This window comes from Kribbella pratensis, assembly GCF_004365355.1.
Taxonomy (GTDB): Bacteria; Actinomycetota; Actinomycetes; order Propionibacteriales; family Kribbellaceae; genus Kribbella.
This window is the reverse complement of the sequence record NZ_SODP01000002.1, coordinates 2,125,629-2,225,489: the sequence shown is the minus strand read 5'-3', so window position 1 is coordinate 2,225,489 and position 99,861 is coordinate 2,125,629. Positions and strand designations below refer to the sequence as shown.

98 protein-coding genes (1 of these 98 cut by a window edge) are annotated in these 99,861 nt (G+C 68.0%); 44 read left to right on the top strand and 54 right to left on the bottom strand.

All coding sequences use genetic code 11. From position 1 onward, the window contains the following. The first annotated feature begins 115 nt into the window (after positions 1 to 115). From EV653_RS27580 to EV653_RS27570, 3 genes are read left to right on the top strand one after another with little or no spacing between them, the layout of a single operon-like run. A complete protein-coding gene (locus tag EV653_RS27580; protein ID WP_238160146.1) occupies positions 116 to 550 on the top strand; it encodes a protein-tyrosine phosphatase family protein in 435 nt (144 codons plus the stop codon). 22 nt (positions 551 to 572) lie between these two features. Continuing rightward, positions 573 to 968, top strand: coding sequence for a RidA family protein (locus EV653_RS27575; protein ID WP_134106546.1), 396 nt, complete (start codon positions 573 to 575; stop codon positions 966 to 968). Continuing rightward, positions 965 to 1,516 (top strand): GrpB family protein, encoded by a 552-nt coding sequence (locus tag EV653_RS27570; RefSeq protein ID WP_166679577.1) that lies wholly within the window; start codon positions 965 to 967, stop codon positions 1,514 to 1,516. Before EV653_RS27575 ends, EV653_RS27570 begins: the two co-directional genes overlap by 4 nt. Here the strand turns inward: EV653_RS27570 and EV653_RS27565 are convergent. Then, positions 1,455 to 2,708, bottom strand: a complete 1,254-nt coding sequence (locus tag EV653_RS27565) for an FAD-binding oxidoreductase (protein ID WP_134106544.1) — start codon at positions 2,706 to 2,708, stop codon at positions 1,455 to 1,457. The two genes, EV653_RS27570 and EV653_RS27565, sit on opposite strands and share 62 nt — an antisense overlap. Before the next feature lie 57 nt (positions 2,709 to 2,765). Between EV653_RS27565 and EV653_RS27560 the strand changes: the two genes are divergently transcribed. Further along, positions 2,766 to 3,737 carry a helix-turn-helix transcriptional regulator gene (locus tag EV653_RS27560; RefSeq protein ID WP_238160144.1) on the top strand — a complete coding sequence of 324 codons (972 nt, stop codon included), beginning with the start codon at positions 2,766 to 2,768 and terminating at the stop codon, positions 3,735 to 3,737. On the opposite strand, the gene EV653_RS27555 is transcribed toward EV653_RS27560, so the two are convergent. Further along, a complete protein-coding gene (locus EV653_RS27555) occupies positions 3,727 to 4,128 on the bottom strand; it encodes a hypothetical protein (RefSeq protein ID WP_134106543.1) in 402 nt (133 codons plus the stop codon). The two genes, EV653_RS27560 and EV653_RS27555, sit on opposite strands and share 11 nt — an antisense overlap. A gap of 83 nt (positions 4,129 to 4,211) precedes the next feature. Between EV653_RS27555 and EV653_RS27550 the strand changes: the two genes are divergently transcribed. Then, positions 4,212 to 4,844 (top strand): MerR family transcriptional regulator, encoded by a 633-nt coding sequence (locus EV653_RS27550; protein ID WP_134106542.1) that lies wholly within the window; start codon positions 4,212 to 4,214, stop codon positions 4,842 to 4,844. Position 4,845: 1 nt separating this feature from the next. On the opposite strand, the gene EV653_RS27545 is transcribed toward EV653_RS27550, so the two are convergent. Next, positions 4,846 to 5,328 carry a MarR family winged helix-turn-helix transcriptional regulator gene (locus EV653_RS27545; protein ID WP_134106541.1) on the bottom strand — a complete coding sequence of 161 codons (483 nt, stop codon included), beginning with the start codon at positions 5,326 to 5,328 and terminating at the stop codon, positions 4,846 to 4,848. Between the two features lie 107 nt (positions 5,329 to 5,435). Between EV653_RS27545 and EV653_RS27540 the strand changes: the two genes are divergently transcribed. Then, complete coding sequence (locus EV653_RS27540) at positions 5,436 to 6,017, top strand: NADPH-dependent FMN reductase (RefSeq protein WP_134106540.1); 582 nt, start codon at positions 5,436 to 5,438, stop codon at positions 6,015 to 6,017. A 24-nt stretch (positions 6,018 to 6,041) separates the two neighbouring features. Here the strand turns inward: EV653_RS27540 and dnaB are convergent, their stop codons facing one another. Further along, entirely contained in the window at positions 6,042 to 7,835 is a 1,794-nt protein-coding gene (dnaB, locus tag EV653_RS41360) for a replicative DNA helicase (protein WP_166679601.1), read from the bottom strand. Positions 7,836 to 8,238: 403 nt separating this feature from the next. Between dnaB and EV653_RS27525 the strand changes: the two genes are divergently transcribed. Together EV653_RS27525 and EV653_RS27520 are read left to right on the top strand one after the other, a co-directional pair. Then, positions 8,239 to 9,561: an MATE family efflux transporter gene (locus EV653_RS27525; RefSeq protein ID WP_238160141.1), complete on the top strand. Its 1,323-nt coding sequence runs from the start codon at positions 8,239 to 8,241 to the stop codon at positions 9,559 to 9,561. Between the two features lie 41 nt (positions 9,562 to 9,602). Further along, positions 9,603 to 10,358, top strand: coding sequence for a hypothetical protein (locus EV653_RS27520; protein ID WP_134106539.1), 756 nt, complete (start codon positions 9,603 to 9,605; stop codon positions 10,356 to 10,358). 4 nt (positions 10,359 to 10,362) lie between these two features. Here EV653_RS27520 and EV653_RS27515 read toward each other — a convergent pair whose 3' ends face one another. The 10 genes from EV653_RS27515 to EV653_RS27470 all read right to left on the bottom strand — a co-directional run bounded on the left by EV653_RS27515 (position 10,363) and on the right by EV653_RS27470 (position 20,542). After that, a complete protein-coding gene (locus EV653_RS27515) occupies positions 10,363 to 10,707 on the bottom strand; it encodes a YrdB family protein (protein WP_166679576.1) in 345 nt (114 codons plus the stop codon). A gap of 9 nt (positions 10,708 to 10,716) precedes the next feature. Next, complete coding sequence (locus EV653_RS27510; protein ID WP_130443131.1) at positions 10,717 to 11,094, bottom strand: DUF4913 domain-containing protein; 378 nt, start codon at positions 11,092 to 11,094, stop codon at positions 10,717 to 10,719. Continuing rightward, positions 11,084 to 12,928 (bottom strand): type IV secretory system conjugative DNA transfer family protein, encoded by a 1,845-nt coding sequence (locus EV653_RS27505; RefSeq protein WP_134106537.1) that lies wholly within the window; start codon positions 12,926 to 12,928, stop codon positions 11,084 to 11,086. The genes EV653_RS27510 and EV653_RS27505 overlap by 11 nt, the downstream gene beginning before the upstream one ends. Next, positions 12,928 to 14,541, bottom strand: a complete 1,614-nt coding sequence (locus EV653_RS27500) for an ATP/GTP-binding protein (protein WP_238160140.1) — start codon at positions 14,539 to 14,541, stop codon at positions 12,928 to 12,930. The genes EV653_RS27505 and EV653_RS27500 overlap by 1 nt, the downstream gene beginning before the upstream one ends. A gap of 202 nt (positions 14,542 to 14,743) precedes the next feature. After that, positions 14,744 to 16,252, bottom strand: coding sequence for an SCO6880 family protein (locus EV653_RS27495; RefSeq protein WP_202871828.1), 1,509 nt, complete (start codon positions 16,250 to 16,252; stop codon positions 14,744 to 14,746). Continuing rightward, positions 16,239 to 17,828 (bottom strand): hypothetical protein, encoded by a 1,590-nt coding sequence (locus EV653_RS41355; protein WP_166679575.1) that lies wholly within the window; start codon positions 17,826 to 17,828, stop codon positions 16,239 to 16,241. Before EV653_RS41355 ends, EV653_RS27495 begins: the two co-directional genes overlap by 14 nt. A gap of 1 nt (position 17,829) precedes the next feature. Beyond that, positions 17,830 to 18,729 (bottom strand): hypothetical protein, encoded by a 900-nt coding sequence (locus EV653_RS27485; protein ID WP_134106536.1) that lies wholly within the window; start codon positions 18,727 to 18,729, stop codon positions 17,830 to 17,832. After that, positions 18,726 to 19,595, bottom strand: coding sequence for a hypothetical protein (locus EV653_RS27480; RefSeq protein WP_134106535.1), 870 nt, complete (start codon positions 19,593 to 19,595; stop codon positions 18,726 to 18,728). The genes EV653_RS27485 and EV653_RS27480 overlap by 4 nt, the downstream gene beginning before the upstream one ends. A 38-nt stretch (positions 19,596 to 19,633) precedes the next feature. Then, on the bottom strand, positions 19,634 to 19,909 hold the full coding sequence (locus tag EV653_RS27475) for a conjugal transfer protein TrbC (RefSeq protein WP_134106534.1): 276 nt from the start codon (positions 19,907 to 19,909) through the stop codon (positions 19,634 to 19,636). Between the two features lie 15 nt (positions 19,910 to 19,924). Then, on the bottom strand, positions 19,925 to 20,542 hold the full coding sequence (locus EV653_RS27470) for a DUF6668 family protein (RefSeq protein ID WP_134106533.1): 618 nt from the start codon (positions 20,540 to 20,542) through the stop codon (positions 19,925 to 19,927). 248 nt (positions 20,543 to 20,790) lie between these two features. On the opposite strand from EV653_RS27470, the gene EV653_RS27465 reads away from it, so the two are divergent. Continuing rightward, positions 20,791 to 22,218 (top strand): hypothetical protein, encoded by a 1,428-nt coding sequence (locus EV653_RS27465; RefSeq protein ID WP_134106532.1) that lies wholly within the window; start codon positions 20,791 to 20,793, stop codon positions 22,216 to 22,218. Beyond that, on the top strand, positions 22,215 to 22,655 hold the full coding sequence (locus EV653_RS27460) for a hypothetical protein (protein WP_134106531.1): 441 nt from the start codon (positions 22,215 to 22,217) through the stop codon (positions 22,653 to 22,655). Before EV653_RS27465 ends, EV653_RS27460 begins: the two co-directional genes overlap by 4 nt. 163 nt (positions 22,656 to 22,818) lie before the next feature. Here EV653_RS27460 and rplI read toward each other — a convergent pair whose 3' ends face one another. The 5 genes from rplI to EV653_RS27435 all read right to left on the bottom strand — a co-directional run bounded on the left by rplI (position 22,819) and on the right by EV653_RS27435 (position 25,875). Beyond that, positions 22,819 to 23,265 carry a 50S ribosomal protein L9 gene (rplI, locus tag EV653_RS27455; RefSeq protein WP_134106530.1) on the bottom strand — a complete coding sequence of 149 codons (447 nt, stop codon included), beginning with the start codon at positions 23,263 to 23,265 and terminating at the stop codon, positions 22,819 to 22,821. A 14-nt stretch (positions 23,266 to 23,279) separates the two neighbouring features. Further along, the gene (rpsR, locus tag EV653_RS27450) at positions 23,280 to 23,513 is read right to left on the bottom strand and encodes a 30S ribosomal protein S18 (RefSeq protein ID WP_012924539.1); all 234 of its coding nucleotides are present in this window, start codon (positions 23,511 to 23,513) and stop codon (positions 23,280 to 23,282) included. Between the two features lie 72 nt (positions 23,514 to 23,585). Beyond that, on the bottom strand, positions 23,586 to 24,176 hold the full coding sequence (locus EV653_RS27445) for a single-stranded DNA-binding protein (RefSeq protein ID WP_134106529.1): 591 nt from the start codon (positions 24,174 to 24,176) through the stop codon (positions 23,586 to 23,588). 92 nt (positions 24,177 to 24,268) lie between these two features. After that, positions 24,269 to 24,559 (bottom strand): 30S ribosomal protein S6, encoded by a 291-nt coding sequence (rpsF, locus tag EV653_RS27440; protein WP_130386399.1) that lies wholly within the window; start codon positions 24,557 to 24,559, stop codon positions 24,269 to 24,271. A 197-nt stretch (positions 24,560 to 24,756) separates the two neighbouring features. Continuing rightward, positions 24,757 to 25,875: an MFS transporter gene (locus tag EV653_RS27435; RefSeq protein WP_134106528.1), complete on the bottom strand. Its 1,119-nt coding sequence runs from the start codon at positions 25,873 to 25,875 to the stop codon at positions 24,757 to 24,759. A gap of 94 nt (positions 25,876 to 25,969) precedes the next feature. Here EV653_RS27435 and EV653_RS27430 point away from each other — a divergent pair, with 94 nt between their 5' ends. Together EV653_RS27430 and EV653_RS27425 are read left to right on the top strand one after the other, a co-directional pair. Then, positions 25,970 to 26,470, top strand: coding sequence for an Lrp/AsnC family transcriptional regulator (locus tag EV653_RS27430; RefSeq protein ID WP_134106527.1), 501 nt, complete (start codon positions 25,970 to 25,972; stop codon positions 26,468 to 26,470). 30 nt (positions 26,471 to 26,500) lie between these two features. After that, positions 26,501 to 27,304, top strand: coding sequence for a deoxyribonuclease IV (locus EV653_RS27425; protein ID WP_134106526.1), 804 nt, complete (start codon positions 26,501 to 26,503; stop codon positions 27,302 to 27,304). Here EV653_RS27425 and EV653_RS27420 read toward each other — a convergent pair. Then, entirely contained in the window at positions 27,297 to 27,839 is a 543-nt protein-coding gene (locus tag EV653_RS27420; protein WP_134106525.1) for a hypothetical protein, read from the bottom strand. The two genes, EV653_RS27425 and EV653_RS27420, sit on opposite strands and share 8 nt — an antisense overlap. Positions 27,840 to 27,867: 28 nt before the next feature. On the opposite strand from EV653_RS27420, the gene EV653_RS27415 reads away from it, so the two are divergent. Continuing rightward, positions 27,868 to 28,401, top strand: a complete 534-nt coding sequence (locus EV653_RS27415; RefSeq protein WP_134106524.1) for an NUDIX domain-containing protein — start codon at positions 27,868 to 27,870, stop codon at positions 28,399 to 28,401. On the opposite strand, the gene EV653_RS27410 is transcribed toward EV653_RS27415, so the two are convergent. Genes EV653_RS27410 through EV653_RS27400 form a run of 3 tightly spaced genes read right to left on the bottom strand, consistent with a single transcriptional unit; the run spans position 28,370 to position 30,892 of the window. Next, on the bottom strand, positions 28,370 to 29,578 hold the full coding sequence (locus EV653_RS27410; RefSeq protein WP_134106523.1) for an MFS transporter: 1,209 nt from the start codon (positions 29,576 to 29,578) through the stop codon (positions 28,370 to 28,372). The two genes, EV653_RS27415 and EV653_RS27410, sit on opposite strands and share 32 nt — an antisense overlap. A gap of 31 nt (positions 29,579 to 29,609) precedes the next feature. Next, positions 29,610 to 30,329 carry an SDR family NAD(P)-dependent oxidoreductase gene (locus EV653_RS27405; RefSeq protein ID WP_134106522.1) on the bottom strand — a complete coding sequence of 240 codons (720 nt, stop codon included), beginning with the start codon at positions 30,327 to 30,329 and terminating at the stop codon, positions 29,610 to 29,612. Continuing rightward, a complete protein-coding gene (locus tag EV653_RS27400) occupies positions 30,326 to 30,892 on the bottom strand; it encodes a TetR/AcrR family transcriptional regulator (RefSeq protein WP_134106521.1) in 567 nt (188 codons plus the stop codon). Before EV653_RS27400 ends, EV653_RS27405 begins: the two co-directional genes overlap by 4 nt. A gap of 118 nt (positions 30,893 to 31,010) precedes the next feature. On the opposite strand from EV653_RS27400, the gene EV653_RS27395 reads away from it, so the two are divergent. The 4 genes from EV653_RS27395 (at position 31,011) to EV653_RS27380 (ending at position 35,060) form a co-directional block, all read left to right on the top strand. Continuing rightward, positions 31,011 to 31,931, top strand: coding sequence for an SDR family NAD(P)-dependent oxidoreductase (locus EV653_RS27395; RefSeq protein WP_134106520.1), 921 nt, complete (start codon positions 31,011 to 31,013; stop codon positions 31,929 to 31,931). A 54-nt stretch (positions 31,932 to 31,985) separates the two neighbouring features. Then, positions 31,986 to 33,116 carry a lipid II:glycine glycyltransferase FemX gene (locus EV653_RS27390; RefSeq protein WP_134106519.1) on the top strand — a complete coding sequence of 377 codons (1,131 nt, stop codon included), beginning with the start codon at positions 31,986 to 31,988 and terminating at the stop codon, positions 33,114 to 33,116. 4 nt (positions 33,117 to 33,120) lie between these two features. After that, positions 33,121 to 34,122 (top strand): alanine racemase, encoded by a 1,002-nt coding sequence (locus EV653_RS27385; RefSeq protein ID WP_134106518.1) that lies wholly within the window; start codon positions 33,121 to 33,123, stop codon positions 34,120 to 34,122. Between the two features lie 215 nt (positions 34,123 to 34,337). Continuing rightward, on the top strand, positions 34,338 to 35,060 hold the full coding sequence (locus EV653_RS27380; RefSeq protein WP_134106517.1) for a methyltransferase domain-containing protein: 723 nt from the start codon (positions 34,338 to 34,340) through the stop codon (positions 35,058 to 35,060). Here the strand turns inward: EV653_RS27380 and EV653_RS27375 are convergent. After that, positions 35,057 to 36,265, bottom strand: coding sequence for an MFS transporter (locus EV653_RS27375; protein ID WP_134106516.1), 1,209 nt, complete (start codon positions 36,263 to 36,265; stop codon positions 35,057 to 35,059). The two genes, EV653_RS27380 and EV653_RS27375, sit on opposite strands and share 4 nt — an antisense overlap. A 123-nt stretch (positions 36,266 to 36,388) precedes the next feature. Here EV653_RS27375 and EV653_RS27370 point away from each other — a divergent pair, with 123 nt between their 5' ends. Further along, positions 36,389 to 37,291 carry a LysR family transcriptional regulator gene (locus EV653_RS27370; RefSeq protein ID WP_166679574.1) on the top strand — a complete coding sequence of 301 codons (903 nt, stop codon included), beginning with the start codon at positions 36,389 to 36,391 and terminating at the stop codon, positions 37,289 to 37,291. Here EV653_RS27370 and EV653_RS27365 read toward each other — a convergent pair. After that, the gene (locus tag EV653_RS27365) at positions 37,278 to 38,435 is read right to left on the bottom strand and encodes an NAD-dependent epimerase/dehydratase family protein (RefSeq protein WP_134106514.1); all 1,158 of its coding nucleotides are present in this window, start codon (positions 38,433 to 38,435) and stop codon (positions 37,278 to 37,280) included. The genes EV653_RS27370 and EV653_RS27365 overlap by 14 nt on opposite strands. A gap of 156 nt (positions 38,436 to 38,591) precedes the next feature. Between EV653_RS27365 and EV653_RS27360 the strand changes: the two genes are divergently transcribed. Further along, positions 38,592 to 39,062: a GtrA family protein gene (locus EV653_RS27360; RefSeq protein WP_134106513.1), complete on the top strand. Its 471-nt coding sequence runs from the start codon at positions 38,592 to 38,594 to the stop codon at positions 39,060 to 39,062. On the opposite strand, the gene EV653_RS27355 is transcribed toward EV653_RS27360, so the two are convergent. Both EV653_RS27355 and EV653_RS27350 read right to left on the bottom strand, forming a co-directional pair. Further along, on the bottom strand, positions 38,965 to 41,169 hold the full coding sequence (locus tag EV653_RS27355) for a glycosyltransferase (RefSeq protein ID WP_134106512.1): 2,205 nt from the start codon (positions 41,167 to 41,169) through the stop codon (positions 38,965 to 38,967). The genes EV653_RS27360 and EV653_RS27355 overlap by 98 nt on opposite strands. A 47-nt stretch (positions 41,170 to 41,216) precedes the next feature. Beyond that, positions 41,217 to 42,116 (bottom strand): NAD-dependent epimerase/dehydratase family protein, encoded by a 900-nt coding sequence (locus tag EV653_RS27350; RefSeq protein WP_166679572.1) that lies wholly within the window; start codon positions 42,114 to 42,116, stop codon positions 41,217 to 41,219. Positions 42,117 to 42,370: 254 nt separating this feature from the next. On the opposite strand from EV653_RS27350, the gene EV653_RS27345 reads away from it, so the two are divergent. After that, positions 42,371 to 46,324, top strand: a complete 3,954-nt coding sequence (locus tag EV653_RS27345; protein WP_238160138.1) for a GH92 family glycosyl hydrolase — start codon at positions 42,371 to 42,373, stop codon at positions 46,322 to 46,324. 20 nt (positions 46,325 to 46,344) lie between these two features. On the opposite strand, the gene EV653_RS27340 is transcribed toward EV653_RS27345, so the two are convergent. From EV653_RS27340 to EV653_RS27315, 6 genes are all read right to left on the bottom strand, one after another. Further along, on the bottom strand, positions 46,345 to 47,094 hold the full coding sequence (locus EV653_RS27340; RefSeq protein WP_134106510.1) for a hypothetical protein: 750 nt from the start codon (positions 47,092 to 47,094) through the stop codon (positions 46,345 to 46,347). Next, positions 47,091 to 47,603, bottom strand: a complete 513-nt coding sequence (locus tag EV653_RS27335) for a SigE family RNA polymerase sigma factor (RefSeq protein WP_370358664.1) — start codon at positions 47,601 to 47,603, stop codon at positions 47,091 to 47,093. Before EV653_RS27335 ends, EV653_RS27340 begins: the two co-directional genes overlap by 4 nt. Before the next feature lie 245 nt (positions 47,604 to 47,848). After that, on the bottom strand, positions 47,849 to 48,163 hold the full coding sequence (locus tag EV653_RS27330; protein WP_134106509.1) for a hypothetical protein: 315 nt from the start codon (positions 48,161 to 48,163) through the stop codon (positions 47,849 to 47,851). Between the two features lie 47 nt (positions 48,164 to 48,210). Then, positions 48,211 to 49,404 carry a mannosyltransferase family protein gene (locus tag EV653_RS27325; protein ID WP_238160136.1) on the bottom strand — a complete coding sequence of 398 codons (1,194 nt, stop codon included), beginning with the start codon at positions 49,402 to 49,404 and terminating at the stop codon, positions 48,211 to 48,213. 111 nt (positions 49,405 to 49,515) lie between these two features. Next, positions 49,516 to 51,765 carry a transglycosylase domain-containing protein gene (locus tag EV653_RS27320; RefSeq protein WP_134106508.1) on the bottom strand — a complete coding sequence of 750 codons (2,250 nt, stop codon included), beginning with the start codon at positions 51,763 to 51,765 and terminating at the stop codon, positions 49,516 to 49,518. A 190-nt stretch (positions 51,766 to 51,955) separates the two neighbouring features. Then, on the bottom strand, positions 51,956 to 53,452 hold the full coding sequence (locus EV653_RS27315; RefSeq protein ID WP_134106507.1) for a short-chain fatty acid transporter: 1,497 nt from the start codon (positions 53,450 to 53,452) through the stop codon (positions 51,956 to 51,958). A 202-nt stretch (positions 53,453 to 53,654) separates the two neighbouring features. Here EV653_RS27315 and EV653_RS27310 point away from each other — a divergent pair, with 202 nt between their 5' ends. The 9 genes from EV653_RS27310 (at position 53,655) to EV653_RS27270 (ending at position 61,618) form a co-directional block, all read left to right on the top strand. Then, entirely contained in the window at positions 53,655 to 54,239 is a 585-nt protein-coding gene (locus EV653_RS27310; RefSeq protein ID WP_134106506.1) for a PadR family transcriptional regulator, read from the top strand. Beyond that, positions 54,236 to 55,315 carry an inositol-3-phosphate synthase gene (locus EV653_RS27305; protein ID WP_134106505.1) on the top strand — a complete coding sequence of 360 codons (1,080 nt, stop codon included), beginning with the start codon at positions 54,236 to 54,238 and terminating at the stop codon, positions 55,313 to 55,315. The genes EV653_RS27310 and EV653_RS27305 overlap by 4 nt, the downstream gene beginning before the upstream one ends. 73 nt (positions 55,316 to 55,388) lie before the next feature. Continuing rightward, a complete protein-coding gene (locus EV653_RS27300) occupies positions 55,389 to 55,931 on the top strand; it encodes a GNAT family N-acetyltransferase (protein WP_134106504.1) in 543 nt (180 codons plus the stop codon). Further along, positions 55,928 to 56,758 carry a DUF72 domain-containing protein gene (locus EV653_RS27295; RefSeq protein ID WP_134106503.1) on the top strand — a complete coding sequence of 277 codons (831 nt, stop codon included), beginning with the start codon at positions 55,928 to 55,930 and terminating at the stop codon, positions 56,756 to 56,758. The genes EV653_RS27300 and EV653_RS27295 overlap by 4 nt, the downstream gene beginning before the upstream one ends. Before the next feature lie 86 nt (positions 56,759 to 56,844). Next, complete coding sequence (locus EV653_RS27290; protein WP_134106502.1) at positions 56,845 to 57,054, top strand: hypothetical protein; 210 nt, start codon at positions 56,845 to 56,847, stop codon at positions 57,052 to 57,054. Further along, positions 57,051 to 58,094, top strand: a complete 1,044-nt coding sequence (locus tag EV653_RS27285) for a hypothetical protein (protein ID WP_134106501.1) — start codon at positions 57,051 to 57,053, stop codon at positions 58,092 to 58,094. The genes EV653_RS27290 and EV653_RS27285 overlap by 4 nt, the downstream gene beginning before the upstream one ends. A gap of 51 nt (positions 58,095 to 58,145) precedes the next feature. Continuing rightward, a complete protein-coding gene (locus tag EV653_RS27280; RefSeq protein ID WP_134106500.1) occupies positions 58,146 to 58,571 on the top strand; it encodes a hypothetical protein in 426 nt (141 codons plus the stop codon). 446 nt (positions 58,572 to 59,017) lie between these two features. After that, positions 59,018 to 59,962, top strand: coding sequence for a hypothetical protein (locus tag EV653_RS27275; protein WP_134106499.1), 945 nt, complete (start codon positions 59,018 to 59,020; stop codon positions 59,960 to 59,962). 468 nt (positions 59,963 to 60,430) lie between these two features. Further along, complete coding sequence (locus tag EV653_RS27270; protein WP_134106498.1) at positions 60,431 to 61,618, top strand: M20 metallopeptidase family protein; 1,188 nt, start codon at positions 60,431 to 60,433, stop codon at positions 61,616 to 61,618. A 302-nt stretch (positions 61,619 to 61,920) separates the two neighbouring features. On the opposite strand, the gene EV653_RS27265 is transcribed toward EV653_RS27270, so the two are convergent. Further along, a complete protein-coding gene (locus EV653_RS27265; protein WP_134106497.1) occupies positions 61,921 to 63,366 on the bottom strand; it encodes a pre-peptidase C-terminal domain-containing protein in 1,446 nt (481 codons plus the stop codon). Positions 63,367 to 63,514: 148 nt separating this feature from the next. Here EV653_RS27265 and EV653_RS27260 point away from each other — a divergent pair, with 148 nt between their 5' ends. Continuing rightward, positions 63,515 to 63,952: a YciI family protein gene (locus EV653_RS27260; RefSeq protein WP_238160134.1), complete on the top strand. Its 438-nt coding sequence runs from the start codon at positions 63,515 to 63,517 to the stop codon at positions 63,950 to 63,952. On the opposite strand, the gene EV653_RS27255 is transcribed toward EV653_RS27260, so the two are convergent. The 3 genes from EV653_RS27255 to EV653_RS27245 are packed head-to-tail and all read right to left on the bottom strand — an operon-like array spanning position 63,934 to position 66,302. Beyond that, positions 63,934 to 65,040, bottom strand: coding sequence for a zinc-dependent alcohol dehydrogenase family protein (locus EV653_RS27255; protein ID WP_134106495.1), 1,107 nt, complete (start codon positions 65,038 to 65,040; stop codon positions 63,934 to 63,936). The genes EV653_RS27260 and EV653_RS27255 overlap by 19 nt on opposite strands. Then, positions 65,040 to 65,453 (bottom strand): acyl-CoA thioesterase, encoded by a 414-nt coding sequence (locus EV653_RS27250; RefSeq protein WP_134106494.1) that lies wholly within the window; start codon positions 65,451 to 65,453, stop codon positions 65,040 to 65,042. Before EV653_RS27250 ends, EV653_RS27255 begins: the two co-directional genes overlap by 1 nt. Before the next feature lie 3 nt (positions 65,454 to 65,456). Beyond that, on the bottom strand, positions 65,457 to 66,302 hold the full coding sequence (locus tag EV653_RS27245) for an SAM-dependent methyltransferase (protein ID WP_238160132.1): 846 nt from the start codon (positions 66,300 to 66,302) through the stop codon (positions 65,457 to 65,459). Positions 66,303 to 66,488: 186 nt separating this feature from the next. Between EV653_RS27245 and EV653_RS27240 the strand changes: the two genes are divergently transcribed. Further along, positions 66,489 to 66,968 (top strand): DUF4188 domain-containing protein, encoded by a 480-nt coding sequence (locus tag EV653_RS27240; RefSeq protein ID WP_134106493.1) that lies wholly within the window; start codon positions 66,489 to 66,491, stop codon positions 66,966 to 66,968. Between the two features lies 1 nt (position 66,969). Here the strand turns inward: EV653_RS27240 and EV653_RS27235 are convergent, their stop codons facing one another. Beyond that, on the bottom strand, positions 66,970 to 67,248 hold the full coding sequence (locus tag EV653_RS27235; RefSeq protein ID WP_134106492.1) for a VOC family protein: 279 nt from the start codon (positions 67,246 to 67,248) through the stop codon (positions 66,970 to 66,972). A gap of 59 nt (positions 67,249 to 67,307) precedes the next feature. Between EV653_RS27235 and EV653_RS27230 the strand changes: the two genes are divergently transcribed. Further along, positions 67,308 to 68,657, top strand: a complete 1,350-nt coding sequence (locus tag EV653_RS27230; RefSeq protein ID WP_166679571.1) for an MFS transporter — start codon at positions 67,308 to 67,310, stop codon at positions 68,655 to 68,657. Here EV653_RS27230 and EV653_RS27225 read toward each other — a convergent pair. Genes EV653_RS27225 through EV653_RS27210 form a run of 4 tightly spaced genes read right to left on the bottom strand, consistent with a single transcriptional unit; the run spans position 68,559 to position 72,860 of the window. Next, positions 68,559 to 69,830, bottom strand: a complete 1,272-nt coding sequence (locus EV653_RS27225; protein WP_238160130.1) for an ABC transporter permease — start codon at positions 69,828 to 69,830, stop codon at positions 68,559 to 68,561. The genes EV653_RS27230 and EV653_RS27225 overlap by 99 nt on opposite strands. Then, entirely contained in the window at positions 69,824 to 70,516 is a 693-nt protein-coding gene (locus EV653_RS27220) for an ABC transporter ATP-binding protein (protein WP_134106490.1), read from the bottom strand. Before EV653_RS27220 ends, EV653_RS27225 begins: the two co-directional genes overlap by 7 nt. Further along, positions 70,513 to 71,805: a peptidoglycan-binding protein gene (locus EV653_RS27215; protein ID WP_134106489.1), complete on the bottom strand. Its 1,293-nt coding sequence runs from the start codon at positions 71,803 to 71,805 to the stop codon at positions 70,513 to 70,515. The genes EV653_RS27220 and EV653_RS27215 overlap by 4 nt, the downstream gene beginning before the upstream one ends. Next, positions 71,802 to 72,860, bottom strand: coding sequence for a hypothetical protein (locus EV653_RS27210; protein ID WP_134106488.1), 1,059 nt, complete (start codon positions 72,858 to 72,860; stop codon positions 71,802 to 71,804). The genes EV653_RS27215 and EV653_RS27210 overlap by 4 nt, the downstream gene beginning before the upstream one ends. Before the next feature lie 112 nt (positions 72,861 to 72,972). Between EV653_RS27210 and EV653_RS27205 the strand changes: the two genes are divergently transcribed. From EV653_RS27205 to EV653_RS27185, 5 genes are all read left to right on the top strand, one after another. After that, positions 72,973 to 73,680, top strand: a complete 708-nt coding sequence (locus EV653_RS27205) for a response regulator transcription factor (protein WP_134106487.1) — start codon at positions 72,973 to 72,975, stop codon at positions 73,678 to 73,680. After that, complete coding sequence (locus EV653_RS27200) at positions 73,670 to 75,541, top strand: sensor histidine kinase (protein ID WP_134106486.1); 1,872 nt, start codon at positions 73,670 to 73,672, stop codon at positions 75,539 to 75,541. The genes EV653_RS27205 and EV653_RS27200 overlap by 11 nt, the downstream gene beginning before the upstream one ends. A 308-nt stretch (positions 75,542 to 75,849) precedes the next feature. After that, positions 75,850 to 76,338 (top strand): hypothetical protein, encoded by a 489-nt coding sequence (locus EV653_RS42285; RefSeq protein ID WP_134106485.1) that lies wholly within the window; start codon positions 75,850 to 75,852, stop codon positions 76,336 to 76,338. Positions 76,339 to 76,374: 36 nt separating this feature from the next. Beyond that, positions 76,375 to 76,776, top strand: a complete 402-nt coding sequence (locus EV653_RS27190) for an MmcQ/YjbR family DNA-binding protein (RefSeq protein WP_238160128.1) — start codon at positions 76,375 to 76,377, stop codon at positions 76,774 to 76,776. Between the two features lie 21 nt (positions 76,777 to 76,797). Next, positions 76,798 to 77,433 carry a hypothetical protein gene (locus EV653_RS27185; protein ID WP_134106483.1) on the top strand — a complete coding sequence of 212 codons (636 nt, stop codon included), beginning with the start codon at positions 76,798 to 76,800 and terminating at the stop codon, positions 77,431 to 77,433. Here the strand turns inward: EV653_RS27185 and EV653_RS27180 are convergent. Genes EV653_RS27180 through EV653_RS27155 form a run of 6 tightly spaced genes read right to left on the bottom strand, consistent with a single transcriptional unit; the run spans position 77,425 to position 82,870 of the window. After that, positions 77,425 to 78,378, bottom strand: a complete 954-nt coding sequence (locus EV653_RS27180; protein WP_134106482.1) for an LLM class F420-dependent oxidoreductase — start codon at positions 78,376 to 78,378, stop codon at positions 77,425 to 77,427. The two genes, EV653_RS27185 and EV653_RS27180, sit on opposite strands and share 9 nt — an antisense overlap. Further along, entirely contained in the window at positions 78,378 to 79,121 is a 744-nt protein-coding gene (locus EV653_RS27175; RefSeq protein WP_134106481.1) for an SDR family oxidoreductase, read from the bottom strand. Before EV653_RS27175 ends, EV653_RS27180 begins: the two co-directional genes overlap by 1 nt. Positions 79,122 to 79,156: 35 nt before the next feature. Beyond that, complete coding sequence (locus EV653_RS27170) at positions 79,157 to 79,810, bottom strand: histidine phosphatase family protein (protein WP_134106480.1); 654 nt, start codon at positions 79,808 to 79,810, stop codon at positions 79,157 to 79,159. Further along, a complete protein-coding gene (locus tag EV653_RS27165; RefSeq protein ID WP_134106479.1) occupies positions 79,811 to 80,860 on the bottom strand; it encodes a phosphotransferase family protein in 1,050 nt (349 codons plus the stop codon). Then, a complete protein-coding gene (locus EV653_RS27160) occupies positions 80,853 to 81,632 on the bottom strand; it encodes an SDR family oxidoreductase (RefSeq protein WP_134106478.1) in 780 nt (259 codons plus the stop codon). Before EV653_RS27160 ends, EV653_RS27165 begins: the two co-directional genes overlap by 8 nt. Further along, positions 81,629 to 82,870 (bottom strand): acyl-CoA dehydrogenase family protein, encoded by a 1,242-nt coding sequence (locus tag EV653_RS27155; protein ID WP_134106477.1) that lies wholly within the window; start codon positions 82,868 to 82,870, stop codon positions 81,629 to 81,631. Before EV653_RS27155 ends, EV653_RS27160 begins: the two co-directional genes overlap by 4 nt. Before the next feature lie 56 nt (positions 82,871 to 82,926). Here EV653_RS27155 and EV653_RS27150 point away from each other — a divergent pair, with 56 nt between their 5' ends. Further along, positions 82,927 to 83,514 carry a TetR/AcrR family transcriptional regulator gene (locus EV653_RS27150; RefSeq protein WP_238160126.1) on the top strand — a complete coding sequence of 196 codons (588 nt, stop codon included), beginning with the start codon at positions 82,927 to 82,929 and terminating at the stop codon, positions 83,512 to 83,514. Between the two features lie 558 nt (positions 83,515 to 84,072). Here EV653_RS27150 and EV653_RS27145 read toward each other — a convergent pair. Further along, positions 84,073 to 85,527, bottom strand: coding sequence for a M81 family metallopeptidase (locus EV653_RS27145; protein ID WP_134106476.1), 1,455 nt, complete (start codon positions 85,525 to 85,527; stop codon positions 84,073 to 84,075). Between the two features lie 39 nt (positions 85,528 to 85,566). Next, positions 85,567 to 86,592, bottom strand: coding sequence for a LacI family DNA-binding transcriptional regulator (locus tag EV653_RS27140; protein ID WP_238160125.1), 1,026 nt, complete (start codon positions 86,590 to 86,592; stop codon positions 85,567 to 85,569). A gap of 113 nt (positions 86,593 to 86,705) precedes the next feature. Between EV653_RS27140 and EV653_RS27135 the strand changes: the two genes are divergently transcribed. Then, entirely contained in the window at positions 86,706 to 88,601 is a 1,896-nt protein-coding gene (locus EV653_RS27135) for a discoidin domain-containing protein (protein ID WP_134106475.1), read from the top strand. On the opposite strand, the gene EV653_RS27130 is transcribed toward EV653_RS27135, so the two are convergent. Next, complete coding sequence (locus EV653_RS27130) at positions 88,561 to 89,826, bottom strand: amidase (RefSeq protein ID WP_238160124.1); 1,266 nt, start codon at positions 89,824 to 89,826, stop codon at positions 88,561 to 88,563. The two genes, EV653_RS27135 and EV653_RS27130, sit on opposite strands and share 41 nt — an antisense overlap. A 67-nt stretch (positions 89,827 to 89,893) precedes the next feature. Here EV653_RS27130 and EV653_RS27125 point away from each other — a divergent pair, with 67 nt between their 5' ends. Then, on the top strand, positions 89,894 to 90,343 hold the full coding sequence (locus EV653_RS27125) for a GNAT family N-acetyltransferase (protein WP_134106473.1): 450 nt from the start codon (positions 89,894 to 89,896) through the stop codon (positions 90,341 to 90,343). On the opposite strand, the gene EV653_RS27120 is transcribed toward EV653_RS27125, so the two are convergent. Further along, positions 90,325 to 91,761, bottom strand: a complete 1,437-nt coding sequence (locus EV653_RS27120; protein WP_134106472.1) for an ATP-binding protein — start codon at positions 91,759 to 91,761, stop codon at positions 90,325 to 90,327. The two genes, EV653_RS27125 and EV653_RS27120, sit on opposite strands and share 19 nt — an antisense overlap. 51 nt (positions 91,762 to 91,812) lie before the next feature. Beyond that, on the bottom strand, positions 91,813 to 92,427 hold the full coding sequence (locus tag EV653_RS27115) for a YgjV family protein (protein ID WP_134106471.1): 615 nt from the start codon (positions 92,425 to 92,427) through the stop codon (positions 91,813 to 91,815). Positions 92,428 to 92,445: 18 nt separating this feature from the next. On the opposite strand from EV653_RS27115, the gene EV653_RS27110 reads away from it, so the two are divergent. Continuing rightward, positions 92,446 to 93,207 carry an aminotransferase class IV gene (locus EV653_RS27110; protein ID WP_166679569.1) on the top strand — a complete coding sequence of 254 codons (762 nt, stop codon included), beginning with the start codon at positions 92,446 to 92,448 and terminating at the stop codon, positions 93,205 to 93,207. Here the strand turns inward: EV653_RS27110 and EV653_RS27105 are convergent. Beyond that, the gene (locus EV653_RS27105; RefSeq protein WP_134106854.1) at positions 93,204 to 94,625 is read right to left on the bottom strand and encodes a CCA tRNA nucleotidyltransferase; all 1,422 of its coding nucleotides are present in this window, start codon (positions 94,623 to 94,625) and stop codon (positions 93,204 to 93,206) included. The two genes, EV653_RS27110 and EV653_RS27105, sit on opposite strands and share 4 nt — an antisense overlap. A 63-nt stretch (positions 94,626 to 94,688) precedes the next feature. Between EV653_RS27105 and EV653_RS27100 the strand changes: the two genes are divergently transcribed. From EV653_RS27100 to EV653_RS27090, 3 genes are all read left to right on the top strand, one after another. Next, entirely contained in the window at positions 94,689 to 97,019 is a 2,331-nt protein-coding gene (locus EV653_RS27100; RefSeq protein ID WP_134106469.1) for a DUF6049 family protein, read from the top strand. Further along, entirely contained in the window at positions 97,012 to 98,658 is a 1,647-nt protein-coding gene (gene murJ / locus EV653_RS27095) for a murein biosynthesis integral membrane protein MurJ (protein WP_134106468.1), read from the top strand. Before EV653_RS27100 ends, murJ begins: the two co-directional genes overlap by 8 nt. 101 nt (positions 98,659 to 98,759) lie before the next feature. After that, positions 98,760 to 99,861: the 5' portion of a protein kinase family protein gene (locus tag EV653_RS27090; protein WP_134106467.1), read on the top strand. 563 nt of this gene lie beyond the right edge of the window; 1,102 of the gene's 1,665 nt are visible here — the first part of the coding sequence; it begins with the start codon at positions 98,760 to 98,762; its stop codon lies beyond the right edge, outside the window.

Sequence of the window (99,861 nt, the reverse complement as noted above, 5' to 3'; positions counted from 1 at the left end):
CGCATCGGCACCCGCCTGCACAACGACAAGGGCACCGAGGTCTACCTGGCCCCCGACCCCGACAAGCTGCACCTGTTCTCCACCTCCACCGAGGAGCGCCTTGTAGTTTGATCCCGTGGGCCACTGGGACAAAGAGGCACTAGGTGTGATGGAGCTGCCGTCGGGTCGGCTCGTGCGCGGACGTAGTCTGCGGCGGGGCCCGGCGGCAGCGCCGTTTCCGACGTACGGCGTCTATCTGCTCGGGTCGGAGCCGCCCGACGTGCCGTGGGAGACGCGCTGGATCAAATGGCCCGATTTCCGGTTGCCCGTGGATCGCGCTGCAGCGTTGACGATCTTTCGCGAGGCCTTGGAGCGGGCTTCCAGTGGGCGGGTCGAGTTCGCGTGCGGCGGCGGTCGGGGGCGGACCGGGGCGGCGCTCGCGTGCCTCGCCGTACTCGATGGCGTGCCTGCTGAACAGGCGGTCTCGTACGTACGCGCGCACTTCGACAAGCACGCCGTGGAGACGCCGTGGCAGAAGCGGTACGTGGTAAATCTGTTGACCCGCGGCTGACCTCTCGCGTTGGGTTCGAGGTGTGAGCATCGAGCGGACCAACCCCAGCGGACTCCACCAGACTCCCGGCTATCACCACGTCACCACTGTCCATGCGGACACGCTCATCTACCTGGCCGGGCAATGCCCGTTGCAGCCGTCTGGTGAGCTGGCTCAGGGTGGTCTGGAAGGACAGACCGCGCAGGTCATCAGCAACATCCTGACGGCGCTCGAGTCGGCCGGCGCGAAGCCTGAGGACGTCGTCCGCACTGTCATCTATGTCGCCAGCCCGGACCGCGAGGACCTGGCCGCCGTGTGGACGCAGCTCAACGCGTCGCAACTCGCTCCTGCTTTCACCACAGCCAGCACGCTGCTCGGCGTGGCTCAGCTCGGTTTCCCGGGCCAACTGGTCGAGATCGACGTGACCGCGGCGCTGTGATCGTTCCCGCTGAGGTCGTCTCCTACGATCCGCGATGGCCCCTGTGGTTCGCGGAGATCTCGACGGCGCTGGAGCCGTACTTCGGCGAGCTCCCGCACGTGATCGAGCACGTCGGCAGCACCGCCGTGCCCGGTCTGGCCGCGAAGCCGATCATCGATCTCGACATCGTCGTACCGTCGGCAGCGCTGGTGCCGGCGGCGATCGAGCGGTTGGTTGCCGCCGGATATCGTCATGAGGGCGATGCCGGGATCCCCGGTCGCGAAGCCTTCGCCCTGCCGCCCGGCGCCGCCCACTACCACCATCTGTATGTGGTTGTTGAAGGCAACAAGGCTCACCGGGACCACGTGCTGCTTCGCGACCACCTTCGGACGAATGCGGTCGACCGGGAGCGGTACGCCACCCGTAAACGCGAGCTGGCACACCTGCTCACCACCGACCGCACCGCCTACGTCGCAGGCAAAGGCGAGTTGGTCGAAGAGCTGATCGCTAGAGCTGATGGTTCACGTGGAGCCGGCGGTCCGGGTCGTACCGGCGCCGAAGCTCGGTGAGCCGCTCGTAGTCACCCGGGTCATAGCCGTCGGCCACCTCGTCGGCAGTCAGCGGCGCGTAGCTGAAGTTGAGAAATCGGCCGACCGTCGACGCTTTCCAGGGCTCGAGGATCGTCTGCTGGGCTTCTGGCTCACCCAGGACCATCAGCGAGTACGCCGCATCGCGATGGCCGACTGCGTTCGGAACCTCGGGTTCGCGGGCCAGTGCACCGCCGAGATGACGGATACCGATCACGCGCATCGGTGCTCCAGGGGCCGGCTTCGGCACAGTCGCCAGCGCATCCAGATCGCTCACCAGGGCGTTGCGAGAGCTGTAGCTGTCGGGGCGTTCCGGCTCGGCGAAGATCTGCCCCGAGTCGACGTACGGCAACTCCCCCACCGTGTCGAGCGCTGGCTCGCCGATCGCCCGTAGCGGCTTGATCAGCTCCTCGCCGTTGCCGCCGAGGATCGCGAGCTGGATCTGTGCGATGTACTTGCCGCGCACGGGCGCCGGCACCTGCGGGATGTCCGGGATCGGCAGGATCGCGATCGCCGACGTCACCTCCTCCGGCACAGACCGCGTCCACTCGCTCCACACCTCCGGCACGGGCGGGTGCTCCGCGAGATCGAAGTACAGACTGCCGCCGTACAGCGTCGGTACGTCGAAGAGGTCGACCTCGATCCCGGTCACGACACCGAAGTTCCCGCCTCCACCCCTCGTCGCCCAGAACAGGTCCGCCTCAGCGTCCCGCCGTACGCCGTCCATGGTGACGATCTCGATCCGCCGGACGTGGTCCGCGGCGTACCCGAACCGCCTTGCCATCAAGCCGAGCCCACCGCCGAGCGTGTACGGGATCGCGCCGACACCGGGCGAGCTACCTGACAAGGGCGCCAGGCCGTACGGCGCGGTCGCGGCGAGCACGTTACGCCAGGTCGCACCCGCCTCGATCCACGCTGTCTTCTTGCCCGGATCGACCGTGACGTGGTTGAACGCGCCGGTCGCGATCAGCACGCCGCCGTCGATGCCTCTGGTCAGACCGTGGCCGGAGGCCTGCACCGCGATCCTCTTGTCGTGATCGATCGCGTAGCGCACCGCTTCCTCAACCTCGGTCGCGTTGGTGACCGGGAAGATCACCTCGGGCCGATGCGGGTCCCGCCGCTGGAACCCATAGCGCGCGTCGTCGTACTCCGGGCTTGTCGTCGTCAGCATCATGAAACTCACGCTATGAGCCCTTGCGGACAGATCTTGTCCGCAAGGCATCCTGTTGTCATGGATATGCCTGGCCGCTTGCTCCGGTTGCTGTCGCTGCTGCAGAGCCGTCGCGAGTGGTCCGGCCGCGAGCTGGCCGACCGCCTCGGCGTCACCGAGCGAACGGTACGACGCGACGTCGACCGGCTGCGATCGCTCGACTATCCGGTCACCGGGACGACCGGGACCGCGGGCGGCTACCGGCTCGGATCGGGGACGAACCTGCCGCCGCTCCAATTGGACGACGACGAGGCGATCGCCGTCGCGCTGGGGTTGGTGGGCGCGGCCGGCGGCGGGGTGAGCGGGATGGCGGACAGTTCGATGAGCGCGCTGGCCAAGCTCGAGCAGGTTCTACCTGCGCGGCTGCGGCCCCAGCTCGCGGCGGTGAGTTCGTCCGCCGAGGCGATCCCGCGGCCCGGCGTACCGCAGGTTTCACCGGGGGTGCTCGCGGTCCTCGCACGCTGCTGCCGGAACCACGAGATCGTTGCCTTCGACTACCACGGCCGGGCGCGTGGGGCGACGCGCCGGCGGGTGGAGCCGCATCAGCTGCTGACGTTGGCGTGGCGTTGGTACCTGCTCGCGTTCGATCCGGGGCGGGACGACTGGCGGATCTTCCGCGTCGACCGGATCTCCGACGTGGCCTCGGCACTCCACCGCTTCACGCCGCGGACGTTGCCCGCTGCGGACGCGGCGTCGTACCTGGTGGAGTCGTTCGTGTCAGCGCAGTACCGGCACTCCGTCCACCTGACCGTGAAGGCGCCTGCGGCCACGGTCTCCGCAACCTTCGAGGGTGTCGTCCGCGGCATCGTCGAGCCTGTTGATGAGTCGTCCTGCGTGGTGCGCTTCAGTGCGGACACGCCTGCAATGCTCCTCACCCAGGTAGCCGCCATCGCGGCCCTCGGCCCCTTCGTCGTCGACCACGCGACGCCGGAAACGGCCGCGTTCATCGGCCGGGTCGGCGCGCGGCTCACGCAGGCCTTCGTCACGCAGTGATCAATCCGATCCCGAGGGTCAGCACGCCGATCGCCAGGGACGCTGCGCCGGCCCACAGGATCCACAGGAACTGATTGGGCTGGGTGCGATCCTTCCCGGCCGACGATGCGAAGAAGCCGCCGGACATCAGGATGGCCGCCACCGGGATCGCCAGCCGACCGATCCAGAGCCAGAACCCGTCGAGGCCCGACTGGTCGACGTACAGGAGTCCGACCAGGCTGAGGATCACCAGTACGCCGGCGTGGGCGTGGCCGGCCCGCGCGAACGACTTCTGGAAATCGGTCATCGGCACCTGGCCGCGGACGATCTTGGTCATGAAGTAGCCGCCGAACTGGATCGTCACGATCGTCAGCAGGATGACTCCGGCGATGGTGCGTGATGCATCGGTCATGCGTACACGTCCTTATGGATAGTTCAGGTATCCGCTTATGGATACTGATACTATCCATGACAGGCGACAGGAAGGCAAGGGTCATGCGGATCGGGGAACTCAGCAAGGCGACCGACGTACCGGTGCCGACGATCAAGTACTACCTGCGCGAGGGCCTGCTCCCGGCCGGCGAGCTCACCAGCCCGAACCAGGCGTCGTACGGCGAGGCGCACGTCCGCCGGCTGCGCCTGATCCGCGCGCTGATCGAGCTGGCCGAGGTCCCGGTGGCTCAGGTCAAGGAGATCCTCGAGTCCCTCGACTCCGACACCGAACCCCTGCACGAACAGATCGGCCGCGCCCACCGAGCCCTCACCCCGACCCGCCGCCTGACCGCCACCGACGAAGCCCGAGCCGCCGCCACCGCCCAGGTCAACGAGCTGATCGAACGCCGCGGCTGGACGGTGGAACCCGAGGCCCCCGCCCTCGCCACTCTCGTCGACACCATCGCGGCGATGCAGACCCTTGGTCAGGCCCACCTGTCCGAGTATCTGGATGCCTACGCCGAGGCCGTCGAGAAGTTCACCGAGCTCGACATCGCGGCCGTGAGCGCCCGCCCCACCCGCGACCAGCTGGCCGAATCAGTCGTCATCGGCACGATCCTCGGCGAAACCCTGCTCTCCTCGCTGCGGCTCCTCGCGCAGGAATCCATCTCGGCCAAGCGCTGGGGTCGCGGCTAGGTCAGGAGCCGTCAGCCAGGCCCGGGATGATCTTCGCCAACGCCTTGTGGAGAGTGCGCCGCTCAGTCTCGGTCAGCGGGTCGAAGACCAGTTGGCGTACCAGCTCGACGTGACCAGGGGCCGCCTTCACCAACTCCGCGTAGCCGTCCTCGGTGAGGATCGCGTTGGTGAAGCGACCATCGTCCGGGTCGGGCTCACGGCGTACCAGACCGCGGTTCTCCAGCCGGCGGATGAGATGGGACAGTCGCGAGAGCTCAGAGTTGGCCAGGATTGCCAGCTTGCTCAGCCGCATCGTGTGGTCCGGCTGGTCCGAGAGGCCGGCGAGGACGTAGTACTCGAGGAAGCTCAGGTCCGAGTCGCGCTGCAGCTGGGCGCCCAGCGCCGTCGGGAGGCTGGCGATCACAAGATGCAGGGCCTGCCAGGTCTCCAATTCGTCCGCGGTCAGCCAGCGGGGCTCAGTCTTGCGGGCTCCTTCGGCGGCCATGGGTGCAGCATAGGCCACTCGACCCTTGACTTGAATCTTCAAGTGACCGGTCGTACCGTGATTGATGACATGAAGATTCAAGTCATCCCCTCGAAGGAGTTGTCGCTGTGAGCGACCTGAAGATCGCGATCATCCTCGGCAGTACCCGGCCCGGCCGCAACGGCAAGGCGGTGGCCGACTGGGTGCTCGCCCAGGCCCAGAACCGCACCGGGGCCACCTATGAACTGGTCGACCTGCTCGACTACCCCCTCCCGCACCTCGACGAGTCGATCCCACCCTCGGTCGGTCAGTACGCCGGCGAGCACACGAAGGCCTGGGCCGAGAAGATCGCCGAGTACGACGGCTTCGTGTTCGTCACGCCGGAGTACAACCACTCGACGTCCGGCGTCCTGAAGAACGCGATCGACTACCTGTACGCCGAGTGGAACAACAAGGCGGCCGGCTTCGTGTCTTACGGCTCGCTGGGTGGCGCCCGCGCGATCGAGCACCTGCGCGGGATCAGCGCCGAACTGCAGATCGCGACCGTCCGTCAGCAGCTCTCGTTCTCGATGTTCACCGACTTCGAGAACTTCTCCGAGTTCCGCCCCGGCCCGCAGCACGAGGCCGCCGCAACCGTCCTCTTCGACCAGCTCGAGTCCTGGACCGGCGCCCTCAAGCGGATCCGCGTCGACGTCCCGGTCGCAGCCTGACACAAGGCCCGACTGCCGACCTGCTCACCCGTCGTGGGCCATGTCCACGAACCGCGAGTAATGCCCCTGAAAGGCAACAACCACGTCGGCGGTCGGGCCGTTACGGTGCTTGGCCACAATGAAGTCGGCTTCACCAGGTCGAGTGGACTCCCGCTCGTACGCATCCTCACGATGAAGCAGGATGACAACGTCGGCATCCTGTTCAAGGCTGCCCGATTCACGTAGGTCGGAGGCCATGGGGCGTTTGTCGGAGCGTTGTTCGGAGCCTCGGTTGAGCTGGCAGATGGCTACTACGGGGAGCTCCAGTTCTTTGGCGAGGAGCTTGATGGAGCGGGAGAACTCGGAGACTTCGAGTTGGCGGGACTCGACCTTCTTGCCCGAGGTCATCAGCTGGAGGTAGTCGATGATGATCAGTTTGAGGTCGTGGCGCTGCTTCAGGCGGCGGGCCTTGGCGCGGATCTCCATCATCGTGAGGTTCGGCGAGTCGTCGATGAAGAGGGGGGCCTCGGAGACCTCGCCCATCTTGCGGGCCAGGCGGGCCCAGTCCTCGTCGGTCATCTTGCCGTTGCGCATGTGGTGCAGCGGCACCTTCGCCTCGGCGGAGAGCAGACGCATGGTGATCTCGTTGCGGCTCATCTCGAGCGAGAAGATGCAGGAGGTCAGGCCGTGCTTGATCGAGCAGGAGCGGGCGAAGTCCAGGCCCAGCGTGGAGTTGTGGGTCGGGATCATCGTCTTGCCGGCCAGATACAGATGGTCGGCGTTGTCGACCTCGACGCAGCGCACCGGTACGCCGACGACCGGATCGACCCACTCCACCCGCCGCTCGCCCTCACCGACGAGCGCGGCCGGGAAGCCGTGCCCGGTGATCTGCCGCGGCGCCGACCCGGGGATCGACGGTGTCAGTCCGGGACTCGCCGACATCGCCGTGTACAGGTCGGCGGTCGTGCAGACCACCGGGCGGCCGCCGTCCTCGACGAGCCACTGGTGCTCGGCGTCGGCGACGATCGTGCTGCCGTCGGAGAACGACAGCCGGAAACAGGGCCGGTCGACCATCACCTCGGTCGCCGCGACCACGGTGGTCGGCAGCCCGTTGGCATCGAGCAACTGGTCGCCGACCGCGACCTCGCCCATCGTGGTCCAGCCGGTCGGCGTCGGCAGCGGGGTGTCGAGGGCCAGCGCCTTCCCCATCGCGGGACGCGCGGCGACGATGATCATCTGGCCGGGGTGCAGCCCGTTGGTGAGCTCGTCGAGGTCGGTGAAGCCGGTCGGCACGCCGACCATCGCGTCACCGCGGGAGTCGATCGCCTCGATCTCGTCGAGGGTGCCCTCCATGATGTCCTTCAGCGGGGCGTAGTCCTCGGCGGTCCGCTTCTCGGTGACCGAGTAGATCTCCGCCTGCGCCTCGTCGACGACATCGTCGACCTCGCCCTCGCCCGCATACCCGAGCTGGACGATCTTCGTGCCGGCTTCGACCAGCCGGCGGAGGATCGCCTTCTCGCGGACGATGTGCGAGTAGTAGCTCGCGTTCGCCGCGAGCGGGACGGAGGCGACCAGGGTGTGCACATACGGCGCGCCGCCGATCCGGGCCATGTCGCCGCGCTTGGTCAGCTCGGCGGCGACGGTGATCGCGTCGGCCGGCTCACCCCGTGCATAAAGGTCGGTGATCGCGTCGAAGACGCTCTCGTGGGCCGGCCGGTAGAAGTCGGTGCCGCGCAGCGTCTCGATGACGTCGGCGATCGCGTCCTTGCTCAGCATCATCGCGCCGAGCACGCACTGCTCGGCCGCCAGGTCCTGCGGTGGGGTGCGGTCGAAGCCCATCTCCGGCCTGCGCTCTTCGTGGCCGCCGTCCTGGCCCCCGCGGAACTCCGCCACGCTCACTTCGCCCGACCTCCTCGTCCGCCGCCGCCCGGCCAGTGTGGACCTGATTCGAACATCTGCTCGAATCCTAGCCCGGCCCGCCGACACTTTCCGGCAGCAGGCCTCGCGACCGTACGCCGCTCCCGTCACCCAAAGCCACCCAGCCGTCCACAGGGGGTGTGGACGAACTGTGGGAAACTCCGTGAAGGGCTGTGCACAGGTTGCGAACAACCCTGTGGATATCTGTGGACGTTTGCCCACAACATCGGTGTGACCTGCGGTTTCCCCAGTGCACAACTGTGGAGAAGAAAAAGTCTGAGACGAATTTCCAGCGTCCCCGCCCGTCGTGGGTAACCTCGCTCCGGTGAGACGCAGACGATGGGTGGGCGAACTGGATCGGGAGATCCTCCGGCTGGCCGTCCCGGCGTTCTTCGCGCTGGTCTCCGAGCCGCTGATGCTGCTCGCGGACTCCGCGATCGTCGGCCACCTCGGTACGCCGCAACTCGCCGCGCTCGGCATCGCCGGCACCATCCTGCAAACCCTCGTCGGCATCTGTGTCTTCCTTGCCTACGGCACCACCTCCGCGGTCGCGCGGCGGATCGGCGCCGGCGATCACAAGGGAGCGCTTGCGCAGGGCATCGACGGACTCTGGCTCGCCTTGCTGCTCGGCGTCGTACTGGCGTTGCTCGGGCTCGCGCTGGCGCCGCAGGCCATCGCGGCGTTCGACCCCTCGCCCGAGGTGGCCGACTATGCGGTGACCTACCTGAGGATCTCGTGCTTCGGGATCCCCTCGATGCTGCTCCTGCTCGCCGCGACCGGCGTACTGCGAGGACTGCAGGACACCAAGACCCCGATGGTCGTCGCGATCACCGCCAACCTCGCCAACATCGGCCTGAACGTCCTTCTCGTCTACGGCATCGGCCTCAACATCGCCGGCTCGGCCCTCGGTACGGCGCTCGCGCAGACGGGCGCCGGCGTCGCGCTGGTGGTGGTCGTCGTCCGCGGGGCCCGCCGCGACGGCGCCAAACTCCGGCCGGACCGCCCCGGCATCCTCGCGTCCGCCCAGATGGGCGTACCGCTGATCGTCCGGACGCTGACGTTGCGTGCGGCAATCATTCTGCTCACCTTCGTGGCCACCGCCCTGGGTACGACGTCGGTCGCCGCGCACCAGGTGGCGTTCACGCTGTGGTCGTTCCTCGCTCTTGCGCTGGACGCCATCGCGATCGCCGCGCAGGCGCTCACCGGTCGCGCGCTCGGCGCCGGTGACGTCGCGGGCACTCGCGCGATCACCCGGCGGATGATGTGGTGGGGCCTGTTCTCCGGCGTGATCGGCGGCCTCGCGTTGTGGGGCCTGCGCGGCGTCTACGTCCCGTGGTTCACCAGTGATCCCGAGGTACGCCGTACGCTCGCGGCCATCCTGATCGTCGCCGCGCTGTGGCAGCCGGTGAACGGCGTGGTGTTCGTGCTGGACGGTGTGCTCATCGGCGCGGGCGACGGAAAGTACCTGGCCGCCGCGGGCGTCATCGCTCTCGTGCTGTACGTGCCGCTCGCCCTGGCGGTGCTCTGGCTCGGCGGTGGGATCGTCGCGCTCTGGTGGGCGTTCGGCGGGTACATGCTGCTCCGGTTCATCACGCTGACCACCCGCGAGCGGAGCGACGGCTGGCTGGTCACCGGAGCTATCCGCTGACCCTGCGGTGCGGCATCGTGGAGCGGAAGGAAAGGAGCGGCATGCCCGACACCGACGACGACCAGTCCGTCGAGCTCGACCCCGTCCAGCGGGAGCAGGGCGACGACGACACTGAGGCCGCCCGTGAGCGGCGTGCCGTACAGGCGCGAGCCGAGGCCGACCGGCAGGTCGTCGCTGATCTGACGCTCGACGAGGACGTGGAGCGCCGGGTCGAGCAGGAGCAGGCCCTCGTCGAGGAAGAGGACGAGGCGGCACGCGCCGAGCGTCTCGAGCTCGCCACCAAGGAGCAGCAGGAGCTGGACGAGTATCGCGACCGCGAGCAGCTCCTCGACGCCACTGCGGAGGCCACGAGGGCGTTCGAGCTCGCGTACGCCGACGAGGCGGCCCGCGACCGGTACCGCGCCCTCGCCACGACGGAGACGCAGCGGTCCGTCGGCGACCTGGCCCGCGGCAGGCACGAGCTCGACGAGGCGGCGGCGTACCCCGACGAGCCCGGTTCGGCCGGACTGGCCGCGAAGGGCCGGCGCGACGAACGCGCGAGCGGCATCGAGGCAAGGCGCGCGGAGTCCGACGACCGCATCGCCGACAGGTACGACGACTCTGCTCAGGAACACCGCCGCGAGGCTCGCCAGGCGCAGCCGGACGCCGTCGAGGCCGTCCGTACCCCGCCCGGCGAAACGCCCGAGGCACAACTCCCTCAGGCCCGGCGCCACGTCCGCGGACCCAAGAGCCGACAGCGAAACCTTCAGCGCCGCAAGCCGCAACAGCAGAACGACGGGATCGACCTCGACCTGTAGAGCCCTAGGGCTGCAGTTTCTGGGTCTGGATGATCAGCAGGTTCGCCGCGACCACGACGACGAACACGACGGCGAGCAGCGGGTGTCCCAGACTCCACAGGGCGGCACCCGTGAGGCCGAACACCAGCACCTTCACGACCCATCGCACCGCCGGCGTCCCGCGGGTGGCGGTCGGTGCTGCGAACAGTCCCCAGACCACGGCGGTCACCAGCGGTAGCCCGACGGCGAGCAGCCATCGGGCCAACGTCGTACTGCCGGTGTCCCAGCCCCACCAGGCAAAGATGCCTAGGGCAACCAGTTCGACGAGGAACGCCAGCAGTAGGTTGCCCCACTTCCAGAGATTGAACACAGTCACATCTCAGATACCGCGGATGTTCGGCTGGCGCTGGTCGAAGAACAGGCCGGCCGGCGGCTCCTGCACCGGCAGCGGCGGGATCGGGTAGTCGGTGTGGACGTTGTTCCGGCAGGCCGCGAACGGGCCGTCCGGGTCGAGCAGCGCCATCATGTGCGGGTCCGCGTGGTCACGCCACCAGACCGACATCCCGGTCGCCGGGTCGAGCCGCAGGTGCTCCCACGCGCGCCAGATCGAGTCGAGCCGGCTGAGGGCCTCCGCGTGCCGGTACCACTCGGGGCACCAGACGAACTGCTGCCCGAGCCGCCGGGTGTAGAGGTAGATCAGCCGGTCTTCGACGAACGCCGCGACGTGTGGATAGAAGAGCTCCTGTTCACCATCCACCTCGGTTGTCCCCTTCGTTCTGCTCCCAGACCGGCCGGTCCGGGCCGCGCTGCGGCGGGGGCGCCTGTCCGCCGGTGCCTGCGGCCACCCACGGGTTGTTGCTCACCGGAACGTTCGCGGCCGCTCCCGGATCGTACTTCGCCAGCGAAGCCTTCACCGCACCGGCGTCGGGCCGGGTGAACCACGGGACGGTCTTCACCAGCGTCGCCGGGATACCCGACGGGAACACGACCGCGCGACCGGGCGGCATCGAGGCGAGGTCCGAGACCTCCATGATGTTGTGCCGCTGGACCTGCGAGCTGGTCCCGCGCTTGCCCTCGTTGTACGACACCGAGTTCGAGTTGATGTCGTAGTCGCCGATCATCTTGCTCAGGTTCTCGAGGAAGGACGCGTCCGCCGCGCCACCGCCGTACACCCGGATGTTGGCCGAGCCCCACAGCTTCTGCATGCCGTGGTCGCCCCAGCACTCCTGACCCTGCGCCCAGGATTGCAGGATCGTCATCAGCACGATGCCGCGCGAACCGAAGTGCGAGTACAGGTCGGGGAGGTTCTTCCACCGGCACACGTTCGCGGCCTCGTCCAGTACGCCGACCAGCGGGCTGGGCATGCGACCCATCGGGCAACCGCGGGCGAACTGCTCCGCCGCCTCGACGACGGCCACCGTCAGCGCGGTGACCAGCGGGCCCGCCGTACCGGCGCCTTCCTTGGAGAGGCTGTAGAGCGTGCCGCCCTTGCGGACGAACTCGTGCGGGTTGAACTGCGGGCGGTTGTCGTTCGGCCCGCTCGGGACGACCCAGCGGGTGACCTTGCGGTTGACCAGGAACTGCGCGCTCTGCTGCGCCGTGCCGTACACACCCGCGCGCTGCTTGTCCGGCGCGTTGATGACTCCGGACAGCGCGTCGGCGGACAGCTGCAGGCCGGGGGTGTTGCGCAGGATCCGCTCGGGCTCGTCGTTCCGCTGGTCGGCCAGCCAGCTGTAGACCTGCGTGATCGGGCGCTTGGCCACCGCAGCAGCCAGGAGCAGACCGGCCAGCAGATCGGTGCCGGCTGCGTCGAAGAACGCGTCGGTCTGGGCGCCGACCTGGCGCTGCGACGCGACGAAGTGCTCGGCCAGCTCGCGGGCCTTGGTCTCGTCGGTGATGTAGCTCAGCGGGTTCCACCACCAGGTGTTCGGCTCCTCGCAGACCTCCTGCGGGTCGAACACCCAGACCGGGCCCTTCTCCGAACGCGGCCCGCGGGTCGCGTCGACGATGTCCCGCTTGTTGGAGGTGGCGATGACGCACCCCGGCGCGTCCAGGATCGCCGGCACCGCGCGCGACGTGGTCTTACCGGTGCGGGGACCCCAGATGTCGACGTGCATGTCTTCCCAGTTGCCGAAGACCTCGAGGTTGTCCCGGACGGTGCGGCCGATCAGGATGCCCGGACCGGCGTGCCCGGCGCCGAGCTGGTTCGCCTTCTCCTGCGCGCCTTCGCGGGTGAGCTTGTAGATCTCGGACCGCTTCGACATCAGCTGCGCCTGCCGGTCGACTCGGCCGACCGACTTCTGCCGGCTCCGGAAGTACCAGAAGCCGGTGCCGACCAGACCGAACAGCACGACCAGTTCGATGATCAGTACGCCGGTGGCCGCGCCGGACCAGTCCCGGTGCCCCTTCATCAGATCGACGATCGCGTCGAACGGGTTGCCCACCGGCGGCGAGCCGTTGATCGCCGCCGCGACCTTCATCGCGCCCCACAGCGAGAACACGACCAGTGCGAACAGACCGACCGCGGCGAAGATCAGGATCGACTCGGGCGACAGCCCGCCGGGTCCGGTGCTTTTCCTGCCCTGGGCCATTACTCGTCAACTCCCGTTCGGGCGACCACTCGGGTGGTGGGGTCGGGCGGCGGCAGCATCGCCGGATCGTCCAGGTTGTACTCGCCGACGACCGCCTCACTGCCGTCCGGTGCGACCTCCACCTTCAGCGGCTTGCCGTCCTCGCCGGTCTTCCACAGCTTGTTGGTGTCGTTGATCTCGCGCTCGACCGAGGTCAGGCCGACGTGCACCGGGATCCCCGGGCGGCCACCGACCTTGACCAGGAAGTTGCCTCGGCCAGGAGGCGCGGCCTCCTGACCGGTGGCCGGATCCCAGGCGGGCGGGTCCTGCCAGCCGATGAGCATGTTCTGCTCTTCCTGCGACATCGGCACGACCTCGGTCAGGTTGTCCATCTCGGCCCGCGGCAGACCACCGCAGATGACCATGCCGGAACGCTCGACGAAGCCCTTCGCCTTCATGCGGTCCTCGGGCAGCTCCAGCGCCAGCAGGTCGGACATGGTGTGCGAGATCATCGCCATCCCGACACCACGCTGCCGGTTCAGGCGGGTCAGCGCGTCGACCCGGTCGACCAGGCCGCGCCCGGCCCGCAGTACTCGCCAGAGCTCGTCGAGGATGACGAAGTAGTGCCGCCGCGGTTCGAGGCCGGCGTCCGCCAGCGCCTGCGAGACGGCGACCGCACCGAACCCGTACGACCAGCAGGCCAGCAGTACGGCGGCTTGCAGGCTGGTCTCGGAGTCGTCGATGTTGGACACGTCGAACACGACGGGCCGGTCGAGCTGCATCGGGTTGTCGGTCTGCTCGGAGAAGATCTCACCGAGCCGGCCGCCGCCGACCAGACCGATCAGCGATGCCTCGAGGCCTTCGGTGATCTGGCGGTACCGATCCAGGCTGCCGCGGTCCAGGGCGACGTTGCGGACCCGGTCCGGGGCGTCCTGCACAACCTGGAGCAGGTCGCGCAGCACCGGCGTGCCTTGGAAGCGCTCGTCGAGAACCTTGAGCGCCTCGTCGAGGATCGTCTCCTCGCGGTCGTTCGGCGGCTGCGAGCGCATGATCGAGATCAGCGCCGAGACCATCGTCTGCCGGCGGCCGTGCGCGTCGGCCTGGATCGCCTCGCGGGCCTTGCCGGTCAGGCGGAGCGCGGCCTCGCGGGACTCACCCGGGTCGAGGACGTTCAGGTGCCCGCGGCCACGACCGAGCTGGATGACCTGGCCGCCGAGGGCCTCGATCAGGTCCTTGTAGTCGGGCTTGAGGTCGCCCAGCACGAGCGGCATCACGCCGTACCCGGCCAGGCCCAGCGCCATCCGCCGGGTGATCGTCGACTTGCCCAGACCCGGCTTGCCGAGCACGAACATCGACGGGTTCGAGATCAGCTTGGCCCGCATGAACCAGCTGATCGGGTCGCAGCACATGGTCGCGCCGGACAGGATGTTCCGCCCGATCGGCACACCGACCATCGGGCTGCCGGTGCCGGCCGCGAACGGCCACATGCCGCAGACCTGCACCGTCGTCCCGCGCCACTCCGGCGCTGCCTGCAGGTACGTCGAATAGCCGCCGCCGGGTCCGGGCCAGCCCCGCGGCATCGGCCGCTTGCCCCGCTTGGTCGGCTCGACCGGCTTCTTCTGCTTCTGGCTCACTGTGACTCCCCAGAGGTCACCGTGCTGCTTTGTCCAGGTCCTGTGTGGTGATTCAGCGCCGTAGCGAGGAGGTGATCGGTGCGGTGCATCGGCGTGCGGGGGCGAAGGTCTCGATGCGGAGCATCGTGGCCCTTGCACCCGTGCGGCGAGGTGCCGTGCTGAGCGCCCCGCAGTAGGCGATGGATCACCACACAGGGCCTAATCATAGAGACTCCCGCAGCCCGGCCGGCACGGCCAAGTGGTTCTGCAGGACGACGCCCAGCGGCAGCGCGGACACGAATGCGGAGTCCTGCGAGCCGTACGCCGGGCGGAGCAGGACGCGTGCGGTGGCGCCTAGGTTGTCCATGGCGGCGATCATGTCCGGGATCTGCTCGACCGTCATCACCGTGCCGGTGACGACCATGCCGAAGTTGACCAGACCCGCGCCGCGCGCTTCCTCCTGCGCGGACCGCTCGGCGGCCCGCGCCTCGGCCAGGCTGCGCGCGGACGGGCGGCTCGACGTACTGGCGCGGAACGACGCGTTGCGCTTGTCGGCCTCGACCATCCGGGCCGACGTTCCGGCGTCGAGGGGGCGGTAGAGCAGGGTGACGCGCTTGCGGTCGATGTCGACATGCGGCGCGACCAGCTGCGACAGCACCGACGAGAACACCTCACCGCGCGGCGCCTGCGACATCTGCCATGTCACCGACCAGGCCGAGTCGTGGCGGTACTTGTCCCAGAACGCCTGCGCACCGGACGGGCCGACGTCGGTCCACTGCAGCTCGGGCGGCATGCCCTGGCCACGAGCCTCATCGATCAGTACGGCGGACGCCGGGTCGTACGCGATCCGGATCGCCTCGCACAGCTCCTGCGCGTTGACCGGACGGGCCGCACCCGCACCGGTCGCGTTCAGGCTCTGGGTCAGCGCAGGCAGCCGGGCCGCGAGCTCGCGACCCATGTCGTCTTCCTTGCGGCGCTTGCCGCTGCGGTCGGTGCCCTTGAAGGTCAGGGCGACCCGGGCGGAGACCAGCGCCGAGCCCTCGGGGTACGTCTGCACGACCTCGGTCAGCATCGCGCGGGCGATGGCCGGCGTACCGTCCATCATGTTGTTGCCGACCTCACGGCGCAGCCGGATGCCGGTGTCCGGCGCGCTCTCGACCGTCACCGAGGCAGCGACGATGCCCGGCTCGTGACCGAGCGATGCCAGCCACTGTCCCCAGTGCGCGACCCACACATCCACCTGGTCCTCGTCCACCAACGAGGCGCCGTCCGGCTCCGCGTTGATGACGACCGTGAAGTGCCGGGTGCTCGGGTAGTAGAGCAGGGCGAACGGGCGCCCGTACGAGTCCTGGTACTCGCTCAGCTGGGACGAGGCGGCCAGGCCGGGGAGCTGGAACTTGCCCCACGCGGTACGGCCGAGAGGACCGGATCGGTAGATGTTGTGCTTTGCCATCTTTGCTCGCTGCCATCCAATTCGGGTCGAGATCCGTTGCAGCGTGGACTGCCCATGCTTGTCCTTGGTCATCAGCAGCAGCAGTACGACGCCGACGACCAGCAGCGTGATCATCGCTGCGGGCAGACCGCCGGACATCGTCGCGATGACGACCATCAGCAGGCCACCCATCAGGATGGCCGTGCCGAGCATGCCCAAGCCGCCGATACCCGCCGAGGCGGGCTGGCGCCAGTTGCCGTAGGTGCGAGGTGCACGTCGTACGTTCTCAGCCGCTGCCACTTGGGCCTTCCGGTGTCGGTTGGTCGTCGCCTCCGCCGCTGCCACTCGGGCCAGGCGGAGGTGGAGGCTGGTTGCCTCCGCTGCTCTGCTGTCCTTGGCCTCCGCCCCGGTTCGGGTCGCCGGTTCCGCTGCTGCCACTCGGGCCACTGCTCTGGGACGAAGACTGCGCGGCTGCGTCGCCCTGGTCGGTGGTTTCGGCCGCGGCCGCCTTGCCGGCGTCCGAGATGCCCTTGGCAACCGCGACACCCACCACAATCGGAGCAGCCACCGCCGCTACCGGCGCGGCCGCCGCTGCACCGGCACCTGCACCCGCCGCTCCGGCTCCGGCCCCGGCTCCAGCACCGGCGCCTGCTCCGGCTGCCGCACCTTCGCCACCGGCCGCGGCACCCTCACCGGCGCCCGCTGCACCCTCACCGGCTCCGCCACTACCGCTCGGTGCCTGCTGCTGTGCTCTGCCGACGTTCTGGGCGCCGGTCGGGCCGTCGCCTCCGCCCCCGCCGCCGTCGTCGGCGCCTTGGCTGGTCTGCTTGTTCGCCAGGTCGCCGAGCTTGTCCATGCCGGGCATCATCCTGGCCGCGAGCATGCCGGCGCCGGCCGCGCCCGCGGTCGCCGAGACCATCGGCACGATGAACCGCATCAGGGCCGGCAGCGCGAACAATGCGAGCACCAGCATCGTGAGGCCGGTGACCACGTTCATCACCAGGCTGCCGACGTCGTTCGCGTTGGTGCCGTCGAAATGCAGCGGTGCGTTGTTGTTGGCGACCAGGCGGATCGCTGTCGCATAGACGATCGCCGCCACCGGTTTGTAGAGGATGAAGGCGAGCAACCAGGCGATGATCCGTTTGAACCAGTTTCGGCCCATCTCGGTGTTGGTCGCGGCGGCCGAGATCGGCAGTACGCCGAGCAGCAGGATCAGCATCGCGCTGCGGACGACCATCAGCACGATCTGGATCACACCGGCGATCACGCACAGGATGCCGACCGCGATCATGATCCCGATCAGCAGCGGTGAACCGGCCAGTGCCGCGACCGCGGCGAAGCCCAGCACCACGGACATGCTCGTGCCGAACGCCTTCGCGTCGCCGGAGCCGATCGTGTCGCAGTGCGAGACCCAGAACGATCCGTCCGAACTCAGCGCGGAGCTGACGATGCACTGGGAGAACTTGTCGCCGGCCGTGATCAGCGCCTGCGCGACGGCGATCGAGAAGGCCGCGGCGACAGCGAGCGTGATCAGCGATCGAAGCAGATCGCGCGCCGTCTCGCCGCGCTGCGTCCAGGCCATCTGGATGGCGCCGACGATCAGCCCGATCGCCGCGATGAACAGCGTGATGAACTGCGTGTGCGACCAGATCCAGCTGACCGAGCTGTTGGCCGGCTGACCGGGAGCGCCCTCCACCGACGGCGTCGGCACGTAGATCCAGAATGTCGCGATCGTGGACATCAAGGTCCCGACCGCACCGGAGATTGCGTCGAGGATGGGCTGGAACACGAACTTCATCACCGCTTCCATCGCGGGGGCAAGGACCGCCGAGACGGCTTCTTTCAGCAGATCCGTGGCCCAGTTGAGCGGAATCATGTCAAGACGTCCTCGGGGAGACGAACCGAAGAATGGCGGGCAGCGCGACGACTGCCAGGATCATCATCGTGACGCCCATGACGATCTTGAGGGTCTGCGGCGTACCGTTCGGCGCATCCTTCACGTCCGGCGCCGACATCAGGTAGATCGCGGTGGCGTAGATCAGCGCCGCGACCGGTTTGTAGATGATGAACCCGGCCAGCCAGGCGAGCGACCGCTTGAACCACATCATCCCCATCTCGGTGTTGGTCGCCGCCGCGGTCAGCGGGAGCACACCGACCAGCAGCACGAGCATGCCGTAGCGGATGATCATCAGCGCGAGCTGGATGATGGACGTGATCACCATCAGGATGCCGACGAAGATCACCAGCAGCCAGCCGAACTGCTCACCGGGACTCTTCAGCGGTTCGGTCATCGTGCGCGCGATCGACGCGGCGAAGTTGTGGTCGTTGGTCTTCAGCGCCTCGTCGATGATCCAGCTCGAGAACCCGTCCGCGGCCGAGATCAGCGTCCCGGCGAACGCCGTCGCGGAGGCCGTCACGACGACCAGGGTGATGAGCGAGCGGAGGATCTCCTTGGCCGGCTCACCGCGGTGCGAGATCGCCATCTGGATCGCGCCGACGATGACCGCGATCGTCGCGATGAACACCATGATGAAGTTCGTGTGCTGCTGCACCCACAGGGCCGGGGTGTTCTGCGCGATGTCCGGGGTCTTGATGTACACCCAGAGCAGGCCGACGGCCTTCATCACTGCCTCGACGGCCTTCACCACGATGTCGGCGATGGCCTGGAAGATGAAGTCGAAGAACTTGCCGAAGGCCCATTGGATCGCGGTCTGCAGGCCGTCCCGGATGCAGTCGTCCCAGTCCCACGGCCACTTGGAACATCCAAGGGCGATCATGACGCACCACTGAACCTAACGTAGCCGTTGAGACTGGACAGGATGTCAGGCTCGACCGAGCCGTTGAAGGTGCCGTCGTCCTGCAGCACCGCGTACCAGTCGCCGTGCGACCACTGCATGGTGATCTGCAGCGCGCCGTAGGCCTTGTTGTTGAGGTTCGCAACGATCTGAATGACCGTCGTGGTGGCGTTCCGCGGGTAGTAGAGCACCTTGAAGCCGGAGAACTGCACGTCGCCGGCCTCGGTCGGCGGGGTCTGGATCTCGGACCTGGCCGCGGCGATCGCAGCGTCGCGGCCCGGACCGGCAAGCACCCGGGTCTTCAGCGCGGCGAGACTCACCTCAGGGTTCTGCACCTGGCCCAGGAGGACCATCGCCGCGAACACCGCGCCGGTCGGCGAGTGCGCGAAGCAGGAGCGCACGCCGTTCGCGGAGGTGGACGCAGGCCCGGCCGCGGCCTGGATCGGGACCAGCATCTCGCCCTCGAACTGCCACGTGACCGCAGCCGGAGCTGCTAGCCGCGGGATCGCCTGATCCGGGTTGCTGTCGTGGCAGCCACCGGTGTGACTGTTCGGTGGCGGCGGAGCCGTCCTGGTAGCGGTCGGCTGCTCGGTAGGCTGCTCGGTCGGCGTGGCGGGCGGCCCGCTCGACTCCGTGGGCTGTTCAGTGGGAGCGATCGTGCTCGGAGACTGGCTGGGATTGGCGGCCGGAGTGCCCGAGCCGTTACTGGCAACCGCCCAGACCACCAGGCAAATGAGCACGGCTCCGATGACGATCGCCGACGCGACGAAGCCACGCTCCTCGAGGAAGCTGGTCTTTTCGCCGTCAGAATCGCCATCGGAGTCCGGATCCCTGCTGAACAGTCCCACCTGCGATCAGCCTCCGAGCAGGTCGCCGCTGACCGCGATCACTTCAGGGCGTCGACGAGTGCCGTCGCCGCACCGATCACGATGCAGGCCGCCAGGACCCACCCGAGGCGGGCGGCGTGCTCGCCACCTTCACCGCGGCGCTGGCCGACAGCCATCATGCCGCCGGCGATCAGGATGCCGAGCGTGCAGACCGAGTACGCGATCCACTTGACCCAGCCGAGCACCTTGTCCAGGCCGGGCTGAACACCGGGAGGCGCGTCGAGCGGGAGCGTCATGGTGTTGAGCTCCATGACCACGTGGTGTACCAACATCATGGTTGTGAATACCTTTCAGTACGGGGCGGGGTAGTCCGCTGGGTTTGACGCGCGAAGAGCGTAGATGGATTCAAGGACTTCGAAGACCTCGTCCGGGGTGTTGTCAGGCGTGGGAGCCTCCCCTCTGCGCCACTCCTCGATCCAGGGGATGTCCCAGACCCTCGGAACACCTCCGCCGACGATGTCGGCGAAGTCGTCGAGCACGCGGGGCAGCCGGCCCGGTGCGTCCGCGATCAGCACCAGGCCGAGCACAGCCACTCCCTGGACGACACCCGAGGCCCACTCGATCGCGGCTCGTTGCGCGGCACGCAGACCGGACCCGTGGGTGCGCGCGACCAGGATCACCGGGGTCGGCACCGGCGGCGGCGGGATCGGCCAACGGTGGTTGGCGGCCCGGGTCCCCGGCAGCAGCAGAGACATCGTGGACTCGCCGGCGCCGCCGTGCACACCGACCCACCACAACGTGTCTGCCACCGGGATCGCGAACTTGGGCAGGCGCTGATCCTCCGCGGGCGCCGGCACGCCGTGCTGCGGGGCGGACGGCCCCCGAGGGGTAAGGTCCGGCTGGGTCGGGACCGGCGACGGCGGTTGCGGACCCGGAGACTGATCTCGTGTCCACGGGTTCTGCGTCATGGCCCCTCCTCTCGCGGTGCGTCACAGGCTGTCGCCCACAGTATTCTCTCGCTTTCCGGGTGTACTTTCGTGACCCATCCACAGGCGAGGATGTTTCTACCCCCTTGTCGGGGTCAGTCGAGCCGCCGGGCTCGTGTGGTTTCTGCCTGCCCGGAATCCCTGGCATGCCTCGTGCGGGGGACATGCTAGAACGAGGACGTCGGAGTCGGATGAGCGAGGGAGATCTGTGGCGGGAATGAGAGGACATCGTGGCTGAGAAGATCCCCTCCTGGCCGAAGGTCACGATTCGGCTGTACGACGACCACAACGCCGAGGTGAAGATCGCCGGCCGGAGCCACCCGGTCAATCACCACGATCCGCGACAGGCCGCGATCCAGCTCGTCAGCGAGCGGGCCGCCCAGCTCGGCCGCGCGGTGAAGGCAACCGCGGTCGAATCCGACGGCGCCTCCTGGCCGCTCATCATCCACCCGGACGGACAGGTCGAGGCGATCGAGGCCGACTCCGGCCGGGGCCGCAACGGCGGCCAGAAGCCGATCTGGCCGATCATCGTCGCGATGGTCGTGGGCTGCGTCCTGGTCATCGGCACGATCCTGTTCGTCGCCGTGATCAAACCCAACCTGCACAAGAAGCCGACCGTCACCGCGTCCCCGCTGCTGCCGTCCCTCCCGGCGCCCCAGGTCACCCCGGACGAGTTCCCCCCGGGGAACGTGCCGCCTGGCTTCACGACCCACGCGGGCTGGACGGTCAACATCGCCGAGAACACCTCGCCCGCGATCAAGCCGGACGGCACCGAGGTCGCCATCCTGACCGCCGACGGGAAGGTCGCGGTTTTCGATGCCAACGGCAAGGTGTTGTGGCAGGACGAGGTGCCGAACGACGCGGAGAGCCCGGTCTACACGACCATCGACGGCAAGCTGGTCCTGGCAGTCGCCACGCAGGACACCTTGATCTATTGGGCCGGCGGCGGCGCGGAGCCGAAGAAGATCGGGCTCCCCGACGGGGCCAAGGTGCAATTCTTCGGCAAGTCGCCGCTGATTACGCTGAGCGGGACCGGCGGCGCGATGGTGATGTCGGGCGGCGAGCTCAAGGCCGTGCCGAACCAGCCGCGACTGTCGACGATCCTGCTCGCCGAAGGTGATCGCGCGCTGATGTCGCAGTACCACGGCCCGCTGTTCTGGAGTGCGCCGGACAAGCCGCTGCAAAAGGTCATCCCGCAGAAGCCTGGCGGCGCGATCACCGACAAACCCCAGCAGGTGCTCGCCGCGAGTCCGGACTACGCACTGGCGATCTGGCAGACCAAGGATCCCGAGAAGGTGATCCCGACTGTGCACTCCACCGCGAGCGGCAAGGTCGTCGCGGTCTGCCAGCCGGCGTCGGCAACGGATGTCCAGTCCTGGGACTGGGTGCCCGACCCGAACCGCCGGATGGCCGCGTGGGGTGAATGCCTGATCAACCTGGCCACCCCTGGGACCGTGAGGATCCAGGACTTCCATCCATTGTCGATCACCAGCCCGTTCATCTACGGCACGATCGGCAGCAAGCTGTACGCCGTCACGCCGGGCAAGCCGCAGCACCTGCTGGACCCGGCTCCGGTCCGCCCATGGGGCATCGCAGGCAACCACGCGATCATCGTCTTCGCCTCGGTCCTCTACGCGCTGAACCCGGTCCCCCGATGAACGAACCACGGCGCCGGGCAGCGCTGACGACCGCAGCGCTGCGCCGGGCGGTGCACACCGCGACACGGCGCCGGGCGGTGCTGGTGAGCGCGACACGGCGCCGGGTGATGTTGGTGAGCGCGGCGCTGCGCCATGCGGTGCTGATGAGCGCAACGCTGCGCCGTGTGGTGCTGAGCGCAACGCTGCGCCGGGCTGTGCTGACGCTGGCGGCGGTCGGCGTACTGCTGCTGCCGTCCGCCCAGGCGCTTGCCGATGACAACGAACCGGTACCTACCGAGTGGCCGACGGTTGCCCTGCCCGACGACAACGACGGCGAGGCGGCGCAGCCGGCACCGGTCGAGTGGCCCGCGGTGACGAAGTCGGACGACACCAGCGACAGCTCGTCCGAACCCGCTCCGGTCGAGTGGCCAACCGTCCAGGAACAGCCCGGCGGCTGAACAACTACTCAGCAGGCTCGACCTGGTCGAGCCGGCCGATCTGGTTGAGCCGGCCGATCTGGTTGAGCTGGTTGAGCTGGTTGAGCTGGTTGGGCACAAAACCCAACTAAGACGAAAGGCCCGCGTTCCCTTTCGGGGCGCGGGCCTTCGTGTGGTGCTGTGGTCAGCTGGCGGCGACCTCGAGGCGGACCGTGGCGGCCACCTCCGGGTGCAGCTGGACCGCGACCTGGTGCTTGCCGGTCGTCTTGATCGGCGAGGCGATCGCGATCGCGCGCTTCTCGACCAGCGGGCCGCCGGCGGACTTGATCGCCGTGGCGATGTCGGCCGGGGTGACCGAGCCGAACAGGCGGCCGGTGTCGCCGGCCTTGACGGCCAGGGTCACGTTGAGCTGCTCGAGCTGGTTCTTGACCTCGCTCGCGTGCTCCTTGCCCTGGATCGCCCGGGCGTCACGCGCCCGCTTGATCGTCTGGATCTGCTTCTCGGCACCGCGGGTCCAGCCGATGGCCAGGCCGCGCGGGACCAGGTAGTTACGGCCGTAGCCGTCCTTCACCTCGACGATGTCGCCGGGAGCCCCGAGGCCCTCGACCTCCTGAGACAGGATGAGCTTCATGGTCCGCGCCTCCCTCAGCGAGCGGTGCTCGTGTACGGCAGCAGGGCCACCTCACGAGCGTTCTTGATAGCGGTTGCGACATCGCGCTGGTGCTGCACGCAGTTCCCGGTCACCCGGCGGGCGCGGATCTTGCCGCGGTCCGAGATGAACTTGCGCAGCAGCGCGGTGTCCTTGTAATCGACGTACGTCGCCTTGTCCTTGCAGAAGCCGCAGACCTTCTTCTTCGGCTTCCGAATGATCTTGGCCATTGTGGTGCTCTCTTCCTATTTCCAGAGCCCGGCACGAGTGCCGGAATGGTCCCTAACGGGTTTGCGGGCCGATCAGAACGGGGGCTCCTCCATCGAGCCGCCGCCCTGGCTGGCCCAGGGGTCGTTCTGCGGGGCGGACTGACCGCCACCACCTTGCGGGGTTGCCCAGGGGTCGTTCTGCTGGCCGCCACCCTGACCGCCGCCGTAGCCGCCGCCCTGGTTGCCACCTCCCTGGTTGCCGCCGCCACCGAACTGCTGGCCGCCACCACCGCCACCACCGAAACCGCCACCGTCGGAACGCGAGGTCTTGGAGATCTTCAGCGTCGCGTAACGCATGCTGGCGCCGATCTCCTCGACGTCACACTCGAAGACGGTGCGCTTGTTCCCGTCGCGGTCGTCGTAGCTGCGCGCCTTGAGGCGGCCGGTGACGACGACCCGGGAACCGCGGGTCAGGGACTCGGCAACATTCTCGGCAACCTGACGCCACACCGCGCACGAGATGAAGAGGGTTTCCCCGTCCTTCCACTCGTTCGATTGCCGGTCCAGCGTCCGCGGAGTGCACGCGACGGTGAAATTCGCCACCGCGGCGCCCGAGGGCGTGAAACGCAGTTCCGGATCACCCGTCAGATTTCCGATCAGGGTGATAGGTGGTTCGCCTGCCATTGCCGTTCCTCCTGCTATCGGGTGTGGCTGTGTCTACAGCTATTGGTACCGGCCGGTGCCGACAGTACCGATGGCTGCTGACGACCCCAGGTTCAGTGCTGGTCCGGCCGGATGACCTTGGTGCGCAGGATCGACTCGTTCAGCGTCAGCTGACGGTCGAGCTCCTTCACCACCGCCGGCTCGGCGGTCAGGTCGACGACGGCATAGATGCCTTCGGACTTCTTCTTCACGTCATAGGCAAGCTTGCGACGACCCCAGATGTCGAGCTTCTCGACCGTGCCACCTTCCTTGCGGACGATGTTCAGGTACTGGTCGATGGACGGCTCCACGGTGCGCTCATCGAGCTCCGGGTCGAGGATCACCATGACTTCATAACGACGCATGCGCGAACTCCACCTCCTTCGGACTTGGCGGCCACGGTCTCTCCGTGGCAGGAGGGCGATGCGATTGTGCTCCACGCCGACAATTGCCGTCGACGCCAAGCAATGAGCCCGGTCGAGGACCGGGCCACATCCAAGAGAATACCAGCGTCCGGACGGCCTCTTGACCATATCCACAGGCCTGTTGTGATGACTCTGTGTCACTGGGATACGACGATCCGCTCACCGCGACGGAGCACCAGCACGAGCAACGGTACGGCGAGAATCACCGAGATCACCGCAAGCACGGGGAAGCCGCCGAGCGTGAACAGCCACGGCGAGGTGGCGGTGGCGAGCGCGGAGACGGTCCAGATCGACGACTCCACGCGGCTCTCGAGCTCGGCTGATCCCAACTGGGCGCTGCCGCCGAGGTAACAGAGGTTCCACGCGTAGCCAAGTAAGAACAGTGCCGGTGTGAAGACCAGTCCGGTCCGCGTGACCAGTACTGCGGCCGCTAGCAACCCGGCCAGCCCGGCCAGCGTGACTACGCGAGGCCCGAAGCGGTCGATGCACCAGCCGGTGAGTGGGGAAAGGGCGAACATCCCCAGGGTGTGGACAGACAGCATCACGCCCAGCAGCCCGAGTCCGTCGTGATGCAGGTGCGTGTGGACGGGGACTGCCGTCATCACCGACACCATCACCAGCTGCCCCACGACCATGACGCCGGCCGCCAGTAGTACTGAGCGACCGCCGGCCACTCGACGGACCTGCGTCACTTCGGTCGACTTCGTACGCCGGATGTAGGTCGAAGCGACCAGTGCGGAGAAGACAGCAGCCAGGGCGAGGAGAAACGGGCCTGCGATCGCCGGGAGGCCGAATCCCGACGCGAACGACTGAGAAGGCGCCATGAGGAACGGTCCGCCCGCAGCGCCGATTGTGCTGGCCCAGATAACCGTGCTCATCGCCCGGGAACGCCGGGAAGGCGGTGCGGCATCGGCGGCGGCGTACCGGGACAGGAGGCTTGCGGCGTTGCCCACGCCGAGCAGGAACATGCCGACGAAGAGGAGTGCGATCGGTGCGCCCACGGCGGCCAGAACAGTGGACGCTCCCCCGGCGACGCCCACGCCGTACCCGGTCCGGAGGGCGTGGGCGCGCCCGAGGCGGGCTGTCCAGCGGCCGACTGCCATGGCTCCGGCAGCCGTGCCGAGGACACCTGCGGTGTTGGGGAGGCCGGCCAGTGCCGGACCGAGGTCGTCGGCGATCAGGATGGCGCTGACCGCACTGGCAGCGACCATCGCGGCGTTCATGAGGGCGGCGGCGACAACGACCGGGATCAGCATGCCTACCACGCTAGAAAGGCGATCCGCCGCGCTGAATGCTCGGAAGAAGGCGTCTGGCCTTGTGGAGGAGCGATATCGAAGGTGTTCTGGGGATATGACCTTTCAGGAGCGCGAACTCGACTCCACCGACTGGCAGATCCTGGCCACCCTGCAGTCCGACGGCAGGCTGTCGTTCAACCAGCTCGGCAAGCGGGTCAGCCTCTCCCCTCCCGCCGTCGCCGACCGGGTACGCCGCCTGGAGGACGCAGGCGTGATCAAGGGCTACCGCGCCGAGGTCGACCCGGCCCGCGCCGGTCAGCCGCTGTCGGCGTTCGTCCAGATGCGCTGCACGACCGGCCGGTGTCTGCTGAAGACCACCCGCGCCGAGGACTTCCCCGAAGTACTCGAGATCCACAAGCTCAGCGGCAACTCCTGCTCGATGCTGCGAGTGCGGGTGCGGTCGATGCGGCACTTGGAGGGGCTGTTCGAGCGACTCGGCGAGCACGGTGAGATGAACACCCACATCGTGCTGTCCACCGAGTTCGAGGGCCGGCCGGTCCAGCCGCCCAGCGACGACGAGCGGACGGTGACCCGGTCGGCGGGATGGGGTTCCTGAACTGTCCGTCGGGAGTCCTAGGGTGGGGTCATGACTGTGAAGCTCGGTGCGCATGTGGACCAGGAAGACCCGCTGGCGGAGGCGGCCGACCGGGGCGCCGACCTGGTGCAGTTCTTCCTGGGGAACCCGCAGGACTACAAGGCGCCCAAGCTTGCGTACGCCGATGGCGAGGAGGCGCTGAAGACCCGCGCCGCCGCGGCCGGCGTGGACCTCTACGTGCACGCGCCGTACCGGTTGAACGTCGCGAACACGAACAACCGGATCCGGATCCCGAGCCGGAAGCTGTTGCAGCAGACGCTGGACAAGGCGGCCGAGATCGACGTCAAGGGCGTGATCGTGCACGGCGGTCACGTCGGCGACGAGGACGACCCGGAGGCCGGGTTCGACAACTGGCGCAAGTGCATCGAGCGGGCCGAGCTGCCGGTGCCGCTGCTGATCGAGAACACGGCCGGCGGGGAGAACGCGATGGCCCGGCAGCTGGACCGGATCGCGCGACTCTGGGAGGCCGTGCAGGCGTCGGGCAACGACCGGCTCGAGAACGTCGGGTTCTGCCTGGACACGTGTCACTTCCACGCCGCCGGTGAGGAGCTGCCGACGATCGTCGAGAAGGTGAAGGCGATCACGGGGCGGATCGACCTGGTCCACGCCAACGGGTCACGTGACGAGTTCGGCTCCGGCGCGGACCGGCACAGCAACTTCGAGGAGGGTCATATCGACCCGGCCGACATCGTCGCGGTCGTGCAGGCGGCCGGCGCACCGGTCGTCGTCGAGACCCCGAACGCGAACAACGGGCAGAAGGCCGACCTGGACTACCTGCGGGCACACCTCAAGTAGTCGGCGTCTTCGTCCGGTCCAGGCCGTACATCCAGTAGGTCAGGGCCCACGGGAGGACCAGCGCGAGCGCGGCCGTGTTGCTCGACGGTATGAGAAGCCCACAGATCACGGCGATCACCATGACCAAGGTGCTCAGCTGGAACACGTCGAAGGGGCCGACCAGGCGCGTCCGCAGGGTGAGCTTCCCGCGCGCGCAGGCGACGTACGCGGCGATCAGCGTGAGCAGGCAGAGGAAGGCCACCACCGCACCGAGCCACGCCAGCCCGCTGTAGGTCTTGTAGGTCTGGAGCATCCCCGAGAGCAGGAAGACACCGGTCAGGACGGTCAGCCAGGAGCAGGACCACAGGAAACGGATGATCGTCCGCTGCTGCTTGGCTTCGGCACTCTCCTCGACCTCCGCCTCCGGCCCGCTGTCGGCCGCAGACTCCGAACCCGTCTCGGCCGCGGACTCCGAACCGGTCTCGGCCTCGGCTGCCGGGGCCGGCTCGGTGTCGGGGCCCGGCTTGGACTCGGGCTCGGGGTCGGGGTGCGCCATGTGTGCGACGGTAGCGCAGAATGAGGCTATGCAGGCCTGGCCAGAGCAGTTCCCCGAGCTGTTCGCACCCGGTTACTGGGAGTGGGGCGACCTCGATGTCCGGTTCACCGTCGAGGAACCGCCGGACGAACTGATCAGCAACGTCCACGTCGTCTGCCGGACCACCGGCGGAATCGTTGTCTGCGGCAACGACATCGGTTGGCGGTTCCTGCCCGGCGGCACCCGCGAGCCCGGCGAGACGATCGAGGAGCTCGTCCGCCGCGAGCTGATCGAGGAGGCCGGCGCCCGGCTGACGGGTCCGTTGACCTGGCTCGGAGCCCACCGCGCCGACCACCGCCGGCCTGAGCCGTACCGTCCGCACCTGCCGCACCCGGTCTCGTACTGGGCGAACTTCGTCGCCGACGTCGTCATCGAGCAGGAGCCGACCAACCCCGACGACGGCGAGCAGGTCACCGAGGTGCTGGTGCTGCCGCCGGACGAGGCGGCCGACTACCTCGACGGCCAACCAGGTGGCGTGATGGGCCCGATCGTCAGGCTGGCTCAGGCAAGACAGCTGGTTTAGCGACCCGCCAGGGCAGCAGTACGGCGCTCAGCGTGCAACTGATTCCCGCAACCCACAGCGCGCCCCGCATGCCGATGAGCGTCGCGAGCACTCCACCGAGCGCGATGAACGCCGGCTGCACGCACCGCGAGCTGATCGACCACGCCCCCACCACGCGCGACATGTATCCGTCCTCGGTCTGCTCCATCCGGTACGTCGCGAAGGACGGGTTGAACGCGCCCGCGCCGACGAGCAGGGCCGTCTCCGCCACGGTCAGCAGCACGAACCCGCCCATCCCGTGCGGCGCCAGCGGGAACAGCAGCAGCCACGGCGCCCGCAGTACGCCGAACACCAGCAGCATCCAGTGCAGTCCGTACCGCCGGGTGAGTCGCGGTGCCATCCGCGCGCCGATCACACCGCCGATGCAAGAGACGCCGAGCATCACCCCGTAGCTCCACGCCGCAAGCCCGAGGTCGCGCAGCATGAAGACGGCCAGCAGCGGCGATGTCATCATCACCGGCCCGCCGAAGAGCTGCGAGTTCCAGAACAACGCCCGCAGTCCGCGATGCCGCAGGATGTACCGCCAGCCCGCGGTGATGTCCGCCTTCCCCTCGCGCTTGACCGGCTCCGGTTCGGGCTGCTGGATCCGCCGGATCCCGATCGCCGACCCGAGGAACGACACGGCATCAACCGCCAGCGTGATGGTCGCGCCGACCAGGCTGACCAGACCGCCTCCGATCACAGGGCCGGCACTCAGCGAAAGCCAGTTCGTCTGCTCGAAGCGGCTGTTTGCCTCGGCGCGGCCCGCCGCCGGGACCAGCGCCTTCAGATGCGCACCGCTCGCCGCCTGGAACGCGATCGTCCCGGCCGCCTGCAGAACGCCCGCCACACACAGCTGCGCGAACGTCAGTACGCCGAACGCCGCCGCGACCGGCACCGAGACGAGAGCAACGAACCGGGCGAGGTCCGCAGCGATCATCACCGGCCGCTTCCGGCGCTGCTCGATGAAATCGCCCATCGGCAAGGCGATCGCGGCGCCGGCCAAGGCCGACAACGCCGCGAGCATCGAAACCTGGAACGTGGTCGAGTCCAGGACAAGCACCGCGACCAACGGCAACGCGCCGAGCCCCACCGCCGATCCGAACGCGCTGACCGTGAACGCAACCCACAACCGACGGAAGTCCCGACCCAAAGACATCCCGCGATCGTAGAAGCGGCCACCGACAGAATCAGCGCAGGTTCAGGCCGCCGTCGAGGACGATGACTTCACCGGTCAGATAGGTGTTGTGGATAACTGCGGAAATCAGGTCCGCAACGTCCGAAGGCTGCGCGGCGCGGCGCATCGGGCTCGCGGTTTTCCACAGATCTTGTGCTTCGGTCCACGACTCGGTGAGCGGTGTGTCGACGAGACCGGGCGCGACTGCATTGACGCGAACCTCTGGCCCGAGAGCAGCGGCCAGCAGCTTGGTCACATGATTCAGCGCAGCCTTCGAGGCGGCGTATGCGATCGAGCTGCCCTTCGGACGTACGCCGGCGTGGCTGGTCACGTTGACGATGGACCCGCCGGATTCACGCAGGGCCGGGAGGGCCGCCGTACACAACAACCAGGGCGCGATCAGGTTCACGTCGAGCAATCGACGCCAGTCGTCCGCGGTCAGGCCGTCGAGGGAGGCGTGCGGGACGGGCCAGCTGATGCCGGCGTTGTTCACGAGTACGTCGAGACGTCCGTGCTCGCTCAACACATCCGGCACCAACGCCTGCGCCGCTGCGTCGTCGGACAGATCGGCCGGGTGGTACGAACCGCCCAGCTCGGCGGCCAGCGACTTGCCGGCCTCGTAGCTGGAGCGCGAGTGCACCGCGACAGTCATCCCGTCCGCAGCCAATCGCCGTACCGTCGCCGCTCCGATGCCGGACGCAGACCCGGTGACCAGCGCTACCTTCCGCGTCACACGCCGTACCGCATGCCGTCGATAAGCAGATTGAGGAGGCGGTCGGCCTGCTCGCGCCGGTCGGAGGCTGCCAGTCCCACTCCGGTGAGGCTGATCAGTACGTCGTCAGCGGTGATGTCGGAGCGCAGATCGCCGGCGGCTGCACCGGCCTCGAGGATCGGCGTGATCGCGCCGACGAGCAGGTCGCGGCTGTGCGCGTACGGGTCCGCGCCGGAGGCGATCACCGCCCGCAGCGCGTCGGCCATCCCGAGCTTGCGGGCCATGTAGTCGATGAAGCGATCCATCCATGCCCGCAGCGCCTCAGCCGGCGGGAGCTTCGCGAGCAGCTCCACAGCGGCATCGCAGACCGCCGCGAGCTCACTGCGGTACGCCGCCTCGATCAACGCCTCGCGCGTCGGGAAGTGCCGGTACAGGGTGCCGATGCCGACGCCGGCGTCCTTCGCGATGCCCTCGAGCGTCGCCTCCAGCCCGCATTTCGAGAACGAACGCGCCGCGGCGTCGAGGATCTGGGCGCGATTGCGCTGGGCGTCCGCACGCAGCGGACGCTCACCGGTAGCACTCATGTCCCTCCCCTCGGGCGTCAAACCTAGCGGACCTTGATAACCGGAGGTACCTCCGCTTAACTGGAATTACCGGAGGCTCCTCCGGTTAAGCCTAGCTCGCAGAACAGGACTGTCACTGATGAGCAGATTCACCACCCCCTTCGGATATGCCTCGACAGCGGCCGAGGTGATCTCCGGCGTCGACCTGAGCGGCCGCCGCGCGGTCGTTACCGGCGGCGCGTCCGGAATCGGCGTCGAAACCGTCCGCGCGCTCGCCGGCGCGGGCGCCGAGGTGACGCTGGCCGTTCGCAACACCGCGGCCGGCGAACGCGTCGCCGCGGGGATCATCGAGAGCACCGGCAACAACCACGTGTTCGTCGCTCCGATCGAGCTCGCCGACCCGATGTCGGTGCGCGCCTTCGCCGACAGCTGGACCGGCCCGCTGCACATCCTGGTCAACAACGCCGGCGTGATGGCCGAGCCGCTGAACCGGACTCCGCAGGGCTGGGAGCACCAGTTCGCCACCAACCACCTCGGGCACTTCGGCCTCGCCCTCGGCCTGTACGACGCACTCGCCGCGGCCGGCGACGCCCGCGTCGTCTCGGTCAGCTCGAGCGCGCACCAGCGCTCCGACGTACAGCTTGACGATCTTCACTTCGAGCACCGGCCGTACGAACCGTGGGCGGCGTACGGGCAGTCGAAGACCGCCAACATCCTGTTCGCGGTCGAGGCAGCCAAGCGCTGGGCAGCCGACGGCATCGTCGCCAACGCGCTGATGCCCGGCGGGATCCGGACCGCGCTTCAGCGACACGTCCCTGAAGACACGCTGAGGCAGTGGGACCAGTACCGCTGGAAGACTGTCGAGCAAGGGGCCGCGACGTCAGTACTACTGGCCGCTTCACCGCTCGTGGAGGGCGTGACAGGCAGGTACTTCGAGGACAACAACGAGGCGCTGCCGAACGTCGAGGGCGAGAACACGGGCGTCGCGCCGTACGCGCTCGATCCGGAGTCGGCCACTCGCTTGTGGGACCTGTCCGAGAAGCTGCTCGCACAGGTTTGATCAGAAACCGGCTCAGCTGGGGTTGCAGCAGCTGGGCCGGTACTCTGACCCCCCGTGAGTGACTTCAGCATTCGGACCATCTCGGCCGACGAGCATGCCGCGTACATCGCGGCGCAGCCGGCGGCGAGCTTCCTGCAGACCCCTGGCTGGGCGGCGGTGAAGAGTGAGTGGAAGGCGGAGTCACTCGGCTGGTACGACGCGGCCAACCCGGCCGAGCTCGTCGGCGTAGGACTGGTGCTCTACCGGCAGATGCCGAAGGTGAAGCGGTACCTCGCCTATCTTCCGGAAGGCCCGGTGATCAACTGGGACGCCATCGACCTGGGCGTGTACCTGCGTCCGCTGGCGGCACACCTGCAGGAGCGCGGCGCGTTCGGCATCCGGATGGGTCCGCCGATCGCGACCCGGCGCTGGACCGCGAAGACGATCAAGGACGCCATCGCCGGCGGTCAGCAGCCGAAGCTCGGCGACGTCCGCCCGGACGTGATCGAGCCGTCCGGCGCGATCGTCACCGAGCAGCTGCGCAAGCTGGGCTGGAAGGCGCCGCGGGTCGCGGAGGGTTTCGCGGCCGGGCAGCCGCAGTACGTCTTCCAGGTGCCGCTGGCCGGCCGCAGCGAGGACGACCTGCTCAAGGGCATGAACCAGCTGTGGCGGCGCAACATCAAGAAAGCGGACAAGCTCGGCGTCGAGGTGACGCAGGGCGGGCCCGAGGACATCAAGGCCTTCCACGGGCTGTACGTCGAGACCGCGCACCGCGACCACTTCACGCCGCGGCCGCTGCCGTACTTCGAGAAGATGTACGCCGCGATGGCGAACCAGCCGTCGGGCTGCTGTGACTTCCGGATCTACAACGCCCATCACGAGGGCGACCTGGTCGCATCGACGATCTGGGTCCGGGTCGGCGGGCATTCCTGGTACTCCTACGGTGCCAGCTCGACCGCCAAGCGAGACGTGCGTGGATCGAACGCGGTCCAGTGGCGCATGATGACGGACGCGCTCGCGGCGGGCGCGTCCGTGTACGACCTACGGGGCATCACCGACACCTTGGACCCGAACGACCCGCACGTCGGGTTGATCCAGTTCAAGACCGGGACCGGCGGCGAAGCCGTCGAGTACGTCGGTGAGTGGGATCTGCCGTTGAACAAGGCGCTCTACACCGCATTCGACCTCTACATGAGACGGCGTTGACACCATGCCCCTAGTCCTGCACGTCGATTCCGATCGATGGCGTGATCACCTGCGTTCCACGTGGAACCCCGACATCGTCCCGGTCGCCAAGGGCAACGGGTACGGGTTCGGGAACCACCGGCTGCTGGCCGAGGCCCGCGCGCTCGGCGCGCGGACGGTCGCGGTCGGGACGTACTTCGAGGTCCCGCCGGACCCACGCGAGGACGTCGTCGTACTGTCGCCGTGGCGGCCGTTCCTCGAGGTGCCGCAGAGCAGGAACGTTATCCACACGGTCAGCCGACTGGCCGACCTGGTCTCGATCCCGGCCGGCAGCCGGGTGCTGATCGAGGTGATGACCTCGATGCGCCGCCACGGCATCGGGGCCCGCGAGCTGCGGCACACGATGCTGCTGAACGCGCTCGACCGGATCCGCTTCGAGGGCTGGTCGCTGCACTTCCCGATGGGCGCCGGCGGTACGTCGGCCAACCTGCGCGAGGCCCAGCAGTTGGCGAAGGCGGCGCTCGACGTCCGCAAGGGCACGCTCTGGGTGTCGCACGTGCCGGCGCAGAAGCTGGCCGACATCGGCCCTGACGTGAAGCTCCGGATGGGCACCGGGCTGTGGCTCGGCGACCGCGGTGCGCTGACGGTCCGGGCGACGGTTCTCGACGTCCATTCGGTACGTCGGGGTGAGCGCGTCGGTTACCGGCAGCGCCGGGTCAGCGGCGACGGTCACATCCTGATCGTCTCCGGCGGTACGGCGCATGGCGTCGGCCTGGAGGCGCCGACCGCGGCGGCGAGCGTCCGGCAGCGGGCGATCGCGATGGCCAAGGGCAGCCTGGACGCGGCCGGGATGGCGTTGTCGCCGTTCAGCATCGAGGGCAAGCAGCGCTGGTTCGCCGAGCCGCCGCACATGCAGGCCAGCATGCTGTTCCTGCCGTCGTCCGTGGCGCCCCCGGCGGTCGGCGACGAGGTCGACCTCGACGTCCGGTACACGACCACGACGTTCGACAAGGTGTCGATGGACTAGTGCTGCGGCCGGAAACGCCGAGCCCGGCCACCGCGCCCGCCGATCCGCCCCCGCCCCCGCCCCGCCCCATCCTCGTCTGGTGGGTGAACCAACCGGACTGTGGGTTGGCCAACCGGATTCCGGTTGGCCAACCCACAGTCTGATAGGCATACCCACCAGACGCAGCGTTTAGGCGCTGTTGACTTCAGGTGCACCTGAAGTTGCAGCGTGAGTTCATGAGCTTTCCGGAGCGGAGCGAGGAGCGGCCCGGTGCGGCCGAGCTGCGTGCGGCGTCGTACCGGCTGCTGGGGCTGCAGCGCGGCGCGACCTGTATCGATGTGGCGTGCGGTGCAGGGCATGCAGTCGCGGAGCTGGCTCGCAAGGGCCTGAAGGTGACCGGGATCGACGCCGATCCGGACGCGGTCGAGGCCGCGCGGGAGCGGGTGCCCGCGGCAATGTTTCACGTGGCACATTCCGATGACCTGCCGCTCGCGGACGGGTCGATGGACGGATACCGCGCGATGCGCCTCTTCCACCTGCTCGAGGATCCCGCGCCGACCATCGCCGAGGCGCATCGCGTACTGCGCCCCGGCGGGCGGATCGTGGTCGGCGGGCTGGACTACGGCTTCGTGATGATCACCAGCGCCGACCAGGACCTCACCGACGTCATCCGCCTCGGGCTCGAGTCGCACACCGTGTCGCCGCGCGCGACCCGAACCCTCCGCGAGGTCCTCCTCGACGCCAAGTTCCAAGACGTCGAGGTCGTCGTACACACCGAGGTCATCACCGACCACCAACAGCTGGCCCCGCAGCTCAGAGCCGCAGCCACCGCTGCCGTCGACGAAGCCCTGATCACCAAGGAAGACGCCGACACCTGGCTGACCGAACAAGCCACCAGAGCCCGCCACGGCCACTTCCTTGCCGCAATCCCAACAATCCTCGTCGCCGCCCGCCGCTAGGTCGTCTTCTTCTTGACCGACTGACTCGCGGCTATGACAGCGCCGATCGACAGGACAGCGGCGAAGCCGATCATCGACGGGCGCAGGGCGAAGTGCCGGATGACCAGGCTGAACGCGATCGACGGTAGGCCCATGCCGACGTACGCGATCACGAAGTACGTCGCGAGCACGCCCGCTCGCGAGGCCGGTTCGGCGGCGACGACTGCGGTAACGACCGCGCTCTTGAAGAGCAGGCCGGCGCCGCCGCCTGCGAGCCCGGCCGCGACGAGGACCAGCCACAGCGCCGGTCGGTACAGGGAGAGCGCCGTCAAGGCCAGGCCGACCGGGAACATCACCGTGCCGATCAGCAACACCGTGGGGTTCGCGGCCCGGCGCAGCGCCAGCTGCGTGACCGCGGACGCCGCGAAGCACACGAACGACGCCAGCCCGGCAACGAAGTACGACGTGATGCCCAACTGCCCGCGCACGATGATCGCCCCGAGCGACGAGAACAACCCCATCACCGCGAACGCGAAGAACCCCACGGTCGCCGCCGACCAGAATGCACCTCGCTGACCCGCCCGTACGGCGAAGCGCACGGGCCGATCCTGGTCCGCCAATGCGGTGTCGACCGTCTCCGGCGACGACAGCACCAACAGCAGCAGGACCACCATCAACCCACCGAAGATCACGTACGACGTGCGCACCGGAGCCGGCGCCCACTGCGCCAGCGCACCCGCGACCAACGGCCCGATCGCCAGCCCACCGAGGTTCGAAACCGTCGCGACGAGTGCCGGAAAACCCGACCCGGCGTCCGGACGGACCTCGCGATACAGATCGGTGAGGTACACCGTCGCGGTCGACGCCATCAGCCCGACCGCGACACCGGTCAGGATCCGCCCGATCAGCAGGCCCGGCAGCTGCGGCCACGCGGCGAGGACCGCGGCCGAGGCGATCCCGGTCGCCAGCGCGGGCAGGATGATCCGGCGCCGGCCGAACCGGTCGGACAGGTGGCCGAGCAGCCGGAAGCTCGAGGCCGCGCCGATCACCATCACCGCGAAGGCGATAGTCACCGTGAACGCACCGAAGTGGTCCGTGACCTGGTAGATCGGCCAAAGTGGCGTCGGCGCCGTGCCGAACGCCATCAGGGTCAGGAAAGCGGTGGCGACGAACCAGAATCCGGTCAAGTGCCGGTTCGTCGTCCGCACCGCGGTTGTCGTACTCATCGGGCGAATGCCTCTCGTCGTGGAATGGTCCACTCGATCCCAACGGGTGCGTCTCCGCCGGCCATACCAGCTCTGCAGGGACTACTTCAGATGGATTCCATCTCTGTGAGAGATACTGCCGATATGGAACTGCGGCATCTCCGGCATTTCGTCGCGCTCGCCGAGGAGCGCAGCTTCACCGCGGCAGCGGCCCGCGAGCACATCGTGCAGTCGGGTCTGTCCACCTCGATCCGGGCACTCGAGAAGGACGTCGGCGCGCTGCTGTTCGTCCGCGGGACCAGACCGATCCGGCTGACGGCGGAGGGTGAGGCGCTCGTCCCGTCCGCTCGCCGCACGTTGGAGGCAGCCGACAACGCGCGGCAGACGGTCCAGGAGGTGCACGGCGTACTGGCCGGGCAGCTGCGGATCGGCGCGTTGCAGACCACCGGGCACACGCTGCCGTTCGCGAGCTGGCTTGCGGAGTTCGCACTCGGACACCCGCGGGTGGAGATTTCCGTACAACAACTGGCCGCGTCGGAGATGGTCCGGCTGGTGGCCGACGGCGGGCTGGACTGCGCACTGGTCGCGCTGCTCGACGGCCATCCCGCCGGGCTCGACGTCGTACCGCTGCTCGCCGAGCCGATCGTGCTGGCCTGCCCGGCCGATCACCCGCTGGCGCGCGAGACCGCGGTCGGTCTGGTGCAGTTGACCGACGAACGGTTCGTCGAGGCTCCGCCCGCGTGGGCGATCCGGTCCGAGATCGATCGAGCGTTCGCGGCGGTCGGCCTGCACCGCCGCATTGCGTGCGTGGTGAACGAGTGGAGCATGGTCCTCGACCTCGTCGCGGCCGGTGTCGGGATCGCGCTCGTACCGCAGGGTCTGGATTTCACGCTGCACCCACGATCGACCGAGGCGCTCCGACTGGTCCCGTTACAAGGGACCAGCCTGGAACGCCGGGTCGATCTGGTGGTGCCGAGCGGACACGCCGCCACGCCCGCGGCGCGACGGTTCACCGAGTTGGTGAGGTCGAAACTCAGCGCTCCTTGAGGTGGCCCTTCCAGCGGACTGTGGGGAGAAGGGCTGCTGGGTCGACGCGGTCCTTGTTGGCGGAGACGATGTCGAACATCGACTCGATCAGGGTCTCCGAGAGCAGGTGCGGCTGGAGGCCCAGGCCGACCAGGCCTGTGTGCTTCACGTTGTAGTAATGCTCGGCCTGCTCGACGCGCGGGTTGTCCAGGTGCTCGACCTGGACCGGGCCGGGGAAGCACTCCGCGACCAGCTCCGCGAGCTGGGAGACCGAGTAGCTCTCGGTCATCTGGTTGAAGACCCGGAACTCGCCGGCGTCGGCCGGGTTCTCCACGGCGAGCCGGATGCACTCGACGGTGTCCCGGATGTCGAGGAAACCGCGCGTCTGCCCGCCGGACCCGTAGACGGTCAGCGGCTCGCCGAGCACGGCCTGGATGCAGAACCGGTTGAGCACGGTGCCGAACACGGCGTCGTAGTCGAACCGGGTCGCCAGCCGCGCGTCCTGCACGGTCTGGTCGGTCTGCTGGCCGTACACGACGCCCTGGTTGAGGTCGGTGACGCGCATCCCCCAGATCCGGCAGCCGAACTCGAGGTTGTGCGAGTCGTGCACCTTGCTGAGGTGGTAGAACGAGCCGGGCTTCTTCGGGTAGAGCATCCGGTCCTTGCGCCCGTTGTGCTCGACCTCCAGCCAGCCTTCCTCGATGTCGATGTTCGGTGTGCCGTACTCACCCATCGTGCCGAGCTTGACCAGGTGGATGTCCGGGTTGGTCTCGGCGATCGCGTACATCAGGTTCAGCGTGCCGACCACGTTGTTGTGCTGCGTGTACACAGCGTGTTCGCGGTCGATCATCGAGTACGGCGCGGCGCGCTGCTCGGCGAAATGCACGATCGCGTCCGGCTCGAACTCACGCAGCACCCGGTAGACGAAATCGGCGTCGAGCAGATCACCGACGTACGTCGGCATCCGCTTGCCGGAGACCTCCTCCCAGGCTGCCGCCCGGGTCTCGAGGTCCTCGATCGGGACCAGGCTCTGGACGCCCAGCTCGCGGTCGTATCCGCGGCGGGCCATGTTGTCGAGCACGGCCGTGTCGTGGCCGCGATCGGAGAGGTGCAGTGCTGTCGGCCACCCCAGGTAGCCGTCACCGCCCAGGACGAGTACGCGCACGGCTCGGCCGCCTTCCGTCAGGGAACGTCGTCACAGTCCTTCCTATCCCGAGTACCCGCTCCAATAACGTGACGGGGGTCATCAAATCGCTGGCAATCGGCTGAGAATTCCGGCCGGACTGCCCTCGGGGGGTCCGGAGGTGCAGAATAGGCCCCGATGCGCGCTATCACCAAGACCGGACTCTCCCGCGGCCGATTGTTGCTGTGGGCGAGGTACTCGGCATCCTCCGTGGTCGCAACCGTGGTCAGCCAACTGGCGTTCGCTCTGTGTTACTGGTTCGGTACTGCGGCGATCGTCGCGACCGTCGTCGCCTGGTTCGCCGGCGCCGTGCCGAACTACGTCCTGAACCGCCGCTACACCTGGGGCCGCAGCGGTCAGAAGTTGCCGTACACAATCATCGTGATCGGCTCGGCCGTCACCGCCGCGGTGGTCACCTCGGTGACCGACCACCTGGTCCAGCCGATCGAATCCCACGCCTGGAAGACGGTGCTGGTCTCGGGCTCCTACCTCGCGACCTACGCGATCCTGTTCATCGTGAAGTTCGTGCTGTTCGACCGGCTGGTGTTCGCCAAGCCTGCCGCGCCCGCCTCCGACCCGGTCGAAGCACGTACTCCCGTAGCCACGTAGTCGTCATCACCCGCCCGTAGTTCGCGCCGTACACCAGGCCCGGGCCTTTCTTGCTGCTGCCGTCGCCGCGCCGGCGCATCGTCATCGGCAGCTCGACCACCCGGGCGCCGATGGCCAGCGCACCGAGCAGCAACTCCGACGACTGGTACTGCGGCTCGCGCAGCGTGACCGCCGTCGCCAGCTCGGATCGCATCGCGCGGAACCCGAACGACGTGTCGGTCAGCTTGCGCCGGGTCAGGATCGACGCGAGCACCGCGAAGACCCGTACGCCGACCCAGCGCAGCCGACTGTCCGCGTCCTCCGCCCCGAGCCGGCGGGACCCGGTGACGAAGTCGGCCCGGTCGGTCAGGATCGGATCGAGCAGGACTTCGAGCTCGCTGTTGTCGTACTGCCCGTCCGCGTCGGTCGTGACGACGTACTCCGCTCCGCCCGCAGCCGCGAGGTTGTACCCGAGCCGGAGCGCGGCGCCCTGACCACGGTTGCTCGGGGCAACACAAACGAAAGCCCCGTGTTCACGGGCGATCTCGGCAGTGTCGTCGGTCGAGCCGTCCACAACGACAAGTACGTCGACGGGCAGGCCCGCGCAGGTCCTCGGCATGTTCGTGAGCACCTGACCGATCCCGCCGGCCTCGTTGTACGCCGCGATAACTACAACAACCGGTGCGAACTCCTTCGTGCCGAAGTCCTTTACTGCAAGGGAATCGACGGTGTCCGGGTAGTCCGCCATCGCAGGGCGAGCCTGGTCCTTGCCAAGGATTGCCCGTAGTCCGATGGCACCAGCCAGTGGAAAGAACACCAGACCGGGCAGCTGGTAGCGCCATGAAAACTCAAAGGCGGCTGACCCGAGCAAGAGGATCACGCCGGCCGCAACCGGCAACAGTGCGGCCGAGCGGAGGCCTGACGTCTTTGCTCGTCCTAGCCCGGCTACTGCGGCCAGAGCGATCAGCGCGTACAGACCGAGTAGCGTGCCGGACGTGTAGCCGCCGTGGAGTTGGTACGCGCGCAGGATGACCGCAGGTACGTGGGTGACGTGTGGCTCCGACCCACCCCACTTCACTGCAGCCTTCGCGGTGTTCGGGTCACTGAGGTTCGGATAGGTGAGCTGGAACTGCCAACGGCTCAGCGGTACGTCGTTGGGCGAGCTGGTACGAGTCGGCGCGAAGCCCTTCGCGAAGTCCTTCAGCGCGGCCCACGTCACATCGACCGGCTGGTGCGTGATCACGAGGTGCGCGAACTCGGTGGCGAGCTGGCGCTTCGTCGTACCGGGTGGAAGAGGGCCGGGCCAGTTCGGGTCGCCGTAGTGGTTGTGGGCGTACTTGTCCACGCCCAGGCGCTCCCCGAGCGGCTCCTTCGGGCAGAACAGCCGCGTCCCGTCGTTGAGCGGCAGCTTGGCGCAGTTGGCAACCGTGGCGGTCCGTCCGTACAGGATCTGGTTCTCGGCGCCCGTGAATCCCCAGCGGCCGGTCTCACCGTGGTAGTAGCCGACGTACGCCGCGAAGACGACAGCGAATCCCGCTACCGCCGCCGCAGTACGCCGTACGACGTCCAGGCGGCGTTTGCGCCAGGCGTTGCCGACCACGACGAGGTAGAGCACCACAGCGATCAGCAGCACCATGCCGATCGCGCGGACCGTGAACGCGGCGCCGATCAGTACACCGACGACCGCTGCACGCTTCCAGCCGGGCACGCGGCCGAGGAGCAGCCAGAGGATGGCCACCAGGATCACGTCGAACGTGGTCTCGGCCATGATGTTCTGCTCGATCTGCACCTGATAGGCGTCGAGCAGGATGGGCGCGGCGGCCACTGCGGCCAGCCAGCGATACACAGTGAGTCTTCGCGCCAGTGCGTAGATCGCTACGCCCAGGAGCAGTCCGACGAGGTGCTGGACGATCACTACGAGGGTCAGCCCACCGATCCAGACCAGTGGGCCGAGCACGAAGTCATAGCCGATGGGGTTGAGCTGGTCAGGGCTCAGCTTCCCCATGTTGGTGAGGTACTGCACCGAGTCGGTGTAGACGATCGCCGGCCGGTAGGCGATCGTCGCAAGCACCCGGAGTACAACACCGAAGAACAGGAAGACAGCGAGAAGCCAGTGGCGCCGAATCACCCCTTTCCCGCCCCTGAGCGAAGCGAAGGGACGGGCAGTTCTTTCCTTCACTGGGTTTTGAAGTACTGCCACGTCCGTTCCAGGCCCTCTTCCAGCGTGACCGTCGGCTTGTAGCCGAGGTCGTTGGCGATGTCCACAACCACTGCCGGCATCTCACCGGCAGGTGCCTCGATGTGTTCCGCCGGCACCGGACGACCGGTCACCGCACGCACAGTCTCGATCATCTCCAGCACCGACACCGACCGGCCGGACCCGATGATCGCGCGCCCGCCGTACTTGCTGTCGAGCGCCAGCAGGATCCCGCTCACCACATCGTCGATGAACACCAGATCCCGCCGCTGGGCGCCATCGCCGTACACCTTGACGCCGGTCCCGTTGAGTGCCGCGCGCATCATCCGCGGCACGAAGCTGTCCTTGTGCGACATCCCGGGCCCGTACACGTTCGTGAACCGCAGCGCCGCGGTCGCCATCCCGTAGCTCCCGGAGTACGCCGAGAGCAGCATCTCGCCCGCAGCCTTCGTCGCGCCGTACGGCGTCAGCGGCCGGAGCGGCAGGTCCGCGGTGATGGTCGACGTACCGACGTCACCGACCACCGCATTCGTCGACGCGAGCACGAACCGGTCGACGCCGCTGCCGCGGGCCAGCTCGAGCAGCACCTGCGTGATGGTGACGTTCTGCGCGAAGGTCTGCATCGGCGCATCCACCGACCGCAACACCGACGTCAACGCCGCCAGGTGCACCACCGCGGTAGGCCGGGTCTCGAACGCGGCTACGCAGGTCTCCTGCTCGGCCAGGTCACCGGTCACCACATGCACGCCGTCGTCCCACGACGCAGGCGGCGGCTCCCGATCGACCGCCGTCACGGGCACTCCACGCTCCCGCAGCGCGGCCACCACGGCCCGCCCGATGAATCCGGCCGCCCCGGTGACCAGCACACGATCGTCCATGGCTTCAACCTACCGCCGGGGTGTCGATCCACCATCATGCATCGACAGTGCGCTACGAACTATTGACCGCGGGTTACCAAGCTGGGCAGGATCACCCCGGGCGCGGGCTGACAACCTTGTCATCGGGGCCGCGCATCCACACCGGGGGGACAGCTGTCGGCCCCGGTCCGGCCGTGCAAGGAGCGTAGATGGATCTCCGCCGCCCACTGGGGCTCGTCGCGTCTCTCGGACTGATTGTGACAATGTCTACTTCCATGACGTCAGCTCATGCCGTCCCTTCGGTCACCGTGGCTGACCAGCCCGTGGTGAGCGGGTCGTCGTTCTTCACCTCCTTCGAGCCGGGTCAGCCGCAGCCGGGCTACACCGATGCCGTCGAGACCGGCCCGGACGGGAAACCCCGCACCGAGGGCGTGCGCGGCCCAACGCCGACGGGGATCGGCGGCAGTGAGATGGACAAGGTCACCAAGGTGACCGCGAACGGCGAGAACACCGGTGGCGGCGAGATCGCCACCAACGCGGCCGACGGTGACAAGTTCACCAAGTGGCTGGTGTTCGAGCCGACCGGCTGGCTGGTCTACGAGACCTCGGCCCCGGTCGTGATCCGCAAGTACGCGCTGACCTCGGCGAACGACGCCGACGGTCGCGACCCGCAAAACTGGACCGTCTCCGGTTCGAACGACGGCACCGCGTGGACCACGCTGGACACGCAGACCGGTCAGAGCTTCGAGAACAGGTTTCAGACCAAGGAGTACAGCTTCTCCAACGAGACCGCGTACAAGTTCTTCAAGCTGGACGTCACGCTGAACCACGGCGAGGACATCGTCCAGCTCGCCGACTGGTACCTCTCGAACGGCGCCCCGCTGCCACCACCCGGACCGGTCGCCGAGTCGCAGCTGGACTCCGGCCCGACCAGCGCGTACAACGCCCGCGCCCGCGTCGGCTTCACCGGCGTCAAGTCCTTCCGGTACGCCGGACACCAGGAAAGCAGCGGCCGCGGTTACACGTGGAACAAGATCTCCGACGTCGACCTCAAGGTGGGCAAGGACACCCGCCTGTCGTACAAGATCTTCCCCGAGCACGTCGAGGGTGACCTGAGCTACCCGAGCACGTACGCCGCGCTCGACCTCGCGTTCGACGACGGCACGTACCTGAGCGATCTGAAGGCCAAGGATCACCACGGGTTCACGCTCAGCCCGCGTGGCCAGGGCGACTCCAAGGCGCTCTACACGAACCAGTGGAACAACGTCGAGGCCGACCTCGGCGCGGTCGCCGCCGGTAAGACGATCAAGAGGATCCTCGTCGGGTACGACAAGCCGTCCGGGCCGGCGGACTTCCGCGGCTGGCTGGACGACATCCGGATCGCCGCCGCGATCAACCCGGACCGCGCGGCGCAGAAGACCGCGGCCAAGCACCCGTCGGACCTCGCGCTGACCACCCGCGGCACGAACGCGACCGGCGGTTTCTCGCGCGGCAACAACTTCCCGGCGACCGCTGTACCGCACGGCTTCAACTTCTGGACGCCGGTGACGAACGCCGGCTCCACGTCCTGGCTGTACGACTACGCCAAGGGCAACAACGAGGACAACAGGCCGACCATGCAGGCGTTGTCGATCAGCCACGAGCCCAGCCCGTGGATGGGTGACCGGCAGACCTTCCAGGTGATGCCGTCGACCGCCGACACCCCGACCGCGGACCGCAAGGCGCGGGCCTGGTCGTTCAGTCACGACAACGAGGTCGCCCGGCCGTACTACTACGGCGTGACGTTCGACAACGGCAACGCGGCCGAGATCGCGCCGACCGACCACGCGGCGATGCTGCGGTTCAGCTTCCCGGCCGGCAAGGCGTCGCTGATCTTCGACAACGTCAACAACAGCGGCGGTCTGACCCTCGACCCGGCGACCGGTGTGGTCACCGGGTTCACCGACATCAAGAGCGGTCTGTCGACCGGCGCCGGCCGGCTCTTCGTGTACGGCGTCGTGGACCAGAAGGTCATTGCCTCGGGCAAGCTTGCGAACGGCGGTGGTGCGGACGTCGGCGGATACTTCATGTTCGGCGCCAAGACCACCCAGGTGCAGTTGCGGATCGCGACCTCGCTGATCGGCACCGCGCAGGCACGGAAGAACCTCGAGCTCGAGCTTCCGGCCGGATCGAAGTTCAACAAGGTCAAGGACGCCGCGCAGGCTGCCTGGGATGCCAAGCTCAGCACGATCGAGGTCGAGGGTGCCACGGTCGACCAGCTGACCACGCTGTACTCGAACCTCTACCGGCTGTTCCTCTACCCGAACAACGGCTCCGAGAACACCGGCACAGCCTCGAAGCCGGTCATCACCTACGCGTCGCCGACGTCGCCGAAGGTAGGCGCCGACACCCCGACCACGACCGGGTCGAAGATCGTCGCGGGGCAGACGTACGTGAACAACGGCTTCTGGGACACCTACCGCACGGTGTGGCCGGCGTACTCGCTGTTCTCCCAGGACGACGCGGCCGCGCTGGTGAACGGGTTCGTCCAGCAGTACAAGGACGGTGGCTGGATCTCACGCTGGTCCTCCCCCGGCTACGCGAACCTGATGGTCGGTACGTCGTCCGACGTCGCCTTCGCCGACGCGTACCTCAAGGGCATCAAGGGGATCGACGTCCAGGCGGCGTACGACGCGGCGGTGAAGAACGCGTCGGTCGTACCGCCGTCGCAGAACGTGGGTCGCAAGGGCATGGACCTGTCCACGTTCAACGGCTACACGGCCAACACCACCGGTGAAGGCTTCAGCTGGTCGATGGACGGCTACATCAACGACTTCGGCATCGCGAACATGTCGAAGGCCCTGTACGACAAGGCGAAGAAGAACGACCCGCGCAAGCAGGAGTACCTGGACAACTACAAGTACTTCCTGAACCGGGCCCGCAACTACGTCACGCTGTTCGACCCGACCGTCGGCTTCTTCCAGGGCAAGGGACCGGACGGCGTCTGGGGCAACTCCCCCAGCACGTTCGACCCGCAGGACTGGGGCCACGACTACACCGAGACCAACGCGTGGAACATGGCGTTCTCGACGCCGCAGGACGGGGCCGGCCTGGCCGCGATCTACGGCGGCCGCGACGGGCTGGCGAAGAAGCTCGACGAGTTCTTCAGCACTCCCGAGGACGCGCTGCACACCGGTGGGTACGGCGGCACGATCCACGAGATGCTCGAGGCCCGCGACGTCCGGATGGGTCAGTACGGGCACAGCAACCAGCCGTCGCACCACATCACCTACATGTACGACGTGGCGGGACAGCCGTGGAAGACGCAGGAGAAGGTGCGCGAGGTGCTGTCCCGGTTGTACACCGGCTCGGAGATCGGGCAGGGATACCCGGGTGACGAGGACAACGGCGAGATGTCGTCCTGGTACCTGTTCAGCTCGTTGGGCTTCTACCCGTTGCAGGTCGGTTCACCGACGTACGCGATCGGTTCGCCGCTGTTCACCAAGGCGACGGTCCGGCTGGCCGGCGGCAAGAAGCTGGTGATCAGCGCACCGCAGAACTCGTCGAAGAACATCTACGTCAAGAGCGTTCGCGTCAACGGCAAGCCGTGGACGTCGACCGCTCTGCCGCACGAGCTGATCGCGAACGGCGGCAAGATCGAGTTCGAGATGACCGACCAGCCGACCAAGTGGGGCACCGGCCGGAACGACGCGCCGCCGTCGATCACCAAGCCCGGCGAGGACCCGATGACGTGGCGCGACTCGACCTCCGACACCGGTGCGGTGATCGGTGCGGGTGGCGTGGATGTGTCCGCGTTGATCGACAACGACTCGAAGACGCAGGTCACGCTGACCGGCGCTCAGCCCACCGTCACGGTCGCCCTGCCGCAGGGCCGCCCGGTCGGCATGTACACGCTGACCAGCGGCACCACCGGTACGGCGCCGTCCGCGTGGACGCTGGAGGGATCGAACGACGGTACGACGTGGTCCACGGTGGATCGCCGCAGCGGCGAGACGTTCGCGTGGGCGTCGTACACGAGGTCCTTCAGCATCGCGTCCCCCAAGGCATACACGCAGTACCGCCTGGTGCTGACCCCGGCGGCGGGCGCTGACGGCGTCACGCTCGCCGAAGTCGAGCTCCTCGGCACGCTGAAGGGCGTCGAGACCGGCACGCACCCGAGCGACAAGCGCGTCGCCGAGACAAAGCCGAGCCCGACACCGTCGCAGTCCATCGACCGCAACTGGGGCTGATTCCGGCTCGCCGGTTCCTGTCACTTCTTGGAGTGACAGGAACCGGCGAACTTCAGCAGGGTGTTCATGTCCCAGGCCAGGTTCCACGCTTGGTTCGTGACCGTGACGAGGTGCTTGGTGTTGCCCTGCCGCAGGAACACCTGCTGACGGCCGTACGGGCTGCCGGGCACACCAGTTGTGACCACCTGCTGCTTCCCCACACGCACCTTGGGCAGCTTCGACCAGGGATCGCCGTACTTCGCCGGGGTGAGGCCGTGGCCCTCGTCCACCATGTCTTCCGACCAGATGGCCAGCGTGTAGGTCGCGAGGCGGTACTGGCTCGGATTTGCCAGCTTCGGGTCGTACAACACGATCTGCTGGTCGAAACGCCTGACCGCCCAGCCTTGTGGGATCAGATCACAGGTGAAGGCAACGCCCGCGAACGGGGTGCTGTTGGCCGCCAGCGGCACCGGATCCGCCGGGATGACCGGCGGTTTGCGAGTGTCCTGCGGCACCGGCCGGTAGTCCTTGGGAGTCGTCTTCGCCACCGGCTTCGGGGTCTTCGTGGCCTGGGCGGCCGGCTCCGGAGCGCCGTTCGTCGTGCCGGTCGGCAGGACGGACCAGCCGACGCCGATGACGAGAGCTGTCGCGACGGCGCCGGTGGCGATTCCAGTGAGGCGGCGGCGGCGCAGGGCGCGCCGTCCGCGGGTCAGGGCGGCGGACAGGTCGGAGTCGGTGACCGCGGGCTCCGGGCCGGCGGCCTCCTCGAGCAGGTCCTTCAGATCGGTCATCGCAGGGTCTCCATGGTCTCGAGGGAATCGTTCAGGAGATCGCGCATCGTCGAGAGCGCCCGTGAGGTCTGGGATTTCACGGTGCCTTCCGAGCAGCCCATCAGTTCGGCGGTGGTGTGGACGTCGAAGTCGCGGAAGTACCGTAGGACGACGACCGCATGCTGGCGGCGCGGAAGCTTCGCGAGGGCGTCCAGGACGGTCAGTCGCTCGGCCGCATCCTGGCCGGGCGGCGGGGCGGCGTCGTACATCTGCTCGGTGGTCGACTCGCGCCGGCGCCACATCCGGCGGCGTTCGTCGAGGAAGGCGTTCACCAGGATCCGGTCGGCGTACGGCGCCGCGCCGTCCTCCTTGCGGACCTTCGACCAGTGCACGTACAGCCTGGTGAGCGCGACCTGGACGAGGTCCTCGGCCCAGTGCGTGTCGCCCGCGGTGAGCAGCCGGGCGGTGCGCAGCATCCGGCCCCGGTGCGCCGTCACGTACTCGAGGTACTCCGCGTCGCGATCGCTCACGATCGGCTCTCCCTTGTCCGGTGATCTCACCCTGGAACTACTGGGTGAGCCCGCGGAGAGGTTGCATCATGACGCGAGGGCGACGGCCGGTGCCATCGCCCTCGGTGTGGACTACCCGACGGAGCCTGCCCCTGAAAGGTTCCGCCGGAGATCTGGTGTCACGAAGTGTGATGAGGGGTGGCGGTCCCCGCCCGGACTGCCACCCCTTCACCTCTAACGACGCTCGAACCCTCCCGAGGGTTGCCTCACCGCAAAACAGTCCACATGTCGGACATTGTCAGGAACCAGACCACATTCACGGCCACGATTCCGGCCGTGGCGACCACCGCGAACGCCCATCCGAGCCCGGCCCGCAGCGCCAGCACCGGCAGCGCCAGCGCGGTCGCCACACCGCCGAGCTGTACGGCGAACAGAGCGCCGCCGGTCTCCGCAGTACAGCTCACCGCCGTGGGAGCGCAGAGCGGGGCGCCGACCTGCCGCATCGCCGCGTACGCGACACCTGCCACCACACCGACGAAGGCCGCCTGCACCGTGACCCTGCCGATCGTCCGGCCATCCATGGAATCACGCTAAGGACGCAGCGCGGGGAGCGCCTGAGCAGAACTACTCAGCCGGACCAGCGGCCGGTGAAGAAGCCTGCCGCCCAGATGGCAGCCAACGGTATGGCCACGGCCAGGTAGAGACGGCCGATCCACGGTCTCCGCCGCGCCAGGACGGCCAGGCCGATCCACAGCGGCCACATGAGCAGAGTGGCCCGGGTGAGCGAGTAGATCCAGAACGACGTACAGAATGCGCCGACTGTCGCGGCGACCCAGGCGGCCTCACCCCAGGACCGGCGCCAGAACAGCCAGACGAGAAGCAGCAGCAGGACGAACAGCGCGACCAGCTCCGCGCGGAACATCCAGGTCCAGTCGCTGCGGTCCGGCGAGAAGTGGCCCTTGCTGGCGGCCTGGAACGTGTGCTCGAGCGAGATCCACGGCCAGGTGAACTCGCGCGCCCAGCCCTTCTCCTGCGCCTCCTGCCAGGCGAACCACGAGCCGTGGATCTGCTTCAGGTACGCCATGAACCCGAGCACCGGTACCGCGGGCAACGCCAACCAGGGCAGCGACAGCCAGTCACGCTTCTTCGAGGTGACGAACTCGACCAGCAACGCGAAGATCAAGAAGATCCCGGACACGCGCACTGTCGACGCGAGCGCGACGAAGACGGCCGCGCGCGCCCAACGCCCCTGCCGCGCGGCCAGCCACGCAGGGAACGCGAACGCGCAAAACAGTGCCTCGGTGTACCCCGCCGCCAGGAACACGCCGACCGGAGCGCAGTACCAGAACATTGCCGCGTTCGGGCCGATGCCCTTCAGCTCCGGGAACTCGTACTGCGCCAGCCGCGCCAGGTACACGCCCGCGAACGCACTGGCGACCGCGGACACCACGATGCCGGCGCCGACGTACCCGATGCCGGTGTAGCTGACCAGTCGGACCAGCAACGGGAAGCCCGGGAAGAACGCGGCCAGCGGGGCGCCGGACGGCTCCCCGTGGTTGTAGCCGAACTCGGCGACCGCCTTCAGGTGCCAGACGTCCCACTGCAGCCAGGCATGCCAGACATTCGGGTAGTCGTTGCCCCGGTTGAACAGCAGCGGCGCCGAGACCGACAGCACGAACAGAGCGATCCGGCTGACCAGCCACCACCCCAGCACCTCGCGGGCCTGGGTCGTCGGCATCCACCGCTGCCAGCCGACGCCATCCACCCGGGCCCGCCGAGCCCGCCCCGGCTTGGGGTCACCGGCAGCCGTGCGCTCAAACACGCGCACACCACCACACACCACAGTCCGCCCGAGTCACGCCTCTATCGTCTCCCAGATCGGGACCTAGCTGACAAACGACGACGGCACCCGGGTGGGTGCCGTCGTCGGTAGCTATTGACCGCCGCCGGGTTTCTGCGGAGTCTTCGTCGGTTGGCTCGTCGGGCCGCCGGTCGGCAGCGACGGCCAGCCTGGAGTGTTGGTCGGCTTGGTGGGCTTCGTCTTCGTCGGCGTATTCGTCGGAGTGTTCGGCGGCGGCGTCGACGGAGGCGGCGTGTTCGGCGGCGGAGTATTGGGCGGCGGCGTGTTGGTCGGCGTATTCGTCGGCGTACTGGGCGGCGGCGTGTACGTCGGCGTGGTGGTGTCCTTGACCTGGTCGTCGTCAGGCGCGACGAAGTCGGCCTGCGGCACACCGTCGAGGGCTGCCTTCATGAACGCCAGCCAGGTCTTCAGCGGCCAGTTGCCACCGAAGAAGGCCGGGTCGTCGCTGTAGGGGTCGAGGTCCGACTCGCCACTGGCGCCGGCTCGGTACAGCACGGAGGTCGACAACTGCGGGGTGTAGGCGCTCCACCACGACGTCAGGGTCGCCGAACCGTCCTTACAGCCACCGCACTTCTGGTTCTCGGCCCGGTCCTCCACCGCGACGCCACCGGCGGTGCCGGTCTTGCCGGCGACCGGACGGTCGAGATCCTTGGCGCCGGTTCCGGTGCCATCCGTCACTACCTTCTGCAGCACGTAGTTCACCATGTTGGCGATCTCCGGCGGGAACGCCTGCTTCTGCTGCTGCTTCAGGATCTTCGCGTCCGACCACAGCACCTTACCGTCCGGGCCGCGTACTTCCTTGATCACGTGCAGCGGTGTGTACTTTCCTCCGGCCGCGAACGTCGCGTAGGCGTTCGCCATGTCGACCGGTGAGGCGTACGCATCCGGGCCGAGCACCGTGGACGGGTTTGCCTTGTCGTCCTCGAGGGTCTTCGAGGCCGGGATCCCCGCCGCTTCGGCCGCGGCCGTGACCTTCTCCGGCCCGTTGTCCATTTTGTTGTCGACCAGGTCGTAGAACGCGGTGTTGATCGACTCCTCGGTCGCCTTCAGCAGCGTGACGTCGCCGTAGTCGGTGCTGAGTTCGTTGCCGAACTTCTGGCCCTGGATCGTGATCGGGCTGTCGCCCTGGAAAATGTCGTAGATCGACTTGCCATCCTCGAGCGCCGCGGCGAGCGCGAACGGCTTGAAGGACGAACCCGGCCGGGCCTTGGTGGTCGCCCAGTTCAGCTGACTCTTCAGGAAGTCCGGCCCGCCGTACATCGCGAGCAGCTGACCTGTGCCCGGCTGTACTGCGGCCATCCCGACGTGCAGGCCGCCGCGCTTCTCCGGCAGCTCGTTCTTCGCGGCGATGAGGATCTTCTTCTGCTGCTGATAGTTGAAGGTCGTCGTCACCTTCAGGCCGCCGCCGGTGATCGCGTCCTCGTCGAAACCGAGTTTCCCCAGCTCTTTGCGAGCCATGTCCAGCAGGAAGCCGTTCGGACCCGCGTACCGGCTGCTCTTCTTCTTCATCTTGAGCGGCGGCAGCGCCCTGCCGTACTGCTGCTCCTGGGCTGCGGTGATCGTCCCCATCTGCTGCATACCGTTGAGGACGTAGTGGTAGCGCTCGATGATCCGCTTCTTGGTCCGCGGATCGGGATCGGTGACATCGAACAGCGACGGGTTGTTCAGCACTGTCGCGAGCAGGGCGGACTGCTGGATGCTCAGCTTGCGCGGGTCCGGCTGGGTGAAGTAGGCGTCACCCGCAGCAGAGATGCCGTAGGCGCCCTCGCCGAAGTAGACCGTGTTCAGGTAGCCCTCGAGCGTCTTGCTCTTGTCCTGCTGCCGGCCCAGCTTGGTCGCGATGAAGAGTTCCTTGAGCTTGCGGCCGACCGTCCGCTCCTGGGTCAGGTACATGACCTTGACGTACTGCTGGGTGATCGTCGAACCACCCTGCAACTGTTCACCGCGGGCGATGTTCACCGCGGCCCGGACCATGCCCTGCGGCGAGATGCCCGGGTTGGTCCAGAAGGTCCGGTCCTCGGCCGCGATCACCGAGTCCTGGACGCTCTTCGGGATCTGCGCCAGCGGCACCGAGTGCCGGTTCTGGTCGAAGAAGCTACCCAGACTGTTTCGCTGATCGGCGAACGTCACCGTGGTCGTGTTGGTGGCGAACTCTTTGTTCGGGTCGGGGATCTTCGTCGTCTGGTAGACGATGAAGAAGGTCGCGACCGCGCCGATGATGCCGAGGAACATGAGCGCCGCGAGCCAGCCGAGAATGCGGACCGCCCAGTGCCGCTTCTGCCGACGGCGGGCCGGAGCGGCCTTCCTACGAGCTTCACTCACGCTGCAATCCTCGACGATCTGGCTGGAGTCATTGCCCCACAGACTACGGTGGGTGTGGTAACGCGCCCGAATCCGCTCCGGATGCTAGCAACCACGAGGCGTCCAAGTGAAAACGGTCCACCGGGCCCCATCCGCTGACGCCTTGCATCGTTGGAAGGTTTGCTTCCCGATGCAGGTTGTGACGCGCCTCTCACGAGGTCACGTGGGGTGCCAGCAGCGTCACGGCGATCAGGGCGGCCGGGAAGCAGGCCAGGAACATCGTGAACGTGTAGCCCATGATGTCGCGCGCCTTCAGTCCGAGGATCGCGAGCGTCGGCAGTATCCAGAACGGCTGCAACAGGTTCGCGCTCGCCTCACCGAGGTCGTACACCACGACCATCCAGCCCGCGTCGACCTTCAGCTCGTTCGCCGCCTGCAGCACGTACGGCGCCTCGATCACCCACTTGCTCCCACCGCTCGGCACGAAGATGCCGAGGACGCACGAGTAGATCGCGACCAGCGGCGGGAACAGGAACTGGTTGCTCGCCTGCACCAACCAGCCGGCCAGCCGCCCGGCGATCCCGGTGTACGCGATCATGCCGAAGATGCCGCCGTACAAGGGAAATTGGAGCAGTACGCCGGCAGACGCCGGGGCGCCGTCACGGACGGCGCGAGCCATCCGCCAGGGCCGCCAGTGCAGGAGCAGTGCGACCAGGAACAGGATCAGGTTGACCGTGTTGAGGTCGAGCGCGTTGAAGAAGCTCTTCCCGCTGAAGTAGCGGACCAGATAGACCGCGCCGAGCAAAACGATCAGCAGACTGAACAGCGGTGAGTGCTCGAGCCAGTCACCTGGCCTCTGCGTCTCCTGACGCAGACCGTTGCCCTGCTTCCCGTTGTACGGCGATCCTCGACCGATCAGCGGTTTGAGCTCGATACCCAACTGCTCCGCCGTCCGCGAATTGCCTTCACCCGGTGCGATGAACCAGGCCATCGCGACGCCGACGACGTACACGATCAGCGTCGCGACGATCGCCTGCCAGGTGAAGATGGTGTCGCTGAGCGGGATCAGACCGCTGGCGTGCCCGCCGGCCTTGATGACGTCTTGCACCGGCGGCGGACTGCTGCTCGCACTCGCCACCTGGAGCGCGGCCGAGCCGGACAGCCCTTGCGCCCACACGGTCCCGAGGCCGAGGAACGCCATCGCTCCGAGCGCGCGGTAATCGGCCTTCGGCACGTTTCGCGCGACCTCGCGCGCCAGGATCGCCGCGAAGATCAGGCTGAAGGCCCAGTTCAGGTACGACGCCAGCATCGCGATCGCGGCGACGAACGCGACCGCGCTCCGCGGCTCCTTCGGGATCCGCGCCAGCCGGGTGATCAGGCGGGCGACCGGTCCGCTGGTCGCGACGGCGTACCCGCCGATGATGATCATCGCCATCTGCAGGGTGAAGGTGATCAGCGACCAGAACCCGATGCCCCACGCATCGACCATCCCGAAACCCTTGGTCGCGGCCGGGTCGTCCGGGCGTTTCAGCAGCGGCTCTCCGGTGACGAGCCCGAACAGCAGCACCACGAAGGTGCCGACCAGGACGAACCCGAACGCGTCCGGCAGCCACTTCTCCGTGAACGCGGTGAACCGCAGTGCCAGCCGCGCAAGCCCGCTGTCGGCTTCGACCTCGGACCTGGCGTGCTTCGCATGGCTGTCGGCCATGACCCTCCGCTCCGATACCGCGACTCTGAGTGTCATTCGATTAACGCGGATCGGCGGCTGACGTAACAGGTTTCTTGCGGCGGGTGACAAAGGTCGCCTTTGTCAAGAGTTGTCCACAGGCTCCGGCTCTGCTTACAGTGGCGGAGCGATGTATCGAACCGATACATCAGGTCATGACAAACTAGGCCGAGGGAGGTGGCTCATGGGAAACCGCAGTGGGGTCCTGGAGCTCGCCGTACTCGGTCTGCTGCACGAAGCGCCGATGCACGGTTACGAGCTCCGCAAGCGCGTCAACGCCCAGTTCGGCTGGGGACGCGTGCTGTCGTTCGGTTCGTTGTACCCGTGCCTGAAGGCGATGCTCCGCAACGGCCTGATCACGGCCGACCCCGGGACACCGGAGTCGGGTCGCCGGCCGAAGATCGTCTACACGATCACCGCCGACGGCAAGGACTACTTCGCGCACGCGATGCACGAGGCCGGTCCGTCGGCCTGGGAGGACGACACGTTCGGCGTCCGCTTCTCGTTCTTCGGCCGGACCGATCCGGCCACCCGGTTGCGCATCCTCGAGGGCCGCAGGGCCCGGATGGAGGAGCGGCTGGCCAACTTCCGGGCGGCGATGAGCCGGACGGCGGAGCGGGTCGATACCTACACCCTCGAGCTGCAACGGCACGGCCTGGAGTCGGCCGAGCGCGAGGTCCGCTGGCTGAACGAGCTGATCGACGGCGAGCGGCGGCAACAGCGGCCCCCTGAACAGCACCAACCGCCTACCCAAGGAGATTCCAGATGACCTCGATCCGCGTAGCGATCGTCGGTGTCGGCAACTGCGCCAGCTCGCTCGTCCAGGGCGTGCACTACTACCGTGACGCGAAGCCCGAGGAGCGCGTCCCCGGTCTGATGCACGTCCAGTTTGGCGACTACCACGTCCGCGACGTGGAGTTCGTCGCCGCCTTCGACGTCGACGGCAAGAAGGTCGGTCTGGACCTCGCCGACGCGATCGGCGCCAGCGAGAACAACACGATCAAGATCTGCGACGTGCCGCCGACCGGCGTCACCGTCCAGCGCGGTCACACCCTCGACGGCCTCGGCAAGTACTACCGCGAGACCATCACCGAGTCCGACGCCGACCCGGTCGACGTGGTCGCCGCGGTGCGTGAGGCTCAGGTCGACGTACTGGTCTGCTACCTGCCCGTCGGTTCGGAGCAGGCGGCCAAGTTCTACGCGCAGTGCGCGATCGACGCGGGGGTCGCGTTCGTGAACGCGCTGCCGGTGTTCATCGCCGGCACCAAGGAGTGGGCGGACAAGTTCACCGCGGCCGGCGTGCCGATCGTCGGCGACGACATCAAGTCGCAGATCGGCGCGACCATCACGCACCGCGTGCTGACCAAGCTGTTCGAGGACCGCGGCGTCACCGTGGACCGGACGTACCAGCTGAACGTCGGCGGCAACATGGACTTCAAGAACATGCTCGAGCGCGAGCGCCTGGAGTCCAAGAAGATCAGCAAGACCCAGTCCGTCACGTCCCAGCTGCGCGAGGAGATCGAGCCGCGCAACGTGCACATCGGCCCGTCGGACTACGTGGCCTGGCTGGACGACCGCAAGTGGGCCTTCATCCGGCTCGAGGGCCGCAACTTCGGCGACGTACCGCTGTCGCTGGAGTACAAGCTCGAGGTCTGGGACTCGCCGAACTCGGCCGGCATCATCATCGACGCGATCCGCGCGGTAAAGATCGCCAAGGACCGCGGCATCGGCGGCCCGATCCTGTCCGCCTCGTCGTACTTCATGAAGTCGCCGCCGGAGCAGTACGCCGACGACGTCTGCCGCGACCTCGTCGAGAAGTTCATCCGCGGCGAGGTCGACCGCTGACCTCTGTACTGCGCTGATGCGCCGCCCCGCGCCCAGTTCCGGGTGACGGGGCGGCGTGCCATCATGGCGCCGGATGACCAAGATCCGCGACTACCGTGACGCCGACGCCGCCAGTTGGCTCCGATGCCGCCTGCTCAGCTTCTTCGGCACGGAGTACTACGACGACGTCGTTGTGGATCGCCCTGTCTTCGAGAACCCGGCGCATCGCCTAGTAGCTGTCGAGGGCGACGTGGTGGTCGGCTTGATGGACGTCGAGATCTTCGCGGACCGCGCCACGATCGACGTGCTCGCAGTACACCCCGACCACCAGCGCAGTGGCTTGGCCACGCAGCTGCTCGACGCGGTCATCCCCCGGCTGCAGGGCGGCGTACTCGATGCATGGACGCGCGGGGACGCGTCGGCGAACGCTTGGTACCAGCGGTCGGGGTTCACGGAGAACTTCCGGTATCTCCATGTCTACAAGTCGGCGCACGACGATACCGACGGCTTCGAGGCGCCGGGCCCGTTGGGTAAACCGGTAACCGCCTTCATGCATGCGCCGATCTCGGTCGAGGCTTCTGTGCGGGCGCGGTTCTCCCGGGTTCATGTCTGCCGGCAGTACGTTCGGGCGATATGAGGCTGCATGTCGGTTGTGCGCAGTGGACGCATCCTGCATGGCCGCAGCCTTCTCGGGACAAGCTGCGGGCGTATGCGTCCTGGTGCAACGCGGTTGAGAGCAACACGACGTTCTACGGCACGCCGTCGCGGGCTTCCGTGGAGAACTGGGCTGCTCAGACGCCGGCCGATTTCCGCTTCGTGGTGAAGCTGCCGCAGGTGATCACGCACGAGCGACGGCTCACGAACGTCGAGGCCGAGTTCCGCAACTTCCTCGACGCGATCGAGCCGCTCGGCCCACGCAACCACGCCGTGTGGATCCAACTCCCGCCCGCGTTCTCCCCCACCGACCTCGGCGCGCTCGCCGCCTTCCTCCACCAGGTGCCCCGCGACTTCCGGTACGCCGTCGAGGTCCGCCACCGCTCCTTCTTCGACGAGCCGGAAGCCGCCGCCAACCTCGAGCGAGTACTCGCCCGCGTCGACGCCGAATGGATCCCGTTCGACACCGGAACGCTCTTCGCCCAGCGCCCGACCAGCCTCGCCGAGCGCGACGCGTGGATGAAGAAGCCGCGCGTGGCCCGTCGTACCCGGGCCCTGACCGCGTACCCGATCGTTCGCTACATCGGCCGCGACTCGGTGGCCGAGACCATCGACGGCTGGGGATATCTCGTCGGCCTGGTCGTGCGCTGGCTCTCGGAGGGCCGCTCGCCGACGATCTTCCTGCATACCCCCGACAACGTCGAGGCGCTGAACCTCGCTCGCCACTTCTACGCGACCGTCGCCGCCGCCGTCCCCGAGCTCGCCCCGCTCCCGGAGCCGGTCGCAACCGAACCGCCGACGCTGTTCTAGTTATCCACAGTTCCAGAATCGGCCGCTGATTTCGCGGCCGATCTCCGTATGTTCTCCGCCGACTTCACACCTCGGGAGGACATCTCATGGAGCACCCATCCGGTACGACGCTCGGCTCAACCCCTGATCACGAGCAGGCTGCTGCAGCGACCATTGCCGAGCGGCGAGCCCGGGCTGACTGGCTCATCACCGAGTTCGGCCGGCTCGCGGCGCAGGCCGACGACCCGCGCGACCAAGCCCGCTTCCGCCGGACAGCCGACTCCCTCGTTCGTCTGGCGATCGCGTTCCGCTCATGACCTGCAGCTCAGTCGACGAGCTGCTGGCGGCAAGTGGCGAGACCGCACGCGTTCTCGCCTCGGCCGACCAGTCCGCTTGGAACGGTCGCATCATCGAGTCCACCGGCGCCATCCTCGGGCTCGCGCATTGGGACGGCACGCTCTACCTCGACGGCGAAACCATCCTCGATCCGCTGCGCCAGTTGTACAAGCACGCCGGCGAGCAGCAACCGACCGCCACCCTCGTCCGGTACCGCGAGTCCCTGGCCACGTTGCTCCACGAACACGCCCACTTCCTAGGCCCGTCGGGATCAACGCAGGAAGCCGCCCGCGAGGCGTTCATCAAACCCGGCAGCCGCGAACTCGAGGAGGGCGTCACCGAAGCCTGGGCGCAGGATCACCTCGACGACTACATCCATCGACTAGGTGTCGACAAAGTTGCCCCCGGCATCGAATCGGTCCAGGCCGGTGGGTACTACGCCGCGTTCGTCCCGGCTGTCCGCAAACTGACCAGCGATCTGGAGTCTCGCAACGACCTGTCCCGCGGCGAAGTCATCGATCTGCTCAACCGCCAGACCGCGGCCGGTCAGTTCCCCTTGCTCGTCACGCTCGTCTACAACTCCACGCGCCTCCCCGCTCTTGAACCAGTCGGCGCGGACACCCGGTCCCGTTTGGAGTCCATCCTCCGCGCGGGCCTCGACCACCTCGACGCCTACGAGCTCACCGCGCCCGGCTTCGCCGCTGCAAAGTCCATCTCCACCGCCGACCAACTCCTCGACCACCTCAACCAGGAGATCCAGTCCGCCAAGTCCGCCTACACGTTCAGCCCTGTCCACGCCGATCGCACCCTGACCCACGCAAACGCCTGCAGCCTGCCGCCGCCAGTCCCGAACCGCCGCACCCCATCACCCCAGGAAGCAGCCCTATCCGGCCTCACACCCCCGTCCGCCGCCCGCACCCAATCCGCCAGCCAATCCGCCCACCTGCACCCAGGTCGAGACCGACCCGCCGCCGCACTGACCTATTACGCCCGTGAACGCTGTCGTGAACCGTATGGATGACGTGCACCCCGGGAGTCCTCGGCGCGAACCGGTAGGTCGGGATACTGAGGTATGGACTATCGGACGTTCGATGCGGAGTACGCGCAAGTGCTGGCTGCCGCGCGCTCGATGGACTCGGCCACGCTCGCGGGCGAGGTGGAGCGCTTGCGAGCCCTGGTTCCGCTCGTCGAGCCGCGATCCGACCAGAGCCAGGCCGAGTTGCTCGTCACCCAACTGTCCCAGGTTCTCGACATGGAGCAACCGTCGGTCTCCGGCGCGATGGCGGCAGCGGTCCGCGTCCACCGCCGGGCCCGCAACGCTCAGGGCAGTCCCACTGAACGCATCGCCGCACTCCGTGCCGGCATCGACGAGATCGGCCAGATCGCCGACACGGTCGCCGAGACGACCGAACAACACCAGATTCTCGCCCTGACCGAGTCCCTGGCTATGCAGATCGAAGCGCTGGAGAGCTCCCCAGCAACCAACCCCGACAGATGACCCCGACCCGCAAGACACCACACCAGCCACTCAGCCCCGACGAGAAAGCAGCACACCACCGCCTGAATTCAGGCGGTACGACGCCACCCCACCCGCCGAGCCCAGCCCGCAAGACACCACATCAGCCACTCAGCCCCGACAACAAAGCAGCACGCCAGCGTCTGAGGTTCGGCGGCACGACGTCGCACCAGTCGCCGAGCCCGGACCGCAAGAAATCACACCAGCCGCTCATCGCCGACGGCAGCACGTCGCGCCGGCGTCCGGGGATCGCCGGACAGCTGCCCGCGCACACTAACCGGACCGAGGTGGGCGGCAGAAAGTCGTACCAGCGTCTGGGGATCGCCAGACAGCTGCCCGCGCACACTAACCAGGTCGAGTCAGGCGGTAGGACGTCGCGCCAGCTTCTGGCTGGGGGTTGAGGCGTGGTGGCTAGCTTCGCTCAGTTGATGGCTGAGCAGGCCCAGGTGGCGGTGCGGCTCACCGGGGCCGATCACACGTCGTGGAACCGGGTCTGGGATGTGCTCGAGGCCGACAGCAGGTGGTGGGGGCTGGCCTGTCGCGACAACTCGCTCCGTTACCACCCGGAGCACATCGTCGAGTCGCTTCAGACCATGTTCGACCGGGCCGGCGAGCAGCACGGCGACTGGACGCTGCAGCGGTACAAAGAAGCGATCCGGGTCATCCTGCACGAGAACATTCACCTGCTCGCTGCGAGGGGGACGTCGCACTCGACCGGGATGGATGCTTACAAGGAGCAGCCGGCGCACGAGGTTGTCGAGGAGGCAACGACGGAACTCGCGACGCAGATCCTGCTGGACAGGTACATCGACGAGCTTGATCTGGAGCGCATCGCACCAGGCATCAGCGAGGCCAGCACGCCTCCGCCGTACGGCGAGTATCGGCCGGCGGTCGAGCGGTTCGCCAACGCTGTCGGTGCGCGGATCGAGCTGTCCGGGGACGAGGTGATCCTGCGGATGGCGGTGGTGAATGCGGAGGACAAGTTCCGGGTCGCTGCCGAACTTCTGTACGACAAGACCCTGTCCGACGTGATGCCTGCGCAGGCGCGTGCCGGTGCGGTCGCGGAGATCGAGGCTGTCATGAAGCCGGCGTTCGCGTCGATCCACGGGTATGACCCCAACGATCCTCTTGACGTGAAGATGTCCGCGCTGGCGGGCCTGCAGGCGTTCCAGCAGGCCAACACGAAGATTAACGACATCGTGGAGTACTGGTCGACCAACCAGGATCTCCGAAGGAGCATGGACGCCGGCCTCGGTGCGGCACCGCCTCTCCACAGCGCGCAGGGCCCAGCTTCCGGCACCACGCCGGCTCCCCGCCGCTCGGCCAACCAACCCCAAGCCCACCGGCAGCCGCCCGCGTCCCGCGGGGACTGACCGGGCACTGGCGGGCGCTCGGCCGGCACCGTCCCAGGCGACGGGAAGGCACCGGGGCGGGGAACCGGCGGGGACCGGCGGGGGATCGGCGGGCACCGTCCCAGGCGATCGGCGGGCGCCGGGGCGGGGAACCGGCGGGGACCGGCGGGCACCCTTCCAGGCGACCGGCAGGCACCGGGGCGGGGAATCGGCGGGCACCGTCCCAAGCGATCGGCTGGCACCGTCCCACGCGATCGGCAGGCACCGCGGCGCGGAATCGGCGGGCACCGTCGCAGGCGATGGGCGAGGGCCGGGGTCGGGATCGGCGGGGACCGGGGCGGGGAATCGGCTGGCACCGTCCCAAGCAACCGGGGGTACCGTCCCACGCGATCGGCGGGGACCGCGGCGGGACCGGGGCGGGAGGTTGGGGGTGGGGGGTGGGTACGGTGGCGAGGGTTCGGGTGGGTTGGGTGGTGAGCGGAGGCGTTTGTGGAGTTTGTCGGCGAGGGTGCGGGGATAGCTGCTGGGTTGGTGGAGTTGCGGCGGGCTTTGCACCGCGCGCCTGAAGTGGGGTTGCAGCTGCCGGGGACTCAGGCGTTGGTGCTCGACGCCATTGGTGGGTTGCCCTTGGAGGTAACGGCAGGCAAGGAGCTGACCTCGGTGGTGGCGGTACTGCGAGGCGGTGCGCCCGGGCCGACCGTTTTGTTGCGCGGCGACATGGATGCCTTGCCGGTGGTCGAGGAGACCGGCCTCGAGTACGCGGCGGAGAACGGGAACATGCATGCCTGCGGCCACGACCTTCACACAGCCGGTTTGGTCGGAGCGGCCCAGTTGCTCAGCGCTCATCGCGAGGAGCTGCGGGGCAACGTGATCTTCATGTTCCAGCCGGGTGAGGAAGGCCTCGGCGGAGCGGGGTACATGCTGCGCGAAGGTTTGTTGCAGGCAACGGGTGACAAGCCGATCGCGGCGTACGCGCTGCATGTCTGGGCGCAGGCCGGGAAGGGCGTCTTCCAGATGCGTCCCGGCACCATGATGGCCAGCTCCAACCAGCTGCACATCACGGTACGAGGCAAGGGCGGGCACGGCTCAATGCCGGATCGGACGGTTGATCCGGTGCCGGTGGTAGCGGAGTTGGTGCTCGCGCTGCAGACGTATGTGACGCGACGGGTGAACGTGTTCGATCCCGTGGTCATCACCGTGACGCAGCTAGAGGCCGGCGTCGCGATCAACGTCATCCCCAACACGGCCCGCCTCGGCGCGACCGTGCGGACGTTGTCGGATGCAACGCTCGCGCAGTTGACGCGCGAGCTGCCGGCGCTGGCCGAGCGGATCGCGGCCGCGCACGGCTGCACGGTCGACGCGCGGCTCAACCCGCAGTACCCGGTGACCGTCAACGATGCCGCTCGTACGGCGGAGACCTCGCAGGTCCTGACCGGCTTGTTCGGACAGGAGCGGGTTCAGGGCCTGGAGAACCCGTTGATGGGGGCCGAGGATTTCTCGATGGTGCTGAAGGAGGTGCCCGGCACGTTCGTGATGGTCGGCGCGCGGCCGGACGACGTCTCCGCGGAGGAGGCACCGTCGAACCATTCGAGCATCGTGCGGTTCGACGACGCCGTCCTCGCCGATCAGGCGGCGGCGCTGGCGCGGCTCGCAGTCCACCATCTGGTTCCGGCATAAACCCAGCCTGGGGCTGGTCAGCCCGCCAGAGACCGACCAGCCCCAGGGATCAGGAGGGCGAAACGTTGAGGGGTGTACGCGCCGTACGTCGAGTAGCCGGTGTCGAGCGGATCGCTGTCGCCGACGTTGCCCATCCGCAGGTAGTTCGTACCCGGCTGGACGGCACCGCTAACACTCCCGCCGAGCCGTCGCGGTGTAGTTGCCCGCGGCACTCACGTCGGCGCGCGTACTCACCTTTGCAAGGACCAAGAACCCGGGGCCGTCGATCTCGGTGGGATCGACGGTCCCGGGTGGTTCGGGTGTCAGCTTGCAGTGACGCGGACCGAGTAGGCGCCGCGGCTGCCGTACGTCGAGTAGCCGGTGTTCAGCGGGTTGCCGTACCCGGTGTTCTCGATCCGCAGGTAGTAGCGGCCCGCGGTGACCTGGCGGCTGATGCTCGCGCTCAGACCGGTCGGCGTGGCCGCGTTCGACTGGCCGGACGCCGGATCGGCGGTCGCGACGACCGCGCCGGACGAGTTCAGCAACTGGAGCTTGATGTCCAGGTCCGCTCCGGAAGCGGCCGCCGAGGCGGTGAACGTGAACGTGCCGGCCGCTAGGTCGATCCGGAAGGTGTCGACATCCGAGTCGTTCGCGTAGATGCCCTTCACGCTGGTTCCGAGCGTCAGCGCAGTGGCGTCCGATGTGCCGTTGCCGTGGTCGTCGGCCCGCAGCGCCAGCCCGTTCTGGCCGATCACCGCGAAGTCATCTTCCTTGTTGTTGGCGCCGGTGTACTCGCCCTTGCTCCACTGGCTGATGGCCTTGGAGTAGCCGACGCCCATGATCGGTGCCCAGGAACCGTGGCCCGCGTAGTACCCGACAGACGCTGTGCCGTCGTGGGAGAGCCCGACGTTGTGACCAGCCTCGTGCGACGCGGCCTCCGCGATGTTCTTCGCGCCGGTGCCGACGCCCTTCGTGAACACGAGCGCGGGTTGGTAGTAGGAGTGCTGGCTCGTGTTGTCGTACACGCCGACGTACGCGACCCCGCCGCAACCGCAGCCGGACTGGTACCAGGTGGTCGGGTCGATCAGCACACGAGTGCCGTACTGCTGGTCGGAGGACCCGGTGCGGTCGATCGCCGCGGCGGTCGGCTCCTGCGTGGTCACGTCCACGTCGAACGGCGCGTAGTCCTCGGCGACCCGGGCCCACACATCGCGTACGACGTCCTGCTCGGCAGTACTCCAGCTGTTCGGGTTCCCGTCGGTGTCGTACGGCGTGACGTCCACGGTGGCCGGCTTGCCGCCGGTGTTCCACGCCGTGCCGGTGATCGTCTGACCGTCGAAGTCCAGGTAGATGACCCGACTCGAGCCAGGCTTGCTGTGCAGCTCGAAAGCTGGACCCGTCGCGGCAGCGACCGCGGCACGAGCCCAGCGCGGAGACGGCGCGGCTGCGGACTTCCGCTCGGCCGCGGTCGCGACGGGCTCGCGGTAGAACAGCTTGCCGCCGCGGTCGAGCCACGCCGTCCTGTCCGTCGCGAGAATCTGCCGCAGGTGGTCGGTGGACAGCTTGTTCTGGTCGGCGACCTCGGCGAGCCGGGACTGGACCCGGCCGAGCGCGGACTTGCCTTGCAGGTCCTGGCCGAGCAACTGGTCGATGGGAAGCGGAGCGGGCTGCTGGGCGTCGGCCTGGTTGCTGACGACGACTGCGACGGCTCCGAAGACAACTGCGCCGGCTACGGCGAGGGCACCGATCCGGCGGGGGCGGGTGTGCATGCTTGGGGTCCTCCTCAGGGACTCCGCGGGGCGGTCTCACATCTCGTGCGTGGGCACGCACTGTGCGTAGCCTGCCCGAAGCTCCTTTCCCTGTATAGATTCGTCTCGGTATTTAACGCCGACTTGGGAGGGGCCTCAGATGCGCTACATGATGATTTTCAAGGCCAGCGAGGAGTCCGAGGCGGGTGAGCTGCCCAGCCAGGAGAGCCTGACCGCGATGGGTCTGGTGATGGCGGAGATGGCCGAGAAGGGCGTCCTGCTCGCGGGTGACGGACTGCTGCCGAGCTCGATGGGTTTCCGGCTCGGGTTCGACGACGACAAGCAGCGCCGGGTGATCGACGGCCCGTTCACCGAGACCAAGGAGCTGATCGCCGGTTTCTGCCTGATCGAGGTGGCGTCCCGTGAGGAAGCGATCGAGTGGGGCTGGCGCTGCGTGGCGGCCGACGGCCGCACCGACGGCGAGCTGGAGATCCGTCCGGTCCCGACCGCCGACTACTTCGGTGACAACTACACGAGCGAGGCGCGCGACCGCAACGAAGACACTTTCCAGAAGGCCGCGGAGAACCTTCAGAACAGCAATACCTGACGGATCGACGTGCCGGCGGCCAGGTCGTCGAAGGCCTGGTTGAGGTCGTCGAGCCCGACGGTCGCGGTCAGCAGCCGGTCGACCGGGAGCCGGCCGGCCCGGTACAGGGCGACGTACCGCGGGATGTCGCGGGACGGGATCGACGAGCCGACGTACGAGCCCTTCACCGTGCGTTCCTCCGCCACAAGGCTGACGGCTGGAACGCTGAACGACTGCGACGGATGCGGCAGGCCGACCGTGACGGTGGTCCCGCCGCGTCTGGTGGCGGCGTACGCCTGCTCGAGCACCCGCGCGCTGCCCACGGTTTCGAAGGCATAGTCGGCACCGCCCGCGGTGGCCTGTCGCACCTGCTCCACCGCGTCGGCGGCGCGAGCGTCGACGACTGCGGTTGCGCCGAGATCGAGCGCCAACGAGAGCTTCGCCGGCACGACGTCCACGGCGACGATCGGATGTGCTCCGACCAGGACAGCGCCGAGCAGTGCTGACAGTCCGACGCCGCCGAGGCCGAAGACGACCGCGCTGCGGCCGGCGCGAACCTGTGCTGTGTTCACGACTGCGCCGACGCCGGTCATGACTGCGCACCCGAAGAGAGCGGCGATCTCGGGCGGGAGAGACGGGTCGATCTTCACAGCCGAATGCGCCGAGATCACCGCATGATCCGCGAACCCGGACACACCCAGATGATGATGAACGTCGGTCAATCGACGCGTGCCCGACAGCAAGGTGCCGGCGGTATTAGCCGTGGCGCCTGGTTCGCAGAGGGCAGGGCGGCCTTCGGCGCAGGGGCCGCAGGACCCGCAGGCAGGGACGAAGGCGCAGGCGATGACGTCGCCCGGTGCGAAGCCGGGAGCCTCGGACACGATGACTTCGCCGGTCGCCTCGTGACCCAGGAGCATCGGCATCACACGTGGGCGGGACCCGTCGATGACTGAGAGGTCCGAGTGACACAGACCGGCCGCGCGGATCCGGACGAGCAGTTCGCCCGGACCGGGCGGTGCCAGCTCCACCTCTTCGACCCGCAACGGACGCGACGATGCGTACGGCGCCGGCAGGCCCATCTCTCGCAGTACGGCGCCGCGCACGATCATCATTTGATCCCTTCGAGTGCGGCGCGGATGCGATCGGGGACCGGCACCGGACGGCGATCCTCGCGCGCCACGAACACGTGCACGAACCGCCCGGTCGCGGCCGGCTCGTCCGATCCCTCACGGAACAAGGCGATCTCGTACCGCACGCTGGAATTGCCGAGCTGACCGCACCGCAACGCCGCATCCACGACGCCCGGGAACTCGAGCGGTTGCTTGAACGTGCACTGCGAATCCACGCAGAGCCCGATCACGTCACCGCCGTGAATGTCGAGACCACCCGACCTGATCAGGAAGTCGTTGATCACGGTGTCGAAGAAGCTGTAGTACTCGACGTTGTTGACGTGACCGTAGACGTCGTTGTCCTTCCACCGCAGCGTGATCGCGAGGTGGTGAGGGTACCCGCTACGGTCCATCCGTCACGGCTTGCGGCCGACTCCGACCCACAGGCTGCACATGATGTCGGTGAACTCGCCCTTGTCGACCAGACGCTGCGTCTCCTCGTCCGGATACCACCGGAACGGCGACACGACGCCGGGCTCGATCAGCTCGGTGCCCTCGAAGAAGCGGGTGACCTCTTCCTTCGAGCGGACCTGCGCGTCACCGCCGTCGGCCTTGTAGACCACCATCGCCCGCTCCCACAGCTCCGGCGCGAAGTCCGGGGTGCAGTGCGAGAAGATCAGCAGCGATCCCGGGGCGAGCGGCTCGACGAGCTGGCGAACCAGGTCGTACGGCTTCAGCGCGTCGGGCAGGTAGTGGAAGACACCGACGATGCTGAGCGCGACCGGCTTGCTGAAGTCGATCAGCTCCTTGACCTCGTCGGACTGCAGGATTGCCTGCGGGTCGGTGACGTCGGCCTCGAGGTACGCCGTCTTGCCTTCCGGCTTGCTGACGAGCAGCGCGCGGGAGTGCGCGAGCACGATCGGGTCGTTGTCGGCGTACACCACGTGCGCCGAGGGAGTGATCTCCTGGACGACCTCGTGCAGGTTCGGGCTGGTCGGGATACCGGTACCGACGTCGAGGAACTGAGTGATGCCCTGCTCGGCGGCGAACTTGGCCGCGCGGTGCATCCACATCCGGTTCGAGAGGGCGGCGGTGCGGAAACCGGGGAACGCCTGGAGCAGGTGCTCGGCGGCCTGCCGGTCGATCGCGAAGTTGTCCTTCCCGCCCAGGAAGTAGTCGTACACCCGAGCGCCGTGCGGCCGGTCGAGCTTCAGCTGCTCGTACATCCGCGGGTCGACGTCGGCATCCTGCGATTCAGCCATGAAATTCCCATCCGCGCTGCGGCCCAGAACTGAAGAGCCATCGTAACTGGTGCACAACGGACTGTGACACCGGCAGAACGACCCTATCGCTTCCGCGGTCTCCTGCCATCAGCTCCGGCGCGCCCATCGATGGCCTTTACAGAGGATTGAATCGAGACTGTCTTGCAAAGGGTGAGGGGTGGCGACATGGGTGACGTGATCGCGGGGCGGCAGACCGCGGCGTACGACGGGGAGGTGGTCGTCTTCCTGATCGGGATGCGGGTCAACTCCGTGTTCAAGGTGCGCGAGTGGCTGCCGGTGGCGAGGGCGATGGGGCCAATGCTGCAGCAGTTGATGAAGGACAAGGACAGCGGACTGCTCGGGTTCCGGACGCTGCCGACTTGGCGTGGGATCACGTTGATCCAGTACTGGGAGTCGGTGGAGAAGCTCCAGTCGTTCGCCGGCGACACCGGTCGTACGCATCGGCCCGCGTGGGTCGAGTACTTCCGCAAATCGTTCAAAGGCGGCGCGGTCGGCATCTGGCACGAGACGTACGTCGTACCGGCCGGCAACACCGAGACCATCTACGGCAACATGCCCCTCCTTGGCCTCGGCCGGGTCAATGGCGTTCAGCCGGTCAGCCAGCGCACCGACACCGCAGCCCAGCGCCTGCACCAGACCGAGTAGCTCAATCCTGCCAGAGCCCGACGCGGTTGCCGTCCGGGTCCAGGATCACAGCCATCCGGCCCAGCCCCGGCACAGTCCACGGCGGCGTGGTGACCGTCGCGCCGAGCGCCTCCGCCCGTACGAGCATCAGCTCGACGTCCGGCACAGAGAAGTACGTCGTGATACCCGCGCCCTGGTCCTCCTCCTCGACCAGTCGCAGGCGCCAGCCGAACAGCTCCGTGTAGAAGGCCCGGGTGTCTGACGCGGTGATGTCCGTCCCGGCAGCGTGATTGTCGTTCATACCCAGTACGTCGAACCGAGGCGGCCGGGCTCGACATGTCGTGCGGTTACAGTGCAGGCGTGCGGTTTCTCCGGGATTTGTGGACGTTGCTGCAGCGTCGCGATTTCCGGCGGCTGTTCGCGGTGCGGCTCACCTCGCAGTTCGGCGACGGTGTGTTCCAGGTGGCGCTGGCGTCGTACGTGTTGTTCTCGCCGGAGCGGGCGCCTGACGCGGCAGCGATTGCCGGGCTGTTCGCGGTCGCGCTGCTGCCGTACTCGATCCTCGGCCCGTTCACCGGCGTACTCCTCGATCGGTGGTCGCGCCGGCAGATCCTGTTCGCCGCGAACCTGACCCGCGCTGTGCTGGTCATCGGCGTCGGAGCGATCGTCGCGGCCGACAACGCCGGCGTGCTGTTCTACGTCGCCGTACTGCTCACGCTCGGCGTCAACCGCTTCCTCCTGTCCGGGTTGTCCGCGGGTCTCCCGCACGTCGTCGAGCGTGACGAACTGGTGATGGCCAACGCAGTCACCCCGACCAGCGGTACGGCGTTCTTCCTGATCGGCGGCGGAGTCGGCGCCGGGGTGAAGCTGATCGTCGACTCGGATCTGACCGTCCTCGGGCTGACAGTCGTCATCTACACGGCTGCCGCGCTGCTCGCCCTCCGGCTACGCCGCGACCAGCTCGGCCCGGACCTGAACGGCGACGAGCCCGGCATCGGTGAGGCGCTCCGGACCATCGCGTCCGGTCTGATCGACGGCGGCCGGCACCTCAAAGCACGCCCGCAGCCCGCGCTCGGTCTGGCAGCGATCGGCTCGCTCCGGTTCTTCTTCGGGCTGATGACGGTCGCGATGATCCTGCTGTACCGCAACTACTTCTACGGTCCTGGTCAGCTCGATCAAGCGTTCGGTGCACTGGCGATCGCGACCGGTGCGGTCGGAGCCGGGCTGTTCGTCGCCGCGCTCGTCACGCCGTGGGGCACTCGCGTGATGGCGCTGCGGCAGTGGATCACCTGGCTGTTCGTGGGCGCGGCAGTCGTGAGCGCCGTACCGATCGGGTTCTACACCAAGCCCGCACTGGTGGCCGGTGCGTTCCTCACCGGGTTCTGCGCGCAGGGCATCAAGATCAGCGTCGACACCCTCGTGCAGACGGGTGTCGACGACGTGTACCGCGGACGGGTGTTTTCGCTGTACGACATGATCTTCAACGTCGGGCAGGTCTCCGCGGCCGCACTCGGCGCGGCGATCCTGCCCGACAGCGGGAAGTCCTACGCCGTACTGGCGTTCATCGTGGTCGGCTTCGCCCTGACCGCCTTGGTGTACGGGCGGCTCAGCTCACGTGCCGCGCAGCGCGGTGATCGGCTGGATGGCGGAGGCCTTCCAGGCGGGATACGTGCCGGCGACCAGACCGATGAACGCACCCAGCAGGGGTGAACCGAACGCCAGCCGGTTGTCGAGGATCGGCGTCCAGTCCCGGATCCACGACACGCTCACGGTGAGGATCACGCCCACCGCCGTACCGAGCAGGCCGCCGAGGAATCCGACGATCACGCTCTCGACCAGGAACTGAACGGCGATATGTCTTCGTGCCGCTCCCAACGCTCGTCGCAGGCCGATCTCCGAGATGCGTTCCAGAACCGACAGCAGCGTGACATTCGCGATGCCGAGACCGCCGACCAGGAGCGCGACCGCGCCGAGCAGCAGGAACAGTGCGTTCAGGTCGGACTCGACTCCCTTGCGGACGGCGCCCTGCTTGGGCGGAGCGTCGACGCGCAAGGTGCTCGGGTTGTTCGGCTCGATCGCGATCGGCGCCTGCTCCGCGATCAACTGCGCCGCGCCGACCGCCGTACGGATCTCGACCGCGTCCGGCGACTCGAGGTCGTAGGCGTTGCGCGCCGCGCCGTTCGGCATGATCACCGCGTCGTTGAGTTCGGCCCGGCCGCTGACCGAGTCGAGGATGCCGATCACCGTGTACGGCTCGTCACCGATGAACACCGCGGGCTGCGAGTCGACCCGGTTGATCCCGAGCCGCTCCGCCGCATGCTTGCCGAGGACAACTACCTTGTCGGCGCGCTGGTCGTGTCCCTGGTCGAAGAACCGGCCCGTCTGGAGCGTCGCGCGTACGGCGTCCCACAGGCCGGCGGACCCGGCCATCACCTGAAGGGCCTTGCCGGCGCCTTCGTCCAAGCCGGTGACGTTCTGGACCAGGTCGTCGCCGATCTCCAGGTTACTGACGGTGCCGACCGCTTCGACGCCGTTCAGCCGTTTGATCCGGTCGGGTGCGTCCCACGGCAACTGCGTCGCGGCTTCGCCTTCCTGTCCGTCTTTGTCGTCGGGTTGCACGACCACGCGAGTCGCCGCGGCCAGGTCGAACCGCTGCGTGATCTGCCCGGCTGCGGTCTGCCCCAGCCCGACCGTCCCCACCAACGCGGCAACACCGAGCACGGTGCCCAGCGTGGTGAGGATCAGCCGGGTAGGACGGGCAGCAACCCCGGCCAACGCTTCGTCGAGGAGATCTCGTACGGCGGGACGAGATCTCAGCCGCCGGCGTCGCCGGGACGTGGACGGCCCGCCGGCGGGATCCGGGGGGCCTGCTTGGGTTACCACTGGAGGGTTCCGTCGACGATGCGGACCTGCCGCTGAGCCCGGCGGCTGACCTCGGCGTCGTGGGTGATGACAGCCAGCGTCATCCCCTCGGAATGCAGTTCGTCGAACACTTGCAGGATCGCCTCCGCGTTGGCGCTGTCGAGGTTGCCGGTCGGTTCATCCGCGAGCAGCAGGCTCGGTTCCGCGACCAGCGCCCGAGCGATCGCAACCCGCTGCCGCTCCCCACCGGACAGCGTGGTCGGCGCGAACTCCATCCGGTGCGCCAGTCCCACGCGCTCCAAGGCGACCCTGGCGCGGGCCAGTCGCTCCCGGCGCGGCACCCCGACGTACACCATCGAGAGCGCGACGTTCTCCAGCACGGTCCGGTGATCGAGCAGATGGAACGACTGGAACACGAACCCGATCCGCTCGCCGCGCAGTACGGCGCGACGCCGCTCGCGCAGGCTCATCGTGTCGACACCGTCGAGCCGGTAGACGCCACCCGTTGGGTTGTCCAACAATCCGAGCAGATGCAGCAGCGTCGACTTCCCCGACCCGGACGGCCCGACGATCGACAGGTACTCCCCCTGCCCGATGGTCAGATCGACCCCGTTGATCGCCCGTACTTCGGGCGGTCCCTCGAAGAACCGCCGTACGCCGATCATCTCGACGACCGGAGCGGGCAGCGCAACCACCGTCGCCGTCATTTGCCCACCACCACCTGATCGCCGTCGGACAACTTCGCGTCGCCCTTGGGCGTGACCTGCGCGAACCCGTCCGCGGACAGCCCGACCGTCACCGGCACCAGCTCCACCTGACCGTTGCGCAGTACTTCGACCCGCGAGCCGCCGTCGGACCCGGATGACAGCGCGGCCAGCGGTACGGCGAGAACCTTGCCGCTGGTGCTCTTCACCGGGATCGTCACCCGCACGTTCGCCTCCCGCAGCAGCGCCAACTGGCTCGCGGTCAACGTGTTCGGCGCGACCACGACGTCGTACGTGCTGCCGTTCTTCGCGACCCGGCGGACCTTCGCCGCGATCGCCGTACCGTCGAGATCGAGTGACGCGACCATGCCGGCCTTCAACCGCTGCGCCGTCTCGGCGTCGACCTTGAGCGTCACGACCAGGGACGAACCGCTGGCCGACATCACCACGCCATTCACCGTGCCGCCACGCTCGACCTTCACGTCGTCGACCCGGCGCGGCAGCGTCTTCACGTAGACCACCTCGGACACCGGCAGCGGCGTACCGGCCTTGAACTTGGCCTCGCTCTCCGCATCCTCGGCGTCCGCGAGGTTCTCCTCCGCGTCGTCCACGGCGCCCTGTTGCACGGACGTGTCCTTGGCCTTTGCCGCCTTCGCCGCCTTCAGCTGGGACTGCGCCTGCCGGAGCTGGTTCTTCGCGGCGTCGACCTGCTTCTTCGCCTGGTCGACGGCCTGCGTGAACCGCTCCTCCGGCTCCGGGGCGTCGTACCCGGCCTCCTCGTACAGCTGCTCGACCGCGGCCGAGGTGTCGAGCGTGTACTCGTCATCGACGGTCCCCGGGTCGAACCCGAGCCGGTCGAGCGTCTGCTCCAACTGCAGCACGTCGGGTCCCTTGCTCCCAGGCGAGAGCGTCCGGTACATCGGCAGTACGCCGGCCAGCCCGATCACCGGCCGACCGGTGATCTCGAGCAGTGCCTTGCCCTCGGTGAGCGTCGACCCGACCGCCGGCACCTTTCCGGTCACGATCGCCGGCGTGGTGAGCCCGCTCGTCTCGACCCGGATGTTCACCGCGCCGTCGAACGAGGCATCACCGCGGCCCACCACCTTGCTCGACAGCGCCTTCTTCGCGACCGGCACGGTGATCTGGGAGGCCTTCGGCGGCGCGGTCTTTGCGGCCGCGTCCTCCGGCGAGCTGATCCGGCTGCCCGCGGCCACGCCGACGCCGAGGGAGGCGACGGCGACCCCGGCCACGCTGACGAGGACCCGGCGGCGGGACTTGGGCGAAGCGGTCATCGGTTCGCCATCTCGTCGCGGTACGCCTCGAGCTCGGCCTTGTGCTGATCGACGAACTCCTTCTCGGCGGCGTACTGCACCTTCTTGTAGGCGTCGTCGTACCCCTTGGCCTTGCACTTCTGGTCCGCTACCGCGAGGTCGATCTCGAACTTGCGGAGCTCGGTCAGCTTCGCCGCGTCGACCTTGTCGAACGACGGCGGACCGGTGATCGTCTTCGACGGACCGCCCTTGGGCGGCGGCGTGTTGCCGGTCAGCGCGTCCAGCTTCTGCTGGACCTTGGTGCGCGGGTCGTCGACCTTCGTGAACCCGGAGTGCCCGGCGTCGGCCATGCAGTCGGACCAGGCGCTGGTCGCGTCGACGACCCGCTGGTCGGATTCGATCCGCTTCTGCAGGGCCTGGATGTCCTTGAACAGGCTCTCGAACTTCTTGAAGTTCGCGGCCCGGTCCTGGCCCTTGCCGTACACCTGCGCGACCGCCTTGCCCCGGCAGCCCAGGTCCTGGTTGCCGCTGTCGGACGGGCCGCCGCCGCCCTGGATCACGACGGTGCCGCTCCCGGTCGCGTTCGGTCCGTTCAGCGCCTTGTCGTACGCCTTCTGCGCAGCCGGCGAGAGCGCGTTGCGGATCTTGGTGTTCGGGTTCGTGTCGTCGTCGCCGGCCTTGGACCAGTCGATCGTGCTGATGCCGTACCCGTACTGCTGGGCGAACTTGTCCGGCGGCAGGTTGAACGCGTCGGCGAACTTGCTCTTGGCGTTCTGCTCCGGCGGTACGGCGACGTAGTCGAAGCCGGCCGCCTTCATACACGCGGCGGTGGCGTCCTCGACCTTGCGCTGCTTGGCCAGCTCCTCCTCGCTCGGCTGCTGCGCGCCGCCGGCCCGCATCGCGATCTTGAACCCGCCGCCCGACGAGCTCGTGAACCCGTCACCCATGTACTCCGCGAGCGGGCTCTTGTCGCTGTTCTGGTCACCGGACGCGACCGGCGCTTTGTCGTTCCCGCAGCCGGCCACCGCGAGGATGGCCAGCAGGGCCAGCGCGGATGCGGTTCGTGAGGTCTTCATGGCGGTCGAGCGTGCCGCCGCGGCAGTGAAGAACCTGTGAAGGACCGATATGCACCCGATGCTCTCAGCCGATCTTCATCGGATTCTCATCAATCTCAGCGACATTGTCGGTATGCCAGCGCGGATCCTGGTCGCCGAAGACGACCTGAAGCAGGCCGAGCTGATCCGGCGGTATCTCGAGCGGGAGGGGCATCTGACCGTCGTCGTGCACGACGGCCGGGCCGCGATCGACGAGGCCCGCCGGCGCAGCCCGGACCTGCTGGTGCTCGACGTGATGATGCCGAAGGTCGACGGCCTCGACGTCTGCCGGGTGCTGCGTGCCGACGGCCCGGGCGATTCCGGGGTGCCGATCATCATGCTGACCGCTCGCTCCACCGAGGACGATCTGCTGCTCGGGCTCGACCTCGGCGCGGACGACTACCTGACCAAGCCGTACAACCCGCGCGAGCTGGTCGCCCGCGTACGGACCGTGCTGCGGCGGACCCGCGTGCGCGCCGAAGGCGAGGTGTATCGCGTCGGCGAGCTCGAGATCGACCCGGGCCGGCACGAGGTCCGGCTGGCCGGGGAACTGATCGACCTGACGCCAGCGGAGTTCAAGATCCTTGCCTGTCTCGCCGCATCGCCGGGACGGGCGTTCTCGCGGCAGCAGCTGCTCGAGCACGCGTTCGGGTTCGACCACTACGTGTTCGACCGGACCGTCGACGTACATGTGATGAATCTGCGGAAGAAGATCGAGCCGTCCGCCGTTCCGACGTACCTGAAGACCGTGTACGGCGTCGGGTACAAGCTGGCCGACAAGGTGGTCAGCCATGCGTCGTAGTGTGCTCGTCCGGTTCCTCGGACTGTCGCTCGCGGTCGCGCTCGGCGCGGTGATCGCGACCGCGCTGATCGCGACGTACAGCACGTCGGAGAAGTTGCAGGGCGAGATCGACGCCAACACCGGACAGCTCCAGGTCGACGGCGAGATCTACGGGCAGTTGTCGAAGTACGCCGCGGACCACCCGACCTGGTCGGGTGTGGACAAACTCGTGCACGAGCTGGGCGACAAGCTCGGTCGGCGGGTCGCGGTCACCACCGACGACGGCTCGGTGATCGCCGACTCGGCCCGGATGCTCGGCGCCGCACCCGCACTCCCTTCGGTGCCTGCGGCAACCATCGACGTGCGGAACGCCGGAGTCTCGAAGCTGTCCGCGATCTCGGGTGCCGCGGTGTACTCGGCCCGCAAGACGGTTGCCTCCGGCATCTCCGGGTTCGTCGCGACGGCGACGGCAGCCCCGCCGTTCGTGGCCTATTCGGACTGGGGCAGGACGGAGCAGGAGAACCAGACACAGGAGCGGTTGGCCCAACAGGCGGTGGCATGCTGGAACGCGAAGGGCAAGCCTGCCTCGATCAGGAAGACGGGGAGCGTTCCGCAGGTCGTGATCGAATCGACCCAGTCGCCCGCCGGGGTTCGCATGCTGGAGAAGCCGGGCGTCGCCGCTGACGACACCTGCTCGCCGCCCGGGCTCAACGCCCCGAGCGCCAAGGCCAAGATCGTGAACGACGACGAGATCCGGCGCGCGCGTGCATGCCTCGATGCCGCGGGCATGCTGTACGAGGTCAACGACTTCGAGGGGCTGCAGTCGGTCGAGCCCAAGAGCAAGGGCGACGTCCCGGCCAAGTTCGACGACTGCACCACGCAGGCGCGGGTGCAGGCGTTGACGCCGTACGTCGCTCCGCCGGCGAAGCTGTATCTCGGCGCGAAGAGCACGTTCAACGTGTTCTCCGGCGAGGGGCTCCTGCGTACTGCGGCGACGGCGCTCGGCGTACTGCTGATCGCGGCGCTGGTGATGATCTTTGCGGGACGGCGGCTGGTCCGGCCGATCGTGGCGCTGACCGGTGCGGCGCAGCGGATGCGGAACGGAGATCATGCTGCCCGCGTACCGGTGAGCGGGAAGGACGAGGTCGCTCGGCTCGGGCACGCGTTCAACGACATGGCCGAGTCCATTCAGCGGCACGATTTCCAGCGCAAGGCGATGGTCAGCGACGTGGCGCATGAGCTGCGTACGCCGCTGGCCAACATCAAGGGCTATCTGGTCGCGTCCGAGGACGGCGTGGTGCCGCTCGACAGCGAACTCGTCACGTCGTTGCTGGAGGAGACCGAACTGCTCGAGCACCTGGTCACGGACCTCCAGGACCTCGCGCTGGCGGATGCCGGCATGCTCCGCCTGCACCCCGCTCCCCGTGACCTCACCGAGCTCGCGCAGCAGGTCGTCGCCGCCCACCGCCCGACCGCCGACGCTGCTGACGTCACCGTTACCGCTGTTGGCGGGCCCTCACCGGCGATGGTCGACAGCGCACGGATTCGTCAGGCGCTGGGCAACCTGGTTTCGAACGCGATTCGCTACACGCCGCCGGGCGGCAACGTCGTGGTCGGCGTACGACGGGTGGGCGACGGCTACGACTTGAGCGTTACCGACAACGGCAGCGGGATCGCCGAGGAGCACCTGCCGTACGTGTTCGATCGCTTCTACCGCGCGGAGCATTCGCGCAGTCGGAGCACGGGTGGAAGTGGGCTCGGCCTCGCCATCACCAAACACCTGGCCGAGGCACACGGCGGCAGGATCACGGTCACCAGCCGCCTCGGATCCGGGTCCACCTTCACGATCTGGCTCCCCGCGGCTGCCACACTGTCCGGGTGACACAGCCTCCGTACCCGTCCGGACCCCAGAACAGTGGCTGGCAGCAACAGCCCCCGCCCGGCGCCCCCGCCGGCCCCCCGGGACCGAACGGACCAGGCGGATCAGGCGGTCCCGGCGGACCCGGCTACGGCGGACCGAACGGACCGGGATACGGCGGACCAGCCGGACCGGGCTACGGCGGACCGAACGGACCGGGCTACGGCGGACCGAACGGACCGGGCCAGGGCGGACCGGCGTGGGATGGACGGGGGTATGCGCCTGGGTTCGAGCCGCGTGGGCCGCGTCGTTCGCGGACGACCTTGTACGTGGTGATCGCGGCAGCGGGGATCGTGGTGTTCCTCGGCATTGTCGCCCTGCTGCTTCCCGGCCTGATGGGCGGCGACGACGACCAGGGCGGCAGCCCGACCGCGCCGTCCCCCGGGGCGGCTCGGCCGACCGAGTCATCGCAGCCGTCCGCCCAACCATCGGAGACCCCCGGCGGCCCGCGCCTGACCGAGGCCACAGCGCTCGCCACGAGGTTCCTCGCGTACCTGAACGCGAACGACCAGAAGCACGCAACAGCACTCGGCTGCGCGGACAGCAAGAACCTGCTGGCCGGCCAACTGATCGTCATGATCGACCCACCGACCAAGCTGGCGGTGAGCGGACCCGCCGCCGCGGTGAGCAGCTACTACCCGCGCATCTCGGTCCCGTTCGCCGGCACCACGAAGGGCGGCGTCCCACTGGCGGGTACCGTCGACATCATGGACCAGCCGACCCGTCCGCTCTGCGTCCGTCTGACGTCGCTCGCGCACTGATCGGTCCTGTTCCGGATGGCGCCGAGGAAAGCCCGCGTGGCCGACGTACACGAGATCGCGTCGGGGATGCCGCATGTCACCAAGTGGGAGCGCGACGACGGCACGGATCGTCCCGTGTACCAGGTCGGCGGGAAGTCGTTCGTCTTCTTCCGTACGCCGCGACCGGACGCGGTCGATCCGGAGACCGGCGAGAAGTACGACGACGTGATCATGATCTGGGTCGAATCCGAGGACGAGAAGCTCGCACTGGTCTCGGACGAGTCGACCCCGTTCTTCACCACACCGCACTTCGACGGGCACCCGTCCGTCCTCATCCGCGGCAGCCAACTGGGCGAGATCTCCAAGCAGGAGCTGACCGAGATCATCCAGGACGCATGGCTCTCCAGAGCCTCCAACCGCCGAGCCACGACGTGGCTCAAAGAACACCGGTTGAGCTGACCCCGCTGCCACACTGTTCCTGTGAGCTCAACGCCGCCCGGCCCGAACTACAGCTGGCAACCCCAACCCAGCAACTTCAAGTCAGCCCCGCCGTACGGCCAGCCGCCCAGGAAGAGCCGAGCCGGCCTGATCATCGGGCTGATCGTGCTCCTGATCTTCGTTGCCATCGGCGCCATCGGCGTACTCGCCTACCGCCTCGTCGCGAACCACCAGCACTCCAAGTCCGACCCCGCCCCGAGCACGTCGGCCGCACCCCCACCCGCGACGAAATCCACCCGCGTCATCCCTGCCAAGCCCGCGCCCACGACCCCCGCGAGGCCCAGCACCGCGCCGAAGACCACAACCGCGGTAACCACCGTCGCCGACCTCGGCCGCCGTTTCGTCGCCCAACTCAACGCGAACAACTCGCAGGGCGCCGCAACCTACGCCTGCAAGGGATCAGAACAACTCATCCCCCTGCTCATGCAAACCCTCGTGGGCCCGCCGACCAAACTCATCGCCGGCACCCCAGTCGGCCAAGCCCCCACCTACGTCATCCCGCTCTCCGGCACGTCCAAAGGCGCAACGGTCACCGGCGACCTCGTCATCAGCCAGCTCGCTCCGGACCCCGTCTGCGTCCGAGCCTTCACCATCACCACCAAAACCACTTCAGGCTGAATGCGGAGCCAGGGCGCGGGCGGTGTCAAGGAGGTTCGTGCCGGTGGGGAGGGTGGCGATGATGGGGGTGTCGAGGCCGTTCTCGACGTAGCGGTTGATGTGGGTGCGGCACTGTTCGGGCGTGCCGTGCACGATGAGAGCGTCCAGGACCTCGAGCGGTACGGCGGCCATCGCGGCGTTGCGGTCGCCTGCGGCCCACGCGTCGCGCATCGGTTTCATCGCCGTACCGCGGCCGAGCCAGTCGTGGAAGGCGGCGTACCCGGGGACCGTCAGGTAGGTCGCAATCAAGAAGCGCCCGATGTTGCGCGCCATCTCCGCGTCCTCGGTGACGCAGACGAAGATCCGCGCTGCCAGCTCTTTGTCCGGCCCGAGCTCGGCGCGCACCTGCCGTACGTCGTCCGCCGACAACCAGTTCGTGATCGCCCCATCGGCCTCCCGCGCCGCCAACCGCAGCATCTGCGGGCGCAGAGCAGCCAGCATGATCGCGGGCGGCACGTCCGGCGCCTTCTCCAGCCGGAACCGGTTGATGGTGAAGCTGTCGAAGGACCCGTCGACCCGCTCCCCCGCGAACGCCTGCCGCAGGAACCGCAGTACGTCGCGGGTCCGCGCGTACGGCGGGTCGTACGCGATCCCGTTCCACCCGGTCACGATGGTCTCGGACGACGCCCCGATCCCGAGCACGAACCGCCCCGGCGCGAGATCCGCCAACGCCGCCGCACTCATCGCCAACGCGGCCGGCCCCCGCGTGTGCACCGGTACGACGGCTGTCCCCAACCGCAACCGCTGATCCCACTCGGACGCCAACACGAGCGGCGTGAACGCATCCGCCCCGGCCACCTCCGCCGACCACAGATCCGTGTACCCGAGCTCGAACAACTCGGAGATCAGCGAGCGGTGGTCCCGCAGCGGAATCCCGGTCAGCGGAACGGTCAATCCCCAGCGCATCACAGCATCCTCTTCAGTACGGCGAGCGGCGCGAACCGCATCACCTGAGCCAGCGGCCGCCACGGCCACGACGGTACGTACGCCTTCGACTTCTCGGACTCGATCGCGGCCACCATCGCCCGCACGCCCGGCACGGTGTCGACGATCAGCGGCGTGTGCGCGACCCGCTCGTTCATCTCGGACCGGATGTACCCGGGGTAGATCGTGCTCACCGTGATCGGCTTCCCGAGCAGCTCGATCCGCAACCCCTCGGCGAGCGAGGCGATGCCCGCCTTGGTCGCGGCGTACGTCGTGACCGTCTTCGGCAGCCCGCGCAGCCCGGAGATCGACGAGATGAAGACGAGATGCCCCGCGTTCCTGGCACGGAACAGTTCCATTGCCGCCTCGGCCTGGGCGAGCGCGCCGACGAAGTTCGTCATTGCGGTCTCCCGATTCGCGTCGAACCGGCCGGTGCCGAGCGGCGCGCCCTTGCCCAGACCGGCGTTCACGATGATCCGGTCCAGTGGCAGCCCGGCGTCGATCGTACGGAACACTTCGAACACCTGGGTGTGATCGTTCACATCCAGACTGTGGATAACCACCTGAAGCTGTGGATAACGCTCGGCCAGTTCGGTCTGCAACGCCTCCAGCCGCTCGGTACGGCGAGCCGTCAGGGCCAGATTGTGGCCCTTCGCGGCGAACTGCCGCGCCATCTCCGCACCGAGCCCGGAACTGGCGCCGGTGATCAGGATGTTCCGTCTCATCGCTGTCCCCAACTCTCTGTTCCCAACTCGCTGGCCTATCTGTACGAGAGCATCTCGGTGCCGACGTGGACATGCTCGTTGTAGCTCACCACAGTCAGCCCACCGCGTCCGGACACCACCTTCGTGATCGCGGTGTTGATCGTCACCGGGTTCAGCTTCGCCCACAGCCCGTCGCCGCCGGACAGCAGCCGGCTCACCACCGCCGCGATCGGCCCGCCCGACGTGAACACGAGCGCCGTTCCACCCTTGCCGAGCCGCTCGGCCGTCCGTCGTACCGCTGCCTCGGACCGCTCGCAGAACGCCTCGAATGTCTCGGTGTAGCCATCGCCACCGTCGATCCACCGCTGTGTGGCCGCGGTGAACATGTCCTGGAACGCCCGCTGCGGGTTTCCGGTCCGGGCCAGATCAGCGAGCATTACCGGCCGCACGCGGTACGCCGGTTTGTGCGCGATGATCACCTGCTCGTGGTCGAACTCGTCGTACCCCTTGTCGACCTCAGGCGTGAATCCGGCCAGCGTTGCGGTCTGCTCGTGCCGGCGCATCGGACCGGAAACCACCAGGTCGGGCTTCACGTCCGACAACGTCTCGCCGAGCCGCCGCGCCTGCTGCTCACCCAGCGATGACAGCTTGTCGTAGTCGCGGGCGCCGAACGACGCCTGCGCGTGCCGGACCAGGTAGATGACCGCCATCTATGCCTGCCGGATGATGCGGCGGCAGCGGCGCTCGAGCAGGTTGACCGGAAGCCAGAAGTTCTTGAACCGCGGATTCCGGGTCTGCTTGTGGTGATACCGGTAGTAGATCTGCTGTGCGATCACCGCGAGCCGGAACAGTCCGAACACCTCGTAGAACGCCCAGTTGTCCGCCACGAGCCCGGACCGCTTCGCGTAGTACTCCACGATCTCGTCGCGCGTCAGCATCCCCGGCACATCGGACGGCTGCAGCCTGAACCGGCGGAACGCCCAGTCGTCATCGGCCTGCACCCAGTACGCGAGCGCGCTGCCGAGATCCATCAACGGATCGCCGAGCGTGGCCAGTTCCCAGTCGAGCACGCCGACGACGTGCAGGGGGTCGTCCAGCGCGAGTACGACGTTGTCGAGGCGGAAGTCGTTGTGGATAACACACGTCCGTACGTCGGCCGGCTGGTTCGCCGCGAGCCAGGCCATCACGCGTTCGTAGCTGGGAACGTTCCAGGTCTTCGCCTTGCGGTACCGGTCGGACCAGCCGGCGACCTGGCGCTCGACGTACCCCGCACCGCGCCCGAGATCGGACAGCCCCGCCGCTGCGGGGTCGACCGCGTGGAGCTCGGCGAGCGTGTCGATCAACGTGAACCCGAGCTGCCGGGTCTGCTCCGGAGACAGGTCGACGCCGAGCTTGTGATGTCCGGGGATCGTGCCGGCGACTCGCTCCATCACGTAGAACTCGGAGCCGATCACCGCTTCGTCGTTGCAGTGGGCAACCATCTCGGGGACGTACCGGAACACGGGCTTGAGGCTCGCCTGGATCCGGTACTCGCGGCCCATGTCGTGCGCGCTCTTCGCCTTCGTCCCCGCCGGCGGACGGCGCAGGATCAGGTCGTGGCCCGCATAACTCAGCAAATAGGTGAGGTTGGACGCGCCGCCGGTGAACTGCTTGACCTCAGGCAGGCCGTCCGGCAGCTCCGTCCGCTGCCGCAACCACGCGTCGACGGCGGGTACGTCGAACGCGTCCTCGTCCCGGACCGCCCGCGCGGCATCACCCATTCGTCGTCTCGGCCCGCTGCCGGGCGCGCTCCGCGATCTTGCGCATCTGCCGGTTGTACAGCGGCCGCGCGAAACGCTTCGTCCGCCAGGCCATCGCGGCCGGCCGGTCCGGGATGATCAGGAACTGCTTCTTCTTGATCCCCGCGAGTACGGCGGTCGCGATGTCGTCGGCTGAGCGCGGCGACTTCTCGATCAACTGTCGTGCCGTCGCGCCCATCGCACTGTCGGCGCCGCGGATCGAGTCAGCGAGGTTGGTCCGGAAGAACGACGGGCACACGACGGACACGGTCACGCCGTACGGATGGAGCTCGTGCGACAGCGTCTCCGACAGCGCGACCACGCCGGCCTTGACCGTGTTGTACGAGCTCATCATCGGCGGATGGACGAGCCCGGCCGCGGACGCGGTGTTCACGATGTGGCCGGAACGCTGCCTTTTGAACAGCGGGGTGAACGCGCGGCAGCCGCGCACCACGCCCATCAGGTTGATGTCGACGACCCGATCCCACTCGTCCAGCGTCTCGACATCGATCCGCCCGCCGGTCGCGATCCCGGCGTTGTTCACCAGGATGTCCAGGCCGCCCCAGTTCTGCTCGCACCAGGTGACCGCGGCATCCCAGTCCTCGGCGCGGCGTACGTCCAGCTTCAGGTACGTCGTACCCTCGCCCTCCTCGGCCACATCTGTCGACAGGACTTGGTGGCCTTCGGCAACAAACTTGGCGACCAGCGCCGCACCGAGCCCACTCGCGGCGCCGGTGACGAGGACTCGGCTCACTTGGCCTCCTGAGCAGCAGACAGGTACGACGCGAGCTCGATCCTCGCGATCACCCCACGATGCACCTCGTCGGGTCCGTCGGCCAGTCGCAACGCGCGCGCACTCGTCCACGCGGCCGCGAGCGGGAAGTCGTCGGACAGCCCACCGCCGCCGTGCAACTGCATCGCCATGTCGATCACGTCCTGCGCCATCCGCGGTACCGCGACCTTGATCTGGCTCACCTCGCTCAACGCACCCGCGAGCCCTTCGGTGTCCAGCAGGTACGCCGTTTGCAGCACGAGCAACCGCGCCTGGTTGATCGCGATCCGCGCGTCGGCGATCCGCTCGCGGTTGCCGCCGAGGTTCACGAGCGGCTTGCCGAACGCAGTACGACTGGTGCCACGCTGCAGCGCCAGCTCGAGCGCCTTCTCCGCAAGGCCGATCAGCCGCATGCAGTGGTGCACACGCCCCGGACCGAGGCGGCCCTGTGCGATCTCGAACGCTCGACCCGGCCCCATCAAGATGTTCGATGCCGGGACGCGGACGTTGGTGAACGAGACCTCGCCGTGGCCGTGCGGTTCGTCGTACCTGTGCATCGCCGGCAGCAGACGCTCGACCTTCACGCCCGGGGTGTCGCGCGGGACGAGCACCATCGTGTGACGTGCGTACCGATGAGCGTCCGGGTCGGTCAGGCCCATGAAGATCAGAAGCTGGCAGTCCGGGTGGCCGACGCCCGTGCTCCACCACTTGCGGCCGTTGATCACGACCTCGTCGCCGGCGATGACAGCGGTCGCCTCCATGTTGGTGGCGTCGGAGGACGCGACATCCGGCTCGGTCATGCAGAACGCGGACCGGATCGTGCCGTCGAGCAGCGGCTCCAGCCACTGCTTCTTCTGCTCGTCCGTGCCGTAGCGGAGCAGGACCTCCATGTTGCCGGTGTCCGGCGCGTTGCAGTTGAAGATGTACGGCGCGATGAACGACCGGCCGGTGAGCTCGGCGATCGGGGCGTAGTCGAGGTTGCTGAGGCCTTCGCCGTACCGCTCGTTGCCGGGCTCGGCGGGTGGCAGGAACAGGTTCCACAGGCCGGCGTCGCGCGCCTTCGCCTGCAGGTCCTTGATCATCGGTTGCGGCTGCCACGGGTCACCGGCGGTACGGATCGCGGTGTGCAGCTCCGCCTCGACCGGCTCGATCTCGCTGCGCAGGAAGGCATCTACCCGCGCGACAAGATCCTGAGCCCGGGCCGAAGGTTCGAACCCCATCAAGACTCCCTTCCTCGCCTTGACCGTAGCTCAGCTTCTAAGCAATGCTCAATAGCATGGATCACCGACTGTCGGCGGAGGACCGCAAGAAGCAACTGGTCAAAATCGGCCTGATGATGCTGCGGACCAAACCGATCCACGAATTGTCGATCGATGCCATCGCCGGCCAGGCCGGGATCTCCCGCGGCCTGCTGTTCCACTACTTCCCGAGCAAACGCGACTACTACGTAGCCGTCATCTCCGCCGCCGGCCGCCGCCTCCTCCGCGTCACCAAGCCCGACGCGTCCCTCCCGCCCGAGGAACAACTGCGCGAGATGCTCACGCAGTTCGTCGCGTTCATCGAGCGCCGTCGTACTGCGTACATCTCGTTCGTCCGAGGTGCGGCCGGCGGAGACGACTTCGCAGTCAAGGTGTACGACGAGACCCGCGCCGGTCTGACCAAGCGCGTCCTGACCTACCTCGGCACACCCGAGGTGGCGGATGATCCCAAGTCGCCCGATTACTTGCGGATCCACGCGTGGCTCTCCTACGCCGAGGACCTGGCCATCGAGTGGTCAGGCCTGCCGGAGGACGACCGCCCCTACACCGCGGACTACCTGATCGACCACGCAATCGAAGCCCTCCACACCCTCCGCAAGCTGTAATCCCGCGCGGAGTAGCCCCCCGCGCGCTACGCGGCCGCTTTCTTCGTCGCTCCGCTCCTCAGCGCGCCCGCTCCGCACGCTCCCACCCACCTCCTGCTCAGCGCCGTACATCCCTTCCGGCTACCGCCGGACCTGGCGAGCTGCCGCTCGCGGGCGACTACGGGCTTATCGCCGAGAGTGCCGAGCTCCTGCCCATGTCGTCAGCTTGTCCACGAGCGGGCACGTGGCGGGTGAAGTTCGTGCGGCACCGGGGAGTCGACGAGCAGACCTGCTGTGTCTGGCTGGTGATGAGCGGCTGGTGGCGATCAGCGGATCGCCGACCCACCTCGACCTGTGATCACGCTCGGCAAGCTGTCAGCCGAGCCGCGAGATCCACCACGCCCGCGAGATCGTGAGCATCTCGCGGCAACCCGTCGCGGTCGACGCGCGGCAGCGCGCACCCGGGCGACAGCCCGCACGTACCGGCGATGAGCCGGGGGTGGGTGGGAGCGGGCGAAGCAGGCGCGGGTGAGGGACGTAGTGACGAACGGAGCGCCTGCGTTAGCCCGCGTGGGATTGTTACGGCAGGAGCTCCGGTGTGAGGTCTGGGTCTGACATGTCGGGGTCGAAGGGGAAGAGGGGGCGGAGGACTCCGTGGTGGCCTAGGCGGAGGAGGTCTTGGTCTACGCCGCCGGGGGTCAGGGCCAGGAGCCAGTCGGCGGCGAGGTTGTAGAGCTCGGGCTCCAGGTAGCCGATCTTGACGATGACCAGGTCCGTTGCCGAAGGGTCGAGGCCTAGCAGGGTGAAGTCGGCGATGTGGTGGTACGGCTTGCGGCGGGTGGTGAGGATGGAGTGGAGGCCGCCGACCTTGACCACGGCGACCGTCCCGCCGACCGGGTCCTCGGAGATGGAGAAGACGGTGCCGGACATCGGGACCGGACCGGCGGGGATGTTGTCGACCTTGCCGCCGGCGGTTACCTGCACTTCGTTGCCGACGCCGGCCGCGACGCAGGCGGCGACGGCTTCGGGGTCGGTGATGCTGGCGTGGATTGCGGTCGCCTTGCCGGAGGTCAGGTCCTCCATGGCGAGGAGTTGGCCGAGGGTCCACGAGGTGTCGCCCGCGCCGCCGGCGGTCGGGTTGTCGCCGGAGTCGCTGATCAGGAACGGCCGCGCCGTGCTGGCCAGGCCGGCAGCCACGCACTCCTCCAACGTCCCGGTCGGAGCCACAAACTCGAAGCCGTCGCGGGCATCCCAATACGCCTGCGCCAACTCAGCGGCACGCGCCGTAATCACCGAAGAGTCATCACCAGTCACAACCACGGCGGCCCGGCAGCGCGGCTCGTCGGCCCACGCGTACCCGACCCAGACGGCCGCATCCAAGACCCCGGGCTCGTCCGCGATCTCGCCGACCCGGTGATAGATCGACTTGGCCGGCTCGAGCCGGGTCGACGTCTTCTCGCCGGGCAGCAGCACCGGCACCTGCACCCACGCCTTGCCCGGCTTGCCCAGCCCGGAGCGCAGCCGCTCGACGAGGTTGCGCAGCGCCCGCTCGCGGCTCTCCATCGCGTCCTCGTGCGGCGCCATCCGGTAGCACGTGATGAGATCCACCGCTGTGCCGAGTTCGCGCGACACGTTCCCGTGCAGGTCCATCGACGCCGACATCAGTACGTCGGGACCGATCACGGCCCGGATCCGGGTGGCGAGATCCGTCTCCGCGTCCTGCCGTCCGACCACGCTCATCGCGCCGTGGATGTCGAAGAAGAACCCGTCCAGCTGGCCGGCCCCTTCGAGGCGGGTGATGATCTCCGCGGACAGGTCGTCGTACACCTCCGGCAGTACGGCGCCGCCAGGCAGCGAGCGGGCGTGCAGCAGCGGGACCCATTCGATCCCCTGCGCCCAGTCCTTCCCGAGGAACTCGTACCGCTCCATCAGGTGGTCACCGCGCCGTACGTCGAAATCGGACAGACCGGCCCGATGCGGCGAGAACGTACTGGACTCGATGGCGATCCCGGCAATGCCGATCCGAAGGTTCATGTCTAAAACCTGCCACAACCGAGCCGTTTCGCGCACTGCCTATCCCGCGATTGTGGACGCCGGGCCCGTGCTCCCCCGCACGATCAACTCGGTCGCGAGCTCGACGTGCAGCGCCTCCACCTCATGCCGGTCCAGGAGGCGGGTCAGGAGGCTGACTGCCATCCGCCCCATTTCCTGTAGCGGCTGGCGGACCGTGGTGAGTTGGGGCGTGGTCGCGCGGCTGAGGTCGAGGTCGTCGAAGCCCGCGATGGACAGGTCGCGTGGAACCGAGAGACCGCGTTCGGTCGCGGCCTGGAGCGCTCCGATCGCGGCCTTGTCGTTGAACGCCACCAGCGCAGTCGGGCGTGGCTCGAGGTCGAGCAACGAAACGGCAGCCCGATACCCATGCACCGTCGTTGGTTGGTCGTGGCGGACCAGCGACGCGTCGGGGAGGATGCCGGCGTCGGCGAGCGCGGCGGCGTGACCGCTCAGGCGGGCGTCGGCGGCCAGCCATTCGCGTGGCCCGGCGATGACGCCGATGCGGGTGTGGCCCAACGCGGTCAGATGGGAAGTGAGCTGGCGGGCGCCGGAGTGGTGAGCCGCCGAGACCGACGGGATGTCGCGGGGCAGCGCGGTCCGTGGGTCGACCACAACGAACGGGAAGCGCCGCGAGCTCAGCCGGACGAGATCCTCGCTCGATTCCGGCGGAAGAATGAGTACGGCGCCACCGACGTCCCGCCGGGATGCCAAACCACGCAGCACCGGATCGTCCTGCGTCGCCTCACCGGCGTTGAGGATCACCTGTCGACCGTGTCGGTCGACGGCCTCGGCGATCGACGAGACGATCAGGCCGAAGTAGTCGGTCAGCACGTACGGGCAGCGAACGTAGACGGCGCCCTCGACGGGCTTCGGCGTACCGCCGCGGGGCTTGGGCGCGGGCAGCCCAAACTCCTCGATGGTCCGCTCCACGAGTCGCCGGGTCTCCGGCGTCACGCCACTGAGCTGGTTGACCACGCGGGACACAGTCGCCAGCGACACCCCGGCCGCAGCCGCGACGTCGCGCATCGTCGGTCTAGCGCGCGGCATTTGTTACATCGCTTTGTTTCACGCTCAGCACTCTAGACCTACGCTCCCAGACCTTGACAGTGGTCGATCGCGGGCGTGTCCTGAGGCCGTTTGTTTCATTCCTGAGGAGTGCGATGAGAACATCCGCCTTCGGCGTCGCCCTTGCTCTCACGGTGGCGTCACTCACCGGACCTGCCCAGGCCCATCCCCCGACGACCCAGGTCAGCGTCTGGGTCACAACGCCGGACCGCGCCGAGTTGCTGCACCAGCGCGCGCCCGTCACGTTCCACGACGGAGCGAGTGACCGGACCACGATCACGGTCGACCCGCGGACGTCGTACCAGACGATGGACGGCTTCGGCGCCTCGATCACCGACTCGTCCGCGAATGTGCTGTACCGGCTGAGCCCGGCCGATCGCGAGCAGACGATGCGCAAGCTGTTCGACCCGCGCCAGGGGATCGGCGTCAGCTTCCTGCGTCAGCCGATCGGCTCGTCCGACTTCACTGCCGCGGCCGAGCACTACACGTACGACGATGTGCCGGCCGGCCAGACCGACTTCGGCCTGAAGCACTTCACGATCGCGCACGATCAGCAGCAGGTGCTGCCGTTGCTGCGGCAGGCTAAGCAACTCAACCCGCAACTCAAGGTGATGGCGACACCGTGGAGCCCGCCCGCGTGGATGAAGACCGCGGACTCGCTTGTCGGTGGACGGCTCAAAGACGACCCCAAGGTGTACGACGCCTATGCGCGCTATCTGGTGAAGTTCGTCCAGGCGTACACGCAGGCCGGCGTACCGGTCGACTTCCTCTCGATCCAGAACGAGCCGCAGAACCGCAAGCCGAGCGCATACCCGGGCACGGACATGCCGGTTCGCCAGGAAGCAGCAGTGATCACCGCGCTGGGTCCACTGCTGCACAAGGCGAGTCCACGCACGAAGATCCTCGGGTACGACCACAACTGGACCACGCATCCCGGAGACATCGCCTCCACGCCGCCCGGTGAGGATCCGGAGACCGACTACCCGTACAAGCTGCTCCAGACGCCGGCGGCCAAGTGGATCGCGGGTACGGCGTACCACTGCTACTCCGGCGACCCGTCGAAGCAGACCGATCTTCACAACGCGTTCCCGTCGAAGGGCATCTGGTTCACCGAATGCTCCGGCTCACACGGGCCGACCGACACCCCGCCGCAGATCTTCCGCGGCACGCTCACCTGGCACGCGCGCACGTTGATGCTCGGTACGACGCGCAACTGGGCCAAGTCGGTCGTCAACTGGAACATCGCGCTCGACTCCAGCGGCGGGCCACACCTCGGCGGCTGTGACACCTGCACCGGTCTGGTCACGCTGCAGCCGGACGGGACGGTCACGACGGACGCGGAGTACTACACGATCGGCCACCTGTCGAAGTTCGTGAAGCCGGGCGCGGTGCGGATCGGGAGTACGTCGTACGGGACGACCGGATGGAACGGGCAGCTGATGTCCGCCGCGTTCCGCAACCCGGACGGCAGTACTGCGCTCCTGGTGCACAACGAGAACGACGACCCGCGGTCGTTCGCCGTGGCGGTTGGCGAGAAGTCGTTCGAGTACGAGCTGCCGGGTGGCTCGATCGCCACCTTCACCTGGGATCACCTCAATGCCGACGTACCGCAGCAGTTGACTGTTGCCGGTGCGACGGCGAGTGTGAACGCCGCGGATGCCGGTCTGTTGACCGATCAAGACGGATCGACGGTGTGGCAGAGCAAGGCGGCGCAGGCGCCCGGTCAGTGGGTGCAGGTGGATCTGGGCAAGGTGCAGACGTTCCGCTCGGTCGCTCTCGACAGCGGTGGGAATGCCGGCGACTACGCGGGCGGGTACGAGGTTGCTGTCAGCAAGGATGGCGTGAGCTGGCAGACCGTTGCGTCGGGTGCTTCCACGGGGCAACTCACCACGATCGAGCTCCGGCCGACGCAGGCTCGCTACGTCCGGGTGACGTCGACGGGATCGGCTGCTAACTGGTGGAGTCTGGCCGATCTCCGAGTTTATCGCTGAGCCAGCAGGCGATCGCGGCGGCCTTCTCGTTGCTTGCAGCAATGACCTGCAAGCCGACGGGGAGGCCGTCGGTCGGTAACGGAATGCTGACCGCCGCGTTCCGGGTGAGATTGGCAAGGCGCGTGTTGTTGAGCACCTGCTTGCGTACTTCGAGTCCGCCGTCGGCCGTGGCTGCTTCGGTGATGAGTGGTGCGGTCGTCAGAACGGTCGGGGTGAGCACTGCGTCGACCTGTTGCAGTACGTCGTCCAGCTGTCGCGTGATCGCCACCGCGTCTTCCTGTGCACGCGTGTAGTCGGCCGGCTGGACAGCCGAGGCCTCACGCAGTCGCTGCTGGACATCTGGTTGATACCGGTCATGGGAACGCGCCGAATGATTCGCCACCGCTTCAGGACCTTGGAGGTTGGCTGCGGTGGTGAAGCTGTGCGACCAGTCCGGTAGCTGTACTTCGACGAGGTCGAGTGCCTCGAGTGCAGCTGACCATGCGCCGCGAGCCTCAGGAGTGAGCTGGAAATACTCCGGGTTGGTCGCCAACCCCAGCCGAGGTGTTGTCACCTCTACGGGCGGCAGGTCGGCGAGGGCGGACAGGGCATAGGCAGCGTCGGCCGCGGTCCGGGTCAGGACGCCTACGTGGTCCAGCGACTGCGACAGTGGAAACACCCCGTCACAAGGGATCGTGTTGTACGACGGTTTGAACCCGACGATCCCGCACAGCGCAGCGGGGATGCGGACCGATCCCGCCGTGTCGGTCCCGATCGCCAGCGGCACCACACCGGCCGCTACTGCAGCAGCTGATCCGGAGCTGGAGCCACCGGTCATCCGCGACAGGTCATGCGGGTTCCGGCACGGGCCGACGCGGTTCGACGTACCTGTGCAGCCGTACGCGAACTCATGCGTGTGCGACAGGCCGATGATGATCGCGCCGGCCGCGCGCAACCGCCGTACGACCTCCGCGTCCTCTCGGCCGACCTCATCCATGGACGCGGACCCACACCGGTACGGCAGGTCCTCGACCTCGACGATCTCCTTCACCAACACGGGCACACCGGCCAGCGCTCCGGTCCGGTCGTGCGCAGCGGCCGTCTTGCGCGCGCCCTCCACGTCCAGGTGCACGACAGCATTGAGCTCTGCAGCATCGGCGGCCCGCGCCAACGCCCCCTCGACCAGCTCCACAGGGTCCAGCGACCCGTCACGTACCCCGGCGGCAGTTTCCTCCAGCGTCCTCACCGACCCATCAGACCATGGAGAGGAAACGGAAACAGCAGCGTCATGCCGTCTTGCTACCGTCCGGATCATGGTGATCGAGGGAGTGGAACTGCAGGAAACACCCGCGACGAACCCTGCCATCCGGGCGTTGATCACCGCTCAGCAGGCCGAGCTCTCCGCGATGTACGGCGAGGACCAGCCGCTCGTCGCCCTCCATCCGGACATCACGTTCACGCTGCTGACCCTCGACGGCGCCCCGGTCGGCTGCGTCGGCCTCCAACCGGTCGCCCCCGCCCTCGGCGAGATCAAGCGCATGTATGTCGCTCCCACGGCCCGCGGCTGGGGCCTGTCCCGCATCCTCCTGGACGCCGTCGAATCCCAGGCCCGCGCGGCCGGTCTCACCCGACTGCGCCTGGAGACCGGCACCAAACAAGTCGAAGCAATAGCCCTCTACACAAACCACGGCTACAAGCCCACCCCGCCGTACCCGCCGTTCGAACACGAGCCGGTCTCGCTCTGCTACGCCAAGGACCTGTAGAGATCGTCGAGCCCGATGGTCAGTACCTTCGGATCCAGACCGGGCTCGAACCCGGCTCCGCTGTAACAAGCGAGGACAGTGTCCGAGGTGTCGTAGTCCGCAGAGAGCAACTGCCGAGCCCGGTCGAGTCGCTCGACATGGCGTCGCCCCATGGTCTCTCCCCACTTGACCTCGCCGAGCGACAAGAGCTTGCGGCGCCGCCCCGGAACCGCCGGAGCCAGCACCACAACGTCGATCTCGATCTGCGTACGGCGGCTGTGGTCCGGGACGACACCTGAGCCGATCTCGCCAGGGAGCTCGCCGAACAAGTCGGCCGGCGCGAGCAGCGCGAAGTCCCGGCAGAGCTGTTCGAAATGCGGGCCGACCACCTGCGACAAGAATCGCGCTCGGGCAGCCTCCCAGACGTTCCGCGCTCGTCCACTCTCCAGCAGCCCCCATTGGGGTCGCATGACCACTTGGTAGAAGACGACGAGTGGCTCGGCCACGCGGTACGTCGATCGGCGGGCGCGGAACACGTCCTGCTGCCGCCGTACCAGGCCGCTGTCCTCGAGGACCGTCAGGTGGTGACCGATATCGGTCGCCTTCCTGCCGACGTAGTTCGCGATACCGCCCCGGGTTCCGTTGCCTGCGGCAACTGCTGCGAGGACGGAGTGGTAAAGCGCGCTGTCCCGCACCTCCAACTCCTCCTCGAGCAAGTAGCGGGCTTCACGGAGGAGCGGATTCACCGGACTGAGAACCGTCCGCAAGACCCATGCGTCGAAGTCGTCCACCGACCGGGGCAGGTCGTCACCCGCGAACCGGCGGTACGCCGGGGTCCCGCCGGTCACCGCATGGACCAGGACAGCCAGCCGCGGATCCGTCAGGTCCCAGAACTCGGCGGCCAAACGGTAGTCGAAACGGCGGACGATCAGCTCGAGGCTTGCCCGGCCGCGGAGCGGGGCGCTGCCCGAGAGTAGACCGCCCATCACCGACATCGCCGAACCGCACAGCAGCAGGCTGGTGCCACGGCCGGCCGAGACGGCCTGATCGAGTTCGCGCTGCAGGATCGACGGGAGCGCCGGCGAGACCTTGGTGAGGTACGGCAACTCGTCGATCACGAACGGTCCGCTCTCGGGGTCGAGCGAGAACAGGAAACGAACTGCGTCGTCCCAAGTGTCGAACCGAGGCGGCGCCGCGAGGTCGAGATGGGTGCCGACCGCCGCCGCGAACAGCCCGAGCGATTCGGTCTCGGTTGCCTCGGTCGCGCCGAAGTACAGGCCTCCCGCCTGCTCCGCGAGTGCCTGCAGCAGATAGGTCTTGCCTTGCCGGCGGCGCCCGCTCACAACCCCCAACTGCGGTCGGCCACGAGCCGGGGCCGCGAACCGCGCCAGGTGATCCCACTCGTCATCCCGCGCGAAGATCCGGCTAGGCTTCTCCATGTTATAGAACTGTACTTATAATAAATACACTTATACAACTTCAGCACAGCCCTACCGCAGGTTCAGGACGACGTGGTCGCCGTCGCGGCGGAAGCCGAGGTTTTTCAGGTACGGCGTGGAGTCGCGCATGCGGGGTGGGGCGAGGACCTGGTGGAAGCCGTGGTCGGTGAAGACGTCGCTGCGGCGGTAGACGAACTCACCGGGGGTGAAGTCGCGGTACTTCGGGACGACGTAGTCGAGGTCGATCTGCGCGCGGCCGGTGCCGGCGTCGTGCGCGAGGACCACGCCGACGGTGCGGTCGTCGTGCTGGACCAGGAACGCGTACTCGCTCGCACCCGGTGTGAAACCGGGGTTGAACCGGGTGATGTCCTTCGCATGCCGATCCAGGACGTACCCCAGGTACGCGTCGGTCTTGTCGACCTCGAGCACCTGGTACGCCGTCTCGTCGTGCCGGTGCCGCAGCAGCCGCCACAGATGGACGACGTTGATGACCGCCAGCACCGCGTTCATGCCGACCATCGGCCAGACGCCGATCGCGGCGTTGAAGCCGACCAGGATCACGCAGCCGATCAGGTTCAGGACCCGCAACCGCAGGATCCGCGTCTGCAGCAACGACCACACGACGAGCGCAGATCCGCCCCACCCGATGATGCTCCATACGTCCACACCGCGAGACTAGGGCGCGTGACCGATTTTCTGCTGCTGGACGGCGCCTTGTTGCGCGCGGTCGATCCGGTGTTGCTCCGCGCAACCACCTTCGGCCACTTCACCTCGCTGCAGGTCCGGAACGGCCACGTCGACGGCCTCGACCTCCACTTCGACCGCCTGGACCGCAGCACCCGGGAGGTCTTCGGCGAACCGTTACCCGCCGGCCGCGTCCGCGCCGACCTCCGGGCGGCCATCGACGAGGCCGGCGTGGGCGACCTCTCCCTCCGTGTCAACGTCTTCGCAACCACGCGGCTCCACCTGCTGGTGCGCGTCGGCCCACCGGTACCACCGGCCACCGAAGCCGTTCATCTCCGGAGTTATGAGCACGAGCGATCGGTCCCGCACCTCAAGCACACCGGCACGTTCGACCTCACCTACTACGCCCGCAAGGCGAAGCGTGAGGGATACGACGACGCCGTCTTCCACACGGCATCCGGCGAGATCTCCGAGGCGTCGATCTGGAACATCTGCTTCGCACGAGGCACCGAGCTTGTGTTCCCGTCCGCACCGGCCCTCCCCGGCATCCGCCAGCAGGTGCTCCAGCGCGGCCTGCCCACCTACACCACCGCGCCGGTCCCGCTGACCGACCTCACCACGTACGACGCGGCGTACCTCACCAACTCGATCGATCCCGCGTTGCCGGTCGCCTCGATCGACGACACGACGTACGAACCGCACCCGGAGTCGGCCAAGGTCATCGCGCAGGCGTACGTGAGCCAGCCGCCGCAGCCGGTCTAGCCGCGCGACGACCACCAGTCGAGGAGTTTCTCGCGGGCGCGGTCCTCGCCGAGGGGGCCTTCGTCCAGGCGGAGCTCCATCAGGAACTTGTACGCCTCGCCGACCTCGCGGCCCGGCGGGATGCCGAGGATCTGCATGATCTGGTTCCCGTCCAGGTCGGGGCGCAGGGCATCGAGCTCCTCCTGCTCCTGGAGCCGGGCGATCCGTGCCTCGAGATCGTCGTACGCGGCCCGCAGCATGTCGACCTTGCGCTTGTTGCGGGTCGTGGCATCGGCCCGGGTCAGGACGTGCAGTCGCTCGAGTTGGTCGCCGGCGTCGCGGACATAGCGCCGTACGGCGGAATCCGTCCACTCGCCGTCGCCGTACCCGTGGAAGCGCAGGTGCAGCTCGATCAGCTTGCTGACCTGCTCGATCTGCTCGTTGCTGAACCGCAGCGCCTTCATCCGCTTGCGGGCCAGCTTCGCCCCGACCACGTCGTGGTGGTGGAACGTCACCTTCCCGCCGTCCTCGAACTTCCGCGTCTTCGGTTTCCCGATGTCGTGGATCAGCGCGGCGAACCGAACGACGAAATCGGGCGTCGGAACAGGCAGGCGGGATTCCAGCTCGATGGCTTGGTCGAGGACGGTGAGTGAGTGCTGATACACATCCTTGTGCCGGTGATGCTCGTCCCGCTCCAGTTTGAGCGCCGGCAGCTCCGGCAGCACGTACTCCGCGAGCCCGGTCGACACCAGCAGGTCGAGCCCGATCCGCGGCTGGTCCGCGCAGATCAGCTTCTCCAGCTCGTCCCGGACCCGCTCCGCGGACACGATCGTGATCCGCTCGGCCATCGCCGTCATCGCGGCCACCACCGCCGGATCGGGCGTGAAGCCGAGCTGCGCGGCGAACCGGGCCGCGCGCATCATCCGCAGCGGGTCGTCGGAGAACGAGTCCTCCGGCGTGCCCGGCGTCCGGATCCGCTTGTGCGCGACGTCCTCGATCCCGCCGTACAGATCGACGAACTGGCGCGACGGCAGCCGGACCGCCATCGCGTTCATCGCGAAGTCCCGGCGGGCCAGATCGCCCTCCAGACTGTCGCCGTACGCGACCTCGGGCTTGCGCGAGGTGGGATCGTAGGTTTCCGACCTGTAGGTCGTGATCTCCAGAACCCACTCGCCCTTACGACAACCGATGGTGCCGAACGCCTTGCCGATGTCCCACACATGGTCCGCCCACCCGGACAGCAACCGCTCGATCACATCGGGGTGCGCTGACGTGGTGAAGTCCAGATCCTTGCTCCCCCGGCCGAGGAGAATGTCCCGGACAGGACCGCCGACCAGGGCGATCTCATGGCCGGCGGCATCGAACCGGGTGCCCAGTTCGTCGACCACCGGAGCGAGTTGCAGCAAGGCCTGGACGGCTCGTCGCTGCACTGCGGGCAACGATCCGGCAGAGGCTGACTGGTCGGCAAAGGGTGACACGGGGAACTAGGTTACGGTGACGGCGTGTTCAGACGGCGACTGAGGCCTTCCGCGGTGGTCGGCGCGTGCCTGCTGGTTGCTGCTTCGGCAGCGACTCTGGGCGCTCCGGCCGACGCCGTACCGGCCGACGATCCGGCCGTCCAGGTCACGATCGACTCGTTCGACCCGGTCGCGCCGAAGCCGGGCCAACCGGTGGTGATCAAGGGCCGGGTGACCAACACCAGCTCGGTGACGTTCAGCGATCCGCAGGCGCTGGCCTGTATCGACCGCACCCGGCTCGCGAGCACCGCCGCCGTCGACGCGATCCCGACCGAGCAGAACGTCCCGATGAACGACCGGGACAGCTGTACCAACCTGACCAACGACCCGCAGACCTTCAAGCCGTTCGACCAGCCGCTGGCGCCGAAGCAGACCGTCGAGTTCTCGCTCACCGTGCCGTGGAAGGAGTGGCGGATCCAGGACCAGACCGGCGTATACGTCGTCGGTGTCACGTTCCGCGGCGAGCCGCCGAACAGCTCCCGGATCATGGCCGGCCGGGCCCGCACGCTGATGCCGGTGGCGGGTACGACGCCGTTGGCCCGCACCGTCGACACCGCGCTCGTCATCCCGCTCCGGCACCGCCCGACCCAGCTTGGCGGCCGGAACTTCGCCAACGACTCCCTCGCCCAGGCGCTGGCACCGACCGGCTCGCTGGGCCGCCTGCTCGCGCTCGGCAAGGAGCGCAAGGTCACCTGGCTGCTCGACCCGGCGATGCTCGACGAGATCCGGCAGATGGCGAAGGGCTACGTCATCCTCGGTCAGAACGGCGAGTCCACTCCGGGCGCCGGACAATCCGACGCGGCGGCGTGGTTGAAGGACTTCGACGTCACCCGCGCCCACGGCAGCCAGGTCATCCTGCTTCCGTACGGCGACCCTGATGTCGCCGGACTGCTGGATTCGGGCGACCCGCTGAAGAATCTGGTCGCTCGGGCCCGACAGACGACCCAGGGCTACGCCTTGTCCGGCAGCGTCGAGGTGCCGGCCTCGTTCACCAACGGCTTGTTGCTCGAGGGAGGCGCCGCAGCCGGTCGCTACCTGGGCGCGGCATCGGGCGGCTTCGCCGGCGCGAGTGAGAGCGACCTGAACCTGGTCAGCAGCTCCTCCTGGTCCGCCAAGGCCCGGCCGGTGCTTACGTCGACCCCGGTGTACGACGTGATCACACCGGGCCCTGACACCTTGGTACGGACCGTCATCGCCGACTCGTCGCTCACCAGCGGCGGACCGGACCAGGAGACCGCCTCCAGCCCGCTGCAGGTCCGCCAGCGCTTCGCAGCCGAGACCGCGCTGATCGCCGCCAGCGGCAAGGGCCGCGCCGCCTCGGTAGTCGTCCTGCCGCCCCGCGGCTGGGACAACGACAGTGCTGCGACCGCACAGCTGGCCGCGAGCCTGTCACTGCCGTGGATCAAGGCAACCGACGTCAACACGGTCGTGGCGAGCAATCCGAGGCCGCAGGTCGCCAGAGCACCGAAGGCGGCGCAGACCAACGGGGTGCTGACCGAGACGCAGCTGAGCAGCGTCCGGGACCTCGACACCGCGACCAGCACGATGCAGAACCTGCTCGTCGACGAGAACGCGCTGCCCGAAGTGATGAGGAACGCACTGCTGCGGTCCACGTCGGCCGGCTGGAACGGCCACCCGGACGAGGCCCGGCACTTCGCGGCGATCGAGCTCGGCTCGGCGAACCAGCAGCTCGGCAAGGTGCACCTCGTCAACGCCAGCGTCGACCGCGGTCTGCGCAAGGAGATCAAGGTCAATCTGGCCGGCAGCAAAGGCACGTTCCCGCTGACCATCACCAACGACACCGAATGGTCGGTCCGGGTCGGCATCGAGGTCACCGCCGCCAACCGCTCCGACCTGAAGATCACCCCGCCGCAGACCGCTGTCCTCGGCCCGAAGCAGAAGTGGACGCCGCGGATCACCGCGAGCGCCGAGCAGAACGGTCTGATCCGCGCCAACGCCCAGGTGGTCACCGCGGGCGGCCAGTCGGTCGGCAAGTCGCAGGAGCTGCTGATCCAGGCCAGCCAGTACGGCAGCGTCGGCTGGATCCTGGTCGGCGCCGCCTGCGCCCTGCTGTTCGGTACGTCGTTCGTCCGCATCTACCGCCGGATCCGCACCGAGCGCCGCAACCCGGCCCCCACCGCCGAAACGACCGGCGAAACGACCGCCGAGGCCACCGCCGAAGCCACGGCAGAAGCTACCGTCGAGCCCGCTGACACGGCTGATCCCGCCCACGATCGCCCCCAGGCGAACGGCGTACCCGAAGCTGCGGCTCCGGATGCGTCCCTGAAAGAAGGAGTCGGTTCGAAGGATGGCTGACCGCACCCTGCGATCCGCGGCGGTGATGGCATCCGGAACTGTGCTGTCCCGCCTGCTCGGATTCGTCCGGATCGCCCTGCTCGCCGCCGCGATCGGCACCGCGCTGCGCGGCGACATCTTCACCGCCGCGAACACGATCCCGAACAGCCTCTACATCCTGCTGGCCGGCGGGGTGTTCAACACCGTGCTGGTCCCGCAGCTGGTCCGCGCGATCAAGAACCACGACGACGGCGGCCAGGACTTCACCAACCGGCTGCTGACCTTCGGCTTCGTCGTCCTGGCGGTCGTGACCATCGGCTGCGTGGTGCTGGCACCTGCGATCGCCGGGCTGTACATGCCGGAGGAGCTGAAGGACCCGTCCCGCGCGCCCGAGCGTGCCTCGATGGTGATGTTCGTCCGGCTCTGCCTGCCACAGATCTTCTTCTACGGCGCGTTCGTGCTGGTCGGCCAGGTGCTGAACGCGCGGCGCCGCTTCGGGCCGATGATGTGGGCGCCGATCGCGAACAACGTCGTCGCGTGCGCGTCGATCGTGATCTTCCTGCTGATCTACAGGGTCGGCGATCCGCCGTCCACCTACAGCCACGGCGAGGAACTGCTGCTCGGCCTCGGGCACACGATCGGCATCGCCGTACAGCTGCTGGTGCTGCTGCCCTACCTGCGGGCGAGCGGCCACAACTACCGGATGAAGTTCGGCCTGCGCGGTACCGGCCTTGGTCACACTGCCCGATTGGGCATTTGGACAGTTCTTTTTGTGGCGGTGAACCAGGTGACGCTCGTGGTGGTGACGCGGCTCGCCATCGCGGGTACCGCCTCGCACGACGTCGGCGCGAAGGCAGGTCTGTTCGCGTACAGCACGGCGATGCTGATCATCCTGGTACCGCACGGCATCGTCACGGTCTCGCTGGCGACTGCCGCACTGCCGCAGATGTCCGCGCTGGCGGCCGACGGCGACACCGCCGCGGTGGCCCAGATATCGGCGCGTTCGATCCGGCAGACGCTGGCGATCGTCGTACCGGCTGCCGCCGCGATGATCGCGTTCGCCTATCCGATCGTCACGCTGATCGCCGGGTACGGCTCGGGTAAGAACAACCTGACGCTGATGTCGTACACATTGATGACGCTGGCGCTCGGCATCGTGCCGTTCACCGTGCAGTACTTCCAGCTCCGCACGTTCTATGCCTTCGAGGACACCAAGACCCCGTTCTTCCTGCAATGCGTGATCGCGGCAACCAACATCGCCGCGGCCGTGATCGGGGTCCGCGTGCTGCTCGACGCCGAGCACCTGCGGTTCAGCGGCGTGGTGCTCGGGGCGGCGTACGCGCTCGCCTACCTGGTCGCCGTACTGATCTCCCGGCCGGTGCTGCGGCGGAGGGTGCCGCGCGTGCCCGGCTCGGGGATCGGCCTTCCGCTGCTGGCGATGGTGATCGCTGCCGTCGCCGGCGCCGGCACGGCCCGGGTGGTGATCTGGGTGCTGAGCCTCCGGATCGAATGGTCCGGACCGCTCGGCGCGATCCTCGAGCTGGCGATCGCGGCAGTGGTCATGCTCCCGGTGTACGCGGCTGTGTCCCGGGTACTCCGTATCCACGAGGTGAATGATGTGGTGTCCATGGTCACATCGAAGTTGCCTGTACGCCGCTGAACCGGAACGCTTGTGCGTTCGTGCACCACGCGTCGCGTCAGCGGGGCACTAACATGGGGCTGCGAAGGGCCGCTGGGGCATCAAGGAGGGCGAGAGACACCGTGTCGAACCAGACCGTGAGTCCTGGTGCCCTGTTGGCCGGGCGGTACCGGATCGCCGAGTTGCTGGCAGAGATCGACGGTGCGCGGGTGTGGCGGGCCGTGGACGAGGTCCTCAGCCGCGCCGTCGTCGTCGACGTACTGCCGGTCGGTGACCCGCGGACGAACCTGCTGTTCGACGCCGCCCGCCGGGCCGCCGCCGCGAACGATCCGCGGTTCCTGCGGGTGCTCGACTGCGACATGCACGACGGCGTGACGTACTGCGTCCGCGAGTGGGCAGGCGGGCGTTCCCTGGAGCGCATGCTCGGGACCGGTCCGTTGACCGGGCAGCAGGCGGGCTGGCTGGCCCGTGAGGTCTCCGAAGCGCTGGAGAACCTGCATCGCACCGGATACGCGCACGGAGCGATCAGCCCGGCGACTGTGATCATCACCGACGCCGGCGCGATCAAGGTCGTCGGCGTCGCCACCGAGGCGGCTCTGCGCTCGTCCGGAGCGGGCTCTCCCGAAGAGGACGTCCACGCCCTGGGCGAGCTGCTGTTCGCATCCCTGACCGGACGCTGGCCCGGTCCGGCGCCGGCCTGGGGGCTCCAGCCCGCGCCTGTCGAGCACGGCCGGCTGCTGAGCCCACGCCAGGTGCGAGCCGGCGTACCGCGCTCGCTGGACGACATCAGCGACCGGCTGCTGGGCGACCCGCCCCGGCACCACGCCCCGCCGATCACCAGCGCGGCCGGTCTGTCCGCCGCGCTGTCCGGAGTCGTCGGCAGCTCGCACGAGCCGCCGAACCAGATGGACGAGACCGTCCAGGTCGCCCGGCAGAACGGCAGCATCGACGACGCCACGCAGGTGGTGCCACAGCCCGGGCCGCCGGCGCTCGATCCGACCCCGCAGCCGACGTACGACGCCGAGCCGAACGGGTACCGCCAGCCGCAGCCGGCGTACAACGCCGCGGCCGAGACGCGCCCGGTCCGCCGCCAACCTCCCCCGCCGTCGAACGGGAACGGCCGGCGTCGGCACGACGAGCCGAAGCCGAAGGGTTCCTGGGGCGGCCGGATCCTCATCCTGCTCGCGATCCTCGCGCTGCTGTCGGTGATCGCGATGGCGCAGT

Bases quoted from the DNA above. Each gene is read 5' to 3' on its own strand.
- EV653_RS27165 (WP_134106479.1), bottom strand. From the start codon at position 80,860: ATGGGTGATGCCGCGCGGGCGGTCCGGGACGAGGACGCGTTCGACGTA.
- EV653_RS27170 (WP_134106480.1), bottom strand. From the start codon at position 79,810: ATGGCGGTCATCTACCTGGTCCGGCACGCGCAGGCGTCGTTCGGCGCC.
- EV653_RS27310 (WP_134106506.1), top strand. From the start codon at position 53,655: ATGGGAAACCGCAGTGGGGTCCTGGAGCTCGCCGTACTCGGTCTGCTG.
- EV653_RS27330 (WP_134106509.1), bottom strand. From the start codon at position 48,163: ATGGATGGCCGGACGATCGGCAGGGTCACGGTGCAGGCGGCCTTCGTC.
- dnaB (WP_166679601.1), bottom strand. From the start codon at position 7,835: ATGGGCTTCGACCGCACCCCACCGCAGGACCTGGCGGCCGAGCAGTGC.
- EV653_RS27545 (WP_134106541.1), bottom strand. From the start codon at position 5,328: ATGGCCGCCGAAGGAGCCCGCAAGACTGAGCCCCGCTGGCTGACCGCG.
- EV653_RS27370 (WP_166679574.1), top strand. From the start codon at position 36,389: ATGGAACTGCGGCATCTCCGGCATTTCGTCGCGCTCGCCGAGGAGCGC.
- EV653_RS27300 (WP_134106504.1), top strand. From the start codon at position 55,389: ATGACCAAGATCCGCGACTACCGTGACGCCGACGCCGCCAGTTGGCTC.
- EV653_RS27280 (WP_134106500.1), top strand. From the start codon at position 58,146: ATGGACTATCGGACGTTCGATGCGGAGTACGCGCAAGTGCTGGCTGCC.
- EV653_RS27215 (WP_134106489.1), bottom strand. From the start codon at position 71,805: ATGACCGCTTCGCCCAAGTCCCGCCGCCGGGTCCTCGTCAGCGTGGCC.
- EV653_RS27125 (WP_134106473.1), top strand. From the start codon at position 89,894: ATGGTGATCGAGGGAGTGGAACTGCAGGAAACACCCGCGACGAACCCT.
- EV653_RS27285 (WP_134106501.1), top strand. From the start codon at position 57,051: ATGACCTGCAGCTCAGTCGACGAGCTGCTGGCGGCAAGTGGCGAGACC.
- EV653_RS27565 (WP_134106544.1), bottom strand. From the start codon at position 2,708: ATGATGCTGACGACGACAAGCCCGGAGTACGACGACGCGCGCTATGGG.
- EV653_RS27210 (WP_134106488.1), bottom strand. From the start codon at position 72,860: ATGAAGACCTCACGAACCGCATCCGCGCTGGCCCTGCTGGCCATCCTC.
- EV653_RS27560 (WP_238160144.1), top strand. From the start codon at position 2,766: ATGGATATGCCTGGCCGCTTGCTCCGGTTGCTGTCGCTGCTGCAGAGC.
- EV653_RS27345 (WP_238160138.1), top strand. From the start codon at position 42,371: ATGACGTCAGCTCATGCCGTCCCTTCGGTCACCGTGGCTGACCAGCCC.
- EV653_RS27435 (WP_134106528.1), bottom strand. From the start codon at position 25,875: ATGCTGATCCCGGTCGTTGTCGCCGCCGCCCTCATGAACGCCGCGATG.
- EV653_RS27250 (WP_134106494.1), bottom strand. From the start codon at position 65,453: ATGGACCGTAGCGGGTACCCTCACCACCTCGCGATCACGCTGCGGTGG.
- EV653_RS27430 (WP_134106527.1), top strand. From the start codon at position 25,970: ATGACCTTTCAGGAGCGCGAACTCGACTCCACCGACTGGCAGATCCTG.
- EV653_RS27360 (WP_134106513.1), top strand. From the start codon at position 38,592: ATGCGCGCTATCACCAAGACCGGACTCTCCCGCGGCCGATTGTTGCTG.
- EV653_RS27555 (WP_134106543.1), bottom strand. From the start codon at position 4,128: ATGACCGATGCATCACGCACCATCGCCGGAGTCATCCTGCTGACGATC.
- EV653_RS27205 (WP_134106487.1), top strand. From the start codon at position 72,973: ATGCCAGCGCGGATCCTGGTCGCCGAAGACGACCTGAAGCAGGCCGAG.
- EV653_RS27155 (WP_134106477.1), bottom strand. From the start codon at position 82,870: ATGGGGTTCGAACCTTCGGCCCGGGCTCAGGATCTTGTCGCGCGGGTA.
- EV653_RS27140 (WP_238160125.1), bottom strand. From the start codon at position 86,592: ATGCCGCGCGCTAGACCGACGATGCGCGACGTCGCGGCTGCGGCCGGG.
- EV653_RS27135 (WP_134106475.1), top strand. From the start codon at position 86,706: ATGAGAACATCCGCCTTCGGCGTCGCCCTTGCTCTCACGGTGGCGTCA.
- EV653_RS27265 (WP_134106497.1), bottom strand. From the start codon at position 63,366: ATGCACACCCGCCCCCGCCGGATCGGTGCCCTCGCCGTAGCCGGCGCA.
- EV653_RS27260 (WP_238160134.1), top strand. From the start codon at position 63,515: ATGATGATTTTCAAGGCCAGCGAGGAGTCCGAGGCGGGTGAGCTGCCC.
- EV653_RS27395 (WP_134106520.1), top strand. From the start codon at position 31,011: ATGAGCAGATTCACCACCCCCTTCGGATATGCCTCGACAGCGGCCGAG.
- EV653_RS27245 (WP_238160132.1), bottom strand. From the start codon at position 66,302: ATGGCTGAATCGCAGGATGCCGACGTCGACCCGCGGATGTACGAGCAG.
- rpsR (WP_012924539.1), bottom strand. From the start codon at position 23,513: ATGGCCAAGATCATTCGGAAGCCGAAGAAGAAGGTCTGCGGCTTCTGC.
- EV653_RS27150 (WP_238160126.1), top strand. From the start codon at position 82,927: ATGGATCACCGACTGTCGGCGGAGGACCGCAAGAAGCAACTGGTCAAA.
- EV653_RS27400 (WP_134106521.1), bottom strand. From the start codon at position 30,892: ATGAGTGCTACCGGTGAGCGTCCGCTGCGTGCGGACGCCCAGCGCAAT.
- EV653_RS27175 (WP_134106481.1), bottom strand. From the start codon at position 79,121: ATGAGACGGAACATCCTGATCACCGGCGCCAGTTCCGGGCTCGGTGCG.
- rpsF (WP_130386399.1), bottom strand. From the start codon at position 24,559: ATGCGTCGTTATGAAGTCATGGTGATCCTCGACCCGGAGCTCGATGAG.
- EV653_RS27415 (WP_134106524.1), top strand. From the start codon at position 27,868: ATGCAGGCCTGGCCAGAGCAGTTCCCCGAGCTGTTCGCACCCGGTTAC.
- EV653_RS27420 (WP_134106525.1), bottom strand. From the start codon at position 27,839: ATGGCGCACCCCGACCCCGAGCCCGAGTCCAAGCCGGGCCCCGACACC.
- rplI (WP_134106530.1), bottom strand. From the start codon at position 23,265: ATGAAGCTCATCCTGTCTCAGGAGGTCGAGGGCCTCGGGGCTCCCGGC.
- EV653_RS27305 (WP_134106505.1), top strand. From the start codon at position 54,236: ATGACCTCGATCCGCGTAGCGATCGTCGGTGTCGGCAACTGCGCCAGC.
- EV653_RS27350 (WP_166679572.1), bottom strand. From the start codon at position 42,116: ATGGACGATCGTGTGCTGGTCACCGGGGCGGCCGGATTCATCGGGCGG.
- EV653_RS27375 (WP_134106516.1), bottom strand. From the start codon at position 36,265: ATGAGTACGACAACCGCGGTGCGGACGACGAACCGGCACTTGACCGGA.
- EV653_RS27425 (WP_134106526.1), top strand. From the start codon at position 26,501: ATGACTGTGAAGCTCGGTGCGCATGTGGACCAGGAAGACCCGCTGGCG.
- murJ (WP_134106468.1), top strand. From the start codon at position 97,012: ATGGCTGACCGCACCCTGCGATCCGCGGCGGTGATGGCATCCGGAACT.
- EV653_RS27460 (WP_134106531.1), top strand. From the start codon at position 22,215: ATGAACGAACCACGGCGCCGGGCAGCGCTGACGACCGCAGCGCTGCGC.
- EV653_RS27275 (WP_134106499.1), top strand. From the start codon at position 59,018: ATGGCTGAGCAGGCCCAGGTGGCGGTGCGGCTCACCGGGGCCGATCAC.
- EV653_RS27410 (WP_134106523.1), bottom strand. From the start codon at position 29,578: ATGTCTTTGGGTCGGGACTTCCGTCGGTTGTGGGTTGCGTTCACGGTC.
- EV653_RS27340 (WP_134106510.1), bottom strand. From the start codon at position 47,094: ATGACCGATCTGAAGGACCTGCTCGAGGAGGCCGCCGGCCCGGAGCCC.
- EV653_RS27200 (WP_134106486.1), top strand. From the start codon at position 73,670: ATGCGTCGTAGTGTGCTCGTCCGGTTCCTCGGACTGTCGCTCGCGGTC.
- EV653_RS41355 (WP_166679575.1), bottom strand. From the start codon at position 17,828: ATGATTCCGCTCAACTGGGCCACGGATCTGCTGAAAGAAGCCGTCTCG.
- EV653_RS27475 (WP_134106534.1), bottom strand. From the start codon at position 19,909: ATGATGTTGGTACACCACGTGGTCATGGAGCTCAACACCATGACGCTC.
- EV653_RS27235 (WP_134106492.1), bottom strand. From the start codon at position 67,248: ATGAACGACAATCACGCTGCCGGGACGGACATCACCGCGTCAGACACC.
- EV653_RS27290 (WP_134106502.1), top strand. From the start codon at position 56,845: ATGGAGCACCCATCCGGTACGACGCTCGGCTCAACCCCTGATCACGAG.
- EV653_RS27520 (WP_134106539.1), top strand. From the start codon at position 9,603: ATGCCCGACACCGACGACGACCAGTCCGTCGAGCTCGACCCCGTCCAG.
- EV653_RS27180 (WP_134106482.1), bottom strand. From the start codon at position 78,378: ATGCGCTGGGGATTGACCGTTCCGCTGACCGGGATTCCGCTGCGGGAC.
- EV653_RS27550 (WP_134106542.1), top strand. From the start codon at position 4,212: ATGCGGATCGGGGAACTCAGCAAGGCGACCGACGTACCGGTGCCGACG.
- EV653_RS27220 (WP_134106490.1), bottom strand. From the start codon at position 70,516: ATGACGGCGACGGTGGTTGCGCTGCCCGCTCCGGTCGTCGAGATGATC.
- EV653_RS27485 (WP_134106536.1), bottom strand. From the start codon at position 18,729: ATGATCGCCCTTGGATGTTCCAAGTGGCCGTGGGACTGGGACGACTGC.
- EV653_RS27445 (WP_134106529.1), bottom strand. From the start codon at position 24,176: ATGGCAGGCGAACCACCTATCACCCTGATCGGAAATCTGACGGGTGAT.
- EV653_RS27470 (WP_134106533.1), bottom strand. From the start codon at position 20,542: ATGACGCAGAACCCGTGGACACGAGATCAGTCTCCGGGTCCGCAACCG.
- EV653_RS27145 (WP_134106476.1), bottom strand. From the start codon at position 85,527: ATGAACCTTCGGATCGGCATTGCCGGGATCGCCATCGAGTCCAGTACG.
- EV653_RS27380 (WP_134106517.1), top strand. From the start codon at position 34,338: ATGAGCTTTCCGGAGCGGAGCGAGGAGCGGCCCGGTGCGGCCGAGCTG.
- EV653_RS27505 (WP_134106537.1), bottom strand. From the start codon at position 12,928: ATGGCCCAGGGCAGGAAAAGCACCGGACCCGGCGGGCTGTCGCCCGAG.
- EV653_RS27385 (WP_134106518.1), top strand. From the start codon at position 33,121: ATGCCCCTAGTCCTGCACGTCGATTCCGATCGATGGCGTGATCACCTG.
- EV653_RS27240 (WP_134106493.1), top strand. From the start codon at position 66,489: ATGGGTGACGTGATCGCGGGGCGGCAGACCGCGGCGTACGACGGGGAG.
- EV653_RS27255 (WP_134106495.1), bottom strand. From the start codon at position 65,040: ATGATCGTGCGCGGCGCCGTACTGCGAGAGATGGGCCTGCCGGCGCCG.
- EV653_RS27315 (WP_134106507.1), bottom strand. From the start codon at position 53,452: ATGGCCGACAGCCATGCGAAGCACGCCAGGTCCGAGGTCGAAGCCGAC.
- EV653_RS27295 (WP_134106503.1), top strand. From the start codon at position 55,928: ATGAGGCTGCATGTCGGTTGTGCGCAGTGGACGCATCCTGCATGGCCG.
- EV653_RS27120 (WP_134106472.1), bottom strand. From the start codon at position 91,761: ATGGAGAAGCCTAGCCGGATCTTCGCGCGGGATGACGAGTGGGATCAC.